This is a genomic window from Flagellimonas lutaonensis, assembly GCF_000963865.1.
GTDB classification, from domain to species: domain Bacteria; phylum Bacteroidota; class Bacteroidia; order Flavobacteriales; family Flavobacteriaceae; genus Flagellimonas_A; species Flagellimonas_A lutaonensis.
Map to the genome: position 1 here is coordinate 230,687 of NZ_CP011071.1, position 115,343 is coordinate 346,029.

At 45.2% G+C, this 115,343-nt stretch carries 102 protein-coding genes, 1 tRNA gene and 1 other RNA gene (2 of these 104 running past the window's edge); 50 read left to right on the forward strand and 54 right to left on the reverse strand.

Going from position 1 to position 115,343, the window contains the following annotated elements:
- The 11 genes from mbpA to VC82_RS01130 all read right to left on the reverse strand — a co-directional run.
- A protein-coding gene (gene mbpA, locus VC82_RS01080; RefSeq protein ID WP_045800747.1) for a mobilization protein MbpA crosses the window boundary here: on the reverse strand, positions 1 to 201 show its 5' portion. 96 nt of this gene lie to the left of the window's left edge; only the first 201 of its 297 coding nucleotides appear in the window; it begins with the start codon at positions 199 to 201; the stop codon falls past the left edge of the window.
- A gap of 195 nt (positions 202 to 396) precedes the next feature.
- A complete protein-coding gene (locus VC82_RS01085; RefSeq protein WP_052698851.1) occupies positions 397 to 687 on the reverse strand; it encodes a helix-turn-helix transcriptional regulator in 291 nt (96 codons plus the stop codon).
- A gap of 121 nt (positions 688 to 808) precedes the next feature.
- Positions 809 to 1,477 (reverse strand): DUF6617 family protein, encoded by a 669-nt coding sequence (locus VC82_RS01090; protein WP_045800748.1) that lies wholly within the window; start codon positions 1,475 to 1,477, stop codon positions 809 to 811.
- Positions 1,478 to 1,928: 451 nt separating this feature from the next.
- Positions 1,929 to 2,165 (reverse strand): hypothetical protein, encoded by a 237-nt coding sequence (locus VC82_RS01095; RefSeq protein ID WP_045800749.1) that lies wholly within the window; start codon positions 2,163 to 2,165, stop codon positions 1,929 to 1,931.
- Positions 2,166 to 2,200: 35 nt separating this feature from the next.
- A complete protein-coding gene (locus VC82_RS01100; protein ID WP_045800750.1) occupies positions 2,201 to 3,103 on the reverse strand; it encodes an SIR2 family protein in 903 nt (300 codons plus the stop codon).
- 3 nt (positions 3,104 to 3,106) lie between these two features.
- A complete protein-coding gene (locus VC82_RS01105) occupies positions 3,107 to 3,940 on the reverse strand; it encodes a hypothetical protein (protein WP_045800751.1) in 834 nt (277 codons plus the stop codon).
- Between the two features lie 2 nt (positions 3,941 to 3,942).
- The gene (locus VC82_RS01110) at positions 3,943 to 6,060 is read right to left on the reverse strand and encodes a hypothetical protein (RefSeq protein WP_045800752.1); all 2,118 of its coding nucleotides are present in this window, start codon (positions 6,058 to 6,060) and stop codon (positions 3,943 to 3,945) included.
- A gap of 204 nt (positions 6,061 to 6,264) precedes the next feature.
- Positions 6,265 to 7,509 (reverse strand): site-specific integrase, encoded by a 1,245-nt coding sequence (locus tag VC82_RS01115; RefSeq protein ID WP_045800753.1) that lies wholly within the window; start codon positions 7,507 to 7,509, stop codon positions 6,265 to 6,267.
- A 226-nt stretch (positions 7,510 to 7,735) separates the two neighbouring features.
- Positions 7,736 to 7,809 (reverse strand) — tRNA-Pro (locus tag VC82_RS01120).
- 48 nt (positions 7,810 to 7,857) lie between these two features.
- On the reverse strand, positions 7,858 to 8,157 hold the full coding sequence (locus tag VC82_RS01125; protein WP_045800754.1) for a hypothetical protein: 300 nt from the start codon (positions 8,155 to 8,157) through the stop codon (positions 7,858 to 7,860).
- Between the two features lie 148 nt (positions 8,158 to 8,305).
- Entirely contained in the window at positions 8,306 to 16,798 is an 8,493-nt protein-coding gene (locus tag VC82_RS01130; protein ID WP_045800755.1) for a T9SS type B sorting domain-containing protein, read from the reverse strand.
- Between the two features lie 144 nt (positions 16,799 to 16,942).
- On the opposite strand from VC82_RS01130, the gene VC82_RS01135 reads away from it, so the two are divergent.
- Positions 16,943 to 18,061, forward strand: coding sequence for a PQQ-dependent sugar dehydrogenase (locus tag VC82_RS01135; RefSeq protein WP_045800756.1), 1,119 nt, complete (start codon positions 16,943 to 16,945; stop codon positions 18,059 to 18,061).
- Between the two features lie 12 nt (positions 18,062 to 18,073).
- Here VC82_RS01135 and VC82_RS15175 read toward each other — a convergent pair whose 3' ends face one another.
- From VC82_RS15175 to VC82_RS01150, 3 genes are all read right to left on the reverse strand, one after another.
- Complete coding sequence (locus VC82_RS15175) at positions 18,074 to 19,378, reverse strand: serine hydrolase domain-containing protein (RefSeq protein WP_170218302.1); 1,305 nt, start codon at positions 19,376 to 19,378, stop codon at positions 18,074 to 18,076.
- 256 nt (positions 19,379 to 19,634) lie between these two features.
- Complete coding sequence (gene murQ / locus VC82_RS01145) at positions 19,635 to 20,450, reverse strand: N-acetylmuramic acid 6-phosphate etherase (RefSeq protein ID WP_045800757.1); 816 nt, start codon at positions 20,448 to 20,450, stop codon at positions 19,635 to 19,637.
- A gap of 1 nt (position 20,451) precedes the next feature.
- The gene (locus VC82_RS01150; RefSeq protein ID WP_045800758.1) at positions 20,452 to 21,201 is read right to left on the reverse strand and encodes a DeoR/GlpR family DNA-binding transcription regulator; all 750 of its coding nucleotides are present in this window, start codon (positions 21,199 to 21,201) and stop codon (positions 20,452 to 20,454) included.
- Positions 21,202 to 21,386: 185 nt separating this feature from the next.
- On the opposite strand from VC82_RS01150, the gene nagB reads away from it, so the two are divergent.
- The 5 genes from nagB to VC82_RS01175 all read left to right on the forward strand — a co-directional run bounded on the left by nagB (position 21,387) and on the right by VC82_RS01175 (position 28,831).
- Positions 21,387 to 23,306, forward strand: coding sequence for a glucosamine-6-phosphate deaminase (gene nagB, locus VC82_RS01155; protein WP_045803150.1), 1,920 nt, complete (start codon positions 21,387 to 21,389; stop codon positions 23,304 to 23,306).
- A gap of 51 nt (positions 23,307 to 23,357) precedes the next feature.
- Positions 23,358 to 24,860 (forward strand): glycoside hydrolase family 10-like protein, encoded by a 1,503-nt coding sequence (locus tag VC82_RS01160; protein WP_045800759.1) that lies wholly within the window; start codon positions 23,358 to 23,360, stop codon positions 24,858 to 24,860.
- Positions 24,861 to 24,940: 80 nt separating this feature from the next.
- Positions 24,941 to 26,218, forward strand: coding sequence for an MFS transporter (locus VC82_RS01165; RefSeq protein ID WP_045800760.1), 1,278 nt, complete (start codon positions 24,941 to 24,943; stop codon positions 26,216 to 26,218).
- Entirely contained in the window at positions 26,211 to 27,743 is a 1,533-nt protein-coding gene (locus VC82_RS01170; protein ID WP_045803151.1) for a glycoside hydrolase family 3 protein, read from the forward strand. The genes VC82_RS01165 and VC82_RS01170 overlap by 8 nt, the downstream gene beginning before the upstream one ends.
- A 2-nt stretch (positions 27,744 to 27,745) precedes the next feature.
- A complete protein-coding gene (locus tag VC82_RS01175) occupies positions 27,746 to 28,831 on the forward strand; it encodes an anhydro-N-acetylmuramic acid kinase (protein ID WP_313777707.1) in 1,086 nt (361 codons plus the stop codon).
- Positions 28,832 to 28,838: 7 nt separating this feature from the next.
- Here the strand turns inward: VC82_RS01175 and VC82_RS01180 are convergent, their stop codons facing one another.
- The 4 genes from VC82_RS01180 to VC82_RS01200 all read right to left on the reverse strand — a co-directional run bounded on the left by VC82_RS01180 (position 28,839) and on the right by VC82_RS01200 (position 33,736).
- Entirely contained in the window at positions 28,839 to 30,050 is a 1,212-nt protein-coding gene (locus VC82_RS01180) for a multidrug effflux MFS transporter (protein ID WP_045800761.1), read from the reverse strand.
- A 201-nt stretch (positions 30,051 to 30,251) separates the two neighbouring features.
- The gene (locus VC82_RS01190) at positions 30,252 to 31,793 is read right to left on the reverse strand and encodes an acyl-CoA carboxylase subunit beta (RefSeq protein WP_045803153.1); all 1,542 of its coding nucleotides are present in this window, start codon (positions 31,791 to 31,793) and stop codon (positions 30,252 to 30,254) included.
- 5 nt (positions 31,794 to 31,798) lie between these two features.
- The gene (gene accC / locus VC82_RS01195; RefSeq protein ID WP_045800763.1) at positions 31,799 to 33,241 is read right to left on the reverse strand and encodes an acetyl-CoA carboxylase biotin carboxylase subunit; all 1,443 of its coding nucleotides are present in this window, start codon (positions 33,239 to 33,241) and stop codon (positions 31,799 to 31,801) included.
- A gap of 6 nt (positions 33,242 to 33,247) precedes the next feature.
- Positions 33,248 to 33,736 carry an acyl-CoA carboxylase biotin carboxyl carrier protein subunit gene (locus VC82_RS01200; RefSeq protein ID WP_045800764.1) on the reverse strand — a complete coding sequence of 163 codons (489 nt, stop codon included), beginning with the start codon at positions 33,734 to 33,736 and terminating at the stop codon, positions 33,248 to 33,250.
- Between the two features lie 196 nt (positions 33,737 to 33,932).
- Here VC82_RS01200 and udk point away from each other — a divergent pair, with 196 nt between their 5' ends.
- The 11 genes from udk to VC82_RS01255 all read left to right on the forward strand — a co-directional run bounded on the left by udk (position 33,933) and on the right by VC82_RS01255 (position 42,795).
- Positions 33,933 to 34,541, forward strand: a complete 609-nt coding sequence (gene udk, locus VC82_RS01205) for a uridine kinase (RefSeq protein ID WP_045800765.1) — start codon at positions 33,933 to 33,935, stop codon at positions 34,539 to 34,541.
- Positions 34,542 to 34,543: 2 nt separating this feature from the next.
- Positions 34,544 to 34,885: an FtsB family cell division protein gene (locus tag VC82_RS01210; protein WP_045803154.1), complete on the forward strand. Its 342-nt coding sequence runs from the start codon at positions 34,544 to 34,546 to the stop codon at positions 34,883 to 34,885.
- Between the two features lie 7 nt (positions 34,886 to 34,892).
- Entirely contained in the window at positions 34,893 to 36,284 is a 1,392-nt protein-coding gene (locus VC82_RS01215) for a methylmalonyl-CoA mutase subunit beta (RefSeq protein ID WP_045800766.1), read from the forward strand.
- Positions 36,285 to 36,350: 66 nt separating this feature from the next.
- Complete coding sequence (locus VC82_RS01220; RefSeq protein ID WP_157517931.1) at positions 36,351 to 36,812, forward strand: hypothetical protein; 462 nt, start codon at positions 36,351 to 36,353, stop codon at positions 36,810 to 36,812.
- 247 nt (positions 36,813 to 37,059) lie between these two features.
- Positions 37,060 to 37,833, forward strand: coding sequence for a ParA family protein (locus tag VC82_RS01225; RefSeq protein WP_045800768.1), 774 nt, complete (start codon positions 37,060 to 37,062; stop codon positions 37,831 to 37,833).
- The gene (locus VC82_RS01230) at positions 37,834 to 38,745 is read left to right on the forward strand and encodes a ParB/RepB/Spo0J family partition protein (protein ID WP_045800769.1); all 912 of its coding nucleotides are present in this window, start codon (positions 37,834 to 37,836) and stop codon (positions 38,743 to 38,745) included.
- Positions 38,738 to 39,388: a DUF5683 domain-containing protein gene (locus VC82_RS01235; protein WP_052698853.1), complete on the forward strand. Its 651-nt coding sequence runs from the start codon at positions 38,738 to 38,740 to the stop codon at positions 39,386 to 39,388. Before VC82_RS01230 ends, VC82_RS01235 begins: the two co-directional genes overlap by 8 nt.
- A 2-nt stretch (positions 39,389 to 39,390) precedes the next feature.
- Positions 39,391 to 40,089, forward strand: coding sequence for a 4-hydroxy-tetrahydrodipicolinate reductase (gene dapB, locus VC82_RS01240; protein ID WP_045800770.1), 699 nt, complete (start codon positions 39,391 to 39,393; stop codon positions 40,087 to 40,089).
- Positions 40,090 to 40,138: 49 nt separating this feature from the next.
- Positions 40,139 to 41,845 carry a signal peptidase I gene (lepB, locus tag VC82_RS01245; RefSeq protein ID WP_045800771.1) on the forward strand — a complete coding sequence of 569 codons (1,707 nt, stop codon included), beginning with the start codon at positions 40,139 to 40,141 and terminating at the stop codon, positions 41,843 to 41,845.
- Positions 41,846 to 41,849: 4 nt separating this feature from the next.
- Positions 41,850 to 42,482 (forward strand): WbqC family protein, encoded by a 633-nt coding sequence (locus VC82_RS01250; protein ID WP_045803156.1) that lies wholly within the window; start codon positions 41,850 to 41,852, stop codon positions 42,480 to 42,482.
- Positions 42,475 to 42,795 carry a DUF6122 family protein gene (locus VC82_RS01255; protein ID WP_045800772.1) on the forward strand — a complete coding sequence of 107 codons (321 nt, stop codon included), beginning with the start codon at positions 42,475 to 42,477 and terminating at the stop codon, positions 42,793 to 42,795. Before VC82_RS01250 ends, VC82_RS01255 begins: the two co-directional genes overlap by 8 nt.
- Here VC82_RS01255 and VC82_RS01260 read toward each other — a convergent pair.
- The 8 genes from VC82_RS01260 to VC82_RS01295 form a co-directional block, all read right to left on the reverse strand.
- Entirely contained in the window at positions 42,772 to 43,635 is an 864-nt protein-coding gene (locus VC82_RS01260) for an endonuclease/exonuclease/phosphatase family protein (protein WP_170218303.1), read from the reverse strand. The genes VC82_RS01255 and VC82_RS01260 overlap by 24 nt on opposite strands.
- A gap of 171 nt (positions 43,636 to 43,806) precedes the next feature.
- The gene (locus VC82_RS01265; RefSeq protein WP_045800774.1) at positions 43,807 to 44,676 is read right to left on the reverse strand and encodes a rhomboid family protein; all 870 of its coding nucleotides are present in this window, start codon (positions 44,674 to 44,676) and stop codon (positions 43,807 to 43,809) included.
- Positions 44,676 to 45,413: a rhomboid family intramembrane serine protease gene (locus VC82_RS01270; RefSeq protein WP_045800775.1), complete on the reverse strand. Its 738-nt coding sequence runs from the start codon at positions 45,411 to 45,413 to the stop codon at positions 44,676 to 44,678. The genes VC82_RS01265 and VC82_RS01270 overlap by 1 nt, the downstream gene beginning before the upstream one ends.
- On the reverse strand, positions 45,414 to 47,255 hold the full coding sequence (mutL, locus tag VC82_RS01275) for a DNA mismatch repair endonuclease MutL (RefSeq protein ID WP_045800776.1): 1,842 nt from the start codon (positions 47,253 to 47,255) through the stop codon (positions 45,414 to 45,416).
- Complete coding sequence (locus VC82_RS01280) at positions 47,255 to 47,539, reverse strand: hypothetical protein (RefSeq protein WP_045803157.1); 285 nt, start codon at positions 47,537 to 47,539, stop codon at positions 47,255 to 47,257. The genes mutL and VC82_RS01280 overlap by 1 nt, the downstream gene beginning before the upstream one ends.
- 264 nt (positions 47,540 to 47,803) lie before the next feature.
- A complete protein-coding gene (locus VC82_RS01285; RefSeq protein ID WP_045800777.1) occupies positions 47,804 to 48,148 on the reverse strand; it encodes a hypothetical protein in 345 nt (114 codons plus the stop codon).
- Positions 48,141 to 48,620: a 6,7-dimethyl-8-ribityllumazine synthase gene (ribH, locus tag VC82_RS01290; RefSeq protein ID WP_045800778.1), complete on the reverse strand. Its 480-nt coding sequence runs from the start codon at positions 48,618 to 48,620 to the stop codon at positions 48,141 to 48,143. The genes VC82_RS01285 and ribH overlap by 8 nt, the downstream gene beginning before the upstream one ends.
- A gap of 7 nt (positions 48,621 to 48,627) precedes the next feature.
- Positions 48,628 to 49,389 carry a tetratricopeptide repeat protein gene (locus tag VC82_RS01295; protein ID WP_045800779.1) on the reverse strand — a complete coding sequence of 254 codons (762 nt, stop codon included), beginning with the start codon at positions 49,387 to 49,389 and terminating at the stop codon, positions 48,628 to 48,630.
- Positions 49,390 to 49,680: 291 nt separating this feature from the next.
- Between VC82_RS01295 and recF the strand changes: the two genes are divergently transcribed.
- The 3 genes from recF to VC82_RS01310 are packed head-to-tail and all read left to right on the forward strand — an operon-like array spanning position 49,681 to position 51,495.
- On the forward strand, positions 49,681 to 50,769 hold the full coding sequence (recF, locus tag VC82_RS01300) for a DNA replication/repair protein RecF (RefSeq protein WP_045800780.1): 1,089 nt from the start codon (positions 49,681 to 49,683) through the stop codon (positions 50,767 to 50,769).
- Positions 50,770 to 50,782: 13 nt separating this feature from the next.
- Positions 50,783 to 51,199: a lipocalin family protein gene (locus VC82_RS01305; RefSeq protein ID WP_045800781.1), complete on the forward strand. Its 417-nt coding sequence runs from the start codon at positions 50,783 to 50,785 to the stop codon at positions 51,197 to 51,199.
- On the forward strand, positions 51,199 to 51,495 hold the full coding sequence (locus VC82_RS01310; RefSeq protein ID WP_045800782.1) for a DciA family protein: 297 nt from the start codon (positions 51,199 to 51,201) through the stop codon (positions 51,493 to 51,495). Before VC82_RS01305 ends, VC82_RS01310 begins: the two co-directional genes overlap by 1 nt.
- Positions 51,496 to 51,552: 57 nt before the next feature.
- Here VC82_RS01310 and VC82_RS01315 read toward each other — a convergent pair whose 3' ends face one another.
- Together VC82_RS01315 and VC82_RS01320 are read right to left on the reverse strand one after the other, a co-directional pair.
- Positions 51,553 to 51,972, reverse strand: coding sequence for a nucleoside-diphosphate kinase (locus VC82_RS01315; RefSeq protein ID WP_045800783.1), 420 nt, complete (start codon positions 51,970 to 51,972; stop codon positions 51,553 to 51,555).
- A 49-nt stretch (positions 51,973 to 52,021) separates the two neighbouring features.
- Positions 52,022 to 53,065 (reverse strand): alkaline phosphatase D family protein, encoded by a 1,044-nt coding sequence (locus tag VC82_RS01320; RefSeq protein WP_045800784.1) that lies wholly within the window; start codon positions 53,063 to 53,065, stop codon positions 52,022 to 52,024.
- 76 nt (positions 53,066 to 53,141) lie between these two features.
- Between VC82_RS01320 and VC82_RS01325 the strand changes: the two genes are divergently transcribed.
- From VC82_RS01325 to VC82_RS15850, 21 genes are all read left to right on the forward strand, one after another.
- A complete protein-coding gene (locus tag VC82_RS01325; RefSeq protein ID WP_045800785.1) occupies positions 53,142 to 54,158 on the forward strand; it encodes a DHH family phosphoesterase in 1,017 nt (338 codons plus the stop codon).
- Positions 54,155 to 54,703, forward strand: coding sequence for a gliding motility-associated peptidyl-prolyl isomerase GldI (gene gldI / locus VC82_RS01330; RefSeq protein WP_045800786.1), 549 nt, complete (start codon positions 54,155 to 54,157; stop codon positions 54,701 to 54,703). Before VC82_RS01325 ends, gldI begins: the two co-directional genes overlap by 4 nt.
- Before the next feature lie 15 nt (positions 54,704 to 54,718).
- The gene (locus VC82_RS01335) at positions 54,719 to 55,825 is read left to right on the forward strand and encodes a peptidylprolyl isomerase (RefSeq protein ID WP_045803158.1); all 1,107 of its coding nucleotides are present in this window, start codon (positions 54,719 to 54,721) and stop codon (positions 55,823 to 55,825) included.
- 6 nt (positions 55,826 to 55,831) lie between these two features.
- A complete protein-coding gene (locus tag VC82_RS01340; protein WP_045800787.1) occupies positions 55,832 to 56,899 on the forward strand; it encodes a DUF3810 domain-containing protein in 1,068 nt (355 codons plus the stop codon).
- Positions 56,900 to 56,963: 64 nt separating this feature from the next.
- On the forward strand, positions 56,964 to 59,912 hold the full coding sequence (locus tag VC82_RS01345) for an amidohydrolase family protein (RefSeq protein WP_045800788.1): 2,949 nt from the start codon (positions 56,964 to 56,966) through the stop codon (positions 59,910 to 59,912).
- 11 nt (positions 59,913 to 59,923) lie between these two features.
- A complete protein-coding gene (locus VC82_RS01350) occupies positions 59,924 to 61,207 on the forward strand; it encodes an amidohydrolase family protein (RefSeq protein ID WP_045800789.1) in 1,284 nt (427 codons plus the stop codon).
- A 119-nt stretch (positions 61,208 to 61,326) separates the two neighbouring features.
- A complete protein-coding gene (locus tag VC82_RS01355; protein ID WP_045800790.1) occupies positions 61,327 to 62,115 on the forward strand; it encodes a hypothetical protein in 789 nt (262 codons plus the stop codon).
- A gap of 231 nt (positions 62,116 to 62,346) precedes the next feature.
- Entirely contained in the window at positions 62,347 to 63,141 is a 795-nt protein-coding gene (locus VC82_RS01360) for a TrmH family RNA methyltransferase (RefSeq protein ID WP_045803159.1), read from the forward strand.
- Between the two features lie 5 nt (positions 63,142 to 63,146).
- Positions 63,147 to 64,379, forward strand: coding sequence for a M48 family metallopeptidase (locus tag VC82_RS01365; protein ID WP_045800791.1), 1,233 nt, complete (start codon positions 63,147 to 63,149; stop codon positions 64,377 to 64,379).
- Between the two features lie 44 nt (positions 64,380 to 64,423).
- Entirely contained in the window at positions 64,424 to 66,628 is a 2,205-nt protein-coding gene (locus tag VC82_RS01370) for a RelA/SpoT family protein (RefSeq protein WP_045800792.1), read from the forward strand.
- 37 nt (positions 66,629 to 66,665) lie between these two features.
- A complete protein-coding gene (locus tag VC82_RS01375) occupies positions 66,666 to 67,124 on the forward strand; it encodes a Fur family transcriptional regulator (protein WP_045800793.1) in 459 nt (152 codons plus the stop codon).
- Positions 67,125 to 67,136: 12 nt separating this feature from the next.
- Positions 67,137 to 68,405, forward strand: coding sequence for an adenylosuccinate synthase (locus VC82_RS01380; protein WP_045800794.1), 1,269 nt, complete (start codon positions 67,137 to 67,139; stop codon positions 68,403 to 68,405).
- A gap of 72 nt (positions 68,406 to 68,477) precedes the next feature.
- Entirely contained in the window at positions 68,478 to 69,929 is a 1,452-nt protein-coding gene (locus tag VC82_RS01385; protein WP_045800795.1) for a Gfo/Idh/MocA family protein, read from the forward strand.
- Positions 69,930 to 70,100: 171 nt separating this feature from the next.
- On the forward strand, positions 70,101 to 71,798 hold the full coding sequence (locus VC82_RS01390) for an OstA-like protein (RefSeq protein WP_052699082.1): 1,698 nt from the start codon (positions 70,101 to 70,103) through the stop codon (positions 71,796 to 71,798).
- Between the two features lie 19 nt (positions 71,799 to 71,817).
- Entirely contained in the window at positions 71,818 to 73,008 is a 1,191-nt protein-coding gene (locus VC82_RS01395; RefSeq protein WP_045800796.1) for an aspartate aminotransferase family protein, read from the forward strand.
- 91 nt (positions 73,009 to 73,099) lie between these two features.
- Entirely contained in the window at positions 73,100 to 74,503 is a 1,404-nt protein-coding gene (locus VC82_RS01400; protein WP_045800797.1) for a tetratricopeptide repeat protein, read from the forward strand.
- A gap of 22 nt (positions 74,504 to 74,525) precedes the next feature.
- Positions 74,526 to 75,446, forward strand: a complete 921-nt coding sequence (locus tag VC82_RS01405; protein ID WP_045800798.1) for a polyprenyl-phosphate transporter — start codon at positions 74,526 to 74,528, stop codon at positions 75,444 to 75,446.
- Positions 75,447 to 75,464: 18 nt separating this feature from the next.
- Complete coding sequence (locus VC82_RS01410) at positions 75,465 to 76,502, forward strand: DUF368 domain-containing protein (RefSeq protein WP_045800799.1); 1,038 nt, start codon at positions 75,465 to 75,467, stop codon at positions 76,500 to 76,502.
- Positions 76,456 to 77,205, forward strand: coding sequence for a shikimate dehydrogenase family protein (locus VC82_RS01415; RefSeq protein ID WP_045803161.1), 750 nt, complete (start codon positions 76,456 to 76,458; stop codon positions 77,203 to 77,205). The genes VC82_RS01410 and VC82_RS01415 overlap by 47 nt, the downstream gene beginning before the upstream one ends.
- Before the next feature lie 171 nt (positions 77,206 to 77,376).
- On the forward strand, positions 77,377 to 79,452 hold the full coding sequence (locus VC82_RS01420) for a DUF349 domain-containing protein (protein WP_045800800.1): 2,076 nt from the start codon (positions 77,377 to 77,379) through the stop codon (positions 79,450 to 79,452).
- Positions 79,453 to 79,695: 243 nt separating this feature from the next.
- Positions 79,696 to 80,109, forward strand: a complete 414-nt coding sequence (locus VC82_RS15850; protein WP_052698854.1) for a DUF6090 family protein — start codon at positions 79,696 to 79,698, stop codon at positions 80,107 to 80,109.
- Between the two features lie 18 nt (positions 80,110 to 80,127).
- Here the strand turns inward: VC82_RS15850 and VC82_RS01430 are convergent.
- Positions 80,128 to 81,221 (reverse strand): IS3 family transposase gene (locus tag VC82_RS01430; RefSeq protein ID WP_157517925.1). Its coding sequence is split into 2 segments (ribosomal slippage): positions 80,128 to 80,960 and positions 80,960 to 81,221, totalling 1,095 coding nucleotides; the frame shifts between segments, so codons are not numbered across the junction.
- Positions 81,222 to 81,439: 218 nt separating this feature from the next.
- On the opposite strand from VC82_RS01430, the gene VC82_RS01440 reads away from it, so the two are divergent.
- Positions 81,440 to 81,823, forward strand: coding sequence for a hypothetical protein (locus VC82_RS01440; protein WP_045800801.1), 384 nt, complete (start codon positions 81,440 to 81,442; stop codon positions 81,821 to 81,823).
- Between the two features lie 444 nt (positions 81,824 to 82,267).
- Here VC82_RS01440 and VC82_RS01445 read toward each other — a convergent pair whose 3' ends face one another.
- From VC82_RS01445 to VC82_RS01470, 6 genes are read right to left on the reverse strand one after another with little or no spacing between them, the layout of a single operon-like run.
- Positions 82,268 to 82,807, reverse strand: coding sequence for a 1-acyl-sn-glycerol-3-phosphate acyltransferase (locus VC82_RS01445; RefSeq protein ID WP_045800802.1), 540 nt, complete (start codon positions 82,805 to 82,807; stop codon positions 82,268 to 82,270).
- Between the two features lie 19 nt (positions 82,808 to 82,826).
- A complete protein-coding gene (locus VC82_RS01450; protein ID WP_245615939.1) occupies positions 82,827 to 83,918 on the reverse strand; it encodes an iron-containing alcohol dehydrogenase family protein in 1,092 nt (363 codons plus the stop codon).
- A 35-nt stretch (positions 83,919 to 83,953) separates the two neighbouring features.
- On the reverse strand, positions 83,954 to 84,658 hold the full coding sequence (locus VC82_RS01455) for an HAD family hydrolase (RefSeq protein ID WP_045800804.1): 705 nt from the start codon (positions 84,656 to 84,658) through the stop codon (positions 83,954 to 83,956).
- Entirely contained in the window at positions 84,649 to 85,362 is a 714-nt protein-coding gene (gene kdsB / locus VC82_RS01460) for a 3-deoxy-manno-octulosonate cytidylyltransferase (RefSeq protein ID WP_179944607.1), read from the reverse strand. Before kdsB ends, VC82_RS01455 begins: the two co-directional genes overlap by 10 nt.
- A gap of 26 nt (positions 85,363 to 85,388) precedes the next feature.
- The gene (locus VC82_RS01465; protein WP_045800806.1) at positions 85,389 to 85,961 is read right to left on the reverse strand and encodes a DUF4126 domain-containing protein; all 573 of its coding nucleotides are present in this window, start codon (positions 85,959 to 85,961) and stop codon (positions 85,389 to 85,391) included.
- Between the two features lie 26 nt (positions 85,962 to 85,987).
- Positions 85,988 to 87,427 (reverse strand): ATP-dependent DNA helicase, encoded by a 1,440-nt coding sequence (locus tag VC82_RS01470; protein WP_045800807.1) that lies wholly within the window; start codon positions 87,425 to 87,427, stop codon positions 85,988 to 85,990.
- Positions 87,428 to 87,691: 264 nt separating this feature from the next.
- On the opposite strand from VC82_RS01470, the gene VC82_RS01475 reads away from it, so the two are divergent.
- Genes VC82_RS01475 through VC82_RS01485 form a run of 3 tightly spaced genes read left to right on the forward strand, consistent with a single transcriptional unit; the run spans position 87,692 to position 89,627 of the window.
- Positions 87,692 to 88,270, forward strand: coding sequence for a hypothetical protein (locus VC82_RS01475; protein ID WP_313777708.1), 579 nt, complete (start codon positions 87,692 to 87,694; stop codon positions 88,268 to 88,270).
- The gene (locus VC82_RS01480; RefSeq protein ID WP_045800808.1) at positions 88,248 to 89,087 is read left to right on the forward strand and encodes a DUF3822 family protein; all 840 of its coding nucleotides are present in this window, start codon (positions 88,248 to 88,250) and stop codon (positions 89,085 to 89,087) included. Before VC82_RS01475 ends, VC82_RS01480 begins: the two co-directional genes overlap by 23 nt.
- Positions 89,088 to 89,627 (forward strand): RsmD family RNA methyltransferase, encoded by a 540-nt coding sequence (locus VC82_RS01485; RefSeq protein ID WP_045800809.1) that lies wholly within the window; start codon positions 89,088 to 89,090, stop codon positions 89,625 to 89,627.
- Between the two features lie 38 nt (positions 89,628 to 89,665).
- On the opposite strand, the gene rnpB is transcribed toward VC82_RS01485, so the two are convergent.
- Positions 89,666 to 89,996, reverse strand: an RNA gene (gene rnpB, locus VC82_RS15335) — RNase P RNA component class A.
- 106 nt (positions 89,997 to 90,102) lie between these two features.
- Between rnpB and VC82_RS01490 the strand changes: the two genes are divergently transcribed.
- The gene (locus VC82_RS01490; protein WP_045800810.1) at positions 90,103 to 91,872 is read left to right on the forward strand and encodes a DNA polymerase III subunit gamma/tau; all 1,770 of its coding nucleotides are present in this window, start codon (positions 90,103 to 90,105) and stop codon (positions 91,870 to 91,872) included.
- Here the strand turns inward: VC82_RS01490 and VC82_RS01495 are convergent.
- Genes VC82_RS01495 through VC82_RS01520 form a run of 6 tightly spaced genes read right to left on the reverse strand, consistent with a single transcriptional unit; the run spans position 91,867 to position 97,753 of the window.
- Positions 91,867 to 92,211, reverse strand: a complete 345-nt coding sequence (locus tag VC82_RS01495; protein ID WP_045800811.1) for a transmembrane 220 family protein — start codon at positions 92,209 to 92,211, stop codon at positions 91,867 to 91,869. The two genes, VC82_RS01490 and VC82_RS01495, sit on opposite strands and share 6 nt — an antisense overlap.
- Positions 92,204 to 93,589: an alkaline phosphatase family protein gene (locus VC82_RS01500; protein ID WP_045800812.1), complete on the reverse strand. Its 1,386-nt coding sequence runs from the start codon at positions 93,587 to 93,589 to the stop codon at positions 92,204 to 92,206. The genes VC82_RS01495 and VC82_RS01500 overlap by 8 nt, the downstream gene beginning before the upstream one ends.
- Positions 93,586 to 94,782 carry a metabolite traffic protein EboE gene (gene eboE, locus VC82_RS01505; protein ID WP_045800813.1) on the reverse strand — a complete coding sequence of 399 codons (1,197 nt, stop codon included), beginning with the start codon at positions 94,780 to 94,782 and terminating at the stop codon, positions 93,586 to 93,588. The genes VC82_RS01500 and eboE overlap by 4 nt, the downstream gene beginning before the upstream one ends.
- A 1-nt stretch (position 94,783) precedes the next feature.
- Entirely contained in the window at positions 94,784 to 95,950 is a 1,167-nt protein-coding gene (locus VC82_RS01510; RefSeq protein ID WP_045800814.1) for a 3-dehydroquinate synthase, read from the reverse strand.
- Positions 95,951 to 95,960: 10 nt separating this feature from the next.
- The gene (eboC, locus tag VC82_RS01515) at positions 95,961 to 96,845 is read right to left on the reverse strand and encodes a UbiA-like protein EboC (protein WP_045800815.1); all 885 of its coding nucleotides are present in this window, start codon (positions 96,843 to 96,845) and stop codon (positions 95,961 to 95,963) included.
- Positions 96,845 to 97,753 carry a TatD family hydrolase gene (locus VC82_RS01520; RefSeq protein WP_084598139.1) on the reverse strand — a complete coding sequence of 303 codons (909 nt, stop codon included), beginning with the start codon at positions 97,751 to 97,753 and terminating at the stop codon, positions 96,845 to 96,847. Before VC82_RS01520 ends, eboC begins: the two co-directional genes overlap by 1 nt.
- Before the next feature lie 445 nt (positions 97,754 to 98,198).
- On the opposite strand from VC82_RS01520, the gene VC82_RS01525 reads away from it, so the two are divergent.
- Both VC82_RS01525 and VC82_RS01530 read left to right on the forward strand, forming a co-directional pair.
- On the forward strand, positions 98,199 to 100,094 hold the full coding sequence (locus tag VC82_RS01525; protein ID WP_052698855.1) for a 3-keto-alpha-glucoside-1,2-lyase-like domain-containing protein: 1,896 nt from the start codon (positions 98,199 to 98,201) through the stop codon (positions 100,092 to 100,094).
- The gene (locus tag VC82_RS01530; RefSeq protein WP_218917637.1) at positions 100,094 to 102,037 is read left to right on the forward strand and encodes an auracyanin family protein; all 1,944 of its coding nucleotides are present in this window, start codon (positions 100,094 to 100,096) and stop codon (positions 102,035 to 102,037) included. Before VC82_RS01525 ends, VC82_RS01530 begins: the two co-directional genes overlap by 1 nt.
- A gap of 141 nt (positions 102,038 to 102,178) precedes the next feature.
- Here VC82_RS01530 and VC82_RS01535 read toward each other — a convergent pair whose 3' ends face one another.
- Positions 102,179 to 103,033 carry an EboA domain-containing protein gene (locus VC82_RS01535; RefSeq protein WP_045800817.1) on the reverse strand — a complete coding sequence of 285 codons (855 nt, stop codon included), beginning with the start codon at positions 103,031 to 103,033 and terminating at the stop codon, positions 102,179 to 102,181.
- Positions 103,034 to 103,150: 117 nt separating this feature from the next.
- Between VC82_RS01535 and VC82_RS01540 the strand changes: the two genes are divergently transcribed.
- On the forward strand, positions 103,151 to 103,732 hold the full coding sequence (locus tag VC82_RS01540) for a MiaE family protein (RefSeq protein WP_045800818.1): 582 nt from the start codon (positions 103,151 to 103,153) through the stop codon (positions 103,730 to 103,732).
- A 2-nt stretch (positions 103,733 to 103,734) separates the two neighbouring features.
- Here VC82_RS01540 and VC82_RS01545 read toward each other — a convergent pair whose 3' ends face one another.
- From VC82_RS01545 to rpsA, 9 genes are all read right to left on the reverse strand, one after another.
- Entirely contained in the window at positions 103,735 to 104,622 is an 888-nt protein-coding gene (locus VC82_RS01545) for a Ppx/GppA phosphatase family protein (RefSeq protein WP_045800819.1), read from the reverse strand.
- 9 nt (positions 104,623 to 104,631) lie between these two features.
- Positions 104,632 to 106,713: a polyphosphate kinase 1 gene (ppk1, locus tag VC82_RS01550; protein ID WP_045800820.1), complete on the reverse strand. Its 2,082-nt coding sequence runs from the start codon at positions 106,711 to 106,713 to the stop codon at positions 104,632 to 104,634.
- A gap of 4 nt (positions 106,714 to 106,717) precedes the next feature.
- Positions 106,718 to 107,206, reverse strand: coding sequence for a SixA phosphatase family protein (locus tag VC82_RS01555; RefSeq protein WP_313777709.1), 489 nt, complete (start codon positions 107,204 to 107,206; stop codon positions 106,718 to 106,720).
- A gap of 8 nt (positions 107,207 to 107,214) precedes the next feature.
- Positions 107,215 to 107,862 carry a pyridoxamine 5'-phosphate oxidase gene (pdxH, locus tag VC82_RS01560; RefSeq protein WP_045803167.1) on the reverse strand — a complete coding sequence of 216 codons (648 nt, stop codon included), beginning with the start codon at positions 107,860 to 107,862 and terminating at the stop codon, positions 107,215 to 107,217.
- Between the two features lie 62 nt (positions 107,863 to 107,924).
- On the reverse strand, positions 107,925 to 108,848 hold the full coding sequence (locus VC82_RS01565; protein WP_045800821.1) for a ribonuclease Z: 924 nt from the start codon (positions 108,846 to 108,848) through the stop codon (positions 107,925 to 107,927).
- On the reverse strand, positions 108,845 to 109,177 hold the full coding sequence (locus tag VC82_RS01570; protein ID WP_045800822.1) for a hypothetical protein: 333 nt from the start codon (positions 109,175 to 109,177) through the stop codon (positions 108,845 to 108,847). The genes VC82_RS01565 and VC82_RS01570 overlap by 4 nt, the downstream gene beginning before the upstream one ends.
- Before the next feature lies 1 nt (position 109,178).
- Complete coding sequence (locus VC82_RS01575) at positions 109,179 to 110,105, reverse strand: aspartate carbamoyltransferase catalytic subunit (RefSeq protein ID WP_045800823.1); 927 nt, start codon at positions 110,103 to 110,105, stop codon at positions 109,179 to 109,181.
- A gap of 4 nt (positions 110,106 to 110,109) precedes the next feature.
- Entirely contained in the window at positions 110,110 to 110,649 is a 540-nt protein-coding gene (pyrR, locus tag VC82_RS01580) for a bifunctional pyr operon transcriptional regulator/uracil phosphoribosyltransferase PyrR (RefSeq protein ID WP_045800824.1), read from the reverse strand.
- Positions 110,650 to 110,763: 114 nt separating this feature from the next.
- Positions 110,764 to 112,638 carry a 30S ribosomal protein S1 gene (rpsA, locus tag VC82_RS01585; RefSeq protein WP_045800825.1) on the reverse strand — a complete coding sequence of 625 codons (1,875 nt, stop codon included), beginning with the start codon at positions 112,636 to 112,638 and terminating at the stop codon, positions 110,764 to 110,766.
- 260 nt (positions 112,639 to 112,898) lie between these two features.
- On the opposite strand from rpsA, the gene VC82_RS01590 reads away from it, so the two are divergent.
- Entirely contained in the window at positions 112,899 to 113,279 is a 381-nt protein-coding gene (locus tag VC82_RS01590; RefSeq protein WP_045803168.1) for a LysM peptidoglycan-binding domain-containing protein, read from the forward strand.
- Positions 113,280 to 113,311: 32 nt separating this feature from the next.
- On the opposite strand, the gene cmk is transcribed toward VC82_RS01590, so the two are convergent.
- Positions 113,312 to 114,025, reverse strand: coding sequence for a (d)CMP kinase (gene cmk / locus VC82_RS01595; protein WP_045800826.1), 714 nt, complete (start codon positions 114,023 to 114,025; stop codon positions 113,312 to 113,314).
- Between the two features lie 37 nt (positions 114,026 to 114,062).
- Positions 114,063 to 115,343 carry the 3' portion of an endopeptidase La gene (lon, locus tag VC82_RS01600; RefSeq protein WP_045800827.1) on the reverse strand. The gene runs 1,170 nt beyond the window's last position, so only the last 1,281 of its 2,451 coding nucleotides appear in the window; the start codon falls outside the window, past its right edge; it ends in the stop codon at positions 114,063 to 114,065.

Below are 115,343 nucleotides of genomic sequence, written 5' to 3' on the forward strand. Positions count from 1 at the left end.
GATGCGCTTGAAATTGTTCTGATACTGAACCAATAATTTATAAGCCTCAATTTGGTCTTCAGATAAACGCTCAATAATCCTATCATCAAATGCGGCACGGCGACAATACTCACTGATGGAGAGACCTGACTTTTTGGCCTTCACTTTCAGCAGTTTCTTCTCATAGACTGAGCACCTGAATTGGACGAATTCCCTTTTCATAGGTTTTTTCCTCTTTTGCGACCTTCGGGAGCAAAAGCAAGATTTGTCATGACAATGACACATCTTGAATTCTCACTCAGACGCATATACCAAGCCGCAACCATATCACCTCTCATCTCCCTATCCATAAACCCAAAAACATCTGAAAAACATTCTTTACCAAATACAAAGTCATAAGGATAAAGTAATTGGCATTCATTTTTTATCCTTTGAAATTCTTCGTTCGAATTCAGCTTCTAAATATTCATCGGAGAGGTTGGGCTTACCCATTAACCAAGCGTCTATAATATCCTTATCGAAAAATTTCTGGCGAATGTACTTGTTACCACCCATGGGTATCAATCGTAATTGTGTCAGTTTGTAAATCTTACTTTTCGATAGTCCCGTATAACGGGCAAGGTCATTGACATTCATAATCCGCTTTTGGTGGGATAGCAACTGCTTAATGTCTTTCAAAAGCTCCACCACATTTTCATCTGCTTCCATAATCTCATTTTCTAATAATTACCTTGTACAAAGGGCAATTGTGTTACAAATCTTCGAGCCAAAGAAAGCAGATGATATGTGATGGAAAGGGAAAAAAGGGAAGATGTCCCCCAAAGAAAATTCAATAGTCCCCCAAAAAATCGAAGAAAGAGTCGATTAGGCCTTCGAATTCGTCGCCCGGAGGAAACTCACTATACTTTTTGGAAAGGGTCTTTGCGTAGATAAGGTTGCCCTTGTGATAGACCTTTTCCGAACGTTCAAAGGTTTTCAAATGCAGTCCATTTTTAAACCGTTTGAACTTTTCGAGGATGTATTTCAATTGAGGCTGTGTGCAGATAAAATGAAGCTCGGAATCATGTTCTTCAAAATCAAGAACAAAAAAGTAGTGGAAGTCGGCGAAACTGGTCAGGTTTTCATCCAATAGTTCATAACGGACAAGGGAATTGTAAATCCTTCTTAGGACTCTTTCGTTAAAGTCCATATTGATGCCGACAAGTTTTAGTTTGGGGGTGCTATGCTTTCGATTCAACTGTTCTTTATAAGATTCCCTAACGAGTATCCCCATTATGATTAAAACAAACAGTGCGATTGGAAGTAATGCGACCCAAAGAAGCTCATAATCATCATACAGCTCCAAGGCCCAGAAGACAAAAAAGGCACCAAAAACCAAAAACCATACGTACAGGCCATTGTTGCCTCGTTTTAGATAACTGTCCGTATCATTCTCGATTCTATCCTTCCGCAACTTGATGTTGACCAACCAACTGGCTATGGTGTCGATTAACTTCATCAATTCAAAGGGTATTTATTTAAAGATAACCAAAAGGAGGAGGGTTGTAGCCAAAATCTCGATGTAACCTATTATACGCTAGGTGGAAACGCAAAATTTTTGTGGCTGGGGAGAAGAAAGGTCAAGCGGTTTTTCACCGCTTGTGCTTTCGCGCCGCTCCGAGGGTGTCGGAAAACCAGAAAGGTTTTCTGACTTCCGCAGGGGCATGGGAAAAAATTGAAATTAGCAAAGTTTAGAAAATCCAAGGCTCTTAAAAGAAGTCTTACAAAGTTCCAAAATAAATTACTAATATATAATTGTAAAAGGGTTTGTACTTCGGAGGTTCACCAAGAAGTTTTCTATCTTTTTATTGATTTTCACTAAGGCAATATGAAAATTATTTCCTGTATTCCGGTAATAAAAATTAGTATAGTTAAGATAAAAATGGAATCTAGAAAATTATAACGGGAATCTATTCTTCGACTTTTCTATAAGAAAATTCCTTTGTTTCTGGGTCAAATGAAGATTCTCCTATTCTAATGCTATTGGACGGATTGAGCACAGAGCCGTTTGTTGGGTCAAGAGCATTCATAGTATCTCTGTTAGCCACTTGTCCAAAAATCTGTTTTTCATAGGCTGATTCCGGTTTGTCTGGCAACGCATCAAACAGCAACCTATCTACCTTCCTATTTAGTTCGAATAAATCCATAATTTCCCCCGAAAAGGAGTGCAAATTTACAATTATTAATTCATATTATCCAAAGCTATTTTCATGGCCTTTGTACTTATATCCATCAAGAATTTTGGGACTTCATCTTTATCTAGAATAAGAGGGGCTATTCTCAAATCCCTCAACTCTTCCTTTATCGCGACATCTACATCCCTGATGAATATCCAAACACCTAAATCCCTATCAACTTTATTTTTTATCTTTCTTAACAATGGGGCTATCAATCTATCTCCAGAAGTGGCCTCTGACATTCCAATAAACAAAAAATTATTCTTTGATAAATAATGTTTGACCAAAACTGACCATTGACTATCGTCCTCCCCTAACCTCTGGTCGGCTTGAGATTTACTCAGAATTATTTCCTTGCTAGGTCTATCATCCATAATTGGATGAGGTACATATCCGTGCGGGTGAAATATTTCAACATCATGGCCTGCAGAAAAGTAAGGCAGTTCAGAAACGCTGTTTACAATTAGTCCGAAGGAACTCAAATACCATTCCAGTAGAGAATCATAGTTTAGTGTAAAAACTGTTTTAACCCTGCCTCTTCTTCCTCCTATTATCAGCCCTGCTATAGAATTAAGAGCCTTATGTTGAAAAATATCATATTTCTGACTTTCCAGATTAAGTCCATTATATAAGTACTTAGATATCAACTCGATAAGTTTCTTTTCGTCTCCTTTAAGCTCGCGGACGATTTTATCTGCTGCAATTTGAAATTCATCTGCACTTGGACGTTCTTTTTCCAATAAAGGCAAACCGATTGCTTCGTCTTTATTTAAGTTGTTCAAAAGTGATTTCCAATCATCCACTTCGAATGATTTAGAAATTCCGGCTCCCACAAAAAGACTGAGGGAATCTTGATATAGGCTTTTTGCCAAAAAATTTACCGCATTATCCCTGAACTCAATTTCCATTTATTAGATTTCAGCGTTTTCTCTATCCAGTGGGGAAATTGAGGTATTATCGAAATAATCTGAGTCATTCAAAAATGAAATAAAGTAAATTAGAGAAATTAGATTCAGGCATCCCTTTTGTAAATACAACTTGTAATTGCCATATCTGTCCGCGTTTAGACTCAAATTAATTCTAGACAGACCATCATCCCTTCCGACTACACATTTGAACCTGGAAGTGCTTGGAATCCATATATTCTTTTCATCATTATTTTTATTCGATAGTAAATCGAACACCAATTCGCCGATGTCAGTTGACAGAGGCTTGTTTCCCTTGATAATCACATTAGATATATCACCCCTACTCCGTTTAGAAATTCCAACTCCTGTTGTTTTTACAGTAATATTTTTTGAGACTAACTCATTCCCAATAACAGTATTTATCAAATTAAAAATTCTAATTATCAGGTACTTAGGTTGAATTTTAAGCTGGTTCAATACATCCTTTATAAATTGGCTTAAAAGTTCAGAAAAAGGTGTTAGTAAACAAACAATTCCATCCGCCTTAAAGTGCAATATTAAACTATCGTATGCAAAGTTTTTGACCTTGTTTCCTAGATACGCTTTGGCCTTACTTTTATCCACATTAAAATGTTCTTGTAACCCCCTATGGTAAGGCCGATCGGTATTATAGACTAGATGAATTACCTTTGCAGACATGATTTCCTCCGATTTAATCTGTGTCCAATCCTTAAAACTTTTTGCAAGTTCTTCAATAGCAATGAAACCTTCTGTCCTAAGAATTATCATGTTATAATATCTCTGATCCCCAGTAATATCAATCTTTGGTTTATACATGGCTATTGAATTATTGACAACATTATTTTACAGGTTTCTCGAGAGTAATCAATTTCATTCTTCTCGAGTGTTTTTCGTATCCTATCTAAGAGGAAGGCAACAGGGCTATTTATTCTTTCATCTTCAAAACTATCTGGAAGGTCATATTTAAAATCCATTTCTTCAGATTCTGCTTCGTCTAGCACGGTTACAAAATCATCATTGTAGATTTTAGAGGATAAAACTTCTGAAATGAAAACATCATCGATCATGTCGACCAGCATTAGATAAGAATAAAAACCGCCATAGTATGCTTTCGTTAAGTACTCTAAATCATTGAGCAAAAGAATTATTCTAGCAATAAGGGGCTTTTTAATTTTTGAATGCAAGTCTACCAAGGAACTTTTCAGCATGCTTACACTTTCTTTGAACCTTTCATACGGTCTTATCGCAACGACCTTGGTGCTAATTACAATCAAACATCTAAGAATATACTGTCTAAGGTCTGCATCAATATGGGGCAAGGAACTCCATGAGTGCCAAATTGACTTGATATAGAAATCAATCTGACCTCTATAAATGTAATTTAAATCAAATAGGTGAACAAATATTTCATTGATATTCCGGAAGTTATGAGTTAGCAATTTAAACATCGCATTGTAATCCTTTGGAATGTCATAGGGTTGCAGTTCATTACCCGCTACTAAAACATGTTTCTCAACACTAAGCGAACCATATTTGTCAGCAAGACAGCAATGCGTAAGAACTATGTAACGAACAGAATCAAGTAGACTTTTTTCCTCACTAAATCCATTCTTACTTATATCCCTAAAGGTCATATAAAAATTCATTTTATCTTCTTCGCTCTGCTCCGACAAATCACCAGCTAAAATCAAATTAAGTAATTGTCGAACTTGACTGTGCATCAATTCATGAGTTAAGGTCATAATACTCCACTCAGGATCTGCCCCATTGGTAATTGATTGTATTGCAGCAGAAATAGCATATTCACTCTCTCTAAAACCAAGTCTTGCACTAAAATAAGGTAGTTTAAAAAGATTATTTTCCTTTTTCGATCTTACAAATTCATCGATATTAGAATATTTCCATCTTTTAGTGTCGTATTTGTGGGGGCTTTCAATATCCACCAAAAACGACCCTGTTTTCTTAAAATCGACTGTTATCTTTTCCTCAAAATTATATTCGTGAAAAATTGATTCAATAAAGTCCGTAATCCTGTATAATGCCAGAATACCAGAGCCAATACCACATAATGAATGCCTTCTAATTAGTGATCTCCGCGAGAGCACTGGTATTGTGCCGGAAAACGTTTGCGTTGAAACATATGATATAATTGAAATCAATTGTATCGCCCTATCTACATATTGATTTTTATGATAATTATCTTCAATGCTCTTGTTAATGCTTTTCTTTAATCTAATAAGCTCTTCTTCGGATAAATCCTCAACAATTTGGATATTTTTGAGGTCTTCGAATTGTATATCAATAGAATCCTGATACTTTTTAATCTTTTTTATCAGAGAGTTAATCTCTTTATTGATTTTTTTAATTTCGAATAACCCATCGATAGGCACACTAGCCACCTTAGTTGCAAATAAGCTTAAGGACAAATGAAGTTCTTCAAATATGTTCTTAATTGAAATCGGCAACTGGTCATAGTCTTCAAATACAATTTTTATATCACCAATGCTTTTTGGTGCCTTTATATTTTCACATCTAACCTTTCCTGGACTTAATTCCCACTCTTCAAAACTCACACACTCATCATCAATTTTTGAGAGTAACTCATCTAAGATAGCGGTAGTTCTTCCGAATAGGATTATAGAACTTATACCATATCCAAAAAAAACCTTCACATCTAAGGATTTGTAAAATACTTTTAATTGGGACAAAACCCTCATTGGATTTATGAAAAAACAAAATCTTATATATCGATATTCTAACAAATCCGGTATTTCCTTTTCACTTTCTATAAGTGGAAAAATTTGAGATATTCGATTATAATTATTCTTCGCTAACTGCTCCTGTTTTAGCTCTTCGAATACTTCCACATTTGCATTCAAAGATGTATCTCCCCAGTAGGAGGAAATTTCATCTTTCCTAGAAATTACAAGCCACATTTAAAATGAAAGATTTTATCTAAAGTGAATTAATATTCTTTACAATGTAAGAATGTACTGTAAAGATATTCATAATATCTATCATGACCTCCTCACGTATTTAGGGAAGATTATATGTTGTTTCAAAAAAATCTTTTGAAGCCATTTTGGGACTATTTTATTAAAATGATAAGTATTTTAGAACGAGTAGCTTACGAAATCGCTCTAGAGTTGCGTCGCTTTTTGGTTTTTTGACTCCATTACATCCATTAAATTTTGCATATCCTGTCCAACTTTCTTTTCAACCACCCTGGCATAAATCTGAGTAGTGGATAATTTGGTATGACCCAATAGTTTTGAAACGGTTTCTATTGGAACACCATTGGATAGGGTTACGGAAGTGGCAAAGGTATGTCTAGCGGTATGGAAAGTCATTCTTTTTCGGATTCCACAAGCATCTGCAATTTCCTTTAAGGTTCTATTTATCATTTGGTTGCTATACCTAGGTAGTAGCCTATCCCCTTTGACTATTCTCGATTCAGTTTTATATTTTTCAATGATTTCTAAAGCTTTCGGCAGTAAAGGTATTCTTAAGGGTTCATCGGTTTTGGCCCTTTTGGTGTAAAGCCAATTATTTCCATCGATACCTTTTACCAAATGCTCCACCTTCAAACCTTGGACGTCTACAAACGAAAGCCCTGTGTAACAGGCGAAAATAAAAAGGTCTTTAATTTGCTCGGTACTTGGCCTTTTAAAGGTTGTTTGTTCCACTAACTGCAGTTCCCATTCCGTCAAAAATTGACGATTAGTTTTTTCAAATCGAAGCTTGAAATTAACAAAGGGGTCTTTTTCGAGCCATTCCAGGCGAACACCTAGCCTTGACATCTTTTTTAAGCGTTCCATGTGTTTCATGGCCCCATTATTAGCACATCCCATTCGAGTGGAAGGCTTATACTTGCGTACATATTGTTCAAAGTCGGTTATGAAACCGTAATTCAATTTATTTAATGGAATGTCTTCAATCTTAAGCTCATCTTTTAGATATTTCTTTATACATCTTTCCGTGCTATAATAATTCTTCATGGTTCCTGGTCGTAGGGAAGTCTTCATCGTGGCATTATGATAGGAAATCAAATCCAATAAGGTCTTACCTTGTTCATCTGTACCGAGATAACGTGCCTTGATTTTTGCCGAAGTAATGTCTTCTCCCTCTTGTAAAAGTTGGCGATGTGCTTCGTGAAGGCCAGTAAAAACCTGGTCCAAATACTTATTTACGGAGGTTACGTATTTGGAAGACCCCCTACCCCTTTTGCTTCTGTTGTCCCATAAAGAGGCCTTCAATTCCCGATTCAAACTAAACTCCGCTCTTTTTCCATCTACAGTTATGCGCGCATAAAGCATTAAGTTTTCAGTTTCCCTCTCGAGTTTTCTTGTAATGAAAATAACGGATAATCTACTGTTTTCTAACATATTATGTAGCTTTAAATGAATAAACAACTGGTAAAAAACACATTGTCAATTACCCTTAAAAGCTACTTCAATGTACAAAAAATGTGGTGGTGTTCCATTCCCGAATCCCTCACCAGCGAGGCATTTTCATATGGTTTCAGATGGTTTCTTTTGAAACCTCTAAAAACATAAAACGTTGCAAATCAGTCGATTTGCAACGTTATGCAACTAAAAGAAAATAGTTGAGTCGGGATGACTGGATTCGAACCAGCGACCACGCGCACCCCATGCGCGTACGCTACCAGACTGCGCCACATCCCGAAAACGGATTGCAAAAATAAAAATTTAATTGAGAAATCAACCCTGTTTTTAACCTCCCGATAAAAATTCGCGGATTTCCAGAAATAATGCCTCCCTTGCCGCACGTGAATCGTACTCCGGATTAAAGAGAAAGTAACTATTGGCCTGATCAAAACAGAACTCGTCCAAATCATCCCCCTGCCAAAGGTGATAACTTACCAGTAATGTGTTGTAGTCTATTTTGTAGGGTTTTTTAGCTGGTTGAAATCCGTTCAGGTACATATTCAACCAAAAAACAGAGCGGTCAAGTTCTTTCTTTTCTTCAAAGTCAAGAAAAGTAGGACTTGGGCATTCATTTCTGTCATCCATCGGAAGCAAATAGGGTGTTAGTCAAACTGTTGAGCACACGTCTCGATGTCTAAAATCGTTAAATCATCCTTATTTGGCAAATTTTTTTTTAATAAATAGTATTGCCAAAGATGGATCTGGCACAACATTAAGTTGCCAAAAACAGACCCTATCTATAAAGGGTGAAATGCCCTACATATTGCTGCTTTTCATTGTCGTTTGCGTTGACAACATACCAGTAATCACCTGTGGGCAGGGGTTTGCCATTATAGTTGCCATCCCATTTCTTCACTTGGTCAAGGCGGGCCACTTCCCTACCGTAACGGTCATAAATGAGCACTTCGATATTGGGGAAAAACTCTCGGTTTTTAGGTGCCCAAAAGTCGTTCATATTGTCACCATCGGGAGTGAAGAAATTCGGAAACTCTACCATGCCATCAAAATCAAAAGGGAAAACTATTTCGGCATAACAACCCTGTGAATCTCTTACCCGTATATTAATGGTGGCATCATAACTGATGTTGAAAATGTTGTCACTTCCCTGTGACTCACCTTGAAAAAAGAACTCATACCCTCCAAAACCGCCAGTTGCTATGGCCGTTATTTCATCTGGCCCCGTTTTCATGGCCTCAAGAACCAATGGCTCGTAAGGGTCGATGGTAAATTCAACAAAGGTAGTACAGCCATTTGCATGGTATAGGTAAACGATGTGGTCTCCTGCAGGCAGGTCGGCCCATGTTCGCTCGGTAGTGGCCACTGAAATGTCATCAACATCTAAAGAGAACAGAACATCAGCGAAAGAACTGCCGTTCTGTTCCACTATGGTTGTGGTACTGTTGGGGAAAATACCCTCGCAGCCATATTCTACTACCGCCCCTGCATTGATATCGACCCCAATTTCAATAGGCACGACAATATTTGACATACACCCGTTGGCATCCCTTACAAAGAATACATAGCTCTCACCACCCAACAGGTTGTCAAAGAACAGGTTGTCGTTTCTAGCGAAATCGGCATCATCTGAAGAATTCATGCTCACCTCGTAGTATTCCACACCCATACCATCAACAAATGGAGTGCCCCCTGTTATGGCCAACTGCGCCGTACCGTCTGCAAAGCCCAAACAGATTTCAGGAGTCGATGTATATGAAATCTCCAATTCTTGGGGTTCAAAAACCTGTACCACGGCAGTTTCTGAGCAACCTTCGGAGTCTTGGATCAAAATGGTGTATTCACGGCCATTGGCATCACCTTCCAGTTCATCAAAGGTGTAAATACCTGGATTGGCAGGGTCACTAAAGAATTCGTTGAAATTCGGCCCTATGGCAAATTGAATCAAACCGACACCACCACTGGTCACCTCAACGGTTATGGTACCATCATCTTCGCCACTACAAGTAACGGGTGTAGCAGAGGCAGTATAAATGATTGGGGCTGGACGTTCGACTTCAAAGGGGCCTTCAATATCTTGACAGGTTACCCCACTTGTAACGGCCACATAGTAATCGGGAGACGCATCAAGACCTTCAAAAGTACCAAAATCATTGGAAGCTATCACAGTTGCCGAAGGCGATGGATTGAACGCATCAATAGGGTCGCCGATATATAGCGTATAGACATTTGATCCCACACCCCCGGAAGAGAATGACTCAATACGGCCATCGGTCTCGTTGGCACAAGAAATATCGTCTGGTAGATTCACCACAAGATCAACATTTTGGGCATCTACCAATGTGAGTCCGTTTGAATTGATGACCCCACAGGTATTGGTAGCATTTACTTTTCGCACCTCAAACTGATAAAAACCAGGGCCTCCACTTATCAAAGCGCTTGTATTGCCCACACCCATAGAGGTAAAGGGGTCTGTTGGCAATGAGCCAACAGGTCGGTACTCATATTCGAAACCCGGTTCTGGATTTTCAATGCTCAAGCGCATCTCGCCCATACCACCACAACCAGGTGCCTGTACCTGTACCAAATTGGGAATGATTGGGGGTGGTGGATCTACATAGTAAGGTATTGTTACCCCTAAACATCCATAACTGGATGATATTTCAATGGCATACCAGCCTTGGCTTATAAAACCACCGCTCGTACCCGTAAAGGTTGGGGAATCTTGTAGGCCACTTCTAGATATCTCATCTGCAATATTGTTGCTTCCCAAGTAGATTAACTGATACTTGTAACCTGCACCCGGCACACCTCCGGTGGCTCCGGGAATTGCGGTAATGACATCGCCTGTGGTAGGGTCATAGGCCTCAAGCACTGCATTGTTTCCATCGGGGCATACCAAGCCCTGGGGCTCACGGATACCAGCCTGAATAGGAGGGATTGGAGCCAACGTAATATCAAACGAAACTTCGCAACCTTCAACATCCCTAAATTCCACTCGATAGTCACCGTTGGCCAAATTTTCAAATTCATTGCTGGAACCCCATGTCGCCACCTCTAACGGATAGGTTCCTGACCCATCATCGAGCATCAATCGGTATTCGTAGGGTGCCACATCCCAGCCACCAGTCAAGGTAGCCTCAATTTTACCCGTGTTGTCGTTACAACTCACATTGCCGACCTCAATGGCATTGGGCACCAATGGGCCATTGGGTGCCCGAACAGTGGCAAGATTACTCACGTTGGAACAGAACGGATTTTGGGTAGAGGTAACCCTTACCACAAAATTTCCGCCCGTTAGGCCTGTTATTGTCTCTGGATTGTTTGCTGTATTCAGGTTTCCTGTGATTCCTGTTGATATCTCAACACCAAGATTATCAACCGCAAAAACTTCGTAAGAATAGGTGCCTGTATAATCGGTGACCGAAATGGAAAGCTCACCATCATCACCCGGCACGGCACAACTGACTGGTTTGGCCTCTAAAATGGTAATTGTGGGCAGTACAGGTTCTTGCACCTCGTGTTTGGGCAGTGGGTATGTACAACCCCCAGTATTGTCAACAATCTCAAAAAGATAGTCACCAGCAGCTGGCAAATCCACAAACCCGAAACTGGCACCGCTCACATTGACTGGCGGTACGGCAACCACAGAATTTGTAACTATGGTAAAATCTGTGGTGCCCACCACATCGATGCGAACGCGCTCTGGGTTGGCACAATCCAACACGTTCACAACGCTTAGGGTAGGAACCACATCTGTTGGGGGATTGATGGTAGGTACATCAAAGGTCGTTTGACAGCCATTACCATCAATGGCATAAACTGTAATATCTTGGGGCGAGCCATTATCGATAATCTCAAATGTATTGCTCGATTGATAATTCTCGAAACCGGTTATGCTGTACTGATAGCCCCCTGTTGCGGTTCCGGGGTCAACCACAGTTATTGTGATTATGGTAGAACTGTAAGTGTTGGTTCCCGGTGAACATGAGAAGTCTGGTGCGCTGGCGGTAATTGAAAATGGAAGGGGCTCTTCTATCTCAATACCATTCTGTCGAACAGAGCAATTGCGGGCCGTTACCACCTCCACATCATAAAACTGCGGAGTTAAACCGCTAAATGAGCCTGAGCTGTTCTGTTGTACAATATTAGCGGTTCCCGCCTCGTAAAGGGTATAGGTCAATGGCCCATCTACATCTGTGCCCGCCTGAAGTATAACATCTATACTACCATCGTCGGCACCATTACATGAAATATCTTCTTCGTTGATCGCGGCGATCACGGGAGGTGTGGCGGCTTCCAATGTTATGCCATCGACTAAAAAGGTACAGTTGCCCAAACCGTCAGAAACAATGTTATCGGTCACCAAAACTTGGTAATCCCCTGGGGCAATACCCGTAAAAGTTCCAGTAATGTTATCGTCGATGTAGGCCCCTCCACCGTCTTGAAGTTCAAAGGTGAAGTCACCACTGCCCCCATTGGTGGATATGGTAATCTCCCCATCAGCATTGTTACAAGAGGGTTGAACACTGAACTCTCCTGAGGCCGATAAAAATTCATAAACCTCTGCTGTGCCAGTGGTACTACAACCATCTGCATCCTCTAACAATACCGGATAGTTGCCCGGGGTGGTCACCAAAAAAGTTGCCTCATAAACCCCACCATTCAATACCCCGAATTGGGTCGAACCATTCAAGGTAAATCGGGGGGTATCGGTTGTGTTGGGAGTGCTCACCGTAATTTGAAAATCATTACCGGGCACATAGGTGCACTGGTTTACCACAACGGGGGTATTCAAAACTGGGGGCACTTGTTGCTGAATAATTGTTGCTATATCAAATGAAGTACAACCTGATGCATCACGAACATAAACATCATAATTTCCAGCCGGACCGATAAAAGTGGAAGTGGTACCAAAATCATCCGTTGGGTCTGCCGGTGTTGCCGCACCAGTGTAATCGGGCGTAAATCCAGAAGGGCCAAACGCAAATTCATATGGGCCTCCGGCACCACCAGCTCCCGTAACCGTGAATTGGCCATCGGCATTACAGTTGGCAGGTTCTTCGGTCAGTATAAAAATCGATGGCAGATTTTGGTCTATGGTAATCAAGGCGCCATCATTACAGTCATCGGTAAAATCGGTTACGATTACCTGGTAATTACCGGGAAGCGTCTCGAACGTATCTATGTAAGGAATGGTTATGACATTGGTCAAGTTCTGGGTATCCATCAGCGTACCGTCATCGACGTCATAGATTTGAACGAGCAAATCACTGCCTGGAGCAAAGCCTATAATTGTGTATTCTATCTGCCCGTTTCTCGAGGCATCGCAATAGCCTGCTGTAGATACAGCCGTAACTTCTAAAGGAGAGGGCCCGTCAACGGGGTCGATAATATCTTCGTAGACGCAGCCTGTGGCAATATCCAGAACCTCAACAGTGTAAGACACCCCAAACTGAAAGCCACTAAAGGTGTGCCTTCTTGGAGGGCTGCTGACAGGGCCAAATGGAGTATTTATAGGGCTCACCAACCGTATTTCAAATCCTGAGCTGCCATCACCACCAACAATATCAACAGTATAGGTAAATCCTCCGGGGTCACAAACAGGTGGCGGTGGTGCAACCGGTACAACATCCAAAGTAGTTTGGGTCACCGTGACCAAATCTTCATCACGACATCCGTTGGCATCCAAAGTAATGATTCTGTAGGTATCTGGTGCCAAACCTGTAAAGGTCTCAGAGGTGCTTGAAGTTGGGCCTATTCTTGAAATCTCACCTCCAAACTGGTCTTGTAAGATGTATGTGAAATCAGCGGTACCCCCAGTAACACCTGTTACATCAATAGAGCCCTCTACATTACCTGCCGAACAGGTTGCCAAATTGGAAACGACCGTGGCATCGGGTGCCGTACCGGCCGAGGGTACCGTAAAATTCTGCGGTACGGTTTCACAACCACGGGCATCTCTAACGATATACGTGTAATTCTGGCCTTGATTCAAACCTGAATAAACGGTCTGGGAGGTGAAAGCTCCCCCGTCAAAACTTATTTCATAAGGCGGCACTCCACTTGTGGCATCTGGGGTTATGATGGCACGGCCTGAGTTGGTCTCCCCGCACGCAGGCGGAAATACCTGAACAGAGGCAGGGTCAATGTTGATGGGTGGATCTAATACAAAAGGACTTGATTCGGCCACACAACCTTCATTATCGGTGACCCGAAAAATGTATGTGCCGGGGGTAGCGGTACTGTATGTAAAGTTGTTGGAAGTCAAGGGTACCGGTGCACCAAAAGTTGTTCCGTTATCAGAGCTGACCTCATATTGCTTTGGCCCAGCACCGGTAAGGTAGCCACCGGTTACACTGACATCTATGGCACCGGGTGCTCCACCACATGGTATTTCTGTATTCAAGGAAGCGTTGACCCGCAATTGTGGGTTTACGGTAAGGCTTACATTGTCTCTACAATTGTTGCCATCTCGTACCTCAATGGTGTAATTGCCTGGTGAAAGTCCAGGGAAAACAGGGCTACCTTGCCATGCACCCCCGTTTATCCTAAACTCATAAGGGGCACCAGCTGTACCGTTGGTTGTTACCTGAACACCAAGGGTAGCCCCCGTACCGGGCACATAGCATAAATCCGATGCTGTGGCATCGTAGTCGATGACCGGGGCATCAAGTGGTGTGAGCGTAAATGTAAAAGTGTCAGTGCAGCCCTCGGCATCCTCAACGGTCAATATATAATTGCCCGGCTGGGTCAAATTCCCGAATGTTCTGCCTGACTTGGGACCAATAGTACCGCCCAATGGTAATTGCAAGGTATACTGGTAGTTGCCCCATCCGCCTGTGGCGTTCGCCACTACCCTGCCGATATTGCTGTTGTCACAACTCATCGCCGTAACATTACCGGTGAGGCTTAGGGGTGTCGCCGGTTCTTGTATGGTAATGGTAGCCGTATCTTGGCAACCGGTATCCACATCGGTTACGGTAATGGTGTAGTTGCCCGCTCCTGAGGGGGGCAAATTCACTTCCAAATTGTTTTGTGGGCCACTTTCGGGCCCTCCATTGATATTATAGGTATAATTATTGGCAAAACCATCAATGATAAAGGTTCCATCACCATCGGTTGCTCCCGTGCACACATTGAAATCGCCACCGGCCTTTACTCTGGCCCTAATGGAACTGATCACGGCCGGGGTAAAACTATCCGTGTAGGTACAACCTTGGTCGTCTGTAACCCTAAATTGATAAGCTGTGTTTGTGTTTATATCATCAAACGTATCATTGCCCCCATTATCGATATAAACAGGGCTCAAAATCTCATAGCGTACAATAGGATTGGTGCTCGTTGCTGTCAATTGCACATCTGAAGTACCCGCAGCGCAGTTGGTATCACTCTGTGCAAAGCTAATGGCCGTTGGCGGGTCAACATCCAAAATGGTGATGGGCGTCAACTCCAATCGGCAGCCACCACTATCGCGAATAATGGGTGTATAGGTGCCTGGTGCCAGGTTATCGTAATAAGTCTGCGTGCTAAAGTTTGATGGATTATCTCCCGAAATACTGAAAACATAACCGCCACCAGAACCGCCGGAGAAGGGACCTTGAAATTCGATGATTCCACCTATTACGCCACCGCTACCGTCACAGGTTCTATCTGCAATCTTAACGGCATTTCCCGTAATGGCACCGACTGAAGTTACCGTAACTGAAGTGGGAATGGTATAAATACAGTCAAAACCACCCTGCTGATAGCGTACTTGAATATTGTTGTATGTGCCGGCCGAAACGCTCAGCAATGGGTCATTGCTCCACGGATCTGCAGGCGTGGCCCTAAAAGATAGGTTATAGCCCTTTGCGTCGATTACGTTGATGTCTATTTTGGCTCCGCCATTGGTACAGTCGCCATCAATACCACTTGCCGAGACATCTGGCGGGGTCAATTCGACCACATTGGCCGAGGCCGTGATAATACATCCGTTGGCATCAGTGATTGTAAAGTCGTAGGTGCCGGCACTTGAAACGCTATATGTTGTTTGCGTGGTGTAAGAACCACCCGAATTGCCACCATCACTGACCGTAAAAGTATAGGGTGCGGTTCCGCCAGAAGTTCTTACAATAATATCGACACTTGACGAACCACAACCAGGTTCTGAGCTCAGGCTCTCGTTCACCTCTGTAGATGCCGTCAAAGCCACAATCCCATCACCAATGGTAATGGGGTTGCCATTTATGTCAAGGTTTTGTCTTGGGGGCGGACTGCCCGTACACTGCTGGGTCTCAACCTGCACACTATACGTGCCAAAACCAACAGCACTAAAAGTGTATGGGTTTGTTGTGATGAAGGTAGTAAACTCTTGAGGCACACCATTTTCATCAAGCAAGGTATACTTATACGGCCCAGGAACGTCATTGACGGTGACTGTTATGCTTCCCGTATCACCAAAACACTGGGCATCGGTAAATTCAACATCGATACTGATATCCAATTGCTCAATGACGATGGGCTCGTATGGGTATTCGCAAGTGTTCGGGGTATTCTGTAGTCTTGCCTTTACGACATAAGTGCCTGGGGCAAGTCCATCAAAAATGGGTGAAGGCTGCCAAGCACCGAAGCCACTTCCGCTATCTATACTAAACTCATAGGCACTTGATAGGTTGGTAATCTGTATACGGCCATCGACCCCACAGATATAATCACGCTTTACATAAGTTTGGATGATAGTACTCTTCTTAACCTTAAAAAAATACTGTTGTCCATCGGCCACGACCCGAAATTCAGCACCGGAACCGGCCGGTATGCTACTGGCATCCAAGGTGAAAGATTGTGCCGTGCTGACCGTTGTGTAACACGAAGTGTTGGTATTGGGGCAGTCTTCATTAACATCTGGCGAACAAGAGCCACCCAATACCTGCCATTGAACCGAACCATATGGCCCTCCCGACAGGGTAATAGTTCTATCATCAGAGTCGCCACAAAGGTTGAAACGGGCCACCGTAAAACCATTATTGCTACAGCCCACCTCTTCATCTGCCCCTTGGATAATAGTGGTGAACAGCATGCTCGCTGCAGTTGCACTAGCGGTTTCATTGGCATCTGCACGGCTAAGGAAATTTTCCATTGCCACATCTGTGGATGCTTTTTCAACCTTTGAAAAAACAACCTCTGACAAAACCTTGTGAACATTGGTTTTCGCCACTGCTGAAGAAAAAACTATTGATACCAAGACCAACAGCAGGGCATAGTAGGAATGCCTAGTTTTTCTGGGAAGCATAGGTTAATTGGTGTTATGGTAAGAATACTCAGATTTGGGACCTTAATATTCTAATCGTAATTATCTAATCGTATAAAAACTTTCTTTTTATCTTCGGCAAAGACCGTCATTCGTCTATATTATTATAACATTCAACGTAAAATTATGAAAAAAAGTGCCTTATCCCTTTATTTTTTCGTTGTACTGCTTACCTCATCATGTGCCCAAAAGGTAGATAAGGGCATAAATCTTCCTTCACAAATCAACTTTACGGCCGAATCGGTGGTCGATGGATTGCAAAACCCATGGGGTATGGCCTTTTTGCCAGATGGAAGTATACTGATCACGGAAAAATCTGGAAAACTTATCCATTTCAAAGAAGGAAAAAAGGTGGAAGTTGCGAACACCCCTGAGGTCTATGACCGAGGCCAAGGTGGTTTCATGGATGTGGAACTGCATCCCGATTATGCTCAAAACGGGTGGATTTACTTCTCTTATTCCTCAACCGATGGGGAAGGTAGCGGTGCCAATACCGCCATCATGAGGGCCAAGTTGCGCGATAACCAACTTACAAACAAAGAAATACTGTACAAAGGGGTGCCCAACACCACCCGAGGGCACCATTTTGGTTCTCGACTGGAATTTGATGACGAGGGATATCTTTATTTCTCGATAGGAGACCGGGGCAACCGTGATGAAAACCCACAGGATATAACCCGCGATGGTGGTAAAATCTATCGCCTACACGATGATGGGCGCATACCGACCGACAATCCGTTTGTTGGTAAATCCGGTGCCAAAACTGCCATATATAGTTATGGACACCGAAACCCGCAGGGATTGACCAAACATCCTAAAACTGGTGAGATTTGGGAGCATGAGCATGGTCCGCGCGGGGGCGATGAAATCAATATCATCGAAAAGGGCAAAAACTATGGCTGGCCGGTGATTACCTATGGCATCAATTACAGTGGCACAAAAATCACTGACGAAACCACACGACCGGGTATGGAACAGCCCATTTACTATTGGGTGCCCTCCATTGCACCCAGTGGCATGACCTTTGTCTCGTCTGATAAATACCCCTATTGGAAAGGCAACCTTCTGGTAGGATCGCTCGCTTTTCAATACCTCGAGCGATTGGTTCTGGAAAACAACAAGGTCACCTATCGCGAAAAATTGCTCGATGGCATGGGGCGTGTGCGAAACGTACGCCAAGCACCCGATGGCCATATCTATGTGGGCATCGAAGGAAAAGGCATTTATCGGTTAGAGCCGAAATAGTCGTTTCTGCCATTATCTGTGCTGTTTGGCCAAATCTTCCAAGGCTTTTATCACATTTCGGGCCCTGTCTCTATCGGGTTGGCGATTGAGAAACAGAAAAACTTCGGTGTCAGATGGAAAATAGACATTGAACAACTCAAATCCACGGTCAGATCCGTCCATATTGGCAGTAGGTCCTTTGAAAAATAGGCTGTTCTCTTCGTTGAGTACATCCCCAGAGCGAATGAGTCTGTAAAAACCCAAGAGGTCGTTTAAGGTCGAATACATTCCCCCACTGCCTTTTACCAACCAAGAGGTTTTCCCCCAATTTGGGGGAATATTCGGAATACCGATGGAAGATGGTCCATGGCCCACGGCAAAATCCGTTAAGGTCAAGCCGCGTGACTCACCATATTCACCGGTGCGCGTCATATTTGCTGGATCTAGAAAGTTCTGGCGGATAAACGTGTAATACGGTTCCCCAGAAATAATTTCAATAAGGGCCGCCAACAGGCCAAAGGCCCCATGGGAATGTTTTTTGCCTTTTCCGGGCTCGAAGAGCAACTCTTGGGCCAGCAGGCGTTGCACCGCCTCTTTTCGGTCAATGTACCTCAAATCAGCATCCCAATCTTCGTTGGTATGGAAGAAATCAGGAAATCCAGACTGGCCCGTCAATAGGTGATGTATGGTGATAGAAGATTTATCCTCGGGAACATTGTCAAGATATTTATCAATGGTGTCTTCAAGAGCTATTTGACCTTTTTGACGAAGCAAAAAAATGGCCGCTACCGTAAAGTCTATGGGCCGGGATCCAATGCCAAAAATTGTATTTACAGTGTTTTTTTGGTTTAGCTTTTCATTGGCCATACCAAAACCCTTTTCGAAAAAAACCTCACCTTTGATCCGCACGTGAACGAGGCCAGCAAATCCCTCCTGTTCCAAATTATCAATAGTTTGCCCCAAATTCTCCAATGTTATCGTCATGGCATCCGCTGCCTTCATTACTTCCAGATTGGAAATAACATCGTTTTCATGGTCTAAAACTACCTTGAGTTGCTTGCTCCCGTTGTCCGAAGACAGATTGAACAGTACTATATTGTTCATCAAATCAACACCTATACCATCCAAATACGGTCGTAGTTGACTACGCAGTCGCTTCAAATATTCAAAGGTTTTCTTGCGGCTCTCGCCAGACATTTGGGCCATATTTCTATCGATAAAAGCATTGATGGCCCCATCATCGTTGGATAAGAGGAATTTCTCTACATTTCGCTCGGCCTTGGCCTCAAGGGCTTCTGGTGAAAGCTGGGCCTGCCCCGTGGAGACCGTACAAATCATAATAAAAAGGAAAAAGAATCTGTTCAATGGCAACATACTACGGTTATTTGATTGAATGTAAGCACATCAAATATAACTATTTTTTTAGTTATATAACTATTTTTTTAGTTTTTAAACTAAAATGACAGTTTTCCATACGATAGAAATTTCGAAAATGCTATCCCGAATCGAAACAGGTGATAAGCAGTATATCTGAGGGGATTCCTTTTAAAACCCATTATGGCTTTAGGCCATGTATCCGGTCATTGGAAGGATATTAATTTTGAAGGGCTTTCAGGGCCTCCCGTACCGACCCGTATTTTTCAAGTGCTTTTCCCGCTTCTTCATAATCCATCCCCAGGGCTTCTACCAAATAGCGGGTACCCCGATCTACCAATTTGTTGTTGCTCAGTTGCATATCGACCATTTTGTTGCCCTTTACCCGACCGATTTTGATCATCAGGGCGCTGGAGATCATATTGAGGGCCAATTTTTGGCTTGTACCGCTCTTCATGCGGGTGCTGCCCGTAACAAACTCAGGCCCCACCTCTATTTCAATGGCGATATCGACCAATTTGGCCAACGGCGACCCCGGATTGTTGGTGATGCCAGCGGTCAAAATTCCATGTTTTTTGGCATCTTCAAGACCACCCAAGACATAGGGGGTGGTACCCGAAGCGGCAATGCCCACCAGCACATCGTTTTTGTTGATGGCATATTCCTGCAAATCTTTCCAAGCTTGTTTGGTATCGTCCTCTGCAAACTCAACCGCTTTTCGAATGGCTACGTCGCCACCCGCTATCAAACCGATGACCCTATCGTGTGGCATACCATAGGTGGGCGGAATCTCTGAGGCATCTAAAATGCCAAGTCGTCCGCTCGTGCCCGCACCGATATAGAACAGTCGGCCTCCTTTTTGAAAACGTTCCACGGTGGCATCGACAAGTTTCGTGATTTGCGGAATCACCTTTTCTACCGCAAAGGCCACCTTTTTATCTTCCTCGTTGATATTCCGCAATATTTCAGCGGTCGACATTTTTTCCAGGTCATTGTACAACGACGGCTGCTCGGTAATCTTCTTATAGTCGGCCATATTACAGCAAACGTATTTCTTGGTTTCTAAAATTGTCCAATAAAGGGTGGTCTGGGTCCAGTTCGGTGACCATCACATCAATGTCGTTCAGTTCGCAGGTCTTGAAACGGTGCTGCGAATTCAGTTTTTCAGAAATGCAGAGCAAAACGGTTTTCTTGGAGGCCTGTATAACCGCTTTTTTGGTCTGCACGATATCCCAGTCAAATTCTGTCAATCCGAATTGGGCATCGACATAACCGGTTCCTATAAAGCTGTAATCTGCCTTGATCTGTGACAGGTTGTGCACAGCATTGGCCCCAATGGCAATCTGTGAATCTTTTGACAACACACCTCCAATGAAAATGGTCTCCACATTGGGTTTGTTCAGTAGCTCCATGGCCACGGGCAAGCTCAGTGTAAAACAGGTCAAATTCAGTTTTGGGGGTAAAATTCTCGCCAACTCCAAACAAGTTGTACCCCCGTCTATCAATATTACGCTGTTATCTTTCAGTAGTTTAACGGCCTTTTCGGCAATGGCCATTTTTTGTTCAAGTGCATAGACATTGTTTCGTGCGGGGCTATAGTTTGCAAATCCAAGTGAAACAGCCCCTCCATGTACCTTTCTAAGCTTGTTGTCGGCATCGAGCTCTTTTACATCGCGCCGCACCGTATCAATGGATACATCCAGCTTCTCGGCAATGTCGGTCAGCAAGACACGATTGTGCAGTTCAACTTCGTTCAAAATGGTTCTTTGGCGCTCTTCTTTAAGCATTTTCTTTTGTCTATTTTCAGAACGGTTGCAAAGATAATCAATTTACCAACATGCCGTTTTATTCAGGTAAATTGTTAAAAAAGGTTGTTAAGAGCAAAAAACAGCAAATAAAAAAGCAAAAAACAGCAGATTATGATTTTATTGCTTATTTTTGCCTCGATAAATCTGTTCAACAAGTCAAGATTATGCTAGAAACCAAAAAAAGAGACATTTCGTACCAACCTGCCGGCCAGTTCGAAGAGACCCGTTTCGAAAAAATCCACAATGTAATTTTTGAAAGTTCCGACGAGGCCTCCCTTCAGGTGGCTGAAGAAATAGCCAATTTGATTAGGGACAAACAATCAAAAGGAGAGACCTGTGTACTTGGCCTTGCTACGGGCTCATCCCCTATTAGGGTGTACGAAGAGTTGGTGCGTATGCACCGTGAAGAAGGGCTGAGTTTTAAAAATGTCATCACCTTCAATCTTGACGAATACCTGCCAATGGAAAAGGATAACCGGCAGAGCTACCATCACTTTATGCACGAACATTTGTTCAACCATGTAGATATCGATCCAGAAAATATCAACATTCCCGATGGAATGGTGCCCCCTGAAAAAACCAAGGAGTACTGCCTGTCTTATGAGAAAAAAATTAAAGATGCCGGCGGAATCGATTTTCAACTCTTGGGTATCGGCAGAACGGGCCACATCGGGTTCAACGAACCGGGTTCCCACTACAATTCGGGCACGCGCGTCATTACGCTCGACCATATAACCCGTGTCGATGCGGGTCCAGCTTTTTTGGGCATCGACAATGTACCGCGCAAGGCCATTACCATGGGCATCGCTACCGTTAGAAGCGCCAGAAGAATTGTGTTGCTCGCGTGGGGGCAGAACAAGGCCGACATCATCAAAAAAACCATTGAAGGCGAAATCTCTTCAGAAGTGCCCGCCACTTACTTACAAGAACATGATAACTGTACCTTTGTATTGGACGAGGCCGCGGGCAGCGAGTTAACCCGTAACAAAACACCTTGGTTGGTCGATGAATCATTAGAGTGGACCGAGCCCCTGACCGCAAAGGCCGTGGTATGGCTCTGCAGCAAAACCGACAAATCCATCCTTCGCCTTACCGACAAAGATTACAACGACAACGGCATGTCGGGACTGTTGACACAAGAAGACTCGTACGACCTGAACATTCGCATGTTCAACCGGCTGCAACACACCATCACGGGCTGGCCCGGGGGCAAGCCCAATGCAGATGACACCAAACGGCCCGAGCGTGCCGAACCTGCCAAAAAACGGGTCATTATCTTTAGTCCGCACCCCGATGACGATGTCATTTCGATGGGGGGCACCTTCGACAGGCTCGTTCAACAAGGGCATGAGGTGCATGTGGCCTATCAGACCTCTGGAAACATTGCAGTTTCTGACAAAGATGCGCTTCGGTATGCCGAAATAGCCAATACCATTGCCCCCTCGAAAGAGGCACAGGCCATTATCGATGCGATCAAGGCGAAAAAAGATAGTAGCATCGATCCCATAGAGGTCAGAAAACTGAAAGGTTATATCAGAAGGGGCGAATCGTACGCCGCTACGAGATACCTGGGCCTTGACGACCGGTACGTTCATTTTTTAGACCTGCCCTTCTATGAAACGGGCACCATCAAGAAAAAAAGTCTTTCTGAGGAAGACTACCAAATTATGGTCGACATCATTAAAAAGGTGAAGCCCCATCAAATCTATGCGGCAGGCGACCTGGCCGACCCACACGGCACCCACAAGGTCTGTCTTGATGCGGTATTGGAAGCGGTAAAACGACTCAAAAAAGAACCATTTATGAACGACTGCTGGCTATGGCTCTACCGCGGTGCATGGCATGAGTGGGACATTGACCAGATTGAAATGGCCGTCCCCATGAGTCCTGATCAGGTGCTCAGAAAACGGAATGCCATTTTCTGCCACCAGTCACAAAAAGACGGGGTCATGTTCCAAGGCAACGATTCGCGTGAGTTTTGGATGCGTGCCGAGGAACGCAACAAAGAAACCGCTGAATGGTACAATAAATTGGGCTTGGCCGATTATGCCGCCATGGAAGCATTCGTCCGTTACCATTTTTAGGAAGCTTTTCATCAATTCTTTACCTTTAGTCATTGTCCTTGGAAACTTAAAATGGGGAGAAAATTTTTATTGCTCTTAATATTGGCTCTTGGTTCCTGTGCCGGTCTGAAATACGAAAAATATCCAGAACAAGAATTTAGGGGCGTATGGGTGGCCACCGTGGTCAATATCGATTGGCCCAAAAGCGGAAATGATTCCGTAAAAAAGCAGAAAGAAGATTTTCTTCGGATTCTCGACTTCTACGATAGCCTTAATTTCAACACGCTGATCGTACAGGTCAGAACTGCCGGTGATGCCTTCTACCTGTCTGAGATGGCCCCATGGTCTCGTTTTTTGACAGGCGCCGAAGGTGTGCCCAAAGAGGGGTTTGAAGATCCCTTGCAATGGATGCTCGATAAGACCCATGAACGGGGTATGCAATTTCACGCCTGGTTCAACCCCTATCGGGCAACCTTTGACCTCGATACCACTATTTTGGCCGAAACCCATGATTTTTACCGGCACCGCGATTGGATGTTGAAATATGGCAAGAAGTACTACTATAACCCCGGCATCCCCGAGGTATGGAAGCATCTGACCAAAGTGGTAGAAGAAGTGGTCGACAAGTATGATATTGACGGGGTACATTTCGATGATTATTTCTATCCCTATAAAATTAAGGGTGAGATTTTTAATGATTCCCTGGCCTATGCTGAGAATGCTTTGCCACACCAAAATTTGGAGGATTGGCGCCGTGCCAATGTCGATTCGTTGGTGCAAAACATCCACCAGGTGATCGAGGGCAAAAAACCATGGGTGCGCTTTGGGGTGAGTCCGTTCGGGGTATGGAAAAACCAATCGACCGACCCTGAGGGTTCTGAAACCCAAGCTGGCCAGACCACTTACGAAGATCTGTATGCCGACCCCCTGCTTTGGATGCAAAAGGGCTGGCTCGACTATATCGTGCCACAGGCTTATTGGAGCATGCACTACCCAGCCGCCTCGCATGAAAAGATTGCGCAATGGTGGGCACAGAACAGTGAGAACACCAATTTGTACATGGGCAACGGCCCATACAAGATCAGGAACAATCCCGACAAGGCGTGGAAACGGAAAAGGGAATTGCCGAAACAATTGGCCTTGGCCCGAAACATACCACAGATCAAGGGCAATGTATTTTTTAGTGCAAAATCATTGCTTAACCGGCATGAGGATGTGGTGAACAAACTCCGAAGAAATTTTTACAAAAGGCCCGCAGCTGTGCCACCAATGGCCAACAATGCGAAAAAAAACATCCCAAAACCTGCCATTGCCTCCAAAAAACGCCTGGACAAAGAGACAGAACTCTGTGTTTCCCATTTTGATTCTGTTCCCCGTTTTGTGTCACTCTATACCATGAATGGAAGTGGTGAGCCCGATGAACTGTTGGCAAAAGGATACATTCCCGCCAACGAATCAGAAAGCTGCCTTCGGGCCACGTTTGGTAGAAGGCAGTTAAAAAAGGGTGTTGGCATCATGGTAGAGGACGCATACGGCAATCGAAGTGATTTGCAAAGGGCGACATTTGATGATTAAAGACCAATATGCGCAATGGCAGAACGAGTTTCTCCAAAAAATATGGATATTCGTAACAACCAAACCCTCTAGCTTTCCCCATGAAAGGAATCCAAAAAGATAAACGGGCATGGGCCTGGGTACCCCTTTTATATTTTACACAGGGCCTACCCTATGTTGTTGTGGTGACCGTTTCGGTAATCATGTACAAAAAACTGGGCATCAGCAATGCCGATATCGGCCTGTACACCAGTTGGCTCTATTTGCCCTGGGTATTGAAACCACTGTGGAGTCCGTTTGTGGACCTAAAAAGCACCAAACGCAATTGGTTTTTGGCCATGCAATTGCTCATTTCCATTGCCCTTTTGGGGGTGGGGCTGACCCTACCGACCAACCTCTTTTTTGTGACTACCTTAGCCTGTTTTTGGATGGCCGCTTTTGCTTCTGCCACCAATGATATTGCCTCTGACGGCTACTATATGATAGGCCTAACAGAAAAAAAACAATCGTTTTTTGTGGGCATTCGCAGCACTTTTTACCGACTGGCCATGGTAACGGGTGAGGGCCTTATCGTAATTCTGGCGGGCTTTTTAGAGAACCATTATGGAGATAACACCAAAGCTTGGAGCGTGACCATGACAGCCACGGCATTTTTGATGCTGGGGTTGACCATTTCCAACTTTTTTGCCGCTCCGAAATACGAATCATCGGCCAACATTGTGCTCGACAAACCAAAAGGGTTTTTAGAGGTGTTTGTGTCCTTTTTCAAAAAACCCAACATCGGTATTGCCCTGGCATTTATCCTCACCTATCGGTTGGGTGAATCACAGTTGGTGAAAATGGCGGCGCCTTTTTTGCTGGATCCCGTTGAAAAAGGCGGACTCGGTTATTCTACCGAGCAACTGGGCACCATTTTCGGCACCGTGGGGGTCATCATGCTTTCGGTCGGTGGAATTTTAGGTGGCATTCTCATCTCGCGCGACGGACTCAAAAAATGGATGTTGCCCATGATACTTTCCCTGAACGTACCGAACATCCTATATGCCATTTTGGCCCTTACCAAGACCACCAACATAGTGGCCGTAACAACCACTGTGGTGTTCGAAAAATTTGGGTATGGCTTTGGCTTCGCTGCCTTTCTCATGTACCTCATCTACATTGCAGAGGGCAAATCAAAGACTTCACATTATGCGATCGCCACCGGTTTTATGGCATTGGGCATGATGCTGCCCGGCATGTTGAGCGGTTTTATGCAAGAATGGCTGGGTTATGGTGGATTCTTTATTTGGGTGGTCATAGCGGCACTTCCTGCCCTATTGCTGCTGCCCTTTTTAAAATATCCTGCCGATTATGGCAAAAAAGGTGTTTCCGATGCGTAACCCACTCCCCTATTCGGAAGCGGTAAAGGCACTAACCCTTGAGGAAAAAGTAGGGCAATTGTTCATGCCCGCCGCCTTTATCAATGACACAGAGGAAGAAGTACGAAAACTGGAAAAACTGATTGCAGAGCACCATATCGGAAGCATCTGCTTTTTTCACAGTCGTGCCAGTGCCGCCACGAATTTCGAGGGAAAGAAAGAGGTGGTGCACAACGAAAACAGCTATGGCCGCCTAAAAACCCTGATTGCCCGTTACCAACAAGCGGCCCAACATCCGCTGTTGGTGGCCATTGATGCAGAATGGGGCTTGGCCATGCGTATTGAAAACACCCCGCAATACCCTTACGCCATTACCTTGGGGGCCATGCAGGGCGGTTCAGATTTGGTGTTCGAGGTGGGCAAGCAGATAGCCCTCGACTGCCGCAAAGCGGGCATCCATTGGAATTTGGCCCCCGTTGTCGATATCAATTTGAATCCCGAAAATCCAGTCATTGGCTATCGCTCTTTTGGAAGCGACAAGTACCAAGTGACGCAATATGCAAAATCTTTTATGGAAGGAATGGCGAGTGCCGGCATCCTCAACTCGATCAAACACTTTCCCGGGCATGGCGATACCGCCGTGGACTCCCATCTGGGGCTTCCGAAAATAGACAAAAGTAAATTGGTACTGCATGAAAACGAACTGTTCCCTTTCAACGAACTGATCAAAGAAGGGGTAGATTCGGTGATGGTCGGGCATTTGGCAGTACCCGCCCTTAGCAACGGCAAGGAAGCATCCGCCTCTGTATCCGAAGCAATTATTACTGGATTTTTGAGAAAGGAATTGGGCTGGAGCGGACCGGTCATCTCCGATGCGCTCAATATGCATGCGGTCTCCAAAAGCTATACCGAAAAGGGTTTGTTGGAATACGAGGCTTTTATGGCCGGAAACGACGTACTCTGCTTTGCAGACCACGTTACAGAGGGCATTGGACAGATTATTGAAAAAGGCAACCCTGAGCAAATTGAAGCAAGCTTCGAACGCCTTTGGAAACTCAAGGAAAAAGCTTTCGCGAAAAATGTGATCGAAGGCGATTTGCAGCAAGACGAAAAATTGATGCAAAAACTCGCCAAAGAAAGCCTTACACTGTTGAAAGGAACATCCCATACCTTGGAAAAATTCAGAACCGAGGGTTTTGGTTTGGTTGAAATAGGCAAAACGGACAACCTTTTTTCAGAACAACTTTTGGCGCAACAAAAGAACACTACAAATGTCGTTTTGGCGCTTTTTCCCCGACAGGTGAAACCAAAAAACAATTTTGGTTTTTCAGATTCTGAGTTACAGACAATTTCCAATGTCCTAGCACAGAAAAACACCGCACTCTATCTTTTTGGCAATCCGTTTGTCTTGAACTTGCTCGACTGGCAGCAAGCAAAAGCGGTGGTTGTTGCCTACCAAGATTTTAAGGTGTTTCAAGAGAACGCCCTACAACATTTCTTGGGCAACCTAGAAGCCAAAGGACAACTTCCGGTAACCATAAAGTAACGATGATGAGCAAGGTGTATCAAGTTTTGGGAATGATGTCGGGCACCTCGTTGGACGGACTCGATCTGGCGCACTGTCAAATTTGGAAAGAAGGGGAAAATTGGCACTTTGAACTCCATGAGTGCAAAACCATTGGCTACAGTGCCGACATGTACGAGAAGTTGAAGAATGCCATCCACCTTTCAGAAAAAGAGCATGACCAACTTCACGCAGTGTACGGACACTGGCTGGGCCAACAGGCAAAGATGTTTCTTGAAGAAAACCGTTTAAAGGTTGACTTTATAGCCAGCCATGGGCATACCTCGCACCACCGTCCCGATGAGGGGATCACCTTTCAACTGGGAGATGGCCAAGTGCTGGCCAATGTGTCGAAAGAAAAAGTGGTCTGTGACTTCCGTTCACTCGATGTAACCCTTGGCGGCCAAGGGGCGCCCTTGGTGCCCATTGGTGATGAACTGCTTTTTTCCGATTATGGGTTTTGCCTCAATTTAGGGGGTATCAGCAATATTTCCTTCCGGAAGGATGGCAAACGCATCGCCTATGATATTGGTATGGCCAACATGCCCCTCAATTATCTCACCGAGAAAATAGGGATGAAATACGATAAAGGGGGGCAACTTGCCAGGTCAGGAAAAATAGTGCCCCAACTTTTGTCAAAACTCAATGCGTTGGAATATTATCGTCAACCGTATCCCAAATCAACCGGCTATGAATGGTTTTCTGAAAAAGTGGCTCCTCTTTTAGATAATTCAAGGGCATCTGCCGAAGACCTGTTGCATACAGTGATCCGACACAACTGTGGGCAGATTTCACTGGCCATGCGAAAAGAACGTTCAAAAACCAATGGCAAAATGCTCGTTACGGGGGGCGGGGCCTTAAATGGTTTCTTTGTGGAAACGCTGCAACAAGAACTCGGGAACGACTGCACCATCCATATACCGTCAAAAAAAATAATAGAATACAAAGAAGCATTAGTGTTTGCGCTGATGGGCGTACTGCGTCTTGAAAACCAAATCAATGTGCTGGGTTCGGTAACCGGTGCAAAGCGGGACTCGTGCAGCGGGGTGGTGTTTCGGCCCCAGGAATGAAACAATCCTAAAACGTTTCCAATGCCTTCCATGGCTTACTGACCAAAAGAAAGACAACCAATGACAGTAATCCGCAAATAGCCAATCCCACAAAAAGGGGTAACACCCTGTCATCAACAAAACCACCGATAATGGTGGCGATGGGTATGGCGATCACCGTGGAAAAAAAACCGTTGATGGCGGCCCCGATACCGGCAATATGGCCTATGGGTTCCATGGCGATGGAACGAAAGTTTCCCCACATAAATCCGAGACAGAAAAACTGCAACGATAGAAAAGTGACCAAAACAACTACGTTGGGATTGGTCGAGTTCCAGAACAAAAGCACGTAGAACAGCGCTACGGAGCAAAAAGTGGCCAATGCCATGAACGACAACCGTCGCATGCCGAAACGAAGCACCAGTGTACCATTAAAAAATGTTGACAAACCTATGGAAATCGCCAAACCGGCAAAGATGTACGGAAAAGCTTCCTTCAATCCGTATTGATCCTCAAAAATGTATTGTGAGGCACTGAGATATACCAAGAAAGAGCCCGTTACCAAACCTGAAATAATGGTAAAGGCAACGGTTTCCTTATATCGCAACAATTCCTTGAAACCGTCGATAAAAAGATGGTTGGAAAAGGGAATCTTGTATTGGGGCCGTAAGGTCTCTGGTTGGCGTTTCCAAAACCAAATGCCTACCACTATGGTCAAAATCAACTGTAGATAGAAAATGGCCTGCCAATGGGCAACATCCAATATCAACTGCCCCACCATTGGGGCCACCACCGGCACCAAAATGAAAAAGGCCGTTACGAACGACATGACCCGTGCCATCAAATCGCCCTTGTACATATCGCGGATGATGGAAATGGAAATGGTTCTGGCCGATGACAGTCCGATACCCTGCAATATGCGCCCAGCGACCATCCATTCAAGGTTTGGGGCCGCCAGACAAATGATACTTGCCACCACAAACACCATAATGCCGAGATACACAATGGGTTTTCGACCGTAAGAATCAGAGAGTGGACCAAAGAACAACTGCCCCACGCCCAGACCCAAGAAAATCATGGTGATCAACAACTGGTTGTCGGTTGGGTCGAAACTGTTGATGGATGCCCCAATATCGGGTATGGCGGGCAACAAGGTATCTATGGACAATGCTACGATGGACATTAAAGCGGCCATCAATGCCATAAATTCAAAGCTGGGCTTGGGAGTCTCGTTTTGCATTTGGCAAAAGTAGGAAGCGCTTTTTTACCAACCGCTCTTCGATAACATTTTTACGATGCCCAAAAATCAATGAGTTGTCATTCTGAGCCTGAGCGGAGCGAAGGGGAAGAATCCTTACAAGGGAACAGGTTTCTAAAAGGCTCTTATTTAAAGATTCTTCGCTTCGTTGCTCTTCGCTCAGAATGACAGAAAAGAACATTACTACAAAGGTATATTCCCATGCTTCTTTTTAGGGGGCTTCACCTTTTTCTTCTCTAACATGGCAAAGGCCTTTATCAATTTACGGCGTGTGTTCTCAGGTAAAATCACCTCATCGATAAACCCACGGCGGGCCGCCCGATAAGGGTTGGCAAACTTTTCGGCATACTCGGCCTCTTTTTCTTTCAGTTTGGCCTCTGGGTCTTCGGCAGCGGCAATCTCCCGCCTAAAAATGATTTCACTGGCCCCTTTGGCGCCCATTACCGCAATCTCTGCCGTGGGCCATGCAAAGTTAAAGTCCGCACCAATGTGCTTTGAGTTCATCACGTCATAGGCACCTCCATAGGCCTTTCTGGTAATCACGGTAACCCGCGGAACGGTTGCCTCACTGAGGGCGTACAACAGTTTTGCCCCGTGGTTGATGATACCGTTCCACTCTTGATCGGTGCCAGGCAAGAACCCAGGCACATCGACCAATACCAACAACGGAATATTGAACGCATCACAGAACCGTGTAAACCGGGCCGCCTTTGTCGAGCTCTTTACCCCCAGCACCCCTGCCAAAAACATAGGCTGATTGGCAATGACCCCGATACTTCTACCCGCCAAACGGGCAAAGCCCACAATAATGTTCTCGGCATACTCTTTATGGATTTCATAGAAGGACTCCCCGTCAATAATGCCCTCGATAACCGCATGCATGTCGTACGGTTTGTTGGGGTTGTCTGGCACAATGTTCCTAAGTTGTTCACGAATTTCATCACCTAGCTCGTACTGAAGCTTTTTGGCGGTTTCCCTATTGTTCTGCGGTAAATACTCCAACAGTTTTTTGATGTCCTCCAAACAAGCGGCATCGTTCGGAGAGGTCTTATGGGCCACCCCTGATTTGGTGGCATGCGTGCTCGCACCACCTAATTCTTCTGAGGTCACCTCCTCATTGGTCACCGTTTTAACCACGTTAGGCCCCGTTACGAACATATAACTGGTCTGCTCGACCATGATGATAAAATCTGTCATGGCGGGCGAATAAACCGCACCCCCCGCACAAGGCCCCATGATGGCAGAGATTTGCGGAATCACCCCCGAAGCCTGTACGTTTCTATAAAAAATATCGGCATAGCCGCCCAGCGATTTCACTCCCTCTTGAATTCGTGCGCCGCCCGAATCGTTCAAACCAATGACGGGCGCGCCCACCTTCATGGCAAGGTCCATCACCTTACAGATTTTTTCGGCATGGGTCTCTGACAAAGCCCCGCCAAAAACCGTAAAGTCTTGTGCATACACATAGACCAATCGCCCGTTGATGGTTCCATAACCGGTGACCACCCCATCACCAAAATAGATTTCCTTGTCCATTCCGAAATCTGTCGTGCGGTGGGTGACCAAAATGCCCATTTCTTCAAACGAGCCTTCATCGAGCAGGTACTCAATTCGCTCGCGGGCGGTCAATTTATTTTTTGCATGCTGTTTTTCGATACGCTTTTCGCCACCGCCCAAATGGGCTTGGGCAATTCTATCTTGTAATTTCTTGATTTTGGAATCCATCGACATCAGTTTGTTGGAATTCTTAGTTGTATTTTATCTTCGAAATAGGTCTTGAGGGCCATCATTGCTGCAATTTTTGTCTCTTCTTCTTTATTTTTTTGGATGGCCTCGGGTGAATAATAATTCTTTACAAAATGGGTGTCAAACTTGCCTGACCTAAAAGCTTCGTGCTGCATGACAAAAGCCCCGAACGGAAGCGTGGTCTGTATCCCTTCGACCTCATAGGCCTCAATGGCCTGGACCATAAGCGCTATGGACTCTTCCCTTGTTTTTCCGTAGGTGATCAATTTGGCCAACATGGGGTCGTAATAGATGGGGATGTCCATGCCCTCTTCAAAACCGTTATCGACCCTTATCCCCTCACCTACTGGAATTCGGTACCGTTGCAATCTGCCGACACTGGGCAAGAAATCATTCAAGGGATCTTCGGCATACACCCGAAGTTCCATTGCATGGCCATTGATTTTAAGGTCTTCCTGTTTGATATCGAGCTTTTCGCCTCGCGCGACCTTGATCTGTAGTTCGACTAGATCGACCCCAGAAATCAATTCAGATACGGGGTGTTCGACCTGTAGGCGGGTGTTCATCTCCAAGAAATAGAAATTGAGGTCGGCATCCATCAGAAATTCTACCGTGCCCGCCCCCACGTAATCACAGGCTTTGGCCACTTTGGTCGCAGCAATGCCCATTTTTTTTCTTAATTCGGGGGTCAATATCGATGAGGGCGCCTCTTCGACCACCTTCTGGTGCCGACGCTGAATGCTGCATTCCCGCTCAAAAAAATGGAGGATGTTACCGTGGGTATCGGCCATCACCTGAATTTCAATGTGACGCGGTGAGGTAACATATTTTTCAATAAAGACCGAACCATCGCCAAAGGCCGAAGTTGCCTCGCTGATGGCCCGTGTCATCTGCGGTTCAAGGTTCTCTTCGCGGTCAACGATGCGCATCCCCTTGCCACCGCCACCGGCCGAAGCCTTTATCAAAACCGGAAAACCGATTTCTTTTGCTATTTCATGGGCTTTGTCGACATCGGTAATGGCCTCGTCGATACCGGGTACCATGGGAATGTCATATTTTTTAACGGCTTCCTTGGCGGCCAACTTGCTTCCCATCACTCGGATGGCATGCGATTTGGGCCCGATAAAGGTGATACCGTTCTTTTCAACCGCCTCGGCAAAATCGGCGTTCTCGCTCAAAAATCCGTACCCGGGGTGAATACCGTCGACATCCAACTCTTTGGCTATCTCGATTATTTTGTCTCCCAGCAAATAGGACTGGTTAGAGGGTGGCGGACCGATACAGACCGCTTCATCGGCAAAACGAACGTGTGGAGCGTTACGGTCGGCTTCCGAAAAGACGGCAACGGTTTTTATGCCCATCTTTTTGGCCGTTTTCATGACCCTGATGGCAATCTCGCCCCGATTGGCAATCAAAATTTTGTCCATATAACATCAATCTTCAAAAGTGATCAAAACTGTTTTCTTTTCAACGGCTTGCCCTTGCTTGACCATTATTTTTTTGATGGTGCCGTCACGCGGTGAGGTGATTACATTTTCCATCTTCATGGCCTCCAAAATCAATAGGTTGTCGCCCTCTTTGACCTCTTGTCCGTTCTTAACGGATACTTCTAAGATCAGTCCGGGCATGGGCGCCTCGATCTTATAGACTTTGGCACCCGACCCCACGGCAAAGCCCATGTCTTTGATGAGGCCATCCAACGGATTTTCAATATCGACCGTGTATACACTGCCGTTTACCCTAAACCTGTAGGTTTTGTTGATATAGTCGCTAGATTCTAAAACCAGGTGGTACGACTTGCTGTTTTCCAACAAATGGTACGATTTGTCTTTTGTCTTTACGACATCCAAAGCGGAGAGGTCACTATCGGAAAGTTGAAATTCGTACTGGTCGTTGACTTTTAGTTTATGAGGTTTTCCCATTTAAATAGGCGCTAATTAGGTTGCTTAAATATACAATCATAAAACGAGCCGTAAAACTAATAGGTCACGATCTATGATTATATGAATTCTGTCATGTTTTGAAAATTGTTTTTGTGGTATCTATGCCCATAGATTCAAAGTACGCATAAAGTGCAGCTGCCCGTATTTTGTTACTTTTGGATTAAATTTTTCAACTATGCTCGTTATTGGTATCGCCGGTGGAACAGGATGTGGAAAGACGACCGTTGTCAAACAGATTGTCGATGAATTGCCCAAAAACCAAGTGGTGGTCATCTCTCAAGACTCCTACTACAAAGACCTTTCGCACTTGACCAAAGAAGAGCGCGGGCAGGTGAATTTTGACCATCCGAATTCCATTGATTTTGATTTACTGATCGACCATGTAAAGTCACTGAAAAAGGGAGAACCCATTGAAATTCCTGTCTATTCGTTTGTTGAAGAGACACGAATGCCCGAAACCGTTACTGCCGAACCCCGCGAAGTGGTGATCGTTGAAGGTATTTTGGTGTTGAGCAACCCTGCGCTGCGCGAACTGTTCGATATAAAGATCTACGTGCACGCCGATTCTGACGAACGATTGATCCGAAGGCTTCAACGGGATATTAAAGAAAGGGGGCACGATCTGGAAAAGGTGCTGCACCGTTACCAAACCGCTGTAAAGCCCATGCACAACCAGTTTATTGAGCCCTCAAAAGAGTTTGCCGACATCATCATACCCAACAACCATTACAATACGGTGGCCGTCGACATGGTTCGCACCATAATCAACAACAAATTGGCATGATCATGGGCTGGAAAAAATTAAAGGAAAAAAAATGGTTCAAGTTCTTTACGAACACCTACATTCTGGTGTTGACCATTTTTGTGGTGTGGATGGCCTTTTTTGACACCAATTCACTGTTGATCCACCACGAGCTCAACCAAGAAATAAAAAAACTTGAGCGACAGAAACAATTTTTGGAAGCAGAGATTGCCAAAGATAGAGAGGTATTGAAGAAATTGTCGAGCGATGACGAACTCGAAAAATATGCCCGCGAGAAATACTATATGCAAAAAGAAGGTGAGGAAATCTTTTTGATCGAATACGAGGATAGCCTGAAGAACAGCAAGGGTAAAACTAAAGATTGAAAGTGCCATGAAAGAAAATTCTATGTTCGATGAATTCGAACCGGTTTCGGCCAAACAGTGGAAACAAAAGATCCAAGTCGATCTAAAAGGTGCCGACTATAACGAAAGCTTGGTTTGGGAAACTTTGGAAGGCATCGCGGTAAAACCCTTTTACCACTCTGAAGACCTTGAAAACAAGAAGCCCTACCCACTATCGGTGCCCAAGACTTTCAAAATTGCCGAGATGGTGGAAATCGGGGATGCCCCACAGACCAAACAGCAGGTTTTGAATGCCTTAGACAAAGGTGCGGAAAGTCTTTGGTTACGGGTAAAAAATCCTTCGATATTATGGCAAGATGTTTTAGCGGGAGTTGATCTAAAAGATATTGCCCTCTACTTTGAGTTTACTTTTTTTGACGGGGATGCCATTTTACGATTGATGAAATTTTTTGATGGTAAAACACAACTGCACCTTATGCTTGACCCGATTGGAAATTTGGCCAAAACGGGCAATTGGTCTGGCCAAACACCGGACGACCTTGAATTATTGGTCCAAATACTCGGCCAGGCAAACAATGTTGGCGTAGGTTCTGTATTGGCGGTAGACACTGCAATCTACCAAAATGCCGGTGCCAACATGGTACAACAATTGGCGTATGCACTCGCACATGTAAATGAATACTTGAATCAATGGGCAAATTCATCCGAAAGGGAAGATTCATTACCTGTCATATTCGAAGTGGCCGTGGGAGGCAACTATTTCTTTGAAATCGCCAAGCTTCGCGCATTGCGACTGCTTTGGGGGACCCTTGCCAAGGAATTCGGGCTAAAAGACGATTGCCACATTCTCGCAGTGCCCAGCAAACGCAATAAAACCCTGTACGATTACAATGTGAACATGCTTCGAACCACCACCGAGTGCATGTCGGCCATACTGGGTGGCGCAAATACCGTTTGCAACCTAGCCTATGATGCCCTATATCATGACAAGAACGACTTTGCCGATCGTATTGCACGCAACCAACTCTTGATATTAAAGAACGAGAGCTATTTTGATGGGGCCGCCTCGGCAGCCGAAGGTTCCTATTACATAGAGACCCTAACGAACCAGCTAGCCGAAAAAAGCCTTGAACTGTTCAAACAGCTCGAGAAAGCCGGTGGTTTTCTAAATCAATTGAAGGAAGGCACCATACAGCGAAAAATTAAGGAAAGTGCAGCCAAGGAACAGCGACTGCTCGATGAGGGCAAATTGGTATTGGTGGGAACCAACAAATACCCGAATGCCGATGATAAAATGAAAAACGAACTGACCAAACAGCCTTTTACCAAAGCCAGAAACGAAAAGACTTTGATCGAACCGATTGTGCCCAAAAGACTGGCTGAAAAATTGGAGAAAGAACGGCTAGACAAGGAAGGTTAAGATATTCTTGCCCTCATCAGAACTGCTATGTTATATAAAATACTTCTGCTTATCGTTTTTTCCTTTTTGGCTGTTAATTTAACCGCTGAAGCACAAGGACATCAACTGAAACTCGAAAAGCTCAGAAAGGGAAAAGTAAAACGAACCAAAATCTTTGAGGAAGGTGATTTTTTGATTATCAGAACCTATAATGGCAATCGTCATAAAGGCATATTTGCCGTAAACGATGGACAAAGCATTATACTTGAGGGCGGCAGTATTGTTCAACTTGGTGAAATTGCAAAAATCCGTAAAAGAAACGGCAAACTATTCGGAGGTATCGCGCTGGTTTTTTTAGGCACCACCACTTCTTTTCTGGGAGCGTGGGCCACTGCCGTAGAAGGTATATTTGATGTCGATGACGACAACAATGGGGAAATAGCTACCGCGGTAGGATTAGGTACTTTGGCCGGAGGTATTTTTATGCTTTCCATTTACAATTACCATCCGCAAAATGGAAAATGGCGGTTATCGATTGTTGGGAATTGATTGTTTTCCGCTTTCTAAAATAGCAGTAAAAAGCTAACGATAGCACCAATAACTGTGTTTGGCCAATCGTAGAAAAATTGGTTCAACTTTTAGCAATTACTTCATCCAAAAGCGATTGAAATCATCCAATAAAACAATCCTTAACGTACTTTAACGTGCAAAGTGGCACTTATTCACTTTGTGTTAACAAAATACATTTTTTGCAAGCGCAAATAATCGTATTTTTAGCCTCTAACTTACTGATGAAATGGGCAAGATAATTGCTATTGCAAACCAGAAGGGTGGTGTGGGCAAAACCACTACCACCGTAAACCTAGCAGCCTCACTAGGTGTTTTGGAGAAAAAAGTGCTGTTGATAGATGCCGACCCCCAGGCGAACGCAACTTCTGGTCTGGGCATTGATGTCGAAAGCATCGAAAAAGGCACTTATCAATTGCTGGAACATACGTTGCAGGCCGGGGAGGTGATCATTCAGACCGATTCGCCAAATGTTGACCTGATTCCCGCCCACATTGATTTGGTGGCCATCGAAATCGAACTGGTCGATAAAGACAATCGTGAGTACATGATGAAAGAGGCCATTAAGGGGCTGAAACAGCTGTATGACTATATTCTGATAGACTGTGCGCCCTCATTGGGCTTATTGACACTGAATGCCCTTACGGCGGCCGACTCGGTTATGATACCGATCCAGTGCGAATACTTTGCACTCGAGGGACTTGGCAAACTGTTGAACACGGTCAAAAGCGTACAGAAAATCCACAACATGGACCTCGATATCGAGGGGATGTTGCTCACCATGTACGACTCTAGGCTTCGTTTATCGAACCAGGTGGTCGAAGAGGTACGCAAACATTTCGGCGACATGGTGTTCAATACCATTATTCAAAGGAATGTACGGTTGAGCGAGGCACCCAGCTATGGCGAGAGCATTATCAAGTATGATGCAAGCAGTAAAGGTGCTGCCAATTATCTGAACCTTGCCAATGAACTGTTGAAAAAAAACAAGGAAAAAGTCTAGATGGCGAAAGCAACCAAAAAACAGGCGCTGGGCAGGGGTCTGTCTGCCCTTTTGAGCGACCCTGAGAATGATATTAAATCGGCGAACGATAAGAATGCGGATAAGGTCATAGGTAGTGTTGTCGAGCTCGACATCGATGCCATTGAGGTCAATCCGTTCCAGCCGAGGTCAAACTTCAACGACGAGGCCCTGAAAGAACTGGCCAGTAGTATCAAAGAACTGGGCATCATACAGCCCATTACTGTTCGAAAACTCGATTTTAACAAGTACCAATTGGTGTCGGGCGAGCGCCGTTACCGTGCGTCGAAATTGGTCGGTCTAAAGACAATTCCCGCCTATATTCGAATAGCAAACGATCAAGAGTCGCTTGAAATGGCCTTGGTCGAGAACATTCAGCGGCAAGACCTTGACCCCATCGAGATCGCCCTTTCGTACCAACGGTTGATCGAAGAGGTGCAGGTTACCCAAGAGCAGTTGAGCGAACGGGTGGGCAAAAAGCGTTCGACCATCTCCAATTACCTCAGGCTTTTGAAATTGGACCCCATCATACAAACCGGTATGCGCGATGGTTTCATCAGTATGGGTCATGGCAGGGCCTTAATCAACATAGAAAAGCCAAAAGACCAGATACGCATTTACGAACAGGTGGTGGCCGAGGGGCTTTCAGTGCGTGAAACGGAAAAACTGGTCAAATCGTATCAACAGGCAACAGATGGCAAAAAGGCGGCAAAAAGCGGGAAGGCTTCGAAAAAACTTCCCGATTATGTGGCCGATAGCCTTGACGAGATCAGTGAACACCTTGAAGCCAAAGTAGATATCACCGCCACCCCAAAAGGAAAAGGCAAGATCATCATTCCCTTTCATTCAAAGGAAGAATTCAGACGTTTAAAAAAAATCTTGGCAGGTGAATAAGAGATTAGGCATCGTATGCTTGTTCCTGTTTTTGGGAAACATCGTTTTTTGTCAGGAAGACGACAAAAAAGGTGATGAAAAAGTAAAAGATTCCCTGTCTGCCGAGTTCAAGAAAAAGGGCGTTGTGGTCGAGGCAGCATCGTTTGAACGTCAGGCCATCAACCCATTGGCCCCGAGCAAGGCCGCTTTCTATTCGGCCGTACTGCCCGGTCTGGGTCAAATCTACAACAAACGTTACTGGAAAGCCCCGATTGTATGGGGGGCCATCGGTACCGGCATTTATGTGTATTCATTCAATAATGGTGAATACAATCGCTACCGTGATGCCTTTAAACGAAGAAAGGCCGGGTTTACCGATGATGAATTTTTTGACTTGGGGGCACCCGATGAGGGAAAGACCGAGCCAGACGTTTCAGATTCAGCCCTTGAAGATGCCCAAGAACGTTTTCAACGCGATCGTGATCTGGCTTTGTTGATCACCATTGCCCTGTATGCCCTCAACATTATCGATGCAAACGTAGATGCGCATTTGAAACAATACAATGTTGATGAGAACCTCAGCTTTGACATACGGCCCTACCTAGATATAAATCCAGTGAGCTCCAATCCGAATTATGGACTCACAATGACCCTAAAATTTTGAGTGTGAAAATAGGTCTGTTCGGATACGGCAAAATGGGAAGGATGATAGAGCAGCTCGCAGTGGAGAGAAACCACCAAATTGTCGCCAAAGTAGATGTCGATACCCAACAAATCGACTTTCAATCAATTGATTGCGCCATCGACTTCAGTACGCCAGATGCTGCTTTTGACAATATCAAAAGTTGTATCGACCATGGGGTTCCAGTGGTGTCTGGTACTACCGGGTGGCTTGACCAATATGACGAGGCCGTTGCCCACTGCAAACAGAAAAATGGGGCGCTCATATACGCCAGCAATTTTAGTCTGGGGGTCAACCTGTTTTTTGAGTTGAACGAAAAACTGGCAAAAATGATGGCTCCTCTTGAAAACTACAGGGTATCTATGGAAGAAGTGCACCATGTGCACAAATTGGACGCCCCCAGCGGAACCGCCATCACCTTGGCCGAGGGCATTATCGAAAACTCAGATTATAACAATTGGACCTTGGGAAAAGCCAAGGAAACCGAAATTGCCATCAAAGTAAAACGTGAAAACGAAGTACCCGGCACACACGTGGTTACTTACAAGAGCGAAGTCGACAGTATAGATATCAAACATACCGCCCATAACCGAAAGGGCTTTGCCCTAGGTGCATTGATAGCGGCCGAATGGCTAGTGGGCAAAACGGGGGTCTTTACAATGAGAGATGTGTTAAACCTTTGAAAAGTCGTAACATAGTTTAATTGAATAGGTCTAAGAAATAAATATTTGTATGAACACAACACAGTGGATCATTTTCATCCTTATAGTACAGGTCATTCATTTCTTGGGAACTTGGAAACTGTATATAAAAGCGGGTCGTAAAGCATGGGAAGCTGCAGTACCCATATACAACGGCATCGTATTGATGAAGATTATCAAAAGGCCCAAGTGGTGGGTAGTCTTGTTGTTCATACCCATTATCAACCTTTTGATGTTTCCCGTGGTATGGGTCGAGACCATACGCAGTTTTGGCAAAAACAAAATCTGGGATACTTGGCTGGTTATTCTTACCCTGGGCTTTTATATCTATTACCTGAATTATGTGGAAGACGTGCAATACGTGCAAGACCGAAGCCTGAAGCCCCGATCAGCTTTGGGCGAATGGGTAAGCTCCATCGTTTTTGCCATTGTGGCCGCCACATTTGTACACACCTATTTCATTCAACCCTATGTGATCCCTACAGGATCTCTTGAGCGAACCCTTCGAGTCGGCGACTTTTTGTTCGTCAGCAAAATGCACTACGGTGCCCGTGTGCCCATGACCACCATTGCAGTGCCCATGGTTCACGATACCATACCTGGGCTGGGAATACGTTCGTACTTGAACAAACCACAATTGCCTTATATGAGGCTTCCGGGATTTCAAAAGGTCAAAAGAACTGATCTGGTCGTAATAAGCTGGCCTGCCGATACCGTACGGGTATTTTTTAAGGCTGAGGAAGCAGTAAAAAAACCCATCGACAAAAAATCAAATTACGTAAAACGCTGTACCGCGGTGCCGGGCGACTCATTGGAAATCATCAACGGCAGGGTGCATATCAACGGTGAACCCTTGCAACTTCCCGATAGGGCAAAACTCATGTTCAACCGTATCGTATATTCGCAAAAAGGGGTATCGAGCAAGTTGCTCAATGAGGTAGGAGCCGATGATTTCTTCAGGTTTTATGTGCCGGCTGGTCTTACCCAGAACCAAATCAATATCTTAAGGCAATATGGTTATCAAATTGTGGCAGATGAAAGCGGCAAGCCCAAAATCATTACTGACGAAGAAGGTCTTCCCATAGAATTGATCCGACAATTGCGGTTATCGTTAAAAGAGGAAACCCCCAAACAACGGATTGCCAATATGACCGATGAAATGGTGCGCAAATTGGAACAGCATGCCAGTATCGATTCAGTGGTCATGGAAGTCGAACCTGCGGGCAAGGCCGGGTATAAGACGTTTCCCCAGAGTCCGTTCTACCAATGGAACACTGATAACTTTGGCCCTATCTACATTCCTGAAAAGGGAGCCACCGTGGAAATAAACAAGAAAACCATCCCGCTTTACAAAAAGGTGATAAGGGATTACGAGCACAACGATGTGGTGGTCAAAGGCGACCAAGTTTTCATCAATGGCAAGGAAGCCCATTCATATACCTTTAAACAAGATTATTACTGGATGATGGGAGACAACCGCGATCATTCTGAAGACAGCCGCGCATGGGGCTATGTACCCGAAAACCATATTGTGGGCAAACCTGTTTTCATATGGATGAGTTTCGACAATTTTGACAAGGGAATTGCCAAATGGCGCCCACGGTGGGACCGCTTTTTTACCACTGTCGGTGGTAGCGGTGAACCGGTTTCTTACCTCAAGTACTTTTTGATGCTGCTGGCGGGTTGGTTCATTTTTGATTTCTTTAGGAAGCGAAAAAAGTCGAACTCAAAATCGTAGGGTTTTGAAAGTTTTGTTGCATCCTACCTATTTTCCGAGTATAGAAACATTTTCTGTAATGGCCCAGAGAGCCATTATATGGGAAGCCAACGACAATTATCAAAAACAGACCTATCGAAATCGGTGCTATGTCTGCACCGATCAAGGGCGGCAAATGTTGAACATTCCTATAAAGCACGTAGGCGGCGAACAAGGCAGACAAAAATATTCAGAGGTTCGAATCGACAATACCTACGGATGGCAGCGGCAGCATTTCAAGACATTGCAGACGGCTTATAGGTCCTCGCCCTTTTTCGAATTTTATGAAGACCATTTGGCCACGTTGTTCGAAACAGAATTTGAATTCTTGCTCGCTTTTAATTTTAAGGCCATAGAAATTATCTGCTCGCTATTGGGCATGGATTTTCCTTTGGAAAAGACCATGAAGTATGAAACCAAGCCGACCCAAATGGTCGATGCCCGCTTTTTGGTCAATGCGAAAACGGCCCTGGATCCGCAGCAAGAGCCATACACCCAAGTTTTTTCAGATAGGCACGGTTTTGTGCCCAATTGCAGTATTTTGGATCTACTCTTCAACGAAGGCACGAATGCCCTGGACTATCTGAAACGGCAAAACCTAGATTTCTTACGTGCTTAGGCTTATTGCACATTACGGCATCCATTTTTTGGTGCCCTTGGCCATAGGCTATTTTGGGTTTCCGAGAAGACGTTTTTTTGCAATTGCCATACTTCTTTCAGGCATCTTGATCGATGTAGATCATTTATGGGCAAACCCCATCTTTGACCCCGATCGATGCAGTATCGGTTTCCATTTTCTGCACAGTTATTGGGCCATTGGTCTATATGCCATTCTTCTTGTCTTTAGAAAAACCCGCATTTTTGGCTTGGCCTTGATGCTGCACATTTTGGCCGATTTGGTAGACTGTCTATTCTTGCGACTTGAACTTTAGCGTCGCCATGATCGGGTAATGGTCTGAAAGTTCTACATCAAAGTTTTGGTGGTCGAGCACCTCAAATGATCGGTCGGCAAAGATATAGTCGATTCTAAAGGGCATGCCCATTAAACTATACGTTCTTCCAAATCCTCTGCCTGCTTCATTAAAGGTGTCCAACATATCTCCTTTTAGCAGCTTGTAGATTCTGGAGAAAGGTGTGTTATTCAAATCTCCACAAATTATCGTCGGATAATTTACCTGTGACAAATGTTTCTTCAATATTTCAACTTGCTCTTCTTGTTTGACAAATGTATTGGTCAACCGTTTAAAGAGTCGTCCAGAATTTTCTTTAGAAATGGCAGATGGATACAATCGCAACGATTGTAAGTGCCCGTTGTAAACCCTGATGGTGTCATGATTGTACAACAAATCAACATAAATACTATTGTTAGTGGTATTGGGGAAATCCAATGCCCCTTTGTCTATAATAGGATATTTAGAAAATATGGCTTGTACAACATACTTTTTCCCATTATGAAATATATAGTTGACAAATTTGTAGGGGTAACTTTCAAAATCCTTTGTTCTTCTGTTGTCAAACTCTTGAAAAACCAAAATATCGGGGTCAAGACCTAAGGTAAACTCAACAATTTGATTTCCGGTATCTTTTTCGGGAATCCAGTCATACAGATCAAAAGCCCTTACGTTGTAGCTAAGTATTGTAAGCCCCTCAATATCTTGTCCTTTCTTGTATGGAACTTTAAAGAATGAATCGAAGAACAAAAAGTTAAGCAGCAAAATACAGAGGGAAGGAATGGCATAATTTCGTTTTTTCGACAACATCCAAAATATCATGAAAAGGAAGTTTATTATCATCAGGTAATAAACCATCAATGACAGAAAAGACAAAATCGGAAAATATCTTATGGGGGCATACTGCACAAAGTAGGAGGCAAACAATAGAAAAGCGAAAAACATGTTAGCCACAAAAACGATTTTCTGAAACCTCGACAACTTTCCCACCTGCTAGTCTTCTTTACCTGCTTTGAACAAAAAATCTTTTTCCGCCTGTGAGAGACTTTCGTAGCCAGACTTGCTTATCTTATCCAAAATGGTATCGATCTTTCGTTGCTTGGTCTCTTTATCGTAATCGACCTTGGCCGATTTGCCCTTTGTGGAATTCTTCTTGTAAACGGTTTTTAAGGGAGCCTTTTTATCCTTGGGCTTGAACAAGTTTTCCATCGTATCAAAAAGACGGGCAAACCCGACACCGATATCGCTGCCTTTTAGTAGTTGGCGTGCGTATACATACCCCAAAAAGGCACCGCCCAAATGGGCCAATCTCCCTCCCGTATTGCCACCATAGGCTATCTGTACCAAGTCGACCAAAACGAAGAAAAGCCCTATGTGCCACAACTTGACATTGAAAAAAATAATACGTACCTCTTGGTTGGGAATGTAGGCACAAATAAAGATGAGCACTGCGGTGACCCCGGCCGAGGCACCGATCAAGGCTGTGTTTTGGTTTATCAGGGTAGGAAAAACATTATAACTCAGCAAAAAGACAAGTCCGCCCACGATTACCCCCAAAAAGTAAACCGATAACAACCGCTTGGCATCGAACAGGTTCATAAAAATTCGCCCGGCAAAGTAGAGCATGAGCATATTCCAAAATATATGGCCCAGGCCCGCATGAAAAAAGGAATAGGTTACCAACGACCACGGCTGTTGCAGAAAATCGAAAAACTCTTTGGGCAATTGGAACCAGTTAACAGTAGACATTCCTATCAGGCCCTTCAGAAGTCCATCAACAATGAACACCAGTACATTGAGAACAATCAGCTTTTCGGCCATGTTCAATCGTGCATAGTAATATCGTATACCTCCTGTGTTCATTATCGATCCCAGCGATTTTTGTTAAACCGGTTCTTTTTCCAATACCACATAATGATAAATCCGACCAAGGCCCCGCCCACGTGCGCAAAATGGGCCACGCCCGTATTCGCATTGGTGAAGCCAAAAATCAGGTCCCCCAATATCAAAAGGGGAACAAAGTATTTGGCCTTTATGGGAATTGGTAAAAATATCAACATCAGTTCGGCCTCTGAATACATAAAGGCAAAGGCCACCAAGATACCGTAAATTGCTCCTGAAGCCCCTACTGCCGGGGTATTGAAGGCATTCAAAAAGCTATCGATAGTTGTCTTCGGGGCAACATTGTACCATGCAGGGCTGTACTGCCCGTTGGATATCACCTCTAAAACCTGCTGAGAAGAAGTCCCCGCATCTACGATCGCGTTTAGGCCTTCCGAGAAAAAATAGTAGTTGACACCTGTGTGCAACAATGCGGCCCCCAATCCGGCCGAAAAGTAAAAGAACAAAAACTTGTTTCGCCCCCAGATACGTTCCAAAGGGGTGCCAAAGGCCCAAAGGGCGTACATGTTGAACACGATGTGCATCACACCGCCGTGCATGAACATATGGCTTACAACCTGCCACCACCTAAAATTGGGGTGTTCAAAAAACCACAGCGCCAACCACTCATATAGTAGGTCTCCGTAGAGGTATACCCCAAAAAAGAGCAGTACGTTGATGATCAATAAATGCTTAACACCTTCTGTCAATCCGCCCATTTACCTAAATTTTTTATCAATATCGCTTTCTGAAATGGTGATGTAGGTCATTTTCTGAAAGGGACTCAACATTGGTTCTTTACAACTGAAGAGGCCATTGACCAACGCCAATTGCGATTCGGCTGCCAAGGCCTCCCCGTTCTTAACTGCCAATGCCTTGCTCAAAGTTCTTGCCAAAATCTCTGCTGGTGACAATTCGCCATGTGAAATGCCTTCACGGTAACCGGCGATAAGCTCATCCAGTAACTGCTGTATATCTCCCCGTTCGGCTGACAACGGCACTCCCTCAACAGACAGCGGGCCATTGGCCCTATAGGTGAATGAAAACCCCATCGACCGTAGGTTCTCTTCTATTTCCTTCAGCAACCTCAATTCCTCGCTTGAAAAATTCAATTCGAGCGGAAATAGCAACTGTTGGCTCAGACCCTCGTCAATAGTCATTTCACGTAAAAACTGCTCGAACAATACCCGTTGGTGTGCCCGGTTCTGGTCAATGACCAAGAGGCCTGATTTTATGGTGGTAACAATATATTTTCGCCGCAACTGAAAAGTGGATACATCATGTAAAACCGTCTCATCGGTATCATCAAACAGTTTTTCGGTAGGTGCGGTTTCCACTGAGTTGCCTTGAAATTCATGCGAGGCAATGGTCTCAAGGCCGGTGTAGAGGTTTTCCCACCCCTTGGCCGATGTCCTTTGGCTTGCCCGGCGAACACCCTCGGGTCCCGACTTTTCTTCAAACGGGTTAAAATCTGCATCGAAGGTCACTTTGGGCATGACGGCCCCCTTTCGCTGGTAAGCATAGGGGGGGTCAAGATTGGGGTCGCGTTCAAAGTCCAACGCCGGTGCCACGTTGAACTGCCCCAGGGCATGTTTGACCGCAGAACGCAAAATAGCATACAACGTGTTTTCGTCATCAAATTTGACCTCGGTTTTGGTAGGATGGATGTTGATATCAATAGAATTTGCGGCCACTTGTAAATACAGAAAATATCCCGGAACGGTGTCTGGTTTTATAAGACCCTCGAATGCGGCCATAACCGCATGGTGCAAATACGGGCTCTTTATAAAGCGGTCATTGGCAAAGAAAAACTGAGACCCCCTACTCTTTTTCGCAAATTCAGGTTTGCATATAAACCCGGATATCTTCGCCACTTGGGTCTCTTCTTCCACCGGTACCAGCCGCTCGTTCATTTTTGATCCAAAAACATGTACGATCCGCTGCCGCAGATTGGTCTTTGGCAAATTGAACAATTCAAAGCCGTTGTTGAAAAAATGGAACCCAATATTGGGGTGCGCCAGGGCCACCCGGTGAAACTCGTCAGTAATATGGCGCAGCTCGACTTGGTTCGATTTCAAAAAATTGCGCCTCGCCGGAATGTTGAAAAAAAGGTTCTTGACCGCCACTGAGGTACCCTTTGGTGCAACGGTAGGCTCTTGCATAACCACTTTGCTGCCCTCGATACGCAGCTGTGTGCCCAGTTCTTGGTTCTCTGTTCGTGTCTGCATATCGACATGGGCAATGGCGGCTATGGATGCCAGGGCCTCGCCACGAAAGCCTTTGGTATTTAAATTGAACAGGTCTTGGGCATCTGTAATCTTTGAAGTGGCGTGTCTTTCAAATGAAAGACGCGCATCAGTGGCGCTCATGCCCATACCATCGTCGACCACCTGAATAAGTGATTTACCACCATCTTTTACAATGAGTTTGATGATCGAGGCTTTGGCATCTATCGCATTCTCTATCAACTCTTTAACCACAGAAGCTGGTCGCTGAACCACTTCACCCGCTGCGATTTGATTGGCAACATGGTCTGGTAAAAGTCGAATGATATCGGCCATTATGGATTTAGGAATATAGATAAATCGAAGTCGATGATAAAGAGGAAAATCAAGACCAAAACCGCCACAATTATCCAAAAACGCAATTTAAGGTTTTTGTCGCCCTCTACCTTGAGGTCTTCAATAGCCGAGTTGACCTTGTTTTTCAACCCTCGTTGCGTATGTGCCGTACTTCTGAATTTATCAAGTTTGTGTTCAATCTTAAAAGGATTGCCCTCGCCCTTGTAATATCGGGGCTTGTACTCAAAATCCTTGTTTTTTTTAAGTTTCAGGAAATTCCGCATGACATCCTTTTCATGTATTTCAAAGGTACTTAAAATCATAGGATGCAAAAACCAAGCCATGCCAAAAAATGTTAACAGCATGGGGTTGAAGGTTGCAGCGTTTTAATTGTTTTTGGTTTTTAGGGTTTCTGGCTGGAATTTGGTCCTTGGTTGGCATTTGACCCATAACGGATAACCAGTGTATGCACTCGGTGCAAAGCGTATGACGGCAGCGTTTAAGGTCAGAAAGTGCTGATTGCGGGTTGAGGGTCCAAAGTTTAGGGCTTAGGGTGCAAGGTTTCCCTTGTTTCTAGGTTCAGGTTCTTTTGTACATGCTCTAGGCTTTATATATTCAAAACCATGTTTGAAAACAACCATTGAAGTTTCATTTTCTTTGAGAAACTCATTTTTGACTCTGTGCGGCTCTGTGAAAAATTTATTGCGGGGAGGTTCACTAAGCAACCACAGCGGTTCACTGAGATTTGATTTTGCACCTGAACTTGGCACTTGCCCTTCACTGTTTCTGGTTTCTATTGTTCCAAATTGGGATTTGGAATTTGGGGCTTGGGATTTTAATTTTTGATGCTTGAATCCAATTGTTTGGGTATTCAGGTTTCCCTTCTTAACCAAGGGTTGCCATCTTAATGGCCGCCACCGCTGCCTCTGACCCCTTGTTGCCATGCTTGCCACCACTACGGTCTATGGCCTGCTGCTTGGTATCATCGGTAAGTACGCAGAAAATGACCGGGGTGTCGAATTGCAGGTTGAGGTCTTTGATGCCCTGTGACGTGGCGTGGCACACAAAATCAAAATGACTGGTTTCACCACGAATTACGCTCCCGATGGCAATCACCGCATCCACTTTCTGTGTTTGCAACAGCTTTTTGCAACCGTAGGTGAGCTCAAAACTGCCGGGTACGTTCCATCTAAGGATATTGTCTGGCAGCACTCCGCAATCCATGAGGGTTTCATTGGCGCCGCGATAAAGGCCTTCCGTGATTTCTTCGTTCCATTCTGATACCACTAGGCCGATGCGGAGCTTCGAGGCATCGGGGAGCTGCCCTTTGTCGTACGCTGATAAGTTCTTGCCTTCAGTGGCCATTTACTGCTTAGTTTTCGGCCAATCCTATGAGGACATCGATATTGGTGGCCTCTTGTGACTTTGAAAACTCTTCCTTTATCCTTTTGAAAAAAGTAAGTGCCTTGTCTTTTTGTCCCAAATCCAAGGCCGTGACACCGGCCTTGTATAGATACATGGGGGTGGTATAGTCGTTGGTACTGTGGCCAAAGGCCTTTTCGTAGTACTCCAAAGCCTCATTGGGCTGGTTCAATTGTGCAAAGGCATCGCCGATGGCACCCTTGGCCATTGCTCCCAAAATGTCATCGTCAGATTCAAAATCCTCTAAATGGTCAATGGCCTCTTGGTACTGCTGTTTTTGCAGATAGGCCATACCAGCCGAGTAATGCGCCAGATTGGCCGCCTTGGTACCTTTGTATTCTTCGATAATATCCAGAAAACCAAACTTGCCCTCGGCACCATTCAAGGCCAAGTCCAAAAGGGAATCTTTGGCCACCTCGTTGCCCAAAGCTTGGTCAAAATACTGCTGTGGATAATACAGTTCATTCGCCGCAGTGGCTTCTTTGGGCTGTTGTATATACCGCCCGTAGACCAGGTAACCCAATACACCCAAGGCAATTACGATGATGCCCCCAAGAATGTAGTTCTGGTTTTTGGAAACCCAAGCCTCTGTTTTGGAAGCGCTCTCATCCAAGGTGCTGAATACCTCCGCCGTCGTACTGTCTTTATGCTGAATTTCAGCCTCTTCTTGCTTATTCTTTGGTTTAAAGCCCCGCTTCTTGTATGTAGCCATGCTGTATTTAATTGATCGCGCAAAAATAAAGTTTTTATCCAAAACTTAAGAACCTGTTTAAGAATTTGTCAATTATTTTCTTATGCCCCTTTTTGCGTGGCACTTTGTTGAAATTTTAGCCCGCAGCCATGGCCATGCCCGAAAATTTTGCCTCGTCCCGCATCAAAAATGATTCTATAACAATTCTAATCACAAACTCCTGAACAGGCTCTAAAGGCAAATATTCGTTATTTTTGAAACCCTATATAGCCACGGTCATTAGTGGCCCCCACAGTTTGTACAAGTACCTGTATGTTTTTAAAGCATTTATCCTTAGTCAATTACAAAAATTTTTCTTCGGCCGATTTCGAATTTAAACCTACCATCAACTGTCTGGTGGGCGAGAACGGCGTCGGAAAGACCAATATTCTCGACGCTATTTATCACCTTTCATTCGGCAAAAGTTATTTTAATCCCATATCGACACAGAATGTCAAGCACGGTCAGGAGTTTTTTGTGGTAGAGGGCCTCTTCGAAAAGAATGGCCGCGAAGAAAAAGTGGTCTGTAGTTTTAAAAAAGGACTCAAGAAAATTATCAAGCGAAACGGAAAGCCCTATGAACGCTTCTCAGAGCACATTGGTTTCTTGCCCTTGGTGATCATCTCGCCCGCAGACCGTGATCTAATTATAGAAGGAAGCGAGACCCGAAGAAAATTTATCGATGGGGTCATTTCGCAGTCTGACAAAACCTACCTGCAGACTTTGCTCAAGTACAACAAGACCTTGGCTCAACGAAATTCATTGTTGAAATACTTTGCCCTGAACCGTACGTACGATGCCAAGACCTTGTCGGTCTATAACGAGCAGCTGTCACAGTTCGGACAAGAGATTTTTGATAAAAGAAGAAACTTTCTTGAGCGTTTCATCCCCATCTTTGAACGGCAGTATCGCAACATATCTGATAAGGACGAGGCCATTTCACTGAGCTACGAAAGCCAGTTGTTCGAAGATGGTCTGCTCCCTTTACTCGAAGGCGCACTCGAAAAAGACAGGGCACTGCAATATACATCGGTGGGCATTCACAAAGATGATCTAGGCTTTACCATTGCCGGTCTCCCCATTAAAAAATTTGGCAGCCAGGGACAGCAAAAATCTTTTTTGATCGCCTTAAAATTGGCGCAATTCAACTTTATCAAACAGCAAGCGGGCACCGAGCCCATTCTATTGCTTGATGATATCTTTGACAAATTGGACGAGAAAAGGGTGGCGCATATCGTTGGGTTGGTCAACGACGATAATTTCGGACAGCTATTTATAAGCGACACCCATGCCGAACGTACCGAAAAAGTAGTTAAAACAATCCATCAAGACTATAAAATCTTTAACTTGAACCAACCTTGAATTCATTTGTGGGATGCGATCATTGCTAGTAGTAGTTTTTATTTGTGTGTTGGGATGCCGGCCCACGGTTTCAGAGAGCGACCTCCCGTTGTTGAACGGCTACTGGGAAATTGAGAAAGTGGTCTTTTCTGATGGAAATACCAAACAGTACCAATCTAGCACCACAATCGATTATATTGAGTTGGAAGGAAGAAAAGGTTTTCGAAAAAAAGTCTATCCGAAACTCGATGGAAGCTTTGAAGTTACAAACGATGCAGAATTCTTCACCTTGAAGGTCTCTGAAAAGGGCTTTGTGTTCGACTACGATACAGGGTTGAGCGAATGGCAAGAAGAATTGACCCAGCTTTCAAGTGACCATTTTTCAGTGGTCAATGAAGACGGGGTCACTTACAAGTATAAACGTTTTGACCCCATAAACATAACTAGGTAATGCCAAAGAGACACAGCGAGCACCTAAGTTTGGGCGATGCCTTGAAAGAGTTCATTTCAGAGAACAAATTGCAGAAGGGAATCGACAAGGTCGATGTACGCACCGCGTGGACCAATCTGATGGGGAATGGGGTGAACAACTATACCACTGCGGTTGATTTGGTCAACGACACCCTGTATGTTTCGCTCTCTTCCTCCGTGCTACGACAAGAGCTGAGCCTTGGCAAATCGAAGATCATCGCCATGCTCAACGAAGAATTGGGCAAAGATTTGATCAAAAAACTGGTCTTGCGCTAATCGGGCAACAAAAAAGCCGCCATAGGGCGGCTTTGTGCTTTCAGCAATGCTATTTCCTTAGAAAATCTCTCTTCCGGCAAAATGGAAAGCACTTTCAATAGCGGCGTTTTCATCACTGTCTGAACCATGAATGGCATTTTCGCCAATATCTTTCGCATACAGCTTTCTGATGGTGCCCTCAGCTGCCTCAGCAGGATTGGTCGCCCCGATCAATGCCCTGAAATCGTCAACGGCATTGTCTTTTTCGAGAATGGCCGCCACAATGGGCCCGCGGGTCATAAAGGCTACCAGCTCATCAAAAAAGGGCCGCTCTTTATGAATGGCATAAAACTGCTCGGCATCCCTTTTGCTCAATTGGGTGTACTTCATGGCCACAATCTTAAAGCCTGCTGCCGTAATCTTTTCTAAAATGGCGCCAATATGACCGTTCTCAACAGCATCTGGCTTTATCATGGTAAATGTTCGGTTTCCTGACATCTGAAAAATTTTTGCGCAAAAGTACACTTTTTACAGTAACCTGCAAGGCTCAATACTGTTGCGAAAGGGCCTGTAAGACGGTTCCGTTTTCCCCCATTATCTGAAAGAAAGCGCTATGGTTTTCCAAATCGAGGGTTACGAGCCCGAAACTGGTTTGCGAGACCACCTCGCCCACCCTAAGGGAATTCGGCTCTCCTGAAAAATCGGCGTAAGAATGGGTAAGGCCGCTACTGGTAAAATCGATCAGTGGATATGACAATCCCCCAAGGTTCATTTTTGAAAACTCCGAGATATGGCGGTCACCTGAAAGAAAAAGAACCCCTTGGGCCTTGGAATCTACAATCAATTTTTTCATACGGTCGACCTCATGTGGAAAGTTTGCCCATTTCTCAAAACCATGCTCGCTTGACAAAAACTGGATACTGGTCACCAGTATGTTGAAATCGGCATTGGAATTTCTGAGTTCGCTCTCAAGCCATTGCCACTGTGCCTCGCCCAAAACAGTGCCCTCGCCATATGCACTGGGTCTATATCTTCGGTCGGGCGTTGGGTCTTTCGTCAATTCTGACCTGAAAAAACGGGTGTCGAGTACCAAGATCTTCACCGTCTTATGGCCTACTTTATATTGGTGTGCGGCATATACACCGTCTCGGTTTCTCCGCGTACTCGTATCGGCGACTCCCATAAAATCAAGAAAAATCTGTTGGCTCTCTCTTTTTTTTACAAACTCGGCCCCTCCGTCGTTCAGGCCATAATCATGGTCGTCCCACGTGCCGATGACCTCCACCTTTTTGGTGAGCTTCGCATAGCCGTCCACCTTTCTCTGGGCTTCGTACATGGCCCTCATTTTTGCCATATCATCGGTATCGGCATAGATATTATCGCCACCCCATATCCATACATCGGGCCGTGCATCGAGAATATCGTCCCAGTACGGGTTTTCGGCATCATGCTTGTTGCAGGAGCCAAAGGTAATTACAAAGGTTGCTGGTTTTTTTGAAGGGCTTGTTGCTGGGGCTTCAACCAAATCACGGGCAGATTTACAGCCAAAGAGCAAGAAAAACAGAAGCGAAATTTGAAAGATAGTTCTCATTGTGGATGGTAATCGGTTTTCAAAAATACTTCATCGCCTACAATCGACAATGTTATATTATTGTATCTTTGCGCCCATGAATGTGGAGGATATCTCGACCGTACGGTCACTACTTTCCAAAGCCCAGAATATTGTTGTTGTGCCCCACAAAAACCCTGATGGTGACGCCATTGGGTCATGTCTGGGGCTCTATCATTTTCTAAAGCAAAAAGGACTACAGGTACAGGTAGTAGCACCCAACGATTACCCCCGTTTTTTAAAGTGGATGCCCGGTAATGATACCATTTTGAACTTCGAAAAAGAAAATTCACAGGCGGTCGAAGCCCTTCAAAAGGCCGACTTGATTTTCACGTTGGATTTCAACCATTTTTCAAGAACGGGGCAAATGGAAAATATTTTAAAGGTGTCCAAAGCCGATTTCATAATGATCGATCACCACCAAGAGCCCTCGGGGTATGCCAGGGTAACCTATTCAGATGTGTCGATGAGCTCTACCTGCGAAATGGTCTATAACTTTATTGAAAAAATAGACCATACCGCTGCCATCACAAAAGACATGGCCACATGTCTGTACACCGGCATTATGACCGATACGGGCTCGTTCAAGTTCTCGAGCACCACGAGCCGTACACACCGTGTGGTGGCCGACCTGATCGATAAGGGCGCAGACAATATGCTGATACACCAAAAGGTTTTTGACACCAATTCAGCCAGCCGTCTGCACTTATTGGGGGTGGCCCTTAAAAACATGGTGATCCTTGAAGAATTCCACACCGCCTATACCACCCTTTCGCAGAACGAACTGGATGCCCATGACTACAAAAAAGGTGATACCGAGGGTTTTGTGAACTATGGGCTTACCATAGAGGGAATTAAATTTGCGGTAATCTTCATTGAGAACAGGGAGGAAGAAATTATAAAGATATCGTTTCGGTCGGTCGGCAGTTTCTCGGTCAACGAATTCGCCCGAACGCACTTCGGCGGTGGTGGGCACACCAATGCCGCCGGCGGAAAAAGCGAATTGTCCATGGATGAAACGGTCAGCCGTTTTATGGCACTCCTTCCGAAATACAAAAAACAACTGGCCGTATGAAAAAATTGCTGCCCATTTTAATGATAGCAACGATTTTTGCCTGTAAGGAGCCCGAGCCAAGACGCCCGGTACAGGTAAAATCAGGGAGTTTTCTCAAGGAGACCGTAGAACGCAACAAACAGATCCTTGCCGCCGAGGAAGCCCTTATAGCAAACATTATAGCGAAAGACACCGCCAACCAATACCGGGAAAGTGCTTCGGGTTTTTGGTACTACTACGAAAAACAAAATGATACCAGTGCCTACACCCCTAGGCCAAAAGACGGCGTGCTACTATCGTACAACGTATTGACCCTTGCCAACGACACCATTTATAGTGCAGACGACATCGGATTGGTTCCGTATGTGGTCGACAAGCAACAGCTTTTCCCCGGATTGCGAAATGCGGTGAAACTATTGAAAGAAGGTGAACGGGCCACCTTTTTGTTTCCCTCATCACTAGGGTATGGGTACCATGGCGATGACGATAAGATTGCCCCCCTCACCCCTTTGAAGTCAACTGTGGAGATATTGGAAATAAAAAAACATAAAGACAGTATTAATTAAATGATTAGAAACAAAATGAAGAATAGATTTTTATATCTGATTGCCATCGCCATTGCCTTTACCGCCTGCAAATCGAGCAAATATGCCGATTTGGGCGACGGTATTTTTGCCGATATCCAAACCACCAAAGGCGATATCGTGGTGAAACTCTACCACAAGGCCACACCGGTAACCGTGGCCAACTTTGTGTCACTTGCCGAAGGCAACAGCCCTTATGTCGCAGAGGAATATAAAGACAAAAGGTATTACGACGGACTGACCTTTCACCGTGTGATGAAAGATTTTATGATACAGGGTGGCGACCCAGAGGGCACCGGCAGGGGCAATCCCGGGTATAAGTTCAAAGATGAATTTGTCGATACCCTGAAACACGACAGAAAAGGAATTCTTTCAATGGCCAATGGTGGCCCCAAGACCAACGGGAGCCAGTTTTTTATCACCCACAAAGAGACGCCTTGGTTGGATGGGAAGCACACCGTTTTCGGCGAGGTGGTCAAAGGTATCGAAGTGGTCGATAGTATTGCCAGCGTAAAAGTGGGGCCGCGCAACAAACCTATTGTTGACGTGAAGATGAACAAGGTCGAGATCATTCGAAACGGAAAAGAGGCCAAAAAGTTTGATGCCGTTCAAGTCATGACCGACTATTTTAAGGAAGCTGAAAAAGAAGAAGCTGCCTTTAACCAGATGAAAGCAGATCTGGCCGCTGAGTTTGAAAGCCAAATGGCCGAAGCCGAAGAAACAGAATCAGGTCTTAAAATCTATACCTTTAAGGAAGGTGAGGGCGAAAAACCCAAGATCGGGCAAAAAGTATTGGTCAACTACGCGGGCTACTTTACCCACGGAGATCTATTTGACAGCAACATTGAGGAAGTGGCCTTGAAGTTCAACCAGTTGGATCCGGGTCGAAGGGATCAGGGTGGTTATCGACCCTTTCCCATGCTCTATAGTCCCGAGGCCCGTCTAGCGGCTGGGTTCAGGGAGGCTCTTATGACCATGAGGGTTGGCGATAAAATCAGGGCATTTGTACCCCCACACTTGGGGTATGGCGATCAAGACTACGGCCCCATTCCAGGGGGATCTACCTTGGTGTTCGACCTTGAGGTTGTCGGTATCGCCCAATAGGTAACTGTGAAGGCCCGTGTAAAAAATGGCATCGCACTGGCGCTGCTTCCCCAGATTCTCTTGGTGAAGTGGGTGGCGCGACATCCTGATCGGGTCGAGGTTTTTTACAGCGAGGGAATCTATCCGGTATTGTCCCGCTTTTTGCGGTTGCTGTTCGGATGGATTCCTTTTTCGTTTGGCGACCTGCTCTATACCGTTCTGGCCGTTCTGGCCATTCGATACCTTTATCTTCGTTGGAAAACCATCCGAAGAAAACCTTTTCCCTTTTTTAGAAACATCATTACGGTGCTTTCCGCTGTGTATTTCGTGTTTCACCTGTTCTGGGGCATGAACTATTACCGATTGCCGATCGAAGAAAAAATGGGCATTGCCACCAATTACACTTCCAGAGAGCTACAAGCCCTCTCCGAAAAGCTTGTTCAAAGAACCAATAGCCTGCACCTTCAAATTACCCGTGACAGCACTATGCCCGTTACGGTGCCCTTTTCCGATAGGGACATCTACAAAATGACCTACCGAGGGTACCAATTGATCAAAGAAGAACATCCTTTTTTGGAATATAAGACGCGTAGCCTAAAATCATCCCTTTATAGTTTGCCCCTGACCTATATGGGGTATGGGGGGTACTTGAACCCGTTCACCAACGAGGCACAGGTCAATGCCAAAGTGCCCGCTTTTCGTTTGGCCTCTATAAGCGGACATGAAGTAGGGCACCAAATTGGCTATTCGGCCGAAGATGCCACCAACTTTATCGGTTTTTTGGTTACCTCAAGGCACCCAGATCCCTATTTTAAGTATGCCGCCCATACCCATGCCCTTGCCTATTGTCTTTCTGAACTTTCGGTGGCAGACCCTGAAATGTTCGATATGCTCTATGCGGGTTTGAACGAGGGGATCAGAAAAAACTACCAAGAACTGGTACAATTTTGGGAACGCTACCAAAACCCGTTGGAACCCTTGTTCAAATCGGCCTTTAGTACCTTTTTAAAGGCCAACAACCAAGAAAAGGGCATTGAGAGCTACAATGCCGCGGTGGGTTTGTTGATAGGTTATGACCGAGCCTATGGATTTTAGCGTTTTGGTTGCGAAATAAGCCTGCTTCGGTTACCTTTAGGCAGACTAATTCAAAAATGCATATATGAAAACGAGACTTCTCGCGCTGGCCTGCCTATGGTGCAGCATTTCTTTATTTGCCCAAGATTATTTTCCAAAAAATGACGGGGTAAAATCAAAAAACAACAATTATAGGGCGTTCACCAATGCCAAAATCTATGTGACGCCCACGCAGATTATCGAAAATGGCACCTTGCTCATCCAAAATGGCAAGGTGGTGCAAGTGGGCCGCTCGGTATCACTTCCTGCCAATACCGTGGTAGAAGATATTGATGGCAAATGGATATATCCCTCGTTCATAGATGCCTTTTCCGATTTTGGGGTAAAAAAACCTGAAAGAGCCCGCGGTCAGGGCCGGTCGCCCCAATACGAGCCCACCCGTGAGGGCTTTTATTGGAACGACCACGTGATGCCCGAGAACCGGGCAGTCGAAAAATTCAAGTACGATGATAAAAAGGCCCAAGAGCTCAGAAAGGCGGGCTTTGGCGTGGTCAACAGCCATATACAAGATGGTATCGCTCGTGGTACAGGGGTTTTGATAGCACTCAATGGCGACGGTAGCGATGCCGACCGTATTCTAGAAGACGATTCGGCGCAGTACTTCTCGTTTTCAAAAAGCGTTGCCAAACGGCAGTCGTACCCCACCTCGCTGATGGGCGCCACGGCCTTGATGCGCCAAGTCTATCATGATATGGACTGGTACAGCAAAGGCAATGTGGACAGCAAGGATCGTTCGCTGGAAGCTTTGATCGAAAACCGAAACCTGCCCCAAATATTCGCTGCCGGTGCCAATGGCAACGTGCTACGGGCCGATAAGATCGGAGACCAATTCGGCATTCAATATGCGATTTTGGGGGGTGGCGACGAATATGAACATATCAATGCCGTTAAGGCCACCAATGCCAAATTAATATTGCCCATCAATTTTCCGGAGGCCTACGACGTTTCAAATCCCTATCAAGCCCAATATGTGGCATTGAAAGACATGAGGCATTGGAACCTGGCCCCGTCGAACCCAAAAGTGCTTGAAGACAATGGTGTACAGTTTTCATTGACCCTACATGGGCTAAAATCACCATCAGACTTCAACAAAATGCTGATGAAAGCCATTAATCATGGCTTGTCTGAAACCAAGGCCTTAGAGGCCCTTACCACGGTTCCGGCAGCCATTCTAGGAAAATCCGATCAAATTGGGTCACTCCAAGTGGGGCGTCAGGCCAATTTTTTGATCACCTCAGGAAATATTTTTGATAAAGCCACCACCCTTTATGAGAATTGGGTACAGGGCACCAAGAACATAATCACCGACAAAGACCTAAAAGACATTCGGGGTGAATACAACCTGATGGCCGGGGGAAAAACCTATCAAATGTCCGTAACCGGTGATGTCAGCAAACCCAAATTGGAAATCAAGCAAGACACCATCAAGCTAAAATCAAAAATCAACTATAAAAATAATTGGGTCGAGTTTTCATTTACCGAGGATGATGGAGAGAAGATTTATAGGATGACGGCCATGGCCGCGCCCGACTCAGACAACCTAAAAGGAAAACTGGTACTGCCCGATGGTACCGAGACCTTCTTTACAGCCAATAAGAACGCCCCTTTCGAGGAAAAGGAAAAAGAAGGGAAAAAGGATGCCGAAAAGCCTGAGTTAATGTCAGTGACCTATCCAAATATTGGGTATGGGTACGATTCAAAACCAAAACCTGAAAACATACTTTTTAAAAATGCCACAGTTTGGACGGGCACCGAGATACTCGAAAACACCGATGTAATGGTCAAGAATGGTAAAATCGCCAAGATGGGCGCCAATCTTAGCCCAGAGGGCGCCAAGACCATAGATGCCACCGGAAAGCACCTTACGGCCGGTATCATCGATGAGCATTCACATATCGCGGCACTTGCTATCAACGAGGCCGGGCACAATTCTTCAGCAGAGGTTAAAATGGCCGATGTGGTAGATCCAAAAGACATCGACATCTACCGTAATTTGGCAGGGGGCGTGACCACCATACAACTATTGCATGGTTCGGCGAACCCCATTGGGGGGCGTTCGGCCATCCTACGGTTGAAATGGGGCGAAGATGCCGATGGCCTGCTCTTTCCCAACATGCCCAAATTCATCAAGTTTGCACTTGGCGAGAACGTGAAACAATCGAATTGGCAAAGTTTTGACCGGTTTCCACAGACCCGAATGGGTGTTGAACAGGTGTTTATCAACTATTTTCAACGTGCCAAAGAATACGATGCCAAAAAGAAAAGTGGCCAACCCTACCGCTATGATGAAGAGCTGGAGGTTTTGGCCGAAATACTCAACGGCGAACGCTTTATCAGTTGCCACTCGTACGTACAGAGCGAGATCAATATGCTGATGAAAGTCGCCGAACGTTTCGGTTTTAGGGTAAACACCTTTACCCACATTTTAGAGGGCTACAAGGTAGCCGACAAAATGGCCGAGCATGGCGTGGGCGGTTCAACCTTTAGCGATTGGTGGGCCTACAAATACGAGGTAAAAGATGCCATACCCTACAACGCCGCCATCATGGCAAAACAGGGGGTTACCGTAGCCATAAACAGTGACGATGCCGAAATGTCAAGGCGTTTGAACCAAGAGGCCGCAAAGACCATCAAATATGGTGGATTGTCAGAAATCGAGGCTTGGAAAACCGTTACATTGAACCCTGCAAAACTCTTGCACATCGACGACCGCGTGGGCAGTATCGAAGAAGGCAAGGATGCCGATTTGGTATTATGGAGCGGCCACCCCATGTCGGTTTACTCCAAGGCCGAAAAAACGATGATTGAAGGGGCCGTTTACTTTGACCTTGAAAAAGACAGGCAAAAACGTGAGGCCATCAGAAAAGAGCGGGCCAAGCTCGTAAAAATGATGCTACAAGAAAAAGAGGGCGGTGGCAAGACCCAGGGCCCCAGACAGAACAAGAAACAAAGATTTGAATGTGAAACCCTTTAAATTTTAGTAGGATGAAAAAATTTATATTAACATTGACAGTTCTTTGGGGTTTCACCGCATTCGGGCAGCAGACCCCCGCCCCAGAACAGACCGGGGCCATCACCATCACCGGAGCCACCGCCCATATCGGCAATGGGGAGGTAATAGAAAATTGTACCCTTGTTTTTGAAGACGGCAAGATCACCGCCATTGGCAGTACTGGTGTTTCCCCCAAGGGAAGAACCATTGATGCCACCGGCAAACACATCTATCCCGGTTTTATAGCCCCTGGCAAATCGCTGGGCCTTATTGAAATCAATGCCGTAAGGGCCACCAACGATCAAGATGAGATTGGCTCCATGATTCCCCATGTACGTAGTTTGATCGCTTATAATGCCGAGTCGCAAGTAGTCGAGAGCATGCGGCCCAACGGGGTGTTGCTCGGCCAGATCACGCCCAAGGGCGGCCGTATATCGGGTACCTCGTCCATAGTGCAGTTCGATGCTTGGAACTGGGAAGATGCCGCTGTAAAGGTAGATGACGGCATTCACCTCAACTGGCCCACAACCTTTAGACGTGGCCGATGGTGGATGGGAGAGCCCCGTGGCTTTCAGCCCAATAAAGAATATGCCGAGCAAGTGGCAGATGTAAGTACCTTTTTGATAAATGCCTCAGCCTATGGCAAGGGTACCCCAAAAGAGAAAAACCAAGCCTTCGAGGCCTCCCAGGGGCTCTTTGATGGCTCAAAAAAGCTCTATATCTACGCCCAGGGCGAAAAAGAGATCATGGATGGGGTCACCACTGCAAAAGAAGCGGGCGTCAAAGAAGTGGTGATCATGGGGGGCTACCAGGCCAACAACATTGCGGACTTCTTGAAAAAGCACAATGTGGCGGTATTAGTTCGTTTTACCCATACACTGCCCTTTCTTGAAGATGACGACTACGATTACACCTTTAAACTGCCCAAACTGTTAATGGATGCCGGGCTTTTGGTCGGACTGCAAAATGCCACGGCCAGCAACTTTCAGACCCGTAACCTGCCCTTTTACGCCGGCCAGGTAGTTGCACAGGGCTTGGACAAAGAAAAGGCCCTACAACTCATTACCGGTAACACCGCCGAGATTTTGGGCATTGATGACCATTACGGCACCTTGGAGGTTGGCAAAAGCGCCACCTTGTTTGTTGCCGGGGGCGATGCCCTCGACATGCGGGGCAACCAGTTGACCCATGCCTTTATCGATGGTCGCGAGCTTTCGTTAGAGACCCACCAGACCGAACTTTGGAAACGGTATTCTGGTAAGTTTGAAGGGGAGTAGCAAGTACAGAAGAAATTGAAAAACATACGCATAGCCACCCAAAAAGGTGCGGTATAAGTGCAACAAACCTATGCATGTAAACAAGTTACCACACATTTGAAAAAATCGAATTGGATAAAATGAACAGAATTCTTTTTTTAAGTTTTCTTTCTATTCCAATATTCAGTTTTGGACAAATTGAAAATAAATGGCAACCTGACAGTATTTATATCAACCGACAAGTAAAGAGAATATTTGTCTATATGAATTCGCCAAAAGACTTGTCTGAAATTATAGAATTTGACCGAACTGGAAGAAGAATACGCACGACAAAATATAGGGCGTCGCACAATCGGAGAACTCGGAAACATAAAACAATTGATAAAATCAACTTCTTTGAATATGACGAACAAAATCTACTGACCAGAATAGTAGATTCTATTGGACAAGACTCAATCACCTATAATTACAATCCGAATGGGAAATTAATTTCTTCAAGAAAGAACTTGGGAAGTTTTGTCTATGAAACATCTTATAATTATCAACCCTTTGAATCTACAACAACAAGGAAAAATGATTCAATAATTATATATCATAAGACTAAAGAATACGACAAGGACTTTTACGTGAAAAGGTTTTATGGATTTTATTTTCAGCCAAAACTTAAAAAAGTGACGGACACCATTAATGGAATTCCAAACACAACTGCTTACAAGGACTATACGGACTTAGAGAAATTTGAAGATGACAAGACGATTAAGAATATTTTTAACGAGAATGGGCAACTAATAAAGTCTAACATCTATTCGAAATTTATGAACGACCGATTAAACGAATATCAACTGACTTATAAGTATTACGACAATGGACTTTTAAAAAGTATTGGTGGATATGTACCAAGATATTTTGAATATGAATTTTGGAAATAAAAAACGTGCGGTAACATTGTGACCTATGAAAAGCACTAAGGGATTCTCCCAAAGATAACGATTATGTTGTTTTTGTCTTAAACCACCTTTTTTCTTTTAACAATACTTGTTGCTACCGAACAGCTTGCCTGTTTTTGGCAGGAGTTCTTTGGTGTGGCATGCACTCTTTCCATTTTTTGTAAACCCTTGACCTGGCAACAACATTTCACAATCTTTGGCTACTTTTACCCCATGCCAGAACCAAAGATCATCACCAGTGCCCAAAATCCTTTTATCAAGGAGGTTGCGGCACTTCTGCACAAATCAAGGACCAGGAAGAAAACAGGGCGTTTTGTCATCGAAGGGCAGCGAGAATTGCAATTGGCCTTAAAAGGTGGTTATGAAATCGAAGCGCTGCTGGTGTGTCCTGAAATCGCTTCTGAAGAATTGGCCATCGAACAATCCAACTATCCAATAGTCCAAGTATCCAAATCCATCTACGAAAAACTGGCCTATCGGGGCAGTACGCAGGGGGTAATGGCCATTGCCAAGGCAAAAGAACATACGTTGGGGCAAATCCGTTTTAAAAACAAGAATCCTTTGATTTTGGTGGCCGAAAGTCCTGAAAAACCTGGTAATCTCGGGGCCTTGCTACGTACCGCCGATGCCGCCGCCATCGATGCAGTACTGGTGGCCAACCTGCAGTCAGACCTGTACAACCCCAATGTCATCAGGTCAAGCGTGGGCTGTCTGTTCACTACCCAAGTGGGCATTGGCACTTCTGGTGAAATCATTGCTTTTTTGAAGGATCGGCACATCAAAATTTACTGTGCGGCCCTCACTGCTTCCAAAAACTACGTAGAAATGGATTTCAGAGGTTCCTCAGCCATCGTGGTCGGCACCGAATCGACCGGATTGACCGAAGCATGGCTAAACAATTCCGACCAAAACCTGATTATACCGATGCAGGGCGAAATCGACAGCATGAACGTATCGGTATCTGCCGCAATACTTATCTTTGAGGCAAAGCGACAGCGCGGATTTTAATATCTATGGATAAAAGTTTACTCTTCTACGCCATCATCATTATTCTGGTGGTGCAATTTGTGATTGAACTGATACTCGACTACCTGAATGCCCAAAAATTTGATGAACCCATCCCCCAAGAGCTGCAGGATGTTTTTGACCAAGAGGAATATAAAAAGGCCCAGCAGTACAAAAAGACCAACTATCGCTTCGGGCTCATCAGCGATACCTTTGCTTTTGCCGTGACCCTTTTGTTTCTGGTTTTTGGCGGTTTTGAGTGGATTGACCAACTGGTACGCCAGTATTCGCAAGAGACCATACCCTTGGCCCTTCTCTTTTTCGGTTTTATTTTTTTGGCCAACAGCCTGATCTCTATCCCGTTTAGCTACTACAAGACATTTACCATCGAAGAACGCTTCGGTTTCAACAAAACCACCAAAAAACTATTTTTTGCCGATCTGCTCAAAGGGTGGCTGCTGGCCGCCCTTATCGGCGGGCCGGTTCTGGCATTGATCCTTTGGTTTATCGAAAAGGCAGGAAATGACTTTTGGCTCTATGCCTGGTTGCTGATGACCCTGCTGATGTTGTTCATGAACCTTTTTTACAGCAAGTTGATCGTGCCTCTTTTCAACAAACAGACGCCTTTGGAAGAAGGAAGTTTAAAAAAATCCATCGAAGCCTATGCCCAAAAGGTGGGCTTTGAACTCAAGAACATTTTTGTCATAGATGGTTCAAAACGATCTACCAAGGCCAACGCCTATTTTACGGGGTTGGGAAAAGAAAAAAGGGTAACCCTCTACGATACCCTGATCAATGATTTGGACGAGGATGAGATTGTGGCCGTTCTGGCCCATGAGGTAGGGCATTACAAGCGGCATCACATTGTGTACAACCTCACATCTTCGATTGTACTTACGGGACTGACCCTTTTCATTCTCTCACTATTCATAAACAATCCCGAAATGTCGTATGCCATAGGGGTTTCGCAACCCAGTTACCATGCAGCGCTGATTGCCTTTGCACTGTTGTACAGCCCTATTTCGCAGGTCACCGGCCTATTGATGAATTACCTGTCTCGCAAGTTTGAGTTTCAGGCCGACAATTTTGCCAAAAAGACCTTTAGGCCCGACCCGTTGGTATCTTCATTGAAAAAGCTCTCAAAGAACAATCTGAGCAACCTGAATCCACACCCCGCATACGTTTTTGTACATTACTCGCACCCACCGTTAAAAGAGCGCATCCGCAACCTCAGGGCATAATTTTTGTTGGTATAGTTTAAAGTTTGGCGTAATTTTAATTGATAATGACACAGGAGGCCATAGAAAAGGAAAACAAAGAAATTGCGAAGCAATATAAAGAGTTGCTCCGTATAAGCTACCAGACCTTGTCAAAAGAGGACAAGAAGCTGATACGCTCTGCCTTTGACGTGGCTGTGGATGCCCATAAAGACCAACGTCGAAAGTCTGGTGAGGCCTATATTTTTCACCCCATAGCTGTGGCCAAAATAGTGGCCTCTGAAATTGGCCTCGATGCCGTCTCGATTGCTTCTGCCCTACTGCACGATGTGGTGGAAGACACCGCTTACACCCTTGATGACATAGAACGCATGTTCGGCGAAACGGTGGCCCGAATTGTGGACGGCCTTACCAAGATAGCGCACCTGAAAAAAGATAAGGATATAAGCCAGCAGGCGGAGAATTTCAGAAAGATGCTGCTGACCCTTCACGACGATGTACGTGTCATCATCATCAAGATCGCCGACCGTTACCACAATATGCTGACCCTTGATGCGATGTCGGAGGACAAACAGGTTAAAATGGCCTCTGAGACGCTCTATATCTACGCTCCCCTAGCTCACCGAATTGGGTTGTACAACATAAAAACACACCTAGAAGATTTAAGCCTAAAGTACACCGAGCCCGATGTCTACAACGACATACGCAGCAAGATTGAGGAAACGGAAGAAGAGCAGCAGGCCTATATCGACAACTTTTCGAACATCATCAAAGAGTCGCTCGACAAAGAAGGCCTGAACTATGAGATCAAGGGGCGCATGAAGTCCATCTACTCCATCCGTAGAAAGATGAAGGCCCAGAATGTGGGCTTTGATGAGATCTATGATAAGTTTGCCATCCGCATTATTTACAAATCAGACCGCCAGAACGAAAAGTTTTTGGCCTGGAAAATTTATTCCATTGTCACCGACCATTTCACCCCCAACCCCGTTCGGTTGCGCGATTGGATCACCTCACCCAAATCAACCGGTTATGAAGCCCTGCACATTACCGTCATGGGACCAAGTGGCAAATGGGTAGAAGTGCAGATTCGCAGTGAGCGCATGCACGAGATTGCTGAAAAAGGCTATGCCGCCCATTTCAAGTACAAGCATGGCGATCAAAAAGAAATGGGCATTGAGGGCTGGCTTAACCGTCTTCAAGAAGCCCTTGAGAGCGCCAATGGCAATGCGGTTGATTTTGTGGAAGAATTTAAACTGAACCTCTACTCTAAAGAGATCTTTGTCTTTACCCCAAAAGGCGAATTAAAATCACTGCCAAAGGGGGCTACCCCGCTAGACTTTGCCTTTAGCATACATACCGAGGTGGGCATGAAAACCAGAGGGGCACGGGTAAATGGTAAATTGGTACCGCTCAACACCGAGCTCAAAAGTGGCGACCAAGTAGAGATAATCACCTCAGAAACGGCCAAACCCACCCAAAACTGGTTGAACTATGCCAATACAGCAAGGGCCCGGGCCAAAATCCGGTCTTCGCTCAAAGAAGAAAAGAAGCAGATAGGAGAAGAAGGCAAGGAAATTTTAAGAAGAAAGCTCAAATCACAAAAAATTACCCTCAACGAAGATGTGGTCAACAAAATGGTGGTGCATTTCAAATTGAAGACGAGCCTAGACCTGTTCTATCGTGTAGGTATCGGCTCCATAGACAACCAGGCCATCAAAGATTTTGCCTCTTCTTACAACAATACCTTCATCAATTTCTTCAGGAACAAAATTCGAAAGACACCCATACCCGAAGATGTCGACAAAGAAGAGATTACCTCTAAGTACGACCTATTGGTCTTTGGCAGTGAGGAAGAAAAGCTTAGCTACAAGTTGTCGAAATGCTGTAACCCCATACCTGGCGATGATGTTTTCGGGTTTATAAGTGTTAATGATGGTATAAAGGTGCACAAAAAGAACTGCCCAAATGCCATCGCCCTACAGTCTAACTATGCCTATCGTATCATAAGCGCCAAATGGATCGACTCTACCCAAGAAGAATTTACGTCAGAAATCAGGCTTACGGGTATCGACAACCTCGGATTGGTCAATGAAATTACCAAGGTAATCTCTGATGATCTGAACGTTAATATGAGAAACCTCAACTTTAGTACCGATGGCGGTACCTTTAGTGGTACCATTACCGTTGTGGTAAAGAACAATTCAATCCTAAAGCGATTGGTAACCAACCTAAAACAGATTGAGGGAATCGATAAGGTGACCAGAATTTAATTTTTAACTGTAACTTTGTCGTTCAGTAGAAAAAATAATGGGGAACGCTAAGAACCAAGAGATTGTAAAAAACGTCTTCACGACCTTTCTCGAAGAAAATGGCCATCGCAAAACGCCCGAGCGATATGCCATTCTGCAAGAAATCTACAATAGCGATGACCACTTTGATGTTGAGTCGCTCTACATCAAAATGAAAACCAAAAATTACCGCGTCAGCCGGGCCACCCTTTATAATACCATTGAATTGTTGCTCGAGTGCAAATTGGTGCGCAAACACCAATTTGGCAAAAACCAAGCGCAATACGAAAAGTCATATTTTGACCGGCAACACGATCATGTCATTTTGACCGATACGGGCGAGGTCATCGAATTTTGTGACCCGCGCATTCAATCTATCAAAAAGACCATTGAAGAGGTCTTTGACATTGAGATAAACAACCATTCCCTCTATTTCTACGGAACCCGAAAAAAAGAAGAAAAAAACCTAACCGAATAACCCACGTATTTCATGGTAGATTTATTGCTCGGCCTCCAGTGGGGGGACGAAGGAAAAGGAAAAATCGTTGATGTACTCACCAAAAATTACGATATCATCGCCCGATTTCAGGGCGGACCCAACGCAGGCCACACGTTGGAGTTTGATGGCTTCAAACATGTGCTGCATACCATTCCCTCGGGAATTTTCCATGAAAACGCCATAAACGTAGTCGGTAACGGGGTGGTCATAGACCCGGTAATCTTCAAAAAAGAACTCGACAACCTCGCTAAGTTCAACATCGATATTATATCACGTCTACTGATCTCGCGAAAGGCCCATTTGATATTGCCCACGCATCGCCTATTGGATGCCGCATCGGAGGCTGCCAAGGGCAAGGCAAAAATCGGTTCGACGCTAAAGGGCATCGGCCCTACCTATATGGACAAAACAGGAAGGAACGGTTTGCGCGTAGGCGATCTCGAATTTGATAACTGGAAGGAAAAATACCGCAATCTGGCCAACAAGCACGAGGCCATGATCGGGTTCTATGATGTTGACATACAGTACGACCTCAAAGAGCTCGAAGAAGAGTTCATCGAGGGGATCAATACCCTCAAAGAATTGCAGTTTATCGACAGTGAGCAATATATGTTCGCTGCAATGGCCGAAGGAAAAAAGATTCTGGCCGAAGGAGCGCAAGGCTCGTTGCTCGATATCGATTTTGGCACCTACCCCTATGTAACTTCTTCGAACACCACCGCCGCAGGTGCGTGTACCGGCCTGGGCGTGGCACCCGGTAAAATCGGCAGGGTGCTCGGTATCTTTAAGGCCTATACCACCCGTGTGGGCAGTGGCCCCTTCCCCACCGAGCTGTTCGATAAAGATGGTGAGACCATGGGCCGTGTGGGCAACGAATTTGGCGCCACTACCGGTCGGCCCAGACGTTGTGGCTGGCTTGACCTGGTAGCCCTTAAATATGCGGTACAGATCAACGGCGTTACTGAACTGATGATGATGAAGGCCGATGTGCTCAGCGGTTTCAAGACCATCAAGGTATGTACAGGCTATAAATACAAGGGCGGCACCGTGCAGCACCTACCCTACAATATCGAGAGTGATAACGTGACCCCGATCTATACCGAACTGAAGGGGTGGAGCAAAGACCTGACCAAGTTGACCAAGGCTGGCGAACTGCCGCCTGCCCTGAACGACTACATCGACTTCTTGGAGAAAGCGTTACATGTACCCATAAAAATTGTTTCGGTCGGGCCCGATAGGTTACAGACCATTTACAGATAGGGAACACTTCTATAGGGTACAGGGTTGTTATCGATTTTATCCTTAGATTTGGAAGAATCGAAACAGACAGACATGGCATTAACCGACACTTCCCGAAGAGACTTTGTAAAGAAAAGCGGACTTGGCGTTATAGGCGCTGCTTTGGCCCCAAGTATTCTGAAGCATTTGGGCGCGAACGAACGATTGCGAACCGCGCACATAGGTGTGGGCAATATGGGGTTCGAAGATCTACGCGACATTTCCTCCCACCCCAAGGTCGATGTGGTGGCACTCTGCGATGTCGATTCGAATAATTTGGCCAAAGCGCATAAACTGCACCCCAAGGCAAAGACTTTTTCTGACTATCGGGTTATGCTTGGGCAAATGTCGATTGATATAGATGCCGTAATAGTGTCCACTCCCGACCATACCCATACGCCCGCCGCGATGATGGCCATGAACCTGAACAAACCCGTGTACTGCCAAAAACCGCTGACGCATTACGTCTCTGAGGCGAGGGCCATGAAAAAACTGGCCGCTGAAAAGGGGTTGGTCACCCAAATGGGCATTCAGGTACACTCTTTCTACGATTACAAATTGGCCACCCTTTTGATCCAATCGGGCATTATCGGAAAAGTACATACCGTTAGGGCCTGGTCGCCAAAAAACTGGGGATATGATGGGCCACCACCAACCGGCAGTGACCCCGTGCCCGAGACGTTGGATTGGAACCTTTGGTTGGGCACCTCGAAAGAACGGCCCTACAAAGAGGGCTTCTACCACCCCGGAAATTGGCGAAAATTGGTCGATTATGGCTGCGGAACCTTGGGAGATATGGGCGTACACATTTTTGATACGCCGTACAACGCCCTCAACCTAGACGTACCAAAGACCATAAAAAATGAATGTAGGGAGCCCAATGGTTTTGGCTATCCAGAGAACAATGTGGTCACCTACGAGTTTCCTGGCACAGCATACACGGCCGATACCTTAAAATGGGTTTGGTACGATGGCCCCGGGGCACCCGATAGGCACGAAGATTTGATATTGCCCGGAGCTGAGACCGATAGGCAGGCTTCAGGCGAAGCAAGCCAAGATGACCAGAGCGTGAAGGACAAAATATCGTTGGAGACCAAAGCAACCGGTAAAGGAAAACTGCCAGAACAGGGCGCCATGTTCATCGGTGAAAAAGGCCGCTTGCTATTGCCCCATTTTATGGAATTGCCCATGAAAATAGTCGATGGTGAATATGTTGATATTTCCAAGGAAATAGCGGCTGTGGAAAAGGCCCACAATATGGGCAAACCCATTCGCAACTATGCTTCAGAGGGGCCCAAGCACTACCACCAGTTTGTGGATGCCTGTTTGGGTAAAGGTGAGTGTACCGCACCCTTTGAATACGCCGCTAGGTTGACCGAAACCATCCTATTGGGTGTTATTGCTGGCCGTTTTCCAAACCAAACCCTACACTGGAACAGCAAAACCGCCCAATTTGATGAGCAGGAAGCAAACGAGTTCCTGCTAGCCACCTATCGCGAGTTTTGATTGTTGGCGACGGTAGCTGCCTGCAACAAACTTCAGTTCAATAGGCATAGGGCACAACGGGCCTGCTCTGCTATAAATCTATCCTAATCTTTGAGCGGGTCAGCCAAAAAGTGCTAGTTTTGGGGCAAATTTCAGCGATTGTACCGAATCTTGTTAAACATATTGGCCATACTGCTTCTGGGCAACCTATCGGCACAAGAAGGTGTACAGGTGCAAGATACCGTTCAAGGCCGCCAGATCAACATCGTCTATGGTGCCAATTTCACCAAGGATGAAGAACAGTTTCCCGGAGCCTCTATCTTCAGTAAAGACGATCAGCGCCAAGTACAGTTTGAACACCAAGGGGCCGATCTGTGGTGCGATATCGCCATCTTCTATTCTGCTGAAAATAGGCTGAAGGCCATTGGCAATGTGCGGCTCCAGCAGGGAGACTCCATTGAGATGAACAGTGGCAAACTTGATTACAACGGCAACACCAAACTGGCCCGTGCCTGGGATAATGTTGACCTCACCGACGGACAAATGACCCTGACCACCGACACCCTATATTTTAACCGTGAAAAACAACAGTCGTTCTACAACTCGGGGGGCAAGGTGGTCGATTCTGTCAATGTACTGACCAGCAAAATCGGCACCTACTTCATGGAACTGAAAAAGGTTCAGTTTCGCGATAGTGTACACATTGAAAATCCCGATTATACCATCGATTCAGAACAGCTAGATTATTACCGTATCTCAAAAAACGCCTATATGTACGGCCCCTCGACCGTTACCGGCAAAGACTATGAGATTTACTGTGAACGAGGTTTTTATGATACCAGGCGAGAACAAGGCTATGGTGTCAAAAACACCACCATCCACTACAACAATCGCATCATTGAGGGCGACAGTGTATATTTTGACAAAGTAAGGGAGTTTGCCTCTGCCACAAACAATATCAAGGTTACCGATACCATCAATAAGGGTGTTCTAAAGGCCCATTATGCAGAGGTTTTTAAGGCCAATGACTCCGTTTTTGCAACAAAAAGGGCAGTTTCTATCGGTTTGGTCGAAAAAGACCAAGATTCGCTGTATGTGCATGGCGATACCCTGATGATCACCGGCAAACCCGAAGCAAGGATCTTGAGGGCCTTTCGCAATGCAAAGTTTTACAAAACCGATTTGAGCGGAAAGTGCGACAGTATCCATTCCGAAGAAAAAACTGGTGTGACCCAACTTATCGGCCGGCCCATTCTGTGGAATGTTGAAAACCAGATGACCGGTGACAGCATCCATCTGATATCTGACCTTGAAACCGATAAACTTGATTCTTTGAAGGTGATCAACAATGCCTTTATCATCTCGTTGGATACCATCGGAAAAACAGGATACAACCAGGCCAAGGGCATTAATCTATTGGGGAAATTCATCGACAATGAACTGAAAATCATTGACTTGATAAAAAATACCGAGGTCATTTATTACATGTACAACGACGATGACGAATTGATCGGCATCAACAAGACCACCTGTAGCCGTATCAGGATGTTGATGGAGAACAGTGATATTGAAGACATCACTTTTTATGTGAACCCCGATGGCACCATTTTTCCCGAAGAAGACTGGGCACAGCAGATTCAAAAACTGGATGGTTTTGTTTGGCGCGGTGAAGAACGGATCCGTTCAAAGGATGACATTTTTGATGAAGATGACAACAACATCGAGCTGGTTAAAATACGTGGTATAGACAACCTGATCGACATAGATGCAGAGGAACGGGAACGTAGTGGTCTGCCCGAGCTTCCTACAAATTCCAATGATCAAAATCCAAATTCCAAAGCCATCAAACCCAAACGGCCTGCTCTGAAAAAAGTCGGCCGTAAAGAGTAAACGGTACCTTAGTGGCCAAATGAAGAAAGATTTTTTCAAATACCAGGCACAGACAACACCACACCCTCTGGCAATGGAGGTCTCCCACGCCGAGGGCTGTTATATCTATGATACCAACGGCAACGCCCATTTGGATTTTGTGGCCGGGGTATCGGCCTGTAGTTTGGGGCACTGCCACCCAAAAGTGGTCAAGGCCGTACAAGACCAAGCGGCAAAGTATATGCACGTAATGGTGTATGGCGAATACGTGCAAGGCCCCGCTGTCAAATACACAAAACTGTTGGCATCGTTGTTGCCCGAAAACCTGCAGACCACCTACTTGGTAAATTCCGGCACCGAGGCCATTGAGGGGGCGCTCAAACTGGCACGAAGGGCCACGGGGCGCTCAGAAATCATTGCGGCCCACCATGCCTACCACGGCAATACCATGGGCAGTTTGAGCGTGATGGGCTACGAAGAGCGCAAAAGTGCCTTCCGGCCCTTGATTCCCGATGTTCGCTTCATCCCCTTTAACAGCGAGGCCCATTTGTCGCAGATCACCCCCAAAACCGCAGCCGTTATCTTAGAGACCATACAGGGTGGTGCGGGTTTTATACTGCCGAAAAACGATTATTTGAAGAAAGTACGCGAGCGCTGTGACGAGGTCGGTGCCCTGCTGGTCTTAGATGAAATTCAGCCAGGGTTTGGCCGTACCGGAAGGCTGTTCGCGTTCGAGCATTTTAATTGTGTGCCCGATATCTTGGTGATGGGCAAGGGCATGGCCTCAGGACTACCAGTGGGTGCCTTCACCGCATCCCATGAGATGATGGCCACTCTGCAAGACAATCCAAAATTGGGGCATATCACCACTTTTGGGGGCAATCCTGTCATTGCGTCAGCATGCTTGGCTACTTTGAAAGAACTAACTGAAAATCAGTTGATTGAACAAACCATTGGAAAAGAAAAATTGTTCCGTAAGCTTTTGGTACATCCTTTGATTGAAGAGATAAGGGGAAAGGGACTAATGCTTGCGCTCATTATGAAAGACGAAGCCCTAGCCAACGAATTGGTGCTGACGGCCGCCAAAAAAGGCTTGATCCTTTTTTGGCTCTTGTTCGAGCCCCGGGCGGTGCGCATATCCCCTCCCCTGACCATTAATGAGACAGAAATTGAGAAAGGTTGTAGGCAAATCATCAGTATTCTAAACGATTACAAAAAAGCCGCCTGTTAACTAAATTGTTGATAAGAAACCCAAATCACGGGCAAGAAAGAGGCCTTTAAAAGGCTAATTTTAAGTCCATAGTAGAACCAAACCAGTATCTATGGCGTTAGACCCTAACGAAAATCCTGATAAATCCATCCATAAGTTTGAATCGATGCTCAAAACAGATGATGTCTATTTCTTCGATGCCGAAGATTTTGAAGAGATCATCCACCACTACTTGAACAACGGTAAAGTGGCGCTCGGTAAAAAGGCCATACAATTTGGGCTGCAGCAACATCCCAACTGTATAGAGCTAAAATTGTTGCATGTAGAGGTATTGGTTTTTGAGGATAAATTTGAAGAGGCCAACCGATTGTTGGATGAGCTTCAGAACATAGACGGACAGAACGAGGAAATCTACATACAGCGGGCCAACATACAGTCAAAACTCGACAACCATAAAGAAGCAGTGAGATTGCTGCAAGAGGCCCTTGAACTGGCAAACGATAGTTTCGACATCCATTCGCTCTTGGGGATGGAATACCTGTTTATGGACGATTATGAAATGGCCAAGCAAAGTTTCATGCGCTGCCTCGAGTACGACGACCGTGACTATTCATCGCTTTACAACGTGGTGTACTGCTTTGAGTTCATGGAAGATTTTGATGGGGCCATCAATTACCTAAACGACTATCTTGAACGAAACCCCTATTGCGAAGTGGCCTGGCACCAACTTGGCAAAATGTACTTTTCCAAACAGATGTACAACGAAGCGCTGGCCTCGTTCGATTTTGCCATTATTTCCGATGATTCGTTTCTTGGGGCCTATTTTGAAAAAGCAAAGGTGCTCGAAAAATTGGGCAGGTATGCAGAAGCCATTGATTGCTACGAAACCACCATCGAAATAGACGACCCCACCTCGCACGCCTTTTTGCGAATTGGCAAGTGCCACGAAAAATTGGGCAACGATGACCTAGCAAAATATTACTACTACAACACGGTGCACGAAGACCCGCTGTTGGACAAGGGTTGGCTGGCCATCACCAATTACTATTTTAAAAAGAAGGCGTACAAGAAAGCACTGCACTACATCAACAAGGCAATCAACATCGATGGTGAAAATGCCCGGTATTGGAAAAAATGTGCAGAAATCTACGCCGCGCTGAAGAATTTTGACGAAGCTGATTTTGCTTATAAACAAGCGATAGACCTCGGTAATTTTGAGCTGGAGACCTGGGTTAAATGGGCCACTGTACTTGAAAATACCGCCGATTTCAACTCGGCAGAGCAGGTGTTGCTGCAGGGTATGGAATTTTACCCTGAGGAAGCTGTATTGCATTACCACCTTGCTTTGGTCTATCTGTACATGGGCAACGCCCCCGAAGCCAGAAAAAAGGTGAAAAGCGGTATGGAACTGAACGCTGACATGGTAACCGATTTCAAAACCGAATTGTTACGGTACAAGCATCTTTCGTGGATTACCGTTATCTTCGCGAACAACAAAAAGACGTCTACCAAGTAGTCGCTACAAAGCACTTTTTTTGATGGGGAATGTTAGAAGACCAATAGACTATATCGTCATTGCCTTAAAGGGAATGGCCATGGGTGCCGCCGATGTGGTTCCCGGGGTCTCGGGTGGCACCATTGCCTTTATTTCGGGCATCTATGAAGAATTGATCACCTCGATCAACAATATCAATTTCGGACTGCTAAAAACAGTAAGGGCAGAGGGCCTGAAAGCATCTTGGCTGAAATTGAACGGAAATTTTCTGTTGGCCTTGTTCACGGGAATCTTTATCAGCCTTTTCTCATTGGCGACCTTGGTCAGCTGGCTATTGGAGAACCTCCCAATCTTGGTATGGTCGTTTTTCTTCGGGTTGGTGGCCGCCAGTATCTTCTTCGTGGGGAAAGAGATAAAGAAATGGACCCTCTCTGTCATTATCATTTTTTTATTGGGTGCCGCAGTGGCCTATTTTGTGACCACCCTGCCCCCAAGCGAGAACATCGATAGCATGCCCTATCTGTTTTTATCGGGTGCCTTGGCTGTATGCGCCATGATCTTGCCCGGTATTTCTGGGGCCTTCATCTTGGTGCTTTTGGGTTCGTACAAGACCATACTCGATGCCATACATGAGCGAAATGTAGTAACGGTGATCACCGTGGCCCTCGGCGCAATTTTCGGACTGCTCAGTTTTGCCCGATTGCTCAAATGGATGTTCAACAACTATCGCAACATGACGCTCGCCCTATTGACCGGCTTTATCTTGGGGTCTCTCAACAAAATATGGCCCTGGAAACAGACCCTTGAGACCAAGACCATTGGAGAGAAGGTCATCGTAGTTCGCGAAGCGAACGTATGGCCCACGGCCTTTGACGGAGACCCACAATTAATCTGGGCCCTAATTCTAGCGGTCATCGGTTTTTCACTTATTTTTATCCTCGAAAGAACGGCCTCGAAAAAATAAGCCATAAGCCTACGGTCAATGCATCAACCAAGAACATTTTGGGACAAATTCTATTTGGTCATCAAAGGCCTTGTCATGGGTGCCGCAAACAAGGTGCCAGGGGTCTCAGGTGGTATCGTGGCCTTTGTCGGTGGGTTTTATGAAGAGTTTATCTACTCGTTGCAAAAAGTAAACCTCAAGGCTTTTAAACTGTTGTTCAACGGCCGTTTCAAAAGTTTTTTCAGATATACCAACGCGAACTTTCTTGCCCTGTTGGTGAGCGGCATGCTCATCAGCTATTTCAGCGTCTCACGTTTACTGGATTATTTCTTGGACAAAAAAGAGCTGTTTGTCTGGGCTTCCTTTTTTGGTATGATCTTGGGGTCTATCTACTACATCTCAAAAGACTACAACCATTGGAATAGGCAGACCATTACCGCCGGCGTGGTGGGCCTGTTGATGGGACTCTCCATCAGTTTTTTGAGTCCGGCAAAAGAAAATGACAACCTCTTGTTCATCTTTTTCTGTGGCATTATCAGCGTTTCGGGCATGACACTGCCCGGCCTCTCCGGCTCTTTCATCTTAATATTGATGGGCAATTATGTCCTGCTTCTGGTCGATTCGGTCAATGCCCTGTACGATACCTTGGCAGAGGTTTTTAGGGGCGATTTCAGTTTTTGGCAAAATGCCGAGCGGATACGCACCCTTAAAATATTGGCCGTGTTCACCTTGGGTTCGGCCACAGGGCTCGTCACCCTATCGCATCTGTTGGGCTATGTGCTGAAACGCTACCACGAAACCACCACGGCGGTCATCATTGGGTTTATCACAGGTTCGCTGGGGGTACTATGGCCATGGAAACAAACCATTTACAAAACGGATGCCCTCGGCAACTTTCTTTTGGACTCGAACGGCGACAAGATCATCAGAAACTACCAACGGTACTGGCCCGACTGGACGAGCATGGAAACCTGGGGTGCGGTGTTTTTTATAATATTGGGCATCTTTGTGCTCTTGGCATTGGATTGGTATGGAAGAAACAGAAAAGAAAGAAAAAAGGTTCGGGCTAGTCGGTAAGGATATCTCCTACTCTTTTTCAAAAGGATATTTCGAGAAAAAGTTCAAACAGCTGGACTTGCGCGACCACAGCTACGAAAATTTTGACCTAGCCGATATTTCAGGGTTCAAGTCCTTGGTCGAACAGTGTAATCTTTCGGGCCTAAACGTGACCATTCCCTACAAAGAAGCTGTAATTCCTTATTTGGACGCCATCGGCGAAACGGCCCAAGAAATCGGTGCGGTCAATACCATTGCGTTTACCGAAAACGGCTTGATCGGCCACAACACCGATGCCTACGGTTTTGAGCATTCAATACGGCCCTTGCTACAACCACACCATACAAATGCCTTGATCATGGGTACGGGCGGCGCTTCCAAGGCCATCGCATTTGTGTTGAAAAAATTGGGCCTTGGCGTCACCTTTGTATCACGAACCGAACAAGAGGGCATGCTGACCTACCAAGCACTCGATGGCGATGTACTGAAAGAGCACACCGTTATCGTAAACTGTACGCCACTGGGCACGCATCCGAACATTGATGAGAAGCCCGATCTGCCCTATGGCTTTCTCACCGATAAACACCTGCTGTACGACCTCATCTACAATCCCGAAAAGACTTCCTTTCTGCAAGAAGGTGAAAAACAGGGTGCCACCATCAAAAACGGACTCGAAATGCTGCGGCTACAGGCCGAAAAAGCTTGGGAAATCTGGACCTCCTAAGGTCGTCTCCACAACGCTCGAGGAGATCCTTCCCCCATAAAACACATCCGCAGAATTGCTGTCGCCGCTAGGGTTTTCCAAAAGAAGATTGCCTATTTTTGCCAATACTGCTTTAAGTTGTAACTTGTAAGTAGCAAAGCCATCGACCACAACCTTTAAAGAGCAATCAGGATGGAGGAGAAAGATCACAAACTGCAAGATGTTGCAGGGGAGCAAGAACATAACGATAACGATTCGACCACAGCACAACCCGAAAGCCATGGGGAGGCCGCTACCGAGAAAACGGTAGAAAGCACTACGGAAGATACAGGCGCAGCCGCTGAAGAAAAGGAGGCCCCAGAGCCGGCCAATGCCGCTGAAAAGGCGGATGCTACGTCTGAGGACCCCGAAAACAAAGATGTTCTAGAAGAGATAGCCGAAGAGAACGCCGAGGATGCCGAGGACACCGAAAATGAAAAACGGCACCATATTCCCTTTTTGGATTACCACTCGATGCCCATGGAAAATCTGGTGGGCGAACTGCAACGGCTTGTCAAGAACGAAAAGGTACAGGCCATACACAAGCACGTTAGTGCCATCAAGTACGAATTCGACCAAAAGTACCAAGAGTTTATAGAGCATAAAAAGGAAGAGTTCGTCGCCAATGGTGGCAACGAAATAGATTTCAGGTACAACTCGGTCACCAAAAGGCAGTTCAACGAGGTATATGCCGAGTATCGCGAAAAAAGGGACCATTATTACAAAAACCTTGAAAAAACGCTCAAAGAGAACCTTGAAAAGCGTTTGGCGATTATTGAAGAACTCAAAGGGCTGGTAAATGTCGAAGAAGACATGAACACCACCTACAAGGCGTTTAAAGAACTACAGGCCCGATGGCGCAATGTGGGGCCCATACCCCGAAGCCATTACAACGATGTGTGGCGCACTTACCACCACCACACCGAGATCTTCTACGATTTTCTGCACCTGAACAGAGAGCTGCGAGACCTTGATTTCAAGCACAACCTCGAAGAGAAGATAAAGCTGGTCGAACGTGCCGAGGCGCTTGCCGATGAGCCCGACCTGGGCAAGGCATTCAGGGAGCTACAGACCCTGCACAAAATCTGGAAAGAAGACATTGGGCCCGTTGCCAAAGAACACCGTGAAGAAATCTGGGAACGCTTTAGCAATGCCACCAAGGCCCTGCACCAACGGCGACAAGATCACCACAAAGAGCTAGAAAAACAGTACCTGAAAAACCTCGAGAAAAAGAACGAACTGATCGCCGCCATTAAAGAGGTGGCCGAGAAAGTGGCCGACAACCACAAGGCCATACAGCGACAGATCAGAAAAGTAGAAGAACTGCGAGAGGCATTCTTCAAGGCCGGCAGGGTACCGCAAAAAGTGAGCGATGCCACCTGGGATGCCTTTAAAGAGGCCGTGCGTTCGTTCAACCGGCAAAAGAACCAATTTTACAAGGGCCTCAAAAAAGAACAGCACGAAAACCTTGAGAAGAAGAAAAAGCTGTTAGAGCTGGCCCTTTCGATGAAAGACAGCGACGATTTTGACACCGTTACCCCTGAGATGAAGCGTATTCAGGCCGAGTGGAAAAAAATAGGCCATGTGCCCCGAAAATACTCCGACAAGATATGGAACGAGTTCAAGGCGGCCTGCAACCACTATTTTGACCGGCTGCACTCGCGCCGCAATGCCTCACACAAAGAAGAGCTCGAAAACTACGAGAAGAAAAATGCCTGTCTTGAACGCCTAAAAGCCTTTACCATAGGCAAAGACAAAGAAAAAGACCTACAGACCGTCAAGGCATTTATAGAGGAATGGAAGGGCTACGGCCGCATTCCGTACAACAAAAAACACATCAATAGCAAGTTCAATAAGATCATCGATGCGCTGCTCAAAAAATTGGGAGTCAGCCAGCAAGAGGCCGAGTTGATAAAATACGGCAACAAGATACAACAATTGGCCAAGGCAGAGAACGATAGGGCCATTGCCAACGAACGCACTTTTATCAGACGAAAGATAGACGAGGCCAAGAGCGAGATCCGGCAATTGGAGAACAACCTACAGTTTTTTAGCAACGCCTCAGAAGACAACCCCTTAGTGCAAGAGGTGGTCAACAACATTGAACGGCACAAAGAGACCCTGGCCACCTGGAAAGCCAAATTGAAAAAGCTGAACGTGATGGAGAACAAGCTGAACAAAGAGGCCGAGGACGACGAAGATACGGCCGATAGTTCTGAGGAGGAGTAAACCTGCCTTTGGGCGAAAACCATCATCTTGAACAAACCTGAACAACGTCCAAATGCCACATGCCATTCGGTTTTGATAGGATGCCCTAAAACCGAACAAGGGCTATAATTTATAGCTTCAATTCGTTAACTTCAAACTGAGAAACCATCAATGGCTAGATTTGCCACGGCTGAAAATCCACCGATTTCCATCGCTGCCATAAATCATGGCTGTGGCCGTTGTAAGCAATTTTAGAACCACATTATGAAGTTCTTTAGAAGAATAAGACACAAGCTAATTTTGGACAATAAAAAAATTCAATACCTGAAGTATGCGTTAGGAGAAATCATACTGGTGGTAATAGGGATTTTGATTGCTCTACAAATTAATAATTGGAATCAGTCTATTAAAGATAAAAATTCACTTAATGAATATTTGATAAAGATAAAATCTCACACAACTGAAGATATAGAACAGTTAGTTGATTTAGCAAAGGGAAGAAAGCAAATTGCCGACCTCTGTAAAAAAGCACGTAACAGTGAAGGCTTCCCTGTTTTTGAAGACTTCCCTGTTTTTGAAGACTTACCCTTTTTGAAGGCTTCCCTGTTTTTGAAGGCTTCCCTGTTTTTGAAGGCTTCCCTGTTTTTGAAGACTTACCCTTTTTCGTACAGCGGTTAAATTAAACAAAATGTTTTTTCAAAGGGGCATGCCCCTTTGAAAAACCTCTAAAAATTCTTTCGGGCTGCTTCTTCCCAGAGACTTATGGGGATGGAACCGATTGTATTCCTCCCTGAAGCGTTCCGTTTCCATATTTACTTCCTCGATGTCCCTGAACAAATGGGCATCGAGTACATCTTCGCGATATGTCCGGTTGAACCTTTCGATAAAACCGTTCTGGCTCGGCTTGCCCGGTTGTATGTATTTTATCTCGATATCCTCCACTTCGCAATAGTTGACAAAGACTCTGGATAGGAATTCGGGGCCGTTGTCCACTCTTATGGCCAAGGGCTTGCCATGGATCTCTATGGCCTCCCTTAGGTACTCCACCACCCTTATTCCGGGCATGGAGAAGTTTCCTTTCATACAAAGTGCCTCACGGTTGAAATCGTCCATCAGGTTGAACACCCTGAAGTTCCTTCCCGTTATCAGGCTGTCGGACATGAAGTCCGCGCTCCATACCTCCCTTGGGGCATCGGGTACCTCCAGCGGCTCCTTTATCCGCTTGGGCAATCGCTTCTTGGTCTTTCTCCTTAGTTGCATGCCCAAGAACCGGTAGACCCTCAGTACACGTTTACGGTTCCATTTATGGCCTTGCTTGCGCATGCGGTTATAGAGCCAGTCGAAGCCCCGGTTCGGCTTGGCCTCTGCAAGTTCCGTCAACTTGTCGATGACCTGCGTATCGTCACGACGGCTCCGATAGTACCACATCGAACGGCAAAGGCATACTATCGTACAAGCACGTGAAATGCTCAGCCCCTCTTCCTTTACGATGCCTTCCGCCAGTTCCCTGCGCCCGCAAGGCCTCAAAGCTTTTTTTCGATGATGTCCTTTAAAATCCTATGGTCAAGGCTCAGGTCTGCGTACATCGCCTTGAGCCTCCTGTTTTCTTCCTGCAAAGACTTGAGCTCCTTGAGCTGTTGGGCGTCCATACCACCGTACTTGCGCTTCCAACTGTAAAAGGTGGCCGTGGTGATACCCTTGTCACGACAGATGTCGGTGACCTTCATTCCCGAATCGTACTGGTGGAGCATGGATACAATCTGTGCTTCCGTGAATCTGCTTTTCTTCATAAGCTAAAAATAATTGATTTTTAAACTGTACGAAAAACAGGGAAGCCTTCAGAAACCGATCAAAAGAACCTCCCGACCGTTATGGCGGGCCTTTGAAAATGTTATCACAGGTTTTTGCACCACAAGAACAATTTTGGGCAATTTCAACATTAAAAATGATTTAATCGTATCTTAATCGAATAATGTTCGCATGGACATTCGACTAATTTTTAGAGTACATGAGAATTCATAGGGGATGCCTGTATTGTGGAAAGGAACTTACTGGCCGTACCGATAAGAAATACTGTAACCTGCACTGCAAGAGTGCCTATCAATACCAAAAGATAAAAGAGCAGCCCGAAAGGTTCTACAACAAAGTGGACAACCAACTGAGGCTGAACCGGAGGCTCTTGAAAGAGTACAATAAGGCGGGGAAATCGGTGATCAGGTCAGAGGTCCTGACAGGGCAAGGCTTCAATCCAAAATTCCACACCCATCACTGGAAGAACCAAAAAGGTGAAATCTATCATTTTGTCTATGAATACGGATTTTTGCAAAAGACCGAAAACCGAAAGGAAAAATATGTCTTGGTCACATGGCAAAAATATATGGAAAACAGATAGTGATGCCTCTTGAGCGAGTGGGTTTAGTTGAATATCAATGACCTTTGGATGAAGCTTTCATTTAAAAAAGTCTTTAAAATCAATTGAAAGACTTTACTGCTTATTAGATTATTAATTTAAATAACGAGTATTTTACTGTTTCTTGATCGCTTGACAACTGGATTCCGTATTTCCGAATCAGTAGGGTTTGATATTTTATGATTAACTTTATTGCCTACGGAGTTCAAATTAAAATTTAGTTTGTAATTCGGTTAGCAGCAAAACATTGGCAAGGCGAAATTCGGTAAACTTAGGGGTTAGCGTGTGGGGTTCGAATCCTGCCGCGATCACGAACAAATCAACAAAAGTTGAAAACAAAGCAGGCTACAAAATGTAGCTTGCTTTTGTTTTTTAGGGAACTACCAAAAAGAACGAAAAAACAAAGCCAAAGGCACTGAAGAAAACCTAAAAGCTGAGTTCGGGCACTTTGCCCTTTACACCTTTGAAAAAATTATGAACCGTTCGAAAGTCTTGTTCCATATCAGCGGTAGCATGGTACGGTTCTGATATCTTTACCTGTTTTTTGCCAAAATCGAAGGCAACCATTACAATGGGCACCTCTGCCTTTTTGGCTATGAAATAGAATCCGGTTTTCAATTGATCTACCTTTTGCCGGGTACCTTCAGGGGCCAGTGCCAACCGAAAGACCTCTCGCCCGTTGAATACGTTCACGATGGCATCTACCAAATTATTGTTTTTGCCGCGGTCGACCGGGGTACCACCCGTCCATCTAAAAAACCATCCGAACGGGGGCTTAAAAAGACTTTTCTTGCCTATGTAATGGATTTCTTTGTTCACAACTTTTCTTACCAGCAGGCCCAGAAAAAAGTCGAGCCAGTGGGTATGGGGCACCACTATGACCACACATTTATCCACATCGGGAAACGTACCGACCAACTTCCACCCCATTAGTTTGAAGTAAATGAATTTGGCTATGCTGTGCATGGCTTTGGATTTAAAAACCTTAGATTTTCTCGTAAATCGACCTTAGTTTTTTGGGGCCGATAACTTTTTTCCAATCCCTGCCCAAGGCATTTTCCCATAATGCCTCCATGCCCAAGGCCACGGTGATCATGGTGTTAAAGTCCTCCTTAGAAAGATTTGCGCAGACCCCTTTCGGCAATTTGATTTGATGTTTTTTTAGCATTTGGTTGAACATCTGTACGCCTTCTGGATAAAACTCCTCTAAATGTTGAAATACCAAGCAGTTGCCGATACCGTGTTTGACCCCCAATAAATAGGAAAGACCATAGCTCAACGCATGTGCAATACCCACCTGCGAATAGGCAATGCTCATGCCCCCGTGCCACGAGGCCATCATCAACTTATCCTGTGCCTCTTCTTCGGACAAATCTTTTAAAAAGACTTCTTTGCAAAGGGTCAGCGCCGTATCGCCATAACTCTGACTAAACGCATTCAAATATGTACCGTTCAACGACTCCACACAGTGTATAAAGCAGTCCATACCCGTGTAGAACCATTGGTCTTTCGGCACAGTGGCCACCAATTCTGGGTCTAGCACCACTTGATCAAAGACCGTGTAATCTGAGTTGATGCCCAGCTTTTTTTCTGGCCCCAATAAAACCGTTGTTCGCGACACCTCGGCCCCGGTGCCACTGATTGTGGGCACACCAACATGGTAGACCGCTGGTTTTTCTACCAAATCCCAGCCTTGATAGCGTTCGGCCTTGCCAGTGTTGTTCAGCATTATGGCGACCGCCTTTGCCAGATCCAGCAGCGTGCCCCCGCCAATGCCTATGATGCCCGATGGCGGTTCATCAAAGGTTTCCCTCAGCTGGGCCACCAGCGCATCGACCTGATCGGTCTTGGGTTCTTCATCAGCCGATACAAAGATTATTTGGTCATTGAACAACAATGGAATTCGACCTTGCAACTCTTTGCCCTCAAAAAAGTCGTCCACCAAAAAAATCATGGGGGCATCAGAATTGCGGCGCTTGGGCAATAAAATATCGGCCAATTGGTCAAAACTGCCACGGCCATAGACTACCCTTGGCACCATTGGAAAATTCCTATACCCAAGTTTCCTGTCCTTCATCAAGATTTGATTCTTCAATTTATTCGCTTGTCCCATCAGTGTTTCAAGTACTTCAAAATATCGACAATATTGTTCAATTTCAGGTGATGGTTAACTCGTTCTTCTTCAGAGACCAATTCGTGTACCCATGTGGTGTGAAAAGGAATATGCACTGCCTGGGCCCCGATGTTCAATATGGGCAATATATCTGATTTCAATGAGTTTCCAATCATCAAAAATTTGTCATGTGCAATGTTCAAATGATCTAAAAGGTTCTCATAATTTTCTTCTTTCTTGTCGCTTAGCACCTCTACATGATGAAAATATTTTGAAAGACCCGAACGTTTCAACTTTCTTTCTTGATCGAGCAGGTCTCCCTTGGTCAAAACGATCAGCCGATAATGGCCCGCAAGCTTTTGTAGGACCTCCTCTACCCCATCGAGCAATTCTACCGGACGGGAAATCATATCTTTACCTAGATGCAAGATTTTTGAAATGGTTTCTTGCGGAACGGTATTGTTTGAAAGATCCAACGCGCATTCGACCATTGAGAGCATGAATCCTTTGATGCCATACCCGTACAGCTCAAGGTTTTTCATTTCTACCTTGAACAGTTCTTGGTCGATCTTGTTCTTGGTCTCATACCTCTCTAACAGTTCAGCGAAGCGTTCTTCTGCCTCCCTGAAGTAGGTTTCATTCACCCAAAGGGTGTCATCGGCATCAAAGCCGATTACCGTAATGTTGTCAAAATTCACTTCCATACTTTTCTGGCCCTTTCAAGGTCTTCGGGTGTATCGATCTCAATGCCGGTCACTTCGGTCTCGACCATTCTAATCTTCTTTCCATGTTCCAAAAATCTTATGGCTTCAATTTTTTCGCTGGCCTCTAAGGGCGATATGGGCATTTGCCGAAAATCTAACAAAGCCCTCTTGCGAAAGGCGTAGATACCCTTGTGCTTGTAATAGATGGCCTTGTTTTCTTTATCTCTTGGATACGGAATTGGCGACCGTGAGAAATAGAGGGCAAAATTGCGGTGGTCGACGATGACCTTGACCGTATTGGGGTTGGCAATCTCATCCCAATCTTGAATAGGTGTCATCAAAGATGCCAAATCAATTTCTTCATCGGTATCATCCTTAAAGACCTCAATGACCTTTTGAAGGCTCTGCTTTTCAGTGAAGGGTTCATCGCCCTGTACGTTCACCACGATGTCGACATCAAGTGTCTCTACCGCTTCAGCAATGCGGTCGCTTCCACTTTCGTGTGCCTTTTGGCTCATTATTGCCTTACCACCGCTAGCTGTGATAAGGTCGAAGATCGTATCGCTATCGGTCACCACGTACACCTCGTCAAAAAGGCCGGTTTCAACGGTGGCCTCATATGTTCGCTGAATGACTGGTTTGCCTGCAAGATCTTGCATCAATTTGGCAGGAAATCTCGATGCTTGGTACCGGGCGGGTATCATTGAAATAATCTTCACAAGGGCTTTTTTTAGGATTTGTTTTTTCTAGGGCGCAATTTTCGGTAAATACTGAAAATAAAAGCCAAAATGACCACTACCAAAAAAGCGGCCACCATCGGGGCAAAGATAGAAGCTGTAGAAACTACCATGGCCGTGCCTGTTTCAACCGTTGAAACCACCGGGTTGGCAACGCCTCCCGTAGTTGCTGTGGAAGTTAAACGTCCGGCTGCGTTGGCCCCCTTTATTGCCGTGGCCGTACCACCCCCGGCTATTATGGCCAACGACCAAGTGACCACTGGATCCAAATCAGCTATGGTAGAGACCATTACTGCGGTTCCGGCGATGGCCGCCAAAGGAATGGCGATAGTATCAAGGGCATTATCGACCCACGGAATGAAGTAGGCAAAAATCTCGACCAAAGTGGCCACCCCAAGTGTAAGCACAGCGGCCAGACTGCCGATCCACGCCCAATTTTCATTGAGCTCCCAAACACCAAAATAAGCGGCCAAGCTTAGGGTGAAGAGTGGCAAGAAGACCCGGAATCCGGTCGATGCGGCCAACCCTATCCCCAAAAAAATACTTAATATGGTCTCTTGCGTCATTTAAAGTCACTTTTCACGAAAATAGGTCATTCATCCTCAAGAAAAAAATTATTCGAAAACCCGATCAGATAGAGTTTTTTCCTTGCCCTGGTGACTGCCGTGTACAACCATCGCAAATACTCTTTGTCTATGCCGTTCATAATATAGGGCTGCTCGACAAATACAGTGTCCCATTGCCCTCCCTGCGATTTGTGGCAGGTAATCGCATAAGAGAATTTTACCTGTAGGGCATTGAAATAGCGGTTGTTCTTTACGCCCAAAAACCGTTTGTACTTCGATTTTTCATTGGCATAATCTTTAAGAACCTCTTGATAGAGACGATTGTTCTCTTCGTAGGAGAGCGAAGGTGTCTCTGCAGTAATGGTGTCTAAAAGCAATACGGTTTCAAAGGGCCTTTGTTTGGGGTAATCAACCATGCGCACCTTTACTTCTGCAAACGAGAAGCCGTACAACTGCTTGATGGCAAATATCTCCAACACCTCTATTAAATCGCCATTGGCGATAAAACCGGCTTCAGAACTTGGTTTGAGCCAGAAATAATTGTTCTTGACCACCATCATGAAATCGCCTACCGAAAGCTCGTTTTCAAGAAACAGGATGCGCTGCCGAATACTTTGGTTGTAGAGGTTGGCCCTTTTGTTGGAACGCACGATGATGGCCGTGTCTTCCTTACCGTTTTGGGAATACGAAGAATCAATGGCTTCTTGGATCTCATACCCGTCTATCAGCCTTACAATGTCTTTGAACGGAGCAAGTTGAAACCTGAACGCATCGTACAGACCGGTCTCCATATATTGCCGTAAGGCGGTAGCGTTCATCAAAATTCCTGAATCGCTAGCCTGCCTGACCACTTGGTCCAGTTCTAGGGCCACTATTTCTTTATCATAGTTCAAGGCCAGTTGCCGGGCATCAAGGGCAGGGCTCAGTTCAGACCCCACAGGTGGCAACTGAGCCGTATCGCCTACCAAGATCAATTTGCACCTATGCCCAGAGTACACATAGTACAACAAATCATCAAGCAGCGAGCCGTTTTCAAAAAGTTTAGAATCGCTTCCGACATCCGATATCATCGATGCCTCATCGACTATAAACAAGGTGTTACGGTGCTTGTTGGGCGCCAATACAAATTGTACGCCCCCCGCAGATGTCTTTTTGGGATAGTAGATCTTTTTGTGTATGGTATGAGCCGTGGTACTTGAATAACCCGACATCACCTTTGCCGCCCGACCTGTTGGGGCCATCAATACGCACTTCAACTTTGCCTTCCAAAGCGAGTTGACCAAACAACCCATCAAAGTGGTCTTTCCAGTGCCGGCAAATCCTTTCAGAACAAAGATTTCCTCTTGCTTTTTCGACAGTGCAAAAGCCGATAGTTCCTTAAGTGCAATGGTCTGCTTTTCGGTGGGCTCGTATGAAAATTTTTCAACGAGAATGCCATAAAAATCAGAAGCTGTCATGTCTTTCATAACGCCCTAAAGATAGACCCGTTTTTTGGTGAAAAAGTTTCGTGATTAAAAAAAAATTGTAGATTTGTGAACAACCACTAAATTAACTCAGAAAGACAGTCAACTATGTTAAATCTAATACTTATTATAGTTGGTATATGCATCGCAACTTTTGTGTTGGTATATATCATTGATAAATTTTTGCCGCTGAAAGCAAAACCATTTTTGATTCTTCTCTTCGGCATTTTGAGTATTTTTTTAGGTTACTTGATCTATAACTCAGTTATGGCCCCCATCGAGTTCGAGAGGGTGAAAAAACAACGATATGCTGCCGTTATCGCCAAACTTAAAGACATACGGAACGCTCAAGAAGCATACAAAACGGTAAATGGCAAGTATGCCAACGATTTCAACAGTCTGGTTCAGTTTATTGATACGGCCAGCTTTACCATAACCCAGCAGAGAGACTCTTCTTTTATGCGCTATGACAAAGTCTACCAAATCGAGTTACAGCAAGACACCATCATTGTTGATACCTTGGGCTTTGTGAAAGTTCGTGATTCGTTGTTCAAAAACGACGACCGTTACAAATCGATGATGAACGTACCCTATGCGCAGAACAATGAGAAATTCGAAATGAAAGCTGACATTATAGATAAAAGCGGCTATAGGGTTCCCGTTTTTGAGGCAAAGGTCAAAAAGAACGTAATACTGTATGACCAACCGCAAGATTTGGTTGAACGAGAAAATGCCCATGTAAGTGTCGAAGAAGTAAACGGCACCGAAATAAAAGTCGGCTCACTTACCGAGGTCAGTACCAGTGGGAATTGGCCCGCCATATATGACAGAAAAGGTGAGGATTGATACTATCGAGAAAACAACAACAAATACACCTTACAAGAAATTGTCCATTCAGGTAGGCTTGAATGGACTTTCTTTTTGTATCATCGATACCATTGCCAACAAGGTCATCGATGCTGATAAGGTTGTCTTTAAAACCCAGACAACCCCTTACCTTCTTTTAAGGGAACTCAAAGATCTTTTTGACCAGAAAGGGGTGGCAGACCATCAAATTGCAGATGTGACGGTCGTACACCAGAACAATCTCTTCAGCCTTGTGCCCAAAGTGTTTTTCAGGGAGCAGGAACTGCCCGATTACCTTAAATTCAACACAAAGATTCTACCAAGCGATCAAATCGTATATGATGAAATCGAGAATCACGACATGGTCAATGTCTATGTGCCTTTTACCAACATTAACAACTATATTTTTGATTTATATGGAGCGTTTGAATTCAAACACTCGGGCACCATTTTGATACAAACCCTCTTGGGCCAAAAAAATATGGGCGCGGCACCCATTTGTTACGGCCATGTCACTGATCAAACCTTGGAAATTTTGGTTGTCAGGCAAAAAGACCTTTTGCTGTACAACTTCTTCAACTATAGCACCAAAGAAGACTTTTTATACTACATCTTGTTCGTATTTGAGCAATTGGGCCTCGATACTGAAAGGCACCCACTGAAATTGTTCGGCAGTATCGAAGAAAACGACGCGTACTACAAACTGTGCTATGATTATATTCAAAACGTTTCGGTCTTCACGTTGGCCAATTCTGCTTATATCTTTGATTACACTGCTGAAGATTCAATAGACCTGACCGTATTGGGTGCCCTTTAAATGCGTATTATTTCAGGTAAATATCGTGGTAAGTGCCTAGTGGCCCCTAAAAGGCTGCCAGTGAGGCCTACAACCGATATGGCAAAAGAGGGCCTGTTCAATATTCTCAACAATCGGTATTTCTTTAACGAGCTAAACGTGCTAGATCTTTTTACCGGCACAGGAAACATCAGTTATGAATTTGCCTCGCGAGGGGTTTTGCATATCACGGCGGTTGACCAAAACGCCCATTGCGTTCGTTTTGTGGCGCAAACCGCCGCATCGCTGGGCTCTGAAATAAAAACGGTAAAGTCTGATGCATTGAGGTTCTTGCATGACACGGGCCAAACCTTTGATATAATCTTCGCCGACCCACCCTATGCCTTCACCGCAAAGGAGTGTGAAAAAATCGTGGAGGCAATCTTTAAAAAGGATTTGCTTTCGCAAGATGGCCTTCTGATCATTGAACACGCCCCACAAACCGATCTTTGTTATTTGCCCCATTTTCAGGAAAGCCGAAAATACGGCAGCAGCGTTTTCAGCTTCTTCGGATGGGAATAAAAAAATCCCGGCGCATTGGCCGGGATTCAGTTCTACTTTAAAAAAACAGGCCATAAGCCGGATTCTGTCAAAGCCTTATCATTTATCTAGGATACAAGTTACCCTGTACCTCTAACCGCCTACCCTCCAGCTCGGGCGTGCAACCCTCTACCGCCCCGATAGCTATCGGGGGTGATCGGGACGCTGGTTTACATGGCGTTTCACCGCATAGAGTTTACCTGATTTCACTACAGCCGAACTGTACATACTTTCTGTTGCACTGGTCCGTCCCGAAAATTCGGGAGACGGGCGTTACCCGCTATGCTGCACTATGGTGTCCGGACTTTCCTCGCTGACATTTATCGTCAGCGCGATAAGGTGGCCTGCACTCACAAAGATAGTCCAATTGTTGATAAAAATTAGCGCTGTGCGGGCTGTATCTGATAGAAACATCACTCCTATTCCTATATTTGTAGATAGCTATAATCATACCATTTTGGAACCTTTTATAGTATCGGCACGTAAATATCGCCCTCAGACCTTTAAAGATGTGGTGGGCCAAGAGGCTATTACCAATACCCTTGAAAATGCCATCGCCAACAACCACCTTGCACAGGCCCTTCTTTTTTGCGGCCCCAGGGGTGTTGGAAAGACAACTTGTGCCCGTATTCTGGCAAAAAAGATAAACCAAGATGGCACCGAAAGTGAGCATGAAGATTTTGCCTTCAATATTTTTGAGTTGGATGCCGCTTCAAACAACTCTGTTGATGACATCCGAAGCCTGATAGACCAAGTTAGAATTCCGCCACAGGTGGGCAAATACAAGGTATATATCATCGATGAGGTACATATGCTTTCACAATCGGCTTTCAACGCCTTTCTCAAAACACTTGAAGAGCCGCCAAAACATGCCATATTTATTCTGGCAACCACAGAAAAACACAAAATAATACCCACGATACTCTCTCGTTGCCAAATTTTTGATTTTAAAAGAATTACTGTAAAAGACACGGCAAAGTACCTACAGTACATCGCCCAAGAACAAGGTATTGAAGCCGATGGGGACGCCCTCCACATTATTGCACAGAAAGCCGATGGCGCCATGCGCGACGCTCTTTCTATCTTTGACCGGGTGGTGAGTTTCTCGGGAAAAAACCTGACACGCAAAGCTGTTTCAGAAAACCTCAATGTGCTTGACTATGAAACGTATTTCGAGACCGTTGACCTTATCTTGAAAAATGATATCCCAGGACTTTTGGTGCTTTTCAACAAGACCGTTGCCCTTGGTTTTGATGGCCATCATTTCATCTCAGGGCTGGCAACCCACCTGAGGGACCTTATGGTCTGTAAAAATGAATCGACCATTGAATTATTGGAGGTGGGCGAGGCCGCCAAAAAACAATATCAAGAGCAGGCCCAAAAGACTTCAAAGGCCTTTTTGTTGAAAGCCCTTGAGATTGCCAACGATTGTGATCTAAAATACAAGACGAGCAGGAACCAACGGCTTTTGGTCGAGCTGGCGCTGATGAAACTGGCTTCGATTTCCTTTGATGGTGAAAAAAAAAAGAGTGATTCCATAATTCCAGCTTCCTATTTCAAAAAGGATGCTAGAAAAGAGGCAACACCCCCCCCTGAAAATGTGGTGGTTGAACATCAAAAAAATGCACCACAGCACCAGACAGCGGAGACACCACATCCAATCGACATCGACAGCCCTATAGAACATACTAAAAAAGATGTACCATCTGAAGAAGAGGGCAGACCCTCGACAGCACCGCCCAAAATAAAATTGGAAAAACCGCAAAAGCGCGTATCGGGTTTATCGCTTTCGAGTATAAAGGTCAAGAAAGAGTTCCAGAGCTCTAAAGAAACTGTTCCGGTTGACGAAAACGAACTTCCAAAAGATCCTTTTACCGAGGCTGACATGCGAAAACACTGGAACGATTTTACCAATGACCTCATCAGGAAAGGGAAGCGAATTTTGGGCAGCAACCTTCAGACCGATGAACCAAAATTGGTCAATGGCCATATCATCAGGATTGAGTTGCCCAATCATACCATGAAGAAAGAGGTAGAGCGTGAAAAGAAACCCCTACTTGACCACTTGAAACAAAAGCTCAACAACTATTCTATTCGACTGCAGGTCAGCGTCAACGAAGAAGTTGAAAAAAAGTTTGCCTTTACTCCAGAGGAGAAATATGAAAAACTCAAAGAGAAAAATCCCGCTATTGAGTTGCTTCGAAAAGAGTTTGATCTAGACCTATGATTTTTTGATTCGAAATGCGTACAAGAGCATGATCAGTGCGGTGATTGCCATGCCCAACGCCTCTCGACCACGTTCAATGTTCATAATATCACCCTCACCTATCGTTACCCCCTCAAATTTTTCAGGCCAGCTGTATATGGTAAAACCCGCATAAAACAAGAAAAGTATTACTGCCCACATAAATCTTAGGTTTTCAGAGGCGAACAAGAGCGAGGCAAAAGCCGCCATACCATAGATGATATACCAGCGGGTCGAATCGGGGTCATTATGTTGTACAACGGCAGCCCAGATAAAAAGGGCCGCAAAGACAACTCCCAATACCTTAAATATTTTATTCATAGTCCGGTTGATTTAAAAGTTCATCTAAAATAACAAAAACATCGGTTGACTTGATTGTCGATGGTTTGGAATAGGCTTGATCGTTGGTCAAAAAAACGGGGTGGTCGAGTTCGCTTTCAGGTATTCGCCCATGTGATCCCTTGACCAGTTCAGCCTTTAATGGTATTACATCCATGACCGTTCTGAAACCCAACTTTTTCTTCAACAGCTTATAAAGAACCTTGGCCGTTATAAATTTGTCTTTTGGATCCACAAACATTTCTACGGGGTCATAGCCCGGTTTTTTATGGATATCGACAGTTCTTGCAAAGTCAGGGGCCTTTCGATCGTCTTCCCAATAATAATATGTGAACCATGCGCCTGCATCGGCCACGACCATCAATTCGCCAGTGCGTTCGTGCTGCAACCCCATTTTTGCAAGTACCTCACCATATAATACCTTTTCGACTCCTATTTGCTGCCGCAAAAGCTCAACGATTTCCTCTTTGATGGAAGTATCGTTCAAGTAGATATGGGCCACTTGGTGATCAGCCACTGCAAAGGCCCTACTGGCCCCGGCATCGAGCAGTTCCAGCCCCCTTTCCTCTCTAATGGCCAAATAACCATGTTTGCGAAGCACCCGGTTCAAATGTACCGGTCTGCCCACGTCTGTGATGCCATATTCTGAAAGCAAGACGATGGTACAACCCTGCTTATTGTAATATTCGATCAACTGTTTGACCACACCATCGATTTCCTGTAAATCCTTTGAAATTTTACTGAAATCATGGCCATACCGCTGCAAATTGTAATCGAGATGTGGCAGATAAATCAGCGTAAGGGTCGGATCATATTTTTTGTCCGTGATGATGGACGCATCGGCAATCCACTGGCTTGATTTGATGGAAGTCTTGGGGCCCCAGAAATTGAACAGCGGAAAAGTACCCAGTTCGGCCTGCAGTTCATCACGCAACTCTGCAGGATGCGAATACACATCGGGAATCTTTCTTCCATCCGCGAGATAATTGGGCCTTGGAGTCACACTATAATCGACGGTTGAGTACATATTGTACCACCAAAAAAGGTTGGCACAGGTAAAATTGGGGTTTTCGGCTTTCAGCTTTTCCCAAAGTTTGGGGGCCTGTACCAGTTTGTTCGACTGTCGCCAAAATTTGACCTCGCATTCGTCCCTAAAATACCATCCATTGCCCACGATACCGTGTTCCGAAGGTTTTTTTCCGGTCAAATAGTTCGATTGGGCCGTACAGGTCACCGCCGGAAAAGCAGGTTCGACCACAGAATGCCTCCCAGATTTTAAGAAGGAGGCAATAAAAGGTGTATGATCGCCTATCAACCGTTTGGTGAGTCCCACAATGTTGATTACCACTGTTTTTTTCATTCCAATCGTGCCTTTACCCATTCAAGCTCGCGACAAATGGATTCTGAAAGTTCTTTTTTGAGGTTTTCGGGCAGTACCTCCCATGTATAGGTCTCCACTTCCAAATGGTCGCAGATAGGGTCTTCTTTCAGATATTCAAGAGTTTTTATGATATGGTCTTGGGTTGAGTGCAGGTTATCGAACTGTTCCAAAAAAATGGGCACATGAAAATGGGCACGCAGTTCTGAAAAATCTTCTTTCAATCCCAAAATCTCGGGCAAATCGGAGTAGGTTTTTACCCCTAGGTCGGTACGTTCGGTCACTTGGTGCAGATATACCGGCTCGTCAAATTTGGAGAGCGCCCGCAAGATTACCTCTCTGACCCCTTTGTCAAACACTATTTTCAAGGCGGCGCTGATCTGTATTTTACCCACATGTATGCCGTGCTGCTTCAACTTTGCAAAAGTGTCTTTGGGCTCTTCATAAGCCAACGAAAAGTGACAGACATCGTAGCATAGGGTCAGATAGCGTTTTATTGCTTCCTCGGATTCCGCAGTGTCCAGCCCCAGCTCCTTTTTAAAAAATTCCCTTCCGATAGGAAGCAGAAAATCGTTGAAAAAGAGCAGTACATCCTCCGTGTTCTCTACCAGTCCGTCGGGTTCGGGTTCGATATCCAAATGCAGGTAAACATCGCTGTTTTGCTCAATTTCGTACAGTTTTTTGGCGATACGGAGCATATTTTTTGCCCCGACCCCAAAAGCGGTATGTATTGCTTGCTGTGATGTAAACCAGTGCTTATAACTGACAGGCGAGGTCGAGATGCCGCCTGACATGCCTTTAGGAAGCAAATGGGCCAACTGGTCAAAAAGCCGCTCGGTATACACACATCTTTCTTCGGTGGTCCAATCGGGCGTATGTACTTGGTCTTTCACCCGTTGATGGTGAAAATTCCCGTAGGGAAAACCATTCATTGTATAGACGTAGACGCCGTTTTTGTACATCCACTCCTGGAATTCTTCAAGATTCCCCTCTCTTTTCAGTTCAACACTTGCTTGGTTCGAAAGTCTAAGGCCCAGTCCGAAATCACTGTGTGGACACACTTTTTCCTTAATTCTTGGTATATATTTCTGGAGGTTTGAAAAGATGCTTTCCCAGTCTTCACCAGGGTGAATGTTAGTGCAATAGGTAAGATGAAACTTTTCACTAACCTTCATATCAACAAGATAGCTTTTCAACGGCAACACTGCGAATGGCTATGGCCTCTCGCATTTTTTGTTCATCTATTTTATGGACATCGACCTTTTTGCCAATGCCTACAATAAGGGTAATGGTCAATTTACCTCCCAGATGTTCCCTAAATTCTTCAATACCTTTCAATAATTCAGTTACTCGGGGTTCGCCTTTGATAGGCATCTTTAGATCAAAACCAACTTCGCACAGTACTTTTAAAACCCTCTTTAAAGTACCATTGTCTATCATGCCCATCAGGTGTGCATACGTAACATCCAAGGCAATGCCCATGGCCACGGCTTCGCCATGGCGAAGGTCATAGTTGGTCATTTGCTCAAGCTTGTGGGCTGACCAGTGGCCAAAATCCAAAGGTCTTGACGAACCACTCTCAAAGGGATCCCCACCCTGTGAAATGTGTTGCATGTGTATTTCAGCACATCGATGTATCAACCGCTGCATAGGTTCTTTTTTGCGCTTGGCGAGGGCAACGGCATTTTTTTCCAAGAAATCGAAAAAAGAAGCATCCTTTATCAAGGCCACCTTAATAGCCTCGGCAACCCCTGAAATCCAATCGCGTTGGTCCAAGGTTGTAATAAACCGGAAATCATTTATTATGGCCGTCGGAATGGTAAAAGAGCCCAAGAAGTTTTTCTTTCCAAAGGCGTTGATACCGTTCTTTACCCCTACCGCGGCATCATTTTGGGCGAGCACAGTAGTGGGTACACGTACCAATTTGACTCCTCTGTGTGCGGTTGCGGCGGCATAGCCCACCATATCGATGACAGCACCACCCCCTATGGCCACCACAAACGAATGGCGACAAACCCCGCGATGGTTTATGGCCTTCAATACCCTATCTACCTGGGCGGAATCGTTCTTGCTGTTTTCTCCGCCCGGCACCAACAATGTGTCCAAAAAAGATAAGTGCCCGTAGTTGTGGCAATATACCTTGATTTCATCCAGCAAAGCTGGATGTGCATTCGCCACCCCTTCATCAACAACAAAAAGCAATTTGGCCGTGTCGGTTGTCGCCCCCTCTTTGATAACCTGCTGAAACAAGTCATTTTCAACTGAAAAAAGATGCTCGGTAAAATACAGGCTGTATCGATACTGCACCGAAAAAGACTGTGATATGGTCGAAACAGGCTTCATGGGCTTAAAGTTAGGTAACCGAAAAGATTTTGGACAATAAAATCGACAGCGGTAGCAAAAGCAACATTAAAATACCCAACAAAACATTGGAGTGCCCGACAGCAATGGCCGCATTGAGCAAAATGATAGAGAGCACGCCCGCTTTTACCGCTTTCATGATATTTTCGGGAGTATTGGCCTTATACGCCTTGAAAAGGGGCATAAAAACCATCAATGCAAACAAGACAACAAACGGTAAGGTGGCCATGTACTTCGACTCTTGAAAAAAGATAACGCAGCAAATGACCAAAACATATAGAAAACCCGCCAAAAGAATGGGGTTTTGGTTTTTGCCGTGTACTTCTCCACGGCTGACAAGGGTCACCGCTGAAATAAACAGCAACGGAATGACCAAATATTCCAAATGGGTAAACTGTCCGAAAACCGAAATTCCCAACAGCAGGTTCAAGGCCCTGCAAACACCCATGTTCAATGGGCCCAACACCTTGTGCTTCTTTGAATAGGAATCGTATGCCAAAATACATAGGGTTAGCACTACGGCCACAAGACCACTTCTCAGGTGGACCGTAAAAGACACCATTACACCCAACAGCAACAGCAAAGCCCCCAATAGAAAAGCATTCTTGCCCGACACCACCCCACTGGGTATGGGCCGTTCGGGCCGTTCAACCCTATCAAGGTCAGCATCAAAAAAATCGTTCAAGACCACTCCCCCGGCATAAAGCAAGACAGAGGCCGATATTAACTTGATTGCGGGTACCATGTTGGAGAAATCATAGACCCCCCCCTCATCAAAAAAACCTGCCAATGCCAATCCCGCAAGAATATCTGCCGCCGCCGTCGGCAAATTTGCCGGGCGGCACAACTGTAAATAAGCCCTTAGTTTTTGTCCCATCAGACAATTTTGTCACTATCAATTCTAGGTTGCTGCCCTCTGAGTACGCTGTTATCGTTAAAAAGTTTGCTTTGGTCGATGCCCTCGGCATTGAGCCAATGGCTTTCCTCCATCTTACCCGATTTTGAGAATACATCAAGAGCATTCTGATAACAGGTCTTGATCACATCTTCTCTGGAAACACCCCTTTTCAGCATCAACCGGGCTGTTTTGGGCACTGCCAACGGGTCGCTCACACCCCAATCGGCAGAACTATCAACAATTATGTTGTCACTGCCGAACCTTTTCACCACTTCGACCATTCGCTCGTTGCCCATTTTTGTTTTTGGATAAATGGTAAACGCAGCAATGAATCCGCGGTCCAATACTTCTTGAACCGTTTCCTCATTGTTGTGGTCGATGACCACTTTACTGGGGTCAAGACCATGTTCAAGGCACACCTCCATGCTGCGTATGGTACCCGCTTTCTTATCCCTATGGGGGGTGTGTACCTGTACCAACATATCAAACTCTTTGGCGAGTTCCAATTGCTGGCGAAAATATTTGTCCTCGGCAGGGGTCTGATCGTCATAGCCAATCTCGCCCACGGCCACGACGTTTTCTTTATGCAGGTAAAGCGGAAGCAATTCCATCACTTCTTCGGCCAACGCTTCATTGTTGGCCTCCTTTGAGTTCAGCCCGATGGTGCAGTAATGCTTGATACCAAACTGGCTGGCGCGAAAGGGCTCCCAGCCCACCAAACTGCTAAAATAATCTTGAAAAGACCCCACTTGTGTACGGGGCTGCCCCAACCAAAAAGAGGGTTCGATAACGGCAACCACACCTGCTTCGGCCATGGCCTCATAATCATCGGTGGTACGTGAGGTCATGTGTACATGCGGGTCGATAAACATCAACTTATCATCCATATTTGTATGTTGTATCCAAAAATTTAGTGTTTGACAAAACTAGACAATCAGAGGTAGAAATCATTGCTGCCATCCAAAAAAGAAAGATGGTCAAAAATGATAACAATTGACATGTATTCGAAATTCCGTTAGGTATAATAGTTTTCGTATCAACCTGTTGGGCTTTTGAAAACTAAAAGGAAAACTTCAGTTCAAGTTTTTCCATCAGGAAAAGTATCGAGAACAAGGTTCTTTACAATATAAAATTCTATTCCCGATACATCCCGACAAATATGTCGGGGTACACGAATTGACGAAATTTTTATCGAAATGTCCAACTGTTGAATTAATCGTTTGGCGTGTTCGTAGGCTCTTAAATGTCGTACAGCAAATTTTTATACACAGAACTGGTTTGTATATCTATTTTTAGGCCTTTATCTTCATCCACCAATTCAAACGACCTTCTATGAAACCTTGTTTCACTTTAGTGCTTTTTCTTACAGCGGCAACTTTTTGTACTGCCCAAAAAAATATAGATCTCACGACCCTTGAAGACTTTCAGGGGCCTTTTTCAAATTGGCAAATTATAGGTGGTATCTCGGTTGATCCCGACATAGACGCGCTGGCCTATGCAAAATCACAAGCACAGCCAATTTCAAAAAAAGAACGGCGTAGAAGGCAAAAAAAGGGCATTGTCGAAATCAATCCTATCAAAACAACATCTGGTACGGGCATACTGTTCAATAATTACCGCCCTGGCCAAGACAAGCATTTGCTCACCAAGTGGGACCATGGCGATATCATGCTCGAAATGGAAATCATGGTGCCCAAAGGCTCCAATTCAGGAATTTATCTTCAAGGCCGTTATGAAATTCAGATAATGGACAGCTGGGGGGCAAAAAAACCGAAATATGGCGATATGGGCGGCCTTTACCGTAATTGGGAGACGGAGCCCGAGAAAGTATTTATGGGGGTACCCCCATTGACCAATGCAGCCAAGGCACCCGGGCTATGGCAAAAACTCAACATACATTTTAAGGCTCCAAGGTTCGATGGTTCTGGCAATAAAATAGAGAATGCGCGATTGGTGCACGTATACCTCAACGAGGTGTTGATACATAACAATGTCGAGATTCCGAGACCGACCGGAGGCCCCATTTCAAAAGAGGAAGTCGCTAAAGGCCCACTGATGATACAAGGAGATCACGGACCTGTGGCTTTCAGAAACATAAAGTATGTTCCGCTCTCAGATTTGGATGCCTCGCTCGATGAGTTATCATTTGCAGCTTATAAGGGAGAATTCAAAGATTTGGAAGATATTGCGTCTGCAGCGCCCGTACATACCGGACAGACCAAAAAGATAGATGTAAACCTTAGTGGCGAAGAAGACCAATACGGATTGGTTTTTGAAGGAACCCTAAATGTGCCGAAAGATGCCGAATACATCTTTATAGTTGGTTTTACAGGCGGGTTTGACCTTCTGGTGGATGGAAAAAGTGTGGTGAAGGCCAACTCAAGTTATGACCAGGGACAGCGTGGGGCACCTGTTTTTTTGGAAAAAGGGAAGCATCGCATTTCGCTGCAAAATATAAAGGCCGCCGCTTGGTTGGCACCGAGATTGGGTCTTACGGTGCGTACCTCAGATTCTAACCCCAAAAAATTCCACTCCCTTGATTCATACCCCACTTCGATCAACTATGTGCCTCCCATTTATGTGGAGGTGGGCAGCGAACCACGACTTTTGCGGGGCTTTGTCAGCTTTGGCAATTACGGTGAAAAGCGATCACATACCATGGGGGTGGGCATTCCCGATGGGATCAATTATGTGTATGACCTACAGGCTGGCAATGTAATAGGGGCATGGCGTGGGGCCTTTGTCGATGCAACCCCCATGTGGCATAACCGAGGCAACGGTTCTTTTAGGCCCAGGGGCAGCGTGCAATGGACATTTTTGGGACACCCATTGGCCGAGTTGGACGATATGCAAAAACCTTTTTCGAGTGCAGAAGAGGTCAATGGGTACCATCCGTTGGGCTATGTCATCGATTCGGGCACTGGGCTTCCTACGTTTCGATATCGCTATAAAGATGTCGAGGTCGAGAACAAAATCATTCCTGCCGACAAAAACAGTTCGCTGGTGAATGAAATCTCCTTTTCTGAAGGAAACAAGAGCAACTGGTACTACAAAATCGCTTCCGGCACAGTTAAAAAACTTAAAGAGAAGACCTATGTGCTAAACGACCATCAGTATTATCTGACCATCGAAAGCGGCCAGACACCCATCACCCGAAAAATCAACGACCAAACCGAATTGTTGTTGCCCGTTGATGGCAATACGATCAAATACAAAATCACATGGTAATGAACATTCGTTTTAAATCAAATAATATCTTTTTCGCACGACTGGCTGTACTAGCTGCCATGCTCGTAGCGATTACCGCCCACGGTCAAGATCTACCCAAGGAACAGGATTATTATACCTTGACAACCCTGCCCGCGCCCGAGGGAGTACACCTAGAAGGTGGTGGGGTGCAGTCACTGCCCAACGGAAGCCTTGCGATTGCCACTCGCAGGGGTGACGTTTGGATCATTCAAAACCCGACCATGGCCAACGGCCAACGGGCCATCTTTAAAAAGTTTGCAAGCGGACTACACGAACCGCTCGGTCTCGCCTATAAAAACGGTTCTCTGTATACCGCACAGCGCGGTGAGCTCACCAAATTGACCGATACCAACGGTGATGGCATTGCAGACGAATACCGCACCATTTATGCCTGGCCGCTATCTACCCATTACCACGAATATTCATTTGGGCCTGTTTTAGCCCCCGATGGTACTTTCTTCGTTACGGGCAATGTAGCATTCGGCAATGAGGAATGGTGGCGTGGTGAAAGTCGTGTGCCGTGGAGGGGATGGACCATAAAAATCACCGAGGACGGTCAAATGGAACCTTGGGCCACGGGCATGCGTTCACCCGCAGGTTATGGCCTGGTCGACGGCGAGCTCTTCTATGCCGAGAATCAGGGCGACTGGATAGGTTCAGGAGGGATATGGCATCTGCCAAAAGGGGTCTTTACAGGACATCCCGCAGGATTACGATGGACGGGGGAACCGAATTCCCCCGTCAAGTTGACCGAAGAACAGTTCTATGCCCGTATCGATAAACGGCAAGTCAAAAAGAATGGGCGCTATGTGAAACCCGAAAACATCATCGATGAAGAGGACCCCGATTTTATGCACGAGCTGAAGGAATTTTTTCCTGAACTACAGCTACCCGCCGTCATTTTGCCGCACGGCATCATGGGAATCTCAAACTCGCAATTACTGGTCGATGAAACCAATGGCAAATTTGGTCCCTTTGCAGGGCAACTGTTTGTGGGCGACCAAGGACAAAGCAAGATCATGAGGGTCGTTTTAGAAAAGGTGAAGGGTGAATACCAAGGGGTGGCCTTTGATTTTAGGTCAGGTTTTCAGTCGGGTGTCATGCGCATGGATTTTGACAGCAATGGCAATCTCTTTGCGGGCGAGACCAACCGTGGTTGGGGCTCAGCAGGCACGACCAATTCTGGACTTGAATTTTTAACTTGGACAGGCAGGATGCCTTTTGAAATGAAGACCGTAAAGGCCATGCCCGATGGTTTTGAAATTGAGTTCACCAAACCTGTGGACAAAGAAACTGCAGAAAACCTTGATTCGTACTCGGCCAAAAGTTATCTGTACAAGTATCACGCGGTGTACGGTAGTCCGCAAACCAATGTTGAGGATATTGCCATTAAGGGGGTAAAGGTCAGTGATGACGGTATGAAAGTCCGATTGGTCACCGAAAAGCATAACCGTTACAACGTGCACGAAGTAACGCTTCATGGTGTCAAATCGAAGGAAAAAAGTCATCTGGTGTTGCATCCAACCTTCTTTTACACCATGAACAATATTCCCGAAGGGGAAAAACTTCCGCTTTCAGAGCTTTCCACAAAACGCACCAAAAAGGTAGTAAAACCCACCAAACAGACGGTTTCAAAAAAGACGGCAGTCAAAAAAACCTCTGTGCTTACCGATGCGCAGGTTCAGCCACTGTTGACGAACAACACCTGTGTTGCCTGCCATGCCAAAGACAAACGAATGGTAGGACCCTCGTTCGTGGCCATTGCGAAAAGGGGATATTCCAACGAAAAAATTGTAGACCTCATCTACAATCCGCAACCCAAAAACTGGCCCGAATATGCCACGCCCATGGCACCGATGCCACAGGTGCCCAAAGATGAAGCCCTAAAGATTGCCGCATGGATCAATTCGTTGAAGAAATAAAATAAGTTTCAAAGCAAGTTGTTGCCAAAAAATTAGTTTGAAATTCGTGTCCAAATACCACAATGAAATAGACTAGGCAAGCTTGTAATGATAAAACTTAATTGAGTTTAAAAAAGTTGCCGATAAATAACCATATCACCATTATTTGATATTTGACCAAGTCAGGTCGCCACTTTCAATCTGCCCCACCAAATCTTGATGGTCGCTCAATAGTGCCTTTGCCCTGTCATTACCACTGTGATGACAGCAAAGTGCCGCTGCCCTGTTTTCGGCGGCATCATCACTGGCCAAAAGCCTTTCCATGTCTTTGAGCAGGGTGCCTTCAAGGTAGTTTGTCGTAGGCCTCCATATCAAGGGGTCAATGGCACGGGATGCTGCCCATCGTTCATGGGCATAATCAGAGATGATCCTTGCTAAATCAGCATTGGCACGTTGATCGACCCCTTGCATCTTGCTCAGGTCACTGCCTATAAAAACGGCTTTCAAGTACATTTGATTCCATTGCTGGTCATTGAAATGCAAGGTTGGGTATGGGTTGTTCAATGCAATGGCATCAAACACAGTGGCAATATTGGTTCTTAAACTATCGACAGCTATAAAACTGAACCTTCCCGGTTGGGGCAGCAGCACCAAGTACTTCAAAAACGTTTCCAGTTCTTTGCTATCTGCCATCTGTACCAAACGCACAATCTTATCCGCAAAATGCCCAGCATCCGCTTCAAGGGCGTTTACCAACAAGGCCAATCGCCCTGTTTCGACCAAACCGGTGTTCCGTTCCAAAAGAAAATCGGCCAATTTTTTATCGTTGCACTTCGATGCATCAAACGCCCGGTCTTTAAATTTACTGCTACAGAGGCTATAGGTCAAATACAGCTCACGCGCTGATTTTTTTTCGGTTATGGCTTTTATCTTTTGGGAAAACCAGTTTTTGGTGTCTGTATCCAAGTGCAGTTCAGCCAATTCTGAAAGCAATCTGCCAGATGCGGTATATTGCATAAAAGATATGATATAATTGTTTCGGAGTATCCACAAAGATAACCATCGCTTACCATTTTTATTACGCGCTCGGGGCAATGTTTTATCTTTGCATCACTAATCTTCAAAGTTTCAATAATGCTTGGATTAAAACTTCCTACTGACCCCAGATGGGTGAACATTGTTGAGAAAAATATTGAGGAAATCCTCACCGACCATGCGTACTGCGAGCAAAAGGCAGCCAGTACCGCTATCTCACTGATCGTGGGTTTTCCTGAGAAATCAGAACTTGTCAAAGAAATGGTGTCCCTGGCCCGTGAAGAAATGGGGCATTTCAACATGGTTCACGAGAAAATTCTGGAAAGGGGCTGGACGTTGGGACGGGAGCGTAAGGATGAATACGTTATCGAGCTGATGAAGTTTTTTCCCAAGGGAGGCAGTCGAGAGACCCATTTGGTGCATAAATTATTGTATGCCGCACTTATAGAAGCTAGAAGCTGTGAACGCTTCAGATTATTGTCAGAAAACATACAAGATGAGGAACTTTCTGAGTTCTACCGGAAACTAATGGTCAGCGAAGCGAACCACTACACCATGTTCTTAAAGTTTGCCCGAAAATATGGTGATCGTGAAGAAGTTGACCAAAAATGGCAAGAACTGCTCGATTATGAGGCCGAATTGATGAAAGACCTCGGTAAAAAGGAGACCATGCACGGGTAGGGTCAACTTTCCCTGTAATACAATGTTTTGATAATGCCATCGGATAGTCCGATTTGCGGTACATGTATTTTCTTTGCCCCGCTCCATTTTGCCGCCGACAAGAATATCCGCGTTGCAGGTACGATAACATCGGCCCTATCTGGGTTCAGCCCCAATTCAGCGACACAATCGTCATAGTCCATACTATCTAAAAAGTGGTACTGGGCATTCAGCCAAATGTATGAGAGGGGCTGACCCTGTTTACGGCCCGACATTTTGTGCAATTTATTGATATTGCCCCCAGAGCCGATTATTTCAACCTTTTGATAGGTCTTCACATGGGTGGTGACCCAATCTTTGATTTGTGTCCATATACTGTCGCTCACCAGATTATTGAGCAAACGAACGGTGCCTATTTTGAACGATTTTGAAACCAATACCTTATTGCCCGAAAAAAGGGTAAATTCTGTACTGCCGCCACCAACATCTACATACAGATAGGTGATGTCTGATTGCATAAGGTTTTTAAGGTCGGTCGAAGCGATGATCGAAGCTTCCTTCTTGCCATCGATTACTTCAATTTTGATTCCAGATTCATCATATACCCTCTCGACCACCTCTTGACCATTATTGGCCTCTCTGATTGCTGAAGTGGCGCAGGCCATATATTTTTCAACACCATGTACCTCCATCAGTAATTTGAACGCATGCATGGCCTTTACGATCCGCTCTTGGTTTCTGTCTGATATTTCACCGATGGTAAAAGAGTCTTCCCCTAAACGAATGGGCACCCGAATGAGCGCATTTTTTCTAAATTGTGGATTTTTGCCCTCCTCTTCAATCACGTTGTGTATCAGCAACCGAATAGCGTTGGATCCAATATCGATTGCTGCAAGTTTTCGAATGACCATTGTGTTTGGCTATGATTCCAATTTCCTTAGATAATAATCGTACATGGCAAATTGTGAACGTACCTTGGGGCCGTTGGCCTTTCGATAGGCATTGTCTTGGGCCTCTGAAAAGACCCTGGCCTTCACATTGTCGCTCCAACTGATCTCGAAGGTATCGATAAGTTCTTGCTTTATATCCTCATCATAGATGGGGCAGCCCACCTCAACACGATAGTCAAGGTTTCTTGTCATCCAATCCGCAGAAGATATATATACCTTTGGGTCGCCGTTATTGGCAAAAATGAACAATCTGGGGTGTTCCAAGAACTTATCGACCACACTGATGGCCTCGATGTTCTCGCTCATGCCCTCGACCCCGGGAATCAGGCAACAAATTCCCCTGATGATCAACTGGATCTTTACCCCTGCCCTGCTGGCCTCATAGAGCTTATCTACCATTTTGTACGAGGTAAAACTGTTCATCTTTATTTTGATGTACGCTTCTTTACCCATGATTGCATTGGCAATTTCGTTGTCTATCAACCTATTAAAAACATTTTTGGTGTAATGCGGCGAAACAATGAGGTGCTTGTACTTGTTGATCTTGTAGGAGGTCTCAAAAAAGTCAAAGACCTTGTTCAACTCTTTCAAAATACCATCATGTGCCGTGAACAGGGTGTAGTCTGTATACACACGGGCCGTTGATTCGTTGAAATTACCCGTACTGACAAAGCCGTATCGCTTAATGCCCTTTTCTTCTTCGCGCTCGATCAAACAGATCTTGCTGTGCACCTTTAACCCGGGTATACCAAATATTAGCTTTACCCCTTCTTCTTGCAGTTGGTTGGCATATTCAATATTGGCCTGCTCATCAAAACGGGCCTGCAGCTCGATCTGCACCGTTACCTGCTTGCCATTTTTAGCAGCGTTGATCAACGCCGCTGCCACCTGTGAGTTATTGGCCAAGCGATATACGGTGATCTTGATGGCCCTGACCTTTGGATCCAAGGCCGCCTCTTTCAAAAACTTGATAACATACGAAAACGTATGATAGGGCACATATTGCAGGTAATCTTTTTTGGCGATGCTCTCAAAAAGGCTTCCTTCAAAACTGAACCCCTTGACCGGGAGCGGTTTGATCTTTTCATAAAGCAAATCGGTACGGCCCAAGCTTGGGAACCCCATATAATCTCTCCTATTGTGGTAGCGCCCACCTGGTATTACGCTGTCGTTTTCTGCGATGCCCATCTTCTCTTTGAGATATTTCAGCGTATCGCGTGCTATGCTTTTGTCATAGACAAAGCGTACCGGATCGCTGATTTTTCTGTGTTCAACGCTGGAAGAGATCTTTTCGATGAAGCTTTTGCTCAAGTCATTGTCTATATCGAGCTCGGCATCGCGGGTAATCTTGATCATATGGGCCGATATGGACTCATAATCGAACATGGTGAAAATCTTATCAAGGCAAAATCTGATAAGGTCATCTAGAATAATGATATAATCTTTTCCATCTTTTCTGGGAAGCACCACAAAACGGTCAATGCCCTTCGGAATCTCAATCAGCGCATATTGCAACTCTTTCCGTTTCTTCAAAAGCCCTCCCGTTTCACTGTTCAAGACCATTTTTACGGCCAAATAGGCCGCAGTATCTTTCAATACGGGAAACTGTGTCACGTCGTTGAGGATTATGATCATCAACTCGGGACTGACCTTTTTCTGAAAATAGTCTTTGATGAACTCTGCCTGGTCATCGGTGACCCCTTCTTCGTTGACAATAAAAATATTCTGTGCCTCAAGTTCATCTTCAATATGCTTTAGAATCTCGATGCTTTTTGACTGTTGTGCGATGACAATCTTGGTAATCTCTTCCAACAGGTCTTTGGCGCGTTCGCCCCCCAAGACACTTTTTCCCTTTTTACCGGCATCAACGATACGTTTCACCGTAGCGTAGCGCACTTTGAAAAACTCATCAAGGTTGTTGCTGAAAATACCCAAAAACCGTAGCCTTTCGATCAAAGGCACGTTCTCATCCGCACTCTCTTGCAATACCCTTTCATTAAAATGTAACCAGCTAATCTCACGGTTTATGTACTCGTTGTTCAGTTTCGTCATATTGCTACTTTAAATGCTTTGGAAAAATTACCTGTTCTGTTTTCCCTTTAGAAATCGATTCCCATGTTGTTTGCTCGAACCGAATCTGCACCAACCCTGAAGTGGTAACGTTTTCAATGTACCGGTCGCCCCAAGTATTGGCCAAATTGGTAAAGGCATAGTTATGGCCGAATATCATTACCGCGTTTAAACTGTCATCCAGTGTTTTTAAGAAAGATTGCACAGCAGCGCCCGAAAAATCATATAGGTCATCTACAATTTGGACCTTTTGGAGGTCAAACTTCAAATTTCTTGAAAAGATCATCGCTGTATGCAGTGCCCGGTTCGCCGGACTAGAAAAGACAAAATCGATTGCCGGTCTGTCTTTTAAAAACGTCTTTGAAACCAAGTGGGCATCATTGATTCCCCTTTCTTTTAGAGGCCTGTCTCTGTCGGCCACGTCATATTCCCATGATGACTTGCCGTGCCTGACCATTATCAATCTCTTCATCATTACAGTTTTTAAGGTGCCAAACGTTCAATTTTCCAATTATAGTCTTCTTGCAATGTATAGCGTATACGATCGTGCAACCTGTTGGGCCTACCCTGCCAAAACTCTATACTGAACGGTCGCACCAAATAGCCGCCCCAATTTTTGGGTCGTTCAATTTCCTTTCCTTCATATTTTTTTTCGAGCTTCTTCATCTCTTGTTCCAGAACGGCCCTTGAGGGGACCACCTCACTTTGGTTTGAGACCAATGCACCCAACTGACTCCCTCGCGGGCGGCTCTCAAAATACCCGTCGGAAAGGTTCTCCGCTATCTTTTCTGCCTTGCCCTTTATGATTACCTGCCGTTCAAGGGTGGGCCAAAAGAAAGACAGGCAGACCGCAGGATTCTTCTCTATGGCCCTGCCCTTCTCGCTGTTGTAGTTCGTATAGAATATGAACCCTTCGTACGTAAACTTTTTCATAAGCACCACGCGGCTTTTGGGGTATCCATCAAGGCCATGGGTGGCTATTGTCATGGCATTGGGCTCATCCATGCTATCGGTGGCCTCAACCTCATAAAACCATTTTTGGAACAATTCCAAGGGGTTTTCAGGAATTGCATTCTCGATCAACTCGCTCTTTTCGTACGATTTTCGGTAATCGCTCAAATCTTTTTGCATGTCCCCGATGGTTTCAAACAAATTTCAACAAAACAGGGCAGAAGATAAAAGAATGTTGGTATTTATTGTGAAAGATTGCCTGAAAAATCAAATACTTTGCCATCATCGGCCAATGCTACCCTGTCAAAATGAGCTTCGGCCTCTTTTTTAAAGAGCTCCAATGAACCGTAGCGCATTGAGTAATGCCCTAAGATCAGTGTGCCAACATCGGCCAATTTTGCGATTTTGGCAGCCTGCGCCGCGGTCGAGTGTTTGGTTTTAAGGGCAAGGTGTTCATCTGAGGTCAAGAAAGTTGATTCGTGGTAAAGCACATGTACCTTTCGAAGGAAATTGACAAGGCCCTCGTCATAGACGGTGTCGCTACAAAAGGCATAGCTCTTGGGCGGTTCAGGGTCATGGGTCAACAATTCGTTGAATATGGTTTTGCCCTCGGTATCAGTGCCATCGCTACCTTGTTTGATCAGGTTGAACTGGCTTTTGTCAACGCCATATTTTCGGGCTGCCGCTATGTTGAGTTTGCGCAATGCCGGTTTCTCCTTAAAAAGAAAACCATTGGTATAGATGCGGTGCTTGAGCGGAATGGTTTCTACCGTGACCTTATCATCCTCAAAAATAAGCTCTGAGCCTTTTGAACCGAGCTCATGGAATAGTAACGGATAGGTTGTCCAAGAATCGCCCAGTTTCAGCATAAGGGTGATGGCCTCTTTGATTCCTTTGGGCCCATATATATGAAGCTCTTTTTTCCTGCCCAAAAGCCTGAACGTGGATACGAGTCCCGGCAGGCCAAAAAAATGATCTCCATGCAAATGCGATATGAACACATGGTTGATGCGCGAGAACTTGATCTTGTTCTTTCTGAGCTGAACTTGGGTGCCCTCTCCACAATCGATCAAAAAAAGATGGTTGCGAATTTCGAGTACCTGCGCGGTAGGGTTGGTCAAGGCCCTTGGGGTTGCCGAATAACAGCCGAGAATATGAACTTTCATAGGTCCAGATCCCGTTCAATCTCTTCCATTTCAATGATGTCCTTTGCCTCTTGGGTCGTAGGTACTACGCACATTTCATCAGGCACTTCATCATACGTCACTTTGTCGGTGACCAATACAAACGATTTTTTTGCAACTCGGTGTTGGTTTGAAAGTTCCAAGAACTCCAAAATATCATCGGCGGTCAACTTGTCAAATGAGAACAAGTTTACCACGATGTTGTCGTGCTTTAATTTAGGGTATGCATTTCTAAGGTTTTGCAAGAAGGTCTTCAGTGAGATGTTTTCTTGAAACACTATAGTGGTTGCACCATCTTTGTCAAAAATCATCTTATTTTATTTTAGAAGCCAATAAGTAAATAACCGCCATACGAATCGCCACTCCATTTTCAACCTGCTCAAGGATAATGGATTGGTTCGAATCTGCCACATCACTTGTAATTTCAACGCCCCTGTTTATGGGTCCGGGGTGCATGATCACAATTTGCTTGTCCAATCGATCTAATATCGCCTTGTTTACCCCGAACTGCTGGGTATATTCACGGGTAGAGGGAAAATAACTGACCTCCATGCGTTCGTTTTGAATGCGTAGCATATTGGCAACATCGCACCATTGCAATGCATTGAAAAGATTGGTTTCAACAGAGACTCCCAATGATTCGATATGCTTGGGTATCAAAGTCTTCGGGCCGCACACCTTGACATTTGCCCCCTGCAGTTTCAGGGCGAAAATATTCGATAGGGCCACCCTAGAATGCAATATATCGCCCACAATGAGCACATTTTTACCCGCTACGGTGCCCAGTTTTTCCTTAATGGAATACGAATCGAGCAGTGCTTGTGTAGGGTGCTCATGGGCCCCATCACCGGCATTGATAATGGAAGCGTTGACGTGTTTTGCCAAAAAAATGCCGGCGCCGGGGTTCGGGTGGCGCATCACCACCATATCAACTTTCATCGAAAGTATATTGTTCACCGTATCAATCAGGGTCTCGCCTTTCTTGACAGACGATTGCGATGCAGAAAAATTTATGACATCGGCCGACAAGCGTTTTTCGGCCAGCTCGAATGAAAGTTTGGTACGTGTACTGTTCTCGAAAAAGATGTTGGCAATGGTGATATCGCGCAAGGTGGGCACCTTTTTGATGGAACGGTTGATAACCTCTTTAAAATGGTCGGCAGTTTCAAATATGAGCTCTATATCCTTTTGGTTCAGATATTTGATTCCCAGTAAGTGGTTAACGCTCAATTCCCTCATTATTTCACTTATTTACCAAATAAACCACATCTTTTCCATCATTTTCCTTCCACATGACCTTTACTTTTTCTTCATTGATGGCATCGACCTGCCGTCCCTTGTAGTTCGGCTGTATGGGCAAATGCCTGCTAAAACGCCTATCTATCAATGTTAAAAGTTCAATTTCTTCTGGTCTGCCAAACGATTGTATGGCCGTGAGTGCCGCCCTGATGCTGCGTCCTGTATAGAGCACATCGTCGATAAAGACAACTTTTTTGTTCTCTACCAAAAAATCGATTTTGGTCATGTTCGCTTCCAAAATCTTGTCGCCCCTTCTAAAATCATCTCTATAAAACGTAATGTCCAAAGAGCCGAGTTTTATGTTTTCAACGCCATATTCCTCGCTCAATAGCTTGGTCAGCCGTTCGGCCAAGTAAATACCCCGTGGCTGAATACCTATCAACACAGTGTCTTTGAAGTCGAGATGGTTTTCAAGTAATTGACAGGCCAGGCGATGGAGAATAATTTGGATTTCTTTGGAGGAAAGCAGCACTCTCTGACTCATGGGCTTTGCACTGGCTCGTTTGTTTGACAAAAGTAATCATTTCTACAAAACCATTCTGCACAAAAAAAGCCCTGACGTTACGTCAGGGCTTTACTGTTCTTAAAATGAAAGTGCCTACTTCTTGTTTTCAGCCTCCATTTTATCTTTCAATGCCTGCAATTGTGAATTCGCATCACCAAGTGTCGGTGTCGCCTCATCAGATGAGGAAGACCGTTTTTTGGCCGCTTTGACATTGCGTTCTTCTTGCTCCCTGAAAATGGCGGTATGGCTGGCCACCACTCGTTTGAAGTCTTTGTTGAACTCAATGATCTTGAATTCAGCTTCCTCTCCCTTAACGAGTTTCTTGCCATCTTCCTTTTCCATGTGGCGCGAGGGTACAAAACCGGTTATATCCTCGTTGAACTTAACTGTAGCGCCTTTATCGACAATCTCAGCGATCGAAGCTTTGTGTACAGTCCCTTCGGCATACTCCTCGGCATATTTGTCCCACGGATTCTCAGTGGTCTGTTTGTGGCCCAAGCTCAATTTTCTTCCTTCCACATCAAGCTCCAATACCTCCACTTCAATCGTGTCACCAACGTTTACAAACTCTGATGGGTGCTTGATTTTCTTCGTCCAAGAAAGGTCAGAGATATAGATAAGGCCATCGATACCCTCTTCCAACTCGACAAATACGCCGAAATTGGTAAAGTTTCTGACGATACCTTTATGTCTTGAACCAACAGGGTATTTAGAGGTGATGTCCGTCCATGGGTCAGGAGTCAATTGCTTCATGCCGAGCGACATTTTGCGTTCTTCCCTGTCCAAGGTCAATACCACGGCCTCGACCTCATCGCCCACTTTCACGAAATCTTGGGCCGAACGCAAATGCGTTGACCATGACATTTCTGAAACGTGTATAAGGCCCTCTACACCTTCGGCCACCTCGATAAAGGCACCATAGTCGGCAATTACAACTACCTTGCCCTTTACCTTGTCGCCAACCTTAATCTCATCACCCAAGGCATCCCAAGGATGTTTCTCAAGTTGTTTAAGACCCAATTGGATTCTTGACTTGTTATCGTCAAAATCAAGGATAACCACGTTCAATTTCTGGTCTAGCTCGACCACTTCGTTCGGATGATTGATCCTGCTCCATGAAAGGTCTGTGATGTGGATAAGACCGTCAACACCGCCCAGGTCAATAAAGACACCGTACGAAGTGATGTTCTTGACAACACCCTCCAATACCTGGCCTTTCTCAAGCTGGCTGATGATCTCTTTCTTCTGTTCTTCGATATCGGCCTCGATCAGTGCTTTGTGCGATACCACAACGTTCTTGAACTCGTGGTTGATCTTGACCACCTTGAACTCCATGTTCTTGCCAACATATTGGTCGTAATCGCGAATAGGCTTCACATCTATCTGCGAACCTGGCAAGAATGCCTCGATACCGAATACATCTACGATCATACCACCTTTGGTGCGGCACTTTACGTAGCCCTGTACAATCTCTTCTTTGTCGTGGGCTTCGTTGATACGGTCCCAAGCCTTGATGGTTCTGGCCTTTCTGTGCGAAAGTACCAACTGGCCCGTTTTGTCTTCCCTGATGTCGATTAGCACCTCAACCTTGTCTCCTACCTTTAGGTCTGGGTTGTAGCGAAATTCGTTCAGCGAGATAACGCCTTCAGATTTAGCATTGATATCGATGATGGCCTCGCGGTCTGTCATGTGTACCACAGTACCCTCGACCACCTCTTCATCGGCCGTGTCCACGAAGTTTTCTTCAACAAGCTTCTCAAATTCTTTAAGCTTCTTGTCATCGACCCGTTCGATACCTTCTTCGTACTTGTCCCAATCAAAATTTTCAAGGTACTCTTGCGGGTCTTGTTTTGGGGCTTCTTCTTTTGTTTCTTTAGATTCTTCGTTGACCTTTGCAGTAGTTTCGTCAACGTTTTGCTTTGCTTCGGCAGCATCTACTGCTTCCGCAGTTTTTTTTTCTTCAGCCATGTGCTGATTTCATTTGTATTCCACGGAGTTACAAGAGTCAAGCGATTTCGTGGAAGAAATTATTATTTTGTTTTTCCATTCCTTTTTCCTCTTGGATTCGCTAAAAAAGGAGCGCAAAAATACAATTAATTACTTGTATTACAAACCATTATTGCCTCTAAATGGACAATTTTTCAAAAATGGCCAATAATTGCCTGCCCTGTGACTTTTATGGCTATCTTGTTTCCCAATTAGTAACCATTAATTTAATTAAGAATATTATGAGTGTAAAAGCAAAATATCAACCCGTATTGGATCTTGGGCAAAAGCTAAACATCAAAGACGGGGACGTACGTGAAGAAAACGGTGTCCTTAAAATAAAGGGGGTGGCAAACACCCAATATGAAAAAAACGTTCTTTGGGACAAGATCAAGGAAATCGGTGGTGAAAATCCCTCTGACATTAAGGCCAACATTACGGTTGCCGACAGTTCGGTATACCACCGCCACACCGTTCAAAGTGGCGAATCGCTCAGCAAAATTGCCAAGCACTATTATGGTGACGCCATGAAATACAACAAGATTTTTGAGGCCAACAGAAATATTCTGAAAAACCCAGACCTAATACATCCTGGGCAAGAGTTGGTTATCCCAAACCTCTAAAATCTTTTAGGATTTGAATGTTGAAAAGACGCCTATCGGGCGTCTTTTTTCTTGTCTTGACCAGAAATTACATCAAGGGCATAGTTGTGAATTGCCTCAAACTGCTCTTCCAACCCAAGATTTGAATTATCGAATTCAATGGCTTCCTCTGCCTTTTGCAAAGGCGATACTTTGCGGGTAGAGTCGATATGGTCGCGCTGACGAACATTTTTGAGTACCTCGTCGAAGGTAACCTGCTCCCCTCGTTGCCTCAGTTCATCAAAACGCCTTTGGGCACGGGTTTCGGGCGAGGCGGTCATAAAGATCTTCAACTCGGCATCAGGAAACACCACAGTGCCAATATCGCGTCCATCCATCACCAACCCTTTTTCGGCACCCATTTTTTGCTGCATTTCCACCAGTTTATGGCGCACCGCTTCTAGGGTAGCCACTTGGCTGACATATTTTGACACTTCGAGTGTACGTATCTCACGCTCTACGTTTTCACCGTTCAAATAAATATCTGATTGACCTGTCTCAGCATTGGGGCGGAACCTTAGGTCAATTTCTGAAAGACTAGCGACCAGGGCATCAAAATTGTCTTCAGCACCCCCAACATAGCCGTTACGGAGGGCAAAGAGCGTGACCGCCCTGTACATGGCACCTGTATCGACATACACGTACCCCAAGGCCTTTGCCAAACGCTTGGCCACGGTGCTTTTTCCTGTGGATGAGTAGCCGTCGATAGCTATGGTGATTTTACGCATGCGCCAAAAATAGACAGAATTTAAAGAAAAATACCTGCTAAAGCTTTTTGGCGTTCTTCACCTTTTGCTTGGTCAAGGCAATGGCGATTACCTCGCTCATGTCTTTGACATAGTGAAATTTGAGTCCTTTCAAATACTCGGGCTTTATTTCCTCTACATCTTTACGGTTGTCCTCACAAAGAATAATCTCTTTGATGCGCGCCCTTTTGGCGGCCAAAATCTTCTCTTTGATGCCTCCCACCGGAAGCACCTTGCCCCGTAGGGTTATCTCGCCGGTCATGGCGATGCTTTTTTTCACCTTTCGCTGGGTAAACAGTGACACCAATGAGGTAAGCATCGTTATGCCCGCGCTCGGACCATCTTTCGGTGTGGCCCCTTCGGGAACATGGATGTGTACATTGTACCTATCAAAAACATTGGGGTCTATACCAAAGCTTTCTGCATTCGACTTGATATACTCCATGGCAATGGTGGCCGATTCTTTCATTACCTTGCCCAAATTGCCCGTGATGTTGAGGGTGCCCTTGCCTTTCGACAGAATGGCCTCTATAAACAGGATGTCGCCGCCCACACTGGTCCATGCAAGGCCGGTAACCACCCCTGCCACCTCATTGTTCTCATACTTGTCACGTTCCATTCGGGGAGGGCCCAAGACCTTTTCGATATCGGCATTGGTAACCCTTACATTGTACGCTTCTTCAGTGGCGATGTTCTTTGCTGCATAGCGCACCATTTTGGCGATTTGTTTTTCAAGTGTCCTTACACCCGATTCACGCGTGTAGCCCTCTACAATCTTTTCAAGCTGTGGTTTACCAATTTTCAAGTCTTTGTTGGTAAGGCCATGCTCTTTCAATTGCTTGGGCAACAAGTGCCTTTTGGCTATCTCTACCTTTTCTTCAATGGTGTAACCGGTAACGTTGATGATTTCCATTCGGTCGCGAAGTGCAGGCTGAATGGTCGACAGGTTATTGGCCGTGGCAATGAACATGACTTTTGAAAGGTCGTAGCCCATTTCCAAGAAATTATCGTAGAAATCGTTGTTTTGCTCGGGATCCAACACCTCCAGCATGGCCGAAGAGGGATCCCCTTGGTGGCTATTGCCAAGTTTGTCGATCTCATCCAAAATAAAGACTGGGTTCGAAGTGCCCGCCTTTCTAATGTTCTGCACAATACGGCCGGGCATCGCCCCGATATAGGTCTTTCGATGGCCCCTGATTTCGGCCTCATCACGTAGGCCCCCAAGAGACATGCGCACATACTCCCTGCCGAGTGCTTCTGCTATCGACTTGCCCAACGAGGTCTTACCAACACCCGGAGG

What these genes read in the sequence shown, in the direction of transcription:
- VC82_RS01085 (WP_052698851.1), bottom strand. Translation starts at nt 687, where the DNA reads ATGGAAGCAGATGAAAATGTGGTGGAGCTTTTGAAAGACATTAAGCAG.
- VC82_RS01090 (WP_045800748.1), bottom strand. Translation starts at nt 1,477, where the DNA reads ATGAAGTTAATCGACACCATAGCCAGTTGGTTGGTCAACATCAAGTTG.
- VC82_RS01095 (WP_045800749.1), bottom strand. Translation starts at nt 2,165, where the DNA reads ATGGATTTATTCGAACTAAATAGGAAGGTAGATAGGTTGCTGTTTGAT.
- VC82_RS01100 (WP_045800750.1), bottom strand. Translation starts at nt 3,103, where the DNA reads ATGGAAATTGAGTTCAGGGATAATGCGGTAAATTTTTTGGCAAAAAGC.
- VC82_RS01105 (WP_045800751.1), bottom strand. Translation starts at nt 3,940, where the DNA reads ATGTATAAACCAAAGATTGATATTACTGGGGATCAGAGATATTATAAC.
- VC82_RS01110 (WP_045800752.1), bottom strand. Translation starts at nt 6,060, where the DNA reads ATGTGGCTTGTAATTTCTAGGAAAGATGAAATTTCCTCCTACTGGGGA.
- VC82_RS01115 (WP_045800753.1), bottom strand. Translation starts at nt 7,509, where the DNA reads ATGTTAGAAAACAGTAGATTATCCGTTATTTTCATTACAAGAAAACTC.
- VC82_RS01125 (WP_045800754.1), bottom strand. Translation starts at nt 8,157, where the DNA reads ATGGATGACAGAAATGAATGCCCAAGTCCTACTTTTCTTGACTTTGAA.
- VC82_RS01130 (WP_045800755.1), bottom strand. Translation starts at nt 16,798, where the DNA reads ATGCTTCCCAGAAAAACTAGGCATTCCTACTATGCCCTGCTGTTGGTC.
- VC82_RS01135 (WP_045800756.1), top strand. Translation starts at nt 16,943, where the DNA reads ATGAAAAAAAGTGCCTTATCCCTTTATTTTTTCGTTGTACTGCTTACC.
- VC82_RS15175 (WP_170218302.1), bottom strand. Translation starts at nt 19,378, where the DNA reads ATGATTTGTACGGTCTCCACGGGGCAGGCCCAGCTTTCACCAGAAGCC.
- murQ (WP_045800757.1), bottom strand. Translation starts at nt 20,450, where the DNA reads ATGGCCGACTATAAGAAGATTACCGAGCAGCCGTCGTTGTACAATGAC.
- VC82_RS01150 (WP_045800758.1), bottom strand. Translation starts at nt 21,201, where the DNA reads ATGCTTAAAGAAGAGCGCCAAAGAACCATTTTGAACGAAGTTGAACTG.
- nagB (WP_045803150.1), top strand. Translation starts at nt 21,387, where the DNA reads ATGCTAGAAACCAAAAAAAGAGACATTTCGTACCAACCTGCCGGCCAG.
- VC82_RS01160 (WP_045800759.1), top strand. Translation starts at nt 23,358, where the DNA reads ATGGGGAGAAAATTTTTATTGCTCTTAATATTGGCTCTTGGTTCCTGT.
- VC82_RS01165 (WP_045800760.1), top strand. Translation starts at nt 24,941, where the DNA reads ATGAAAGGAATCCAAAAAGATAAACGGGCATGGGCCTGGGTACCCCTT.
- VC82_RS01170 (WP_045803151.1), top strand. Translation starts at nt 26,211, where the DNA reads ATGCGTAACCCACTCCCCTATTCGGAAGCGGTAAAGGCACTAACCCTT.
- VC82_RS01175 (WP_313777707.1), top strand. Translation starts at nt 27,746, where the DNA reads ATGATGAGCAAGGTGTATCAAGTTTTGGGAATGATGTCGGGCACCTCG.
- VC82_RS01180 (WP_045800761.1), bottom strand. Translation starts at nt 30,050, where the DNA reads ATGCAAAACGAGACTCCCAAGCCCAGCTTTGAATTTATGGCATTGATG.
- VC82_RS01190 (WP_045803153.1), bottom strand. Translation starts at nt 31,793, where the DNA reads ATGGATTCCAAAATCAAGAAATTACAAGATAGAATTGCCCAAGCCCAT.
- accC (WP_045800763.1), bottom strand. Translation starts at nt 33,241, where the DNA reads ATGGACAAAATTTTGATTGCCAATCGGGGCGAGATTGCCATCAGGGTC.
- VC82_RS01200 (WP_045800764.1), bottom strand. Translation starts at nt 33,736, where the DNA reads ATGGGAAAACCTCATAAACTAAAAGTCAACGACCAGTACGAATTTCAA.
- udk (WP_045800765.1), top strand. Translation starts at nt 33,933, where the DNA reads ATGCTCGTTATTGGTATCGCCGGTGGAACAGGATGTGGAAAGACGACC.
- VC82_RS01210 (WP_045803154.1), top strand. Translation starts at nt 34,544, where the DNA reads ATGGGCTGGAAAAAATTAAAGGAAAAAAAATGGTTCAAGTTCTTTACG.
- VC82_RS01215 (WP_045800766.1), top strand. Translation starts at nt 34,893, where the DNA reads ATGAAAGAAAATTCTATGTTCGATGAATTCGAACCGGTTTCGGCCAAA.
- VC82_RS01225 (WP_045800768.1), top strand. Translation starts at nt 37,060, where the DNA reads ATGGGCAAGATAATTGCTATTGCAAACCAGAAGGGTGGTGTGGGCAAA.
- VC82_RS01230 (WP_045800769.1), top strand. Translation starts at nt 37,834, where the DNA reads ATGGCGAAAGCAACCAAAAAACAGGCGCTGGGCAGGGGTCTGTCTGCC.
- lepB (WP_045800771.1), top strand. Translation starts at nt 40,139, where the DNA reads ATGAACACAACACAGTGGATCATTTTCATCCTTATAGTACAGGTCATT.
- VC82_RS01260 (WP_170218303.1), bottom strand. Translation starts at nt 43,635, where the DNA reads ATGATATTTTGGATGTTGTCGAAAAAACGAAATTATGCCATTCCTTCC.
- VC82_RS01265 (WP_045800774.1), bottom strand. Translation starts at nt 44,676, where the DNA reads ATGAACACAGGAGGTATACGATATTACTATGCACGATTGAACATGGCC.
- VC82_RS01270 (WP_045800775.1), bottom strand. Translation starts at nt 45,413, where the DNA reads ATGGGCGGATTGACAGAAGGTGTTAAGCATTTATTGATCATCAACGTA.
- mutL (WP_045800776.1), bottom strand. Translation starts at nt 47,255, where the DNA reads ATGGCCGATATCATTCGACTTTTACCAGACCATGTTGCCAATCAAATC.
- VC82_RS01280 (WP_045803157.1), bottom strand. Translation starts at nt 47,539, where the DNA reads ATGCGGAATTTCCTGAAACTTAAAAAAAACAAGGATTTTGAGTACAAG.
- ribH (WP_045800778.1), bottom strand. Translation starts at nt 48,620, where the DNA reads ATGGCCACTGAAGGCAAGAACTTATCAGCGTACGACAAAGGGCAGCTC.
- VC82_RS01295 (WP_045800779.1), bottom strand. Translation starts at nt 49,389, where the DNA reads ATGGCTACATACAAGAAGCGGGGCTTTAAACCAAAGAATAAGCAAGAA.
- recF (WP_045800780.1), top strand. Translation starts at nt 49,681, where the DNA reads ATGTTTTTAAAGCATTTATCCTTAGTCAATTACAAAAATTTTTCTTCG.
- VC82_RS01305 (WP_045800781.1), top strand. Translation starts at nt 50,783, where the DNA reads ATGCGATCATTGCTAGTAGTAGTTTTTATTTGTGTGTTGGGATGCCGG.
- VC82_RS01310 (WP_045800782.1), top strand. Translation starts at nt 51,199, where the DNA reads ATGCCAAAGAGACACAGCGAGCACCTAAGTTTGGGCGATGCCTTGAAA.
- VC82_RS01315 (WP_045800783.1), bottom strand. Translation starts at nt 51,972, where the DNA reads ATGTCAGGAAACCGAACATTTACCATGATAAAGCCAGATGCTGTTGAG.
- VC82_RS01320 (WP_045800784.1), bottom strand. Translation starts at nt 53,065, where the DNA reads ATGAGAACTATCTTTCAAATTTCGCTTCTGTTTTTCTTGCTCTTTGGC.
- VC82_RS01325 (WP_045800785.1), top strand. Translation starts at nt 53,142, where the DNA reads ATGAATGTGGAGGATATCTCGACCGTACGGTCACTACTTTCCAAAGCC.
- gldI (WP_045800786.1), top strand. Translation starts at nt 54,155, where the DNA reads ATGAAAAAATTGCTGCCCATTTTAATGATAGCAACGATTTTTGCCTGT.
- VC82_RS01335 (WP_045803158.1), top strand. Translation starts at nt 54,719, where the DNA reads ATGAAGAATAGATTTTTATATCTGATTGCCATCGCCATTGCCTTTACC.
- VC82_RS01345 (WP_045800788.1), top strand. Translation starts at nt 56,964, where the DNA reads ATGAAAACGAGACTTCTCGCGCTGGCCTGCCTATGGTGCAGCATTTCT.
- VC82_RS01350 (WP_045800789.1), top strand. Translation starts at nt 59,924, where the DNA reads ATGAAAAAATTTATATTAACATTGACAGTTCTTTGGGGTTTCACCGCA.
- VC82_RS01355 (WP_045800790.1), top strand. Translation starts at nt 61,327, where the DNA reads ATGAACAGAATTCTTTTTTTAAGTTTTCTTTCTATTCCAATATTCAGT.
- VC82_RS01360 (WP_045803159.1), top strand. Translation starts at nt 62,347, where the DNA reads ATGCCAGAACCAAAGATCATCACCAGTGCCCAAAATCCTTTTATCAAG.
- VC82_RS01365 (WP_045800791.1), top strand. Translation starts at nt 63,147, where the DNA reads ATGGATAAAAGTTTACTCTTCTACGCCATCATCATTATTCTGGTGGTG.
- VC82_RS01370 (WP_045800792.1), top strand. Translation starts at nt 64,424, where the DNA reads ATGACACAGGAGGCCATAGAAAAGGAAAACAAAGAAATTGCGAAGCAA.
- VC82_RS01375 (WP_045800793.1), top strand. Translation starts at nt 66,666, where the DNA reads ATGGGGAACGCTAAGAACCAAGAGATTGTAAAAAACGTCTTCACGACC.
- VC82_RS01380 (WP_045800794.1), top strand. Translation starts at nt 67,137, where the DNA reads ATGGTAGATTTATTGCTCGGCCTCCAGTGGGGGGACGAAGGAAAAGGA.
- VC82_RS01385 (WP_045800795.1), top strand. Translation starts at nt 68,478, where the DNA reads ATGGCATTAACCGACACTTCCCGAAGAGACTTTGTAAAGAAAAGCGGA.
- VC82_RS01395 (WP_045800796.1), top strand. Translation starts at nt 71,818, where the DNA reads ATGAAGAAAGATTTTTTCAAATACCAGGCACAGACAACACCACACCCT.
- VC82_RS01400 (WP_045800797.1), top strand. Translation starts at nt 73,100, where the DNA reads ATGGCGTTAGACCCTAACGAAAATCCTGATAAATCCATCCATAAGTTT.
- VC82_RS01405 (WP_045800798.1), top strand. Translation starts at nt 74,526, where the DNA reads ATGGGGAATGTTAGAAGACCAATAGACTATATCGTCATTGCCTTAAAG.
- VC82_RS01410 (WP_045800799.1), top strand. Translation starts at nt 75,465, where the DNA reads ATGCATCAACCAAGAACATTTTGGGACAAATTCTATTTGGTCATCAAA.
- VC82_RS01415 (WP_045803161.1), top strand. Translation starts at nt 76,456, where the DNA reads ATGGAAGAAACAGAAAAGAAAGAAAAAAGGTTCGGGCTAGTCGGTAAG.
- VC82_RS01420 (WP_045800800.1), top strand. Translation starts at nt 77,377, where the DNA reads ATGGAGGAGAAAGATCACAAACTGCAAGATGTTGCAGGGGAGCAAGAA.
- VC82_RS15850 (WP_052698854.1), top strand. Translation starts at nt 79,696, where the DNA reads ATGAAGTTCTTTAGAAGAATAAGACACAAGCTAATTTTGGACAATAAA.
- VC82_RS01440 (WP_045800801.1), top strand. Translation starts at nt 81,440, where the DNA reads ATGAGAATTCATAGGGGATGCCTGTATTGTGGAAAGGAACTTACTGGC.
- VC82_RS01445 (WP_045800802.1), bottom strand. Translation starts at nt 82,807, where the DNA reads ATGCACAGCATAGCCAAATTCATTTACTTCAAACTAATGGGGTGGAAG.
- VC82_RS01450 (WP_245615939.1), bottom strand. Translation starts at nt 83,918, where the DNA reads ATGAAGGACAGGAAACTTGGGTATAGGAATTTTCCAATGGTGCCAAGG.
- VC82_RS01455 (WP_045800804.1), bottom strand. Translation starts at nt 84,658, where the DNA reads ATGGAAGTGAATTTTGACAACATTACGGTAATCGGCTTTGATGCCGAT.
- kdsB (WP_179944607.1), bottom strand. Translation starts at nt 85,362, where the DNA reads ATGATACCCGCCCGGTACCAAGCATCGAGATTTCCTGCCAAATTGATG.
- VC82_RS01465 (WP_045800806.1), bottom strand. Translation starts at nt 85,961, where the DNA reads ATGACGCAAGAGACCATATTAAGTATTTTTTTGGGGATAGGGTTGGCC.
- VC82_RS01470 (WP_045800807.1), bottom strand. Translation starts at nt 87,427, where the DNA reads ATGAAAGACATGACAGCTTCTGATTTTTATGGCATTCTCGTTGAAAAA.
- VC82_RS01475 (WP_313777708.1), top strand. Translation starts at nt 87,692, where the DNA reads ATGGCCCCCATCGAGTTCGAGAGGGTGAAAAAACAACGATATGCTGCC.
- VC82_RS01480 (WP_045800808.1), top strand. Translation starts at nt 88,248, where the DNA reads ATGACAGAAAAGGTGAGGATTGATACTATCGAGAAAACAACAACAAAT.
- VC82_RS01485 (WP_045800809.1), top strand. Translation starts at nt 89,088, where the DNA reads ATGCGTATTATTTCAGGTAAATATCGTGGTAAGTGCCTAGTGGCCCCT.
- VC82_RS01495 (WP_045800811.1), bottom strand. Translation starts at nt 92,211, where the DNA reads ATGAATAAAATATTTAAGGTATTGGGAGTTGTCTTTGCGGCCCTTTTT.
- VC82_RS01500 (WP_045800812.1), bottom strand. Translation starts at nt 93,589, where the DNA reads ATGAAAAAAACAGTGGTAATCAACATTGTGGGACTCACCAAACGGTTG.
- eboE (WP_045800813.1), bottom strand. Translation starts at nt 94,782, where the DNA reads ATGAAGGTTAGTGAAAAGTTTCATCTTACCTATTGCACTAACATTCAC.
- VC82_RS01510 (WP_045800814.1), bottom strand. Translation starts at nt 95,950, where the DNA reads ATGAAGCCTGTTTCGACCATATCACAGTCTTTTTCGGTGCAGTATCGA.
- eboC (WP_045800815.1), bottom strand. Translation starts at nt 96,845, where the DNA reads ATGGGACAAAAACTAAGGGCTTATTTACAGTTGTGCCGCCCGGCAAAT.
- VC82_RS01520 (WP_084598139.1), bottom strand. Translation starts at nt 97,753, where the DNA reads ATGGATGATAAGTTGATGTTTATCGACCCGCATGTACACATGACCTCA.
- VC82_RS01525 (WP_052698855.1), top strand. Translation starts at nt 98,199, where the DNA reads ATGAAACCTTGTTTCACTTTAGTGCTTTTTCTTACAGCGGCAACTTTT.
- VC82_RS01530 (WP_218917637.1), top strand. Translation starts at nt 100,094, where the DNA reads ATGAACATTCGTTTTAAATCAAATAATATCTTTTTCGCACGACTGGCT.
- VC82_RS01535 (WP_045800817.1), bottom strand. Translation starts at nt 103,033, where the DNA reads ATGCAATATACCGCATCTGGCAGATTGCTTTCAGAATTGGCTGAACTG.
- VC82_RS01540 (WP_045800818.1), top strand. Translation starts at nt 103,151, where the DNA reads ATGCTTGGATTAAAACTTCCTACTGACCCCAGATGGGTGAACATTGTT.
- VC82_RS01545 (WP_045800819.1), bottom strand. Translation starts at nt 104,622, where the DNA reads ATGGTCATTCGAAAACTTGCAGCAATCGATATTGGATCCAACGCTATT.
- ppk1 (WP_045800820.1), bottom strand. Translation starts at nt 106,713, where the DNA reads ATGACGAAACTGAACAACGAGTACATAAACCGTGAGATTAGCTGGTTA.
- VC82_RS01555 (WP_313777709.1), bottom strand. Translation starts at nt 107,206, where the DNA reads ATGATGAAGAGATTGATAATGGTCAGGCACGGCAAGTCATCATGGGAA.
- pdxH (WP_045803167.1), bottom strand. Translation starts at nt 107,862, where the DNA reads ATGCAAAAAGATTTGAGCGATTACCGAAAATCGTACGAAAAGAGCGAG.
- VC82_RS01565 (WP_045800821.1), bottom strand. Translation starts at nt 108,848, where the DNA reads ATGAAAGTTCATATTCTCGGCTGTTATTCGGCAACCCCAAGGGCCTTG.
- VC82_RS01570 (WP_045800822.1), bottom strand. Translation starts at nt 109,177, where the DNA reads ATGATTTTTGACAAAGATGGTGCAACCACTATAGTGTTTCAAGAAAAC.
- VC82_RS01575 (WP_045800823.1), bottom strand. Translation starts at nt 110,105, where the DNA reads ATGAGGGAATTGAGCGTTAACCACTTACTGGGAATCAAATATCTGAAC.
- pyrR (WP_045800824.1), bottom strand. Translation starts at nt 110,649, where the DNA reads ATGAGTCAGAGAGTGCTGCTTTCCTCCAAAGAAATCCAAATTATTCTC.
- rpsA (WP_045800825.1), bottom strand. Translation starts at nt 112,638, where the DNA reads ATGGCTGAAGAAAAAAAAACTGCGGAAGCAGTAGATGCTGCCGAAGCA.
- VC82_RS01590 (WP_045803168.1), top strand. Translation starts at nt 112,899, where the DNA reads ATGAGTGTAAAAGCAAAATATCAACCCGTATTGGATCTTGGGCAAAAG.
- cmk (WP_045800826.1), bottom strand. Translation starts at nt 114,025, where the DNA reads ATGCGTAAAATCACCATAGCTATCGACGGCTACTCATCCACAGGAAAA.